This is a genomic window from Enterococcus sp. AZ109, from assembly GCF_051714625.1.
Classification (GTDB): Bacteria; Bacillota; Bacilli; order Lactobacillales; family Enterococcaceae; genus Enterococcus_A.
In genome coordinates this window covers 1,677,457-1,792,799 of record NZ_JBIOSF010000001.1, presented here as the reverse complement: position 1 = coordinate 1,792,799, position 115,343 = coordinate 1,677,457, and the positions used below count along the sequence as shown (strand labels likewise).

The 115,343-nt window shown below is 40.6% G+C and carries 110 protein-coding genes, 1 riboswitch and 3 other annotated features (2 of these 114 only partly in view); of the genes, 88 read left to right on the top strand and 22 right to left on the bottom strand.

The window, feature by feature from the left end; genetic code table 11:
- The 15 genes from IGI42_RS08515 to IGI42_RS08445 all read left to right on the top strand — a co-directional run.
- Positions 1-547, top strand: the final stretch of a protein-coding gene (locus IGI42_RS08515) for a phytoene desaturase family protein (protein WP_438715411.1). It extends 941 nt beyond the left edge of the window; 547 of the gene's 1,488 nt are visible here — the last part of the coding sequence; its start codon lies off the left edge, out of view; the stop codon is at positions 545-547.
- Positions 537-1,433, top strand: coding sequence for a phytoene/squalene synthase family protein (locus IGI42_RS08510; protein WP_438715410.1), 897 nt, complete (start codon positions 537-539; stop codon positions 1,431-1,433). Before IGI42_RS08515 ends, IGI42_RS08510 begins: the two co-directional genes overlap by 11 nt.
- Positions 1,430-2,005 (top strand): TetR/AcrR family transcriptional regulator, encoded by a 576-nt coding sequence (locus IGI42_RS08505; RefSeq protein ID WP_438715409.1) that lies wholly within the window; start codon positions 1,430-1,432, stop codon positions 2,003-2,005. Before IGI42_RS08510 ends, IGI42_RS08505 begins: the two co-directional genes overlap by 4 nt.
- A gap of 65 nt (positions 2,006-2,070) precedes the next feature.
- Positions 2,071-3,006, top strand: coding sequence for a cation diffusion facilitator family transporter (locus tag IGI42_RS08500; protein ID WP_438715408.1), 936 nt, complete (start codon positions 2,071-2,073; stop codon positions 3,004-3,006).
- 131 nt (positions 3,007-3,137) lie between these two features.
- Positions 3,138-3,653 (top strand): dUTP diphosphatase, encoded by a 516-nt coding sequence (locus IGI42_RS08495; protein ID WP_438715407.1) that lies wholly within the window; start codon positions 3,138-3,140, stop codon positions 3,651-3,653.
- 30 nt (positions 3,654-3,683) lie between these two features.
- Positions 3,684-5,054 (top strand): DNA repair protein RadA, encoded by a 1,371-nt coding sequence (radA, locus tag IGI42_RS08490; protein WP_438715406.1) that lies wholly within the window; start codon positions 3,684-3,686, stop codon positions 5,052-5,054.
- Between the two features lie 115 nt (positions 5,055-5,169).
- Positions 5,170-6,321 carry a PIN/TRAM domain-containing protein gene (locus tag IGI42_RS08485; protein WP_438715405.1) on the top strand — a complete coding sequence of 384 codons (1,152 nt, stop codon included), beginning with the start codon at positions 5,170-5,172 and terminating at the stop codon, positions 6,319-6,321.
- An 88-nt stretch (positions 6,322-6,409) separates the two neighbouring features.
- Complete coding sequence (gltX, locus tag IGI42_RS08480; protein WP_438715403.1) at positions 6,410-7,867, top strand: glutamate--tRNA ligase; 1,458 nt, start codon at positions 6,410-6,412, stop codon at positions 7,865-7,867.
- Positions 7,864-8,072, top strand: a binding site (T-box leader). (Overlaps the previous gene by 4 nt.)
- A gap of 125 nt (positions 8,073-8,197) precedes the next feature.
- The gene (gene epsC, locus IGI42_RS08475) at positions 8,198-8,731 is read left to right on the top strand and encodes a serine O-acetyltransferase EpsC (protein ID WP_438715402.1); all 534 of its coding nucleotides are present in this window, start codon (positions 8,198-8,200) and stop codon (positions 8,729-8,731) included.
- Positions 8,724-10,133, top strand: a complete 1,410-nt coding sequence (gene cysS, locus IGI42_RS08470) for a cysteine--tRNA ligase (RefSeq protein ID WP_438715401.1) — start codon at positions 8,724-8,726, stop codon at positions 10,131-10,133. Before epsC ends, cysS begins: the two co-directional genes overlap by 8 nt.
- Positions 10,133-10,537, top strand: coding sequence for a Mini-ribonuclease 3 (locus IGI42_RS08465; protein WP_438715400.1), 405 nt, complete (start codon positions 10,133-10,135; stop codon positions 10,535-10,537). Before cysS ends, IGI42_RS08465 begins: the two co-directional genes overlap by 1 nt.
- On the top strand, positions 10,521-11,309 hold the full coding sequence (gene rlmB, locus IGI42_RS08460) for a 23S rRNA (guanosine(2251)-2'-O)-methyltransferase RlmB (RefSeq protein WP_438715399.1): 789 nt from the start codon (positions 10,521-10,523) through the stop codon (positions 11,307-11,309). Before IGI42_RS08465 ends, rlmB begins: the two co-directional genes overlap by 17 nt.
- Positions 11,309-11,833, top strand: coding sequence for an NYN domain-containing protein (locus IGI42_RS08455; RefSeq protein ID WP_438715398.1), 525 nt, complete (start codon positions 11,309-11,311; stop codon positions 11,831-11,833). The genes rlmB and IGI42_RS08455 overlap by 1 nt, the downstream gene beginning before the upstream one ends.
- 70 nt (positions 11,834-11,903) lie before the next feature.
- Complete coding sequence (locus IGI42_RS08450) at positions 11,904-12,476, top strand: sigma-70 family RNA polymerase sigma factor (RefSeq protein WP_438715397.1); 573 nt, start codon at positions 11,904-11,906, stop codon at positions 12,474-12,476.
- 117 nt (positions 12,477-12,593) lie between these two features.
- Complete coding sequence (locus IGI42_RS08445; RefSeq protein ID WP_438715396.1) at positions 12,594-12,839, top strand: Veg family protein; 246 nt, start codon at positions 12,594-12,596, stop codon at positions 12,837-12,839.
- Positions 12,840-13,038: 199 nt separating this feature from the next.
- On the opposite strand, the gene mscL is transcribed toward IGI42_RS08445, so the two are convergent.
- The gene (gene mscL / locus IGI42_RS08440; protein ID WP_438715395.1) at positions 13,039-13,509 is read right to left on the bottom strand and encodes a large conductance mechanosensitive channel protein MscL; all 471 of its coding nucleotides are present in this window, start codon (positions 13,507-13,509) and stop codon (positions 13,039-13,041) included.
- Between the two features lie 144 nt (positions 13,510-13,653).
- Here mscL and yfmF point away from each other — a divergent pair, with 144 nt between their 5' ends.
- From yfmF to mprF, 9 genes are all read left to right on the top strand, one after another.
- The gene (yfmF, locus tag IGI42_RS08435; RefSeq protein ID WP_438715394.1) at positions 13,654-14,916 is read left to right on the top strand and encodes an EF-P 5-aminopentanol modification-associated protein YfmF; all 1,263 of its coding nucleotides are present in this window, start codon (positions 13,654-13,656) and stop codon (positions 14,914-14,916) included.
- Complete coding sequence (yfmH, locus tag IGI42_RS08430; protein ID WP_438715393.1) at positions 14,909-16,201, top strand: EF-P 5-aminopentanol modification-associated protein YfmH; 1,293 nt, start codon at positions 14,909-14,911, stop codon at positions 16,199-16,201. The genes yfmF and yfmH overlap by 8 nt, the downstream gene beginning before the upstream one ends.
- A gap of 1 nt (position 16,202) precedes the next feature.
- Entirely contained in the window at positions 16,203-16,928 is a 726-nt protein-coding gene (gene ymfI, locus IGI42_RS08425; protein ID WP_438715391.1) for an elongation factor P 5-aminopentanone reductase, read from the top strand.
- A 14-nt stretch (positions 16,929-16,942) separates the two neighbouring features.
- On the top strand, positions 16,943-17,818 hold the full coding sequence (locus tag IGI42_RS08420; protein ID WP_438715390.1) for a RodZ domain-containing protein: 876 nt from the start codon (positions 16,943-16,945) through the stop codon (positions 17,816-17,818).
- Between the two features lie 17 nt (positions 17,819-17,835).
- Positions 17,836-18,417, top strand: coding sequence for a CDP-diacylglycerol--glycerol-3-phosphate 3-phosphatidyltransferase (gene pgsA, locus IGI42_RS08415; RefSeq protein WP_438715389.1), 582 nt, complete (start codon positions 17,836-17,838; stop codon positions 18,415-18,417).
- A gap of 398 nt (positions 18,418-18,815) precedes the next feature.
- Positions 18,816-20,063 (top strand): competence/damage-inducible protein A, encoded by a 1,248-nt coding sequence (locus IGI42_RS08410; RefSeq protein ID WP_438715388.1) that lies wholly within the window; start codon positions 18,816-18,818, stop codon positions 20,061-20,063.
- Positions 20,064-20,180: 117 nt separating this feature from the next.
- Positions 20,181-21,224: a recombinase RecA gene (recA, locus tag IGI42_RS08405; RefSeq protein WP_438715387.1), complete on the top strand. Its 1,044-nt coding sequence runs from the start codon at positions 20,181-20,183 to the stop codon at positions 21,222-21,224.
- A gap of 275 nt (positions 21,225-21,499) precedes the next feature.
- Positions 21,500-23,056, top strand: a complete 1,557-nt coding sequence (gene rny, locus IGI42_RS08400; protein ID WP_438715386.1) for a ribonuclease Y — start codon at positions 21,500-21,502, stop codon at positions 23,054-23,056.
- A gap of 342 nt (positions 23,057-23,398) precedes the next feature.
- Positions 23,399-25,960 carry a bifunctional lysylphosphatidylglycerol flippase/synthetase MprF gene (mprF, locus tag IGI42_RS08395; RefSeq protein ID WP_438717028.1) on the top strand — a complete coding sequence of 854 codons (2,562 nt, stop codon included), beginning with the start codon at positions 23,399-23,401 and terminating at the stop codon, positions 25,958-25,960.
- Between the two features lie 133 nt (positions 25,961-26,093).
- Here the strand turns inward: mprF and IGI42_RS08390 are convergent, their stop codons facing one another.
- Positions 26,094-26,501, bottom strand: coding sequence for an Hsp20/alpha crystallin family protein (locus IGI42_RS08390; RefSeq protein WP_438715385.1), 408 nt, complete (start codon positions 26,499-26,501; stop codon positions 26,094-26,096).
- A gap of 153 nt (positions 26,502-26,654) precedes the next feature.
- Here IGI42_RS08390 and ispE point away from each other — a divergent pair, with 153 nt between their 5' ends.
- The 10 genes from ispE to IGI42_RS08340 all read left to right on the top strand — a co-directional run bounded on the left by ispE (position 26,655) and on the right by IGI42_RS08340 (position 37,955).
- Complete coding sequence (ispE, locus tag IGI42_RS08385; RefSeq protein WP_438715384.1) at positions 26,655-27,506, top strand: 4-(cytidine 5'-diphospho)-2-C-methyl-D-erythritol kinase; 852 nt, start codon at positions 26,655-26,657, stop codon at positions 27,504-27,506.
- A 217-nt stretch (positions 27,507-27,723) separates the two neighbouring features.
- Positions 27,724-28,665 carry a metal ABC transporter solute-binding protein, Zn/Mn family gene (locus IGI42_RS08380; protein ID WP_438715383.1) on the top strand — a complete coding sequence of 314 codons (942 nt, stop codon included), beginning with the start codon at positions 27,724-27,726 and terminating at the stop codon, positions 28,663-28,665.
- A gap of 12 nt (positions 28,666-28,677) precedes the next feature.
- Positions 28,678-29,358, top strand: a complete 681-nt coding sequence (locus IGI42_RS08375) for a metal ABC transporter ATP-binding protein (RefSeq protein ID WP_438715382.1) — start codon at positions 28,678-28,680, stop codon at positions 29,356-29,358.
- Positions 29,331-30,164: a metal ABC transporter permease gene (locus IGI42_RS08370; protein ID WP_438715381.1), complete on the top strand. Its 834-nt coding sequence runs from the start codon at positions 29,331-29,333 to the stop codon at positions 30,162-30,164. The genes IGI42_RS08375 and IGI42_RS08370 overlap by 28 nt, the downstream gene beginning before the upstream one ends.
- A 142-nt stretch (positions 30,165-30,306) precedes the next feature.
- Positions 30,307-31,125, top strand: coding sequence for a pur operon repressor (gene purR / locus IGI42_RS08365; protein ID WP_438715379.1), 819 nt, complete (start codon positions 30,307-30,309; stop codon positions 31,123-31,125).
- A gap of 103 nt (positions 31,126-31,228) precedes the next feature.
- Positions 31,229-32,596 carry a bifunctional UDP-N-acetylglucosamine diphosphorylase/glucosamine-1-phosphate N-acetyltransferase GlmU gene (gene glmU, locus IGI42_RS08360; RefSeq protein WP_438715378.1) on the top strand — a complete coding sequence of 456 codons (1,368 nt, stop codon included), beginning with the start codon at positions 31,229-31,231 and terminating at the stop codon, positions 32,594-32,596.
- 102 nt (positions 32,597-32,698) lie between these two features.
- Positions 32,699-33,667 carry a ribose-phosphate diphosphokinase gene (locus IGI42_RS08355; RefSeq protein ID WP_438715377.1) on the top strand — a complete coding sequence of 323 codons (969 nt, stop codon included), beginning with the start codon at positions 32,699-32,701 and terminating at the stop codon, positions 33,665-33,667.
- 1,377 nt (positions 33,668-35,044) lie between these two features.
- On the top strand, positions 35,045-35,401 hold the full coding sequence (locus tag IGI42_RS08350; RefSeq protein WP_438715376.1) for a hypothetical protein: 357 nt from the start codon (positions 35,045-35,047) through the stop codon (positions 35,399-35,401).
- A gap of 121 nt (positions 35,402-35,522) precedes the next feature.
- Positions 35,523-37,373, top strand: coding sequence for an ATP-binding protein (locus tag IGI42_RS08345; protein WP_438715374.1), 1,851 nt, complete (start codon positions 35,523-35,525; stop codon positions 37,371-37,373).
- 129 nt (positions 37,374-37,502) lie between these two features.
- Positions 37,503-37,955, top strand: coding sequence for a tyrosine-type recombinase/integrase (locus IGI42_RS08340; protein ID WP_438715373.1), 453 nt, complete (start codon positions 37,503-37,505; stop codon positions 37,953-37,955).
- A 1,309-nt stretch (positions 37,956-39,264) separates the two neighbouring features.
- On the opposite strand, the gene IGI42_RS08335 is transcribed toward IGI42_RS08340, so the two are convergent.
- Positions 39,265-40,776: a helix-turn-helix domain-containing protein gene (locus IGI42_RS08335; protein WP_438715372.1), complete on the bottom strand. Its 1,512-nt coding sequence runs from the start codon at positions 40,774-40,776 to the stop codon at positions 39,265-39,267.
- 168 nt (positions 40,777-40,944) lie between these two features.
- On the opposite strand from IGI42_RS08335, the gene IGI42_RS08330 reads away from it, so the two are divergent.
- Positions 40,945-41,544 carry a TMEM175 family protein gene (locus IGI42_RS08330; protein ID WP_438715371.1) on the top strand — a complete coding sequence of 200 codons (600 nt, stop codon included), beginning with the start codon at positions 40,945-40,947 and terminating at the stop codon, positions 41,542-41,544.
- A 24-nt stretch (positions 41,545-41,568) separates the two neighbouring features.
- On the opposite strand, the gene IGI42_RS08325 is transcribed toward IGI42_RS08330, so the two are convergent.
- Both IGI42_RS08325 and IGI42_RS08320 read right to left on the bottom strand, forming a co-directional pair.
- A complete protein-coding gene (locus IGI42_RS08325) occupies positions 41,569-42,312 on the bottom strand; it encodes an amino acid ABC transporter ATP-binding protein (protein WP_438715370.1) in 744 nt (247 codons plus the stop codon).
- A gap of 18 nt (positions 42,313-42,330) precedes the next feature.
- A complete protein-coding gene (locus IGI42_RS08320; RefSeq protein WP_438715369.1) occupies positions 42,331-43,932 on the bottom strand; it encodes an ABC transporter permease subunit in 1,602 nt (533 codons plus the stop codon).
- Positions 43,933-44,055: 123 nt separating this feature from the next.
- Positions 44,056-44,232: riboswitch (Lysine riboswitch) on the bottom strand.
- A 452-nt stretch (positions 44,233-44,684) separates the two neighbouring features.
- On the opposite strand from IGI42_RS08320, the gene IGI42_RS08315 reads away from it, so the two are divergent.
- Complete coding sequence (locus IGI42_RS08315; RefSeq protein ID WP_438715367.1) at positions 44,685-45,596, top strand: EamA family transporter; 912 nt, start codon at positions 44,685-44,687, stop codon at positions 45,594-45,596.
- Between the two features lie 130 nt (positions 45,597-45,726).
- Here IGI42_RS08315 and IGI42_RS08310 read toward each other — a convergent pair whose 3' ends face one another.
- On the bottom strand, positions 45,727-46,404 hold the full coding sequence (locus IGI42_RS08310; RefSeq protein ID WP_438715366.1) for a lipoprotein: 678 nt from the start codon (positions 46,402-46,404) through the stop codon (positions 45,727-45,729).
- Positions 46,405-46,534: 130 nt separating this feature from the next.
- Between IGI42_RS08310 and IGI42_RS08305 the strand changes: the two genes are divergently transcribed.
- The 9 genes from IGI42_RS08305 (at position 46,535) to IGI42_RS08265 (ending at position 54,712) form a co-directional block, all read left to right on the top strand.
- Positions 46,535-47,020, top strand: a complete 486-nt coding sequence (locus IGI42_RS08305) for a GNAT family N-acetyltransferase (protein WP_438715365.1) — start codon at positions 46,535-46,537, stop codon at positions 47,018-47,020.
- Between the two features lie 336 nt (positions 47,021-47,356).
- Positions 47,357-49,378 (top strand): BglG family transcription antiterminator, encoded by a 2,022-nt coding sequence (locus tag IGI42_RS08300; protein WP_438715364.1) that lies wholly within the window; start codon positions 47,357-47,359, stop codon positions 49,376-49,378.
- Positions 49,378-49,659 (top strand): PTS sugar transporter subunit IIB, encoded by a 282-nt coding sequence (locus tag IGI42_RS08295; RefSeq protein ID WP_438715363.1) that lies wholly within the window; start codon positions 49,378-49,380, stop codon positions 49,657-49,659. Before IGI42_RS08300 ends, IGI42_RS08295 begins: the two co-directional genes overlap by 1 nt.
- Before the next feature lie 85 nt (positions 49,660-49,744).
- Positions 49,745-51,109, top strand: coding sequence for a PTS ascorbate transporter subunit IIC (locus IGI42_RS08290; protein WP_438715362.1), 1,365 nt, complete (start codon positions 49,745-49,747; stop codon positions 51,107-51,109).
- Between the two features lie 18 nt (positions 51,110-51,127).
- Positions 51,128-51,973, top strand: a complete 846-nt coding sequence (locus tag IGI42_RS08285; protein WP_438715361.1) for a transketolase — start codon at positions 51,128-51,130, stop codon at positions 51,971-51,973.
- Positions 51,974-52,930: a transketolase family protein gene (locus tag IGI42_RS08280; RefSeq protein ID WP_438715360.1), complete on the top strand. Its 957-nt coding sequence runs from the start codon at positions 51,974-51,976 to the stop codon at positions 52,928-52,930.
- Between the two features lie 93 nt (positions 52,931-53,023).
- The gene (locus IGI42_RS08275) at positions 53,024-53,332 is read left to right on the top strand and encodes a DUF3784 domain-containing protein (protein ID WP_438715358.1); all 309 of its coding nucleotides are present in this window, start codon (positions 53,024-53,026) and stop codon (positions 53,330-53,332) included.
- Positions 53,333-53,753: 421 nt separating this feature from the next.
- On the top strand, positions 53,754-53,984 hold the full coding sequence (gene mazE / locus IGI42_RS08270) for a type II toxin-antitoxin system PemI/MazE family antitoxin (protein WP_438715357.1): 231 nt from the start codon (positions 53,754-53,756) through the stop codon (positions 53,982-53,984).
- Between the two features lie 20 nt (positions 53,985-54,004).
- A complete protein-coding gene (locus IGI42_RS08265) occupies positions 54,005-54,712 on the top strand; it encodes a GntR family transcriptional regulator (protein ID WP_438715356.1) in 708 nt (235 codons plus the stop codon).
- Between the two features lie 50 nt (positions 54,713-54,762).
- Here the strand turns inward: IGI42_RS08265 and IGI42_RS08260 are convergent, their stop codons facing one another.
- The gene (locus IGI42_RS08260; protein ID WP_438715355.1) at positions 54,763-55,962 is read right to left on the bottom strand and encodes an enolase C-terminal domain-like protein; all 1,200 of its coding nucleotides are present in this window, start codon (positions 55,960-55,962) and stop codon (positions 54,763-54,765) included.
- Between the two features lie 313 nt (positions 55,963-56,275).
- Here IGI42_RS08260 and IGI42_RS08255 point away from each other — a divergent pair, with 313 nt between their 5' ends.
- From IGI42_RS08255 to IGI42_RS08245, 3 genes are read left to right on the top strand one after another with little or no spacing between them, the layout of a single operon-like run.
- Positions 56,276-58,102 carry a glucose PTS transporter subunit IIA gene (locus tag IGI42_RS08255; RefSeq protein WP_438715354.1) on the top strand — a complete coding sequence of 609 codons (1,827 nt, stop codon included), beginning with the start codon at positions 56,276-56,278 and terminating at the stop codon, positions 58,100-58,102.
- 18 nt (positions 58,103-58,120) lie between these two features.
- Positions 58,121-58,774, top strand: coding sequence for a bifunctional 2-keto-4-hydroxyglutarate aldolase/2-keto-3-deoxy-6-phosphogluconate aldolase (locus IGI42_RS08250; protein ID WP_438715352.1), 654 nt, complete (start codon positions 58,121-58,123; stop codon positions 58,772-58,774).
- The gene (locus IGI42_RS08245; protein ID WP_438715351.1) at positions 58,767-59,762 is read left to right on the top strand and encodes a sugar kinase; all 996 of its coding nucleotides are present in this window, start codon (positions 58,767-58,769) and stop codon (positions 59,760-59,762) included. Before IGI42_RS08250 ends, IGI42_RS08245 begins: the two co-directional genes overlap by 8 nt.
- Positions 59,763-59,812: 50 nt before the next feature.
- Here IGI42_RS08245 and IGI42_RS08240 read toward each other — a convergent pair whose 3' ends face one another.
- Positions 59,813-60,004, bottom strand: a complete 192-nt coding sequence (locus IGI42_RS08240) for a hypothetical protein (protein WP_438715350.1) — start codon at positions 60,002-60,004, stop codon at positions 59,813-59,815.
- Positions 60,005-60,342: 338 nt separating this feature from the next.
- Here IGI42_RS08240 and IGI42_RS08235 point away from each other — a divergent pair, with 338 nt between their 5' ends.
- Both IGI42_RS08235 and IGI42_RS08230 read left to right on the top strand, forming a co-directional pair.
- On the top strand, positions 60,343-60,630 hold the full coding sequence (locus tag IGI42_RS08235; protein ID WP_438715349.1) for a bacteriocin immunity protein: 288 nt from the start codon (positions 60,343-60,345) through the stop codon (positions 60,628-60,630).
- Between the two features lie 580 nt (positions 60,631-61,210).
- On the top strand, positions 61,211-61,657 hold the full coding sequence (locus IGI42_RS08230; protein WP_438715348.1) for a hypothetical protein: 447 nt from the start codon (positions 61,211-61,213) through the stop codon (positions 61,655-61,657).
- A gap of 801 nt (positions 61,658-62,458) precedes the next feature.
- Here the strand turns inward: IGI42_RS08230 and IGI42_RS08225 are convergent.
- Complete coding sequence (locus IGI42_RS08225) at positions 62,459-62,722, bottom strand: type II toxin-antitoxin system Phd/YefM family antitoxin (protein ID WP_438715346.1); 264 nt, start codon at positions 62,720-62,722, stop codon at positions 62,459-62,461.
- Positions 62,723-63,614: 892 nt separating this feature from the next.
- Here IGI42_RS08225 and IGI42_RS08220 point away from each other — a divergent pair.
- The 5 genes from IGI42_RS08220 to IGI42_RS08200 all read left to right on the top strand — a co-directional run bounded on the left by IGI42_RS08220 (position 63,615) and on the right by IGI42_RS08200 (position 69,268).
- On the top strand, positions 63,615-65,195 hold the full coding sequence (locus tag IGI42_RS08220; RefSeq protein ID WP_438717027.1) for an ABC transporter substrate-binding protein: 1,581 nt from the start codon (positions 63,615-63,617) through the stop codon (positions 65,193-65,195).
- Positions 65,196-65,419: 224 nt separating this feature from the next.
- The gene (locus tag IGI42_RS08215) at positions 65,420-66,370 is read left to right on the top strand and encodes an ABC transporter permease (protein WP_438715345.1); all 951 of its coding nucleotides are present in this window, start codon (positions 65,420-65,422) and stop codon (positions 66,368-66,370) included.
- An 11-nt stretch (positions 66,371-66,381) separates the two neighbouring features.
- Positions 66,382-67,278 carry an ABC transporter permease gene (locus IGI42_RS08210; protein WP_438715344.1) on the top strand — a complete coding sequence of 299 codons (897 nt, stop codon included), beginning with the start codon at positions 66,382-66,384 and terminating at the stop codon, positions 67,276-67,278.
- The gene (locus IGI42_RS08205; RefSeq protein ID WP_438715343.1) at positions 67,278-68,291 is read left to right on the top strand and encodes an ABC transporter ATP-binding protein; all 1,014 of its coding nucleotides are present in this window, start codon (positions 67,278-67,280) and stop codon (positions 68,289-68,291) included. The genes IGI42_RS08210 and IGI42_RS08205 overlap by 1 nt, the downstream gene beginning before the upstream one ends.
- Positions 68,292-68,293: 2 nt before the next feature.
- Positions 68,294-69,268 carry an ABC transporter ATP-binding protein gene (locus IGI42_RS08200; protein WP_438715342.1) on the top strand — a complete coding sequence of 325 codons (975 nt, stop codon included), beginning with the start codon at positions 68,294-68,296 and terminating at the stop codon, positions 69,266-69,268.
- A 133-nt stretch (positions 69,269-69,401) separates the two neighbouring features.
- Here the strand turns inward: IGI42_RS08200 and IGI42_RS08195 are convergent, their stop codons facing one another.
- A complete protein-coding gene (locus tag IGI42_RS08195; protein ID WP_438715341.1) occupies positions 69,402-69,653 on the bottom strand; it encodes a bacteriocin immunity protein in 252 nt (83 codons plus the stop codon).
- Between the two features lie 250 nt (positions 69,654-69,903).
- Positions 69,904-70,080, bottom strand: coding sequence for a hypothetical protein (locus IGI42_RS08190; protein WP_438715340.1), 177 nt, complete (start codon positions 70,078-70,080; stop codon positions 69,904-69,906).
- A gap of 564 nt (positions 70,081-70,644) precedes the next feature.
- Here IGI42_RS08190 and IGI42_RS08185 point away from each other — a divergent pair.
- The 3 genes from IGI42_RS08185 (at position 70,645) to IGI42_RS08175 (ending at position 72,200) form a co-directional block, all read left to right on the top strand.
- Positions 70,645-71,100, top strand: coding sequence for a hypothetical protein (locus IGI42_RS08185; RefSeq protein ID WP_438715339.1), 456 nt, complete (start codon positions 70,645-70,647; stop codon positions 71,098-71,100).
- Between the two features lie 271 nt (positions 71,101-71,371).
- Entirely contained in the window at positions 71,372-72,046 is a 675-nt protein-coding gene (locus IGI42_RS08180) for a zeta toxin family protein (protein ID WP_438715338.1), read from the top strand.
- Positions 72,039-72,200, top strand: coding sequence for a hypothetical protein (locus IGI42_RS08175; RefSeq protein ID WP_438715337.1), 162 nt, complete (start codon positions 72,039-72,041; stop codon positions 72,198-72,200). Before IGI42_RS08180 ends, IGI42_RS08175 begins: the two co-directional genes overlap by 8 nt.
- A gap of 140 nt (positions 72,201-72,340) precedes the next feature.
- Here IGI42_RS08175 and IGI42_RS08170 read toward each other — a convergent pair whose 3' ends face one another.
- Both IGI42_RS08170 and IGI42_RS08165 read right to left on the bottom strand, forming a co-directional pair.
- Entirely contained in the window at positions 72,341-75,190 is a 2,850-nt protein-coding gene (locus tag IGI42_RS08170) for a DUF3427 domain-containing protein (protein ID WP_438715336.1), read from the bottom strand.
- An 11-nt stretch (positions 75,191-75,201) separates the two neighbouring features.
- Positions 75,202-75,600, bottom strand: a complete 399-nt coding sequence (locus tag IGI42_RS08165; protein ID WP_438715335.1) for a (deoxy)nucleoside triphosphate pyrophosphohydrolase — start codon at positions 75,598-75,600, stop codon at positions 75,202-75,204.
- Positions 75,601-76,127: 527 nt separating this feature from the next.
- Between IGI42_RS08165 and IGI42_RS08160 the strand changes: the two genes are divergently transcribed.
- From IGI42_RS08160 to IGI42_RS08145, 4 genes are all read left to right on the top strand, one after another.
- Positions 76,128-76,937, top strand: coding sequence for a MerR family transcriptional regulator (locus tag IGI42_RS08160; RefSeq protein WP_438715333.1), 810 nt, complete (start codon positions 76,128-76,130; stop codon positions 76,935-76,937).
- A 59-nt stretch (positions 76,938-76,996) separates the two neighbouring features.
- Positions 76,997-78,340: a flavin monoamine oxidase family protein gene (locus IGI42_RS08155; protein WP_438715332.1), complete on the top strand. Its 1,344-nt coding sequence runs from the start codon at positions 76,997-76,999 to the stop codon at positions 78,338-78,340.
- 156 nt (positions 78,341-78,496) lie between these two features.
- Complete coding sequence (locus IGI42_RS08150) at positions 78,497-79,360, top strand: RNA polymerase sigma factor (RefSeq protein WP_438715331.1); 864 nt, start codon at positions 78,497-78,499, stop codon at positions 79,358-79,360.
- On the top strand, positions 79,357-80,031 hold the full coding sequence (locus IGI42_RS08145; RefSeq protein ID WP_438715330.1) for a DUF2461 domain-containing protein: 675 nt from the start codon (positions 79,357-79,359) through the stop codon (positions 80,029-80,031). Before IGI42_RS08150 ends, IGI42_RS08145 begins: the two co-directional genes overlap by 4 nt.
- Positions 80,032-80,351: 320 nt before the next feature.
- Here the strand turns inward: IGI42_RS08145 and IGI42_RS08140 are convergent, their stop codons facing one another.
- Both IGI42_RS08140 and IGI42_RS08135 read right to left on the bottom strand, forming a co-directional pair.
- Positions 80,352-80,915 (bottom strand): DUF2922 domain-containing protein, encoded by a 564-nt coding sequence (locus IGI42_RS08140; protein WP_438715329.1) that lies wholly within the window; start codon positions 80,913-80,915, stop codon positions 80,352-80,354.
- Positions 80,916-80,974: 59 nt separating this feature from the next.
- Positions 80,975-81,358: a hypothetical protein gene (locus tag IGI42_RS08135; RefSeq protein ID WP_438715328.1), complete on the bottom strand. Its 384-nt coding sequence runs from the start codon at positions 81,356-81,358 to the stop codon at positions 80,975-80,977.
- A gap of 906 nt (positions 81,359-82,264) precedes the next feature.
- Between IGI42_RS08135 and IGI42_RS08130 the strand changes: the two genes are divergently transcribed.
- The 3 genes from IGI42_RS08130 to IGI42_RS08120 are packed head-to-tail and all read left to right on the top strand — an operon-like array spanning position 82,265 to position 84,333.
- Positions 82,265-82,963, top strand: a complete 699-nt coding sequence (locus IGI42_RS08130) for an NAD-dependent protein deacylase (protein WP_438715327.1) — start codon at positions 82,265-82,267, stop codon at positions 82,961-82,963.
- A 10-nt stretch (positions 82,964-82,973) separates the two neighbouring features.
- Complete coding sequence (locus tag IGI42_RS08125) at positions 82,974-83,810, top strand: chorismate mutase (protein ID WP_438715326.1); 837 nt, start codon at positions 82,974-82,976, stop codon at positions 83,808-83,810.
- Between the two features lies 1 nt (position 83,811).
- Positions 83,812-84,333, top strand: a complete 522-nt coding sequence (locus IGI42_RS08120) for a transcription repressor NadR (RefSeq protein ID WP_438715325.1) — start codon at positions 83,812-83,814, stop codon at positions 84,331-84,333.
- Positions 84,334-84,402: 69 nt separating this feature from the next.
- On the opposite strand, the gene IGI42_RS08115 is transcribed toward IGI42_RS08120, so the two are convergent.
- Positions 84,403-84,861 (bottom strand): hypothetical protein, encoded by a 459-nt coding sequence (locus tag IGI42_RS08115; RefSeq protein WP_438715324.1) that lies wholly within the window; start codon positions 84,859-84,861, stop codon positions 84,403-84,405.
- A gap of 382 nt (positions 84,862-85,243) precedes the next feature.
- Between IGI42_RS08115 and fucO the strand changes: the two genes are divergently transcribed.
- Complete coding sequence (gene fucO, locus IGI42_RS08110) at positions 85,244-86,395, top strand: lactaldehyde reductase (protein WP_438715323.1); 1,152 nt, start codon at positions 85,244-85,246, stop codon at positions 86,393-86,395.
- A 369-nt stretch (positions 86,396-86,764) separates the two neighbouring features.
- Here the strand turns inward: fucO and IGI42_RS08105 are convergent, their stop codons facing one another.
- The 3 genes from IGI42_RS08105 to IGI42_RS08095 all read right to left on the bottom strand — a co-directional run bounded on the left by IGI42_RS08105 (position 86,765) and on the right by IGI42_RS08095 (position 89,786).
- Positions 86,765-88,141 (bottom strand): serine hydrolase domain-containing protein, encoded by a 1,377-nt coding sequence (locus IGI42_RS08105; protein ID WP_438715322.1) that lies wholly within the window; start codon positions 88,139-88,141, stop codon positions 86,765-86,767.
- A 75-nt stretch (positions 88,142-88,216) separates the two neighbouring features.
- Positions 88,217-88,789: a TetR/AcrR family transcriptional regulator gene (locus IGI42_RS08100; RefSeq protein ID WP_438715321.1), complete on the bottom strand. Its 573-nt coding sequence runs from the start codon at positions 88,787-88,789 to the stop codon at positions 88,217-88,219.
- Positions 88,790-89,150: 361 nt separating this feature from the next.
- Entirely contained in the window at positions 89,151-89,786 is a 636-nt protein-coding gene (locus IGI42_RS08095; protein ID WP_438715320.1) for a GntR family transcriptional regulator, read from the bottom strand.
- Positions 89,787-89,900: 114 nt separating this feature from the next.
- Here IGI42_RS08095 and IGI42_RS08090 point away from each other — a divergent pair, with 114 nt between their 5' ends.
- From IGI42_RS08090 to IGI42_RS08055, 8 genes are all read left to right on the top strand, one after another.
- Positions 89,901-90,668 (top strand): dimethylarginine dimethylaminohydrolase family protein, encoded by a 768-nt coding sequence (locus IGI42_RS08090; protein ID WP_438715319.1) that lies wholly within the window; start codon positions 89,901-89,903, stop codon positions 90,666-90,668.
- A 98-nt stretch (positions 90,669-90,766) separates the two neighbouring features.
- On the top strand, positions 90,767-92,182 hold the full coding sequence (locus IGI42_RS08085) for a basic amino acid/polyamine antiporter (protein ID WP_438715318.1): 1,416 nt from the start codon (positions 90,767-90,769) through the stop codon (positions 92,180-92,182).
- A 34-nt stretch (positions 92,183-92,216) separates the two neighbouring features.
- Positions 92,217-93,209 (top strand): ornithine carbamoyltransferase, encoded by a 993-nt coding sequence (gene argF / locus IGI42_RS08080; protein WP_438715317.1) that lies wholly within the window; start codon positions 92,217-92,219, stop codon positions 93,207-93,209.
- A 588-nt stretch (positions 93,210-93,797) separates the two neighbouring features.
- Positions 93,798-94,850, top strand: coding sequence for a PTS sugar transporter subunit IIC (locus IGI42_RS08075; RefSeq protein WP_438715316.1), 1,053 nt, complete (start codon positions 93,798-93,800; stop codon positions 94,848-94,850).
- A gap of 23 nt (positions 94,851-94,873) precedes the next feature.
- Positions 94,874-95,569, top strand: coding sequence for an L-serine ammonia-lyase, iron-sulfur-dependent subunit beta (sdaAB, locus tag IGI42_RS08070; protein ID WP_438715315.1), 696 nt, complete (start codon positions 94,874-94,876; stop codon positions 95,567-95,569).
- A 13-nt stretch (positions 95,570-95,582) separates the two neighbouring features.
- Positions 95,583-96,476, top strand: a complete 894-nt coding sequence (gene sdaAA, locus IGI42_RS08065) for an L-serine ammonia-lyase, iron-sulfur-dependent, subunit alpha (RefSeq protein ID WP_438715314.1) — start codon at positions 95,583-95,585, stop codon at positions 96,474-96,476.
- A gap of 27 nt (positions 96,477-96,503) precedes the next feature.
- Positions 96,504-97,775, top strand: a complete 1,272-nt coding sequence (gene serS, locus IGI42_RS08060; protein WP_438715313.1) for a serine--tRNA ligase — start codon at positions 96,504-96,506, stop codon at positions 97,773-97,775.
- Positions 97,776-98,039: 264 nt separating this feature from the next.
- On the top strand, positions 98,040-98,726 hold the full coding sequence (locus tag IGI42_RS08055) for a helix-turn-helix transcriptional regulator (RefSeq protein WP_438715312.1): 687 nt from the start codon (positions 98,040-98,042) through the stop codon (positions 98,724-98,726).
- A gap of 163 nt (positions 98,727-98,889) precedes the next feature.
- On the opposite strand, the gene def is transcribed toward IGI42_RS08055, so the two are convergent.
- The gene (def, locus tag IGI42_RS08050; RefSeq protein ID WP_438715311.1) at positions 98,890-99,453 is read right to left on the bottom strand and encodes a peptide deformylase; all 564 of its coding nucleotides are present in this window, start codon (positions 99,451-99,453) and stop codon (positions 98,890-98,892) included.
- A 270-nt stretch (positions 99,454-99,723) separates the two neighbouring features.
- Here def and rpsO point away from each other — a divergent pair, with 270 nt between their 5' ends.
- The 13 genes from rpsO to IGI42_RS07985 all read left to right on the top strand — a co-directional run bounded on the left by rpsO (position 99,724) and on the right by IGI42_RS07985 (position 112,656).
- The gene (gene rpsO, locus IGI42_RS08045; RefSeq protein ID WP_438715310.1) at positions 99,724-99,993 is read left to right on the top strand and encodes a 30S ribosomal protein S15; all 270 of its coding nucleotides are present in this window, start codon (positions 99,724-99,726) and stop codon (positions 99,991-99,993) included.
- A 498-nt stretch (positions 99,994-100,491) separates the two neighbouring features.
- Complete coding sequence (gene pnp / locus IGI42_RS08040; RefSeq protein ID WP_438715309.1) at positions 100,492-102,615, top strand: polyribonucleotide nucleotidyltransferase; 2,124 nt, start codon at positions 100,492-100,494, stop codon at positions 102,613-102,615.
- Between the two features lie 655 nt (positions 102,616-103,270).
- On the top strand, positions 103,271-105,262 hold the full coding sequence (locus tag IGI42_RS08035) for a KUP/HAK/KT family potassium transporter (protein WP_438715308.1): 1,992 nt from the start codon (positions 103,271-103,273) through the stop codon (positions 105,260-105,262).
- Between the two features lie 124 nt (positions 105,263-105,386).
- Positions 105,387-105,614 (top strand) — a binding site (T-box leader).
- A 42-nt stretch (positions 105,615-105,656) separates the two neighbouring features.
- Positions 105,657-105,889, top strand: a binding site (T-box leader).
- Positions 105,890-105,953: 64 nt separating this feature from the next.
- Positions 105,954-106,406: a PTS sugar transporter subunit IIA gene (locus tag IGI42_RS08030; RefSeq protein ID WP_438715307.1), complete on the top strand. Its 453-nt coding sequence runs from the start codon at positions 105,954-105,956 to the stop codon at positions 106,404-106,406.
- A complete protein-coding gene (locus IGI42_RS08025; RefSeq protein ID WP_438715306.1) occupies positions 106,403-106,675 on the top strand; it encodes a PTS sugar transporter subunit IIB in 273 nt (90 codons plus the stop codon). Before IGI42_RS08030 ends, IGI42_RS08025 begins: the two co-directional genes overlap by 4 nt.
- 12 nt (positions 106,676-106,687) lie before the next feature.
- Positions 106,688-107,968 carry a PTS ascorbate transporter subunit IIC gene (locus tag IGI42_RS08020; protein WP_438715305.1) on the top strand — a complete coding sequence of 427 codons (1,281 nt, stop codon included), beginning with the start codon at positions 106,688-106,690 and terminating at the stop codon, positions 107,966-107,968.
- 375 nt (positions 107,969-108,343) lie between these two features.
- Positions 108,344-108,622: a TIGR04197 family type VII secretion effector gene (locus IGI42_RS08015; RefSeq protein WP_438715304.1), complete on the top strand. Its 279-nt coding sequence runs from the start codon at positions 108,344-108,346 to the stop codon at positions 108,620-108,622.
- Positions 108,619-108,984, top strand: coding sequence for a DUF3958 family protein (locus IGI42_RS08010; RefSeq protein WP_438715303.1), 366 nt, complete (start codon positions 108,619-108,621; stop codon positions 108,982-108,984). Before IGI42_RS08015 ends, IGI42_RS08010 begins: the two co-directional genes overlap by 4 nt.
- Entirely contained in the window at positions 108,974-110,467 is a 1,494-nt protein-coding gene (locus IGI42_RS08005; protein ID WP_438715302.1) for a T7SS effector LXG polymorphic toxin, read from the top strand. Before IGI42_RS08010 ends, IGI42_RS08005 begins: the two co-directional genes overlap by 11 nt.
- A gap of 18 nt (positions 110,468-110,485) precedes the next feature.
- Positions 110,486-110,758: a hypothetical protein gene (locus tag IGI42_RS08000; protein WP_438715301.1), complete on the top strand. Its 273-nt coding sequence runs from the start codon at positions 110,486-110,488 to the stop codon at positions 110,756-110,758.
- A gap of 139 nt (positions 110,759-110,897) precedes the next feature.
- Positions 110,898-111,593, top strand: coding sequence for a hypothetical protein (locus IGI42_RS07995; RefSeq protein ID WP_438715300.1), 696 nt, complete (start codon positions 110,898-110,900; stop codon positions 111,591-111,593).
- Between the two features lie 18 nt (positions 111,594-111,611).
- Positions 111,612-112,124: a hypothetical protein gene (locus tag IGI42_RS07990; RefSeq protein ID WP_438715299.1), complete on the top strand. Its 513-nt coding sequence runs from the start codon at positions 111,612-111,614 to the stop codon at positions 112,122-112,124.
- 244 nt (positions 112,125-112,368) lie between these two features.
- Positions 112,369-112,656, top strand: coding sequence for a hypothetical protein (locus IGI42_RS07985; protein ID WP_438715298.1), 288 nt, complete (start codon positions 112,369-112,371; stop codon positions 112,654-112,656).
- Between the two features lie 211 nt (positions 112,657-112,867).
- Here IGI42_RS07985 and IGI42_RS07980 read toward each other — a convergent pair whose 3' ends face one another.
- The gene (locus IGI42_RS07980; protein WP_438715296.1) at positions 112,868-114,268 is read right to left on the bottom strand and encodes an MATE family efflux transporter; all 1,401 of its coding nucleotides are present in this window, start codon (positions 114,266-114,268) and stop codon (positions 112,868-112,870) included.
- A gap of 314 nt (positions 114,269-114,582) precedes the next feature.
- Positions 114,583-114,906 (bottom strand): DUF960 domain-containing protein, encoded by a 324-nt coding sequence (locus IGI42_RS07975; RefSeq protein WP_438715295.1) that lies wholly within the window; start codon positions 114,904-114,906, stop codon positions 114,583-114,585.
- Between the two features lie 191 nt (positions 114,907-115,097).
- Between IGI42_RS07975 and IGI42_RS07970 the strand changes: the two genes are divergently transcribed.
- Positions 115,098-115,343: the 5' end (the start) of a sigma 54-interacting transcriptional regulator gene (locus IGI42_RS07970; protein WP_438715294.1), read on the top strand. It continues 2,526 nt past the right edge of the window; only the first 246 of its 2,772 coding nucleotides appear in the window; it begins with the start codon at positions 115,098-115,100; its stop codon lies beyond the right edge, outside the window.

Below are 115,343 nucleotides of genomic sequence, written 5' to 3'. Positions count from 1 at the left end.
ATTAGATAAAAAGTATGATGTCCAAGCACTGCATTCAATTCATTTTGCTAAAGATTTTGAGAGAAACATCACTGACATTTTCGATCAAGGCGTCTTGCCGGATGATCCTTCTTACTATTTATATGTTCCAAGTTTGTTGGATCAATCGATGGCTAGAGAAGGACATGAAGCGTTGTACGTTTTAATTCCAGTTCCTGAATTATCGAAATTTGATGATTGGAGCGATGAAACGATTCAACAATATCGGAATCATGTGATTCAAAAGATTAAAGAGGAAACGGTATTTACTGACTTAGACGAACATATTGTTTTTGAAGAGCATTACGCACCAACGGACTTTGCCGATAATTTCAACGCCTATCGCGGTGCGACATTTGGACTGAAACCAACCTTGAAGCAAAGTAATTACTATCGACCACATAACAAATTTGATTATGCTGATCGGTTGTATTTCTGTGGCAGTAGTACCCATCCTGGAGCTGGTGTACCAATTGTTATGCAAAGTGCCAAGTTGGCAGTAGAGGAGCTGGTTGTCGATGACCAATAAACTTTCGACTGATTTTGTTCGTTATCAAGCAGATTTCGATTATTGCGAACGCATTATTGAACACCATTCTAAAAGCTTTTATGCGGCATTTTCCCGATTGCCTGAGCAAAAGGCGATGAGTGTCTATGCCATTTATGCTTTTTGCCGCCGTGCAGATGATGCCATCGATGTGGAAAAAAATCCTGAAAAGTTGGCGGAACTAAAAGCACAACTTGGTGCCTTTCAAAAAGGAGATCATCCGGATGAACCTTTATGGCGTGCGTTAGCGGTTGTATTCAAAAATTATCCCTTAGATATTCAAGCTTTTTTTGACATGCTGGAAGGCCAACGTCGAGATATTCATTTTCAACAGCCAGCTACTCAGCAAGAATTGGAAGAATACAGCTATTATGTGGCGGGATCTGTCGGTTTGATGCTCTTGCCATTGCTATCGCAAGACTGGGAAAAAATCACAGAAGAAGCCAAACAATTAGGAGAGGCTATGCAGATCACCAACATTTTACGAGACATTGGTGAGGATGAAGCAGAAGGACGAATCTATTTGCCAAGGGACAAAATGGCTGAATACGGCGTAACAGCTGAAGATTTAAAGCAGCATCGTCAAACAGCCGCATTTGCGAAGTTGTGGGAGTACGAAGCACAGCGTGCCGAAGCAAGTTATCAAAAAGGGTTGGCTATGATGCCTTGGATTGATGAAGATTGTCGGGCACCATTACTAGCTGCATGTTATTTTTACCGGGAAATTTTACAGGTGATCCGAGAAAACAATTATCAAGTTTTCACCAAAAAACACGCAGTAAAGCAAGCAAGAAAGTTGCGTATCTTCCAAGCGATCCGTAAAGAGTTGGCAAAAATTGAACGGCAAAAGGAGTCGATTCAATTATGAACAAAACTATGTACCAAAAGATTTTAGATACGGCTGAGCGCTTGTTTATGAATCAGGGGTATGAAGCGACCTCTACCCGCCAAATTGCTGAAGCACTAGGGATTACTCAGCCGAATCTCTATTATCATTTTAAGAAAAAAGAAGATATTTATGTCGCCGTGATGCGTGAGCTAGCTGGCGAAGTCGGAAGCCAGCTGCGAGCAATTGCAAAAGAAAATGGCTCAACACTGACGGAAAAGCTGACCGAGATGATGGTTTATTTGCAACAGCGACATCCTTTTGATTTTTACATGATGATGCATGATATGCATTACGCCCTTTCCGAAGAATCTTCTAAAGAGCTGTATCTTTTGTGGCAGCAGTCTTATGAAGCGCCTTTTATTGATGTGTTGGAAAAAGATGACGTTTTTTTACGTCCTGAAGTGCACGTTGAGCTGGCCGTCAAACAACTGTTTATTTTACTGGCTGCTTATCTACAGCCTGATACATATGACAAACAAGGGAATTCTTTTCCTGCGGCGATTGACATGTTTTTATACGGAATCGTCAAAAATGAGCTGAGCGCCGATTAAGGGGTTCAGCTTCTTTCTGTTATATACTAAAAGCAAGAAATTAACTCTAGAGAGAAGATGAACCGATGGATAAGCAACGACCAACAGCAGTTATAGCCGCTTTAATTGCTAATATTTTAGTGGCGATTAGTAAATTTGTAGGGTATGCCATTAGCGGCAGTGCGGCTATGTTAAACGAAAGTATTCACAGTGTGGTTGATTGTAGCAATCAGATCCTTTTGTTATTTGGTGACAAAAGGGCTAGCCGCGGACAAAGCGCCTTGCATCAATTTGGTGAAGGGCGGGCTAAGTATTTTTTTAGTACGATTGTTGCAACAATGCTGTTTTTTGGTGGGGGTGCTCTCGGTGTGATGGAGGCCTTGGAGAAGCTGTTCCATCCAAACCATGAAGTAGAAAACCCATGGATTATTTTAGTAATCTTAGTTTTTGGTATTTTGGTTGAAGGTAGTTCATTAAGGGTAGCTCTAAAAGAAATACATGAGCTGAATACGGAAAAACTACCCTTATTTCGTTTCCTACATGAAAGTCGTCACAGTGAGATTTTAATTATTTTTACCGAGGATTTTTGCGCTGTAATCGGGTTGGTTTTAGCTATTTTAGGTACATTGTTAACTATGTTTACCGGAAACCCAATGTTCGATGCTTTAAGTGGTCTGTTGATCGGATTGTTGCTGATGTTTGCTTCAATCTTTTTAGCGCGGGAATTTTATAGTTTAATCGTAGGAGAAAGTGTGTCTCAAGCAGACTTGAAAAAAATTCAACAGGCCTTTCAACGTTCCGAAGTGAAACAGTTAATTGATATTAAGACCGTGCATTTGAGCCCGGAGGAAGTACTGATTGCCGCAAAAATGGATATTAATGACAACTTTGAAGAAATCAGTTACAAAGTAATTAATGAAATTGAAGGTCAAATTCGGAAATCGTTATCGGATAAAAAAGCGTATATTTATATTGAAATCGATGAATTTGATCCCAATTATGCCCTCCGAGAGCAGAGCTAATGGCCCTGCTCTTTTTATCGCAGCTTCAATCCCTAAGATTCACTAAATTTCCACATAGTTTTCGCAAAACATTTTCATAAACGTACGTTCTCTATGGTAGAATAACACTATGATTTTTAAAGGAGCGTCTTATGAAAAAAAGAGGATTTGAAATAATCACAAAGTACCAAGATCAAGAGATTCATTTGCCAAAACGGGCAACTAAAAATGCGGCTGGCTATGATTTTGAAGCAGCCGAAGATATCGTTATTCCAACATTTTGGAAACAACTGGTGGCTCAGGTCACTGGCAAGGCTGACCCAGAGGGAAAACTGGTGAAACCAGTTTTGGTTCCAACTGGTATTAAGTCATATATGGGTGAAGAGGAATACTTACAGTTAGCAAATCGTTCAAGTAATCCTTTGAAACGTTTCTTAAGTTTAAGTAACGGCGTAGGGGTAATTGATAGCGATTATTATAACAACCCAGATAACGAAGGTCATATCATGTTTCAATTTACAAACTTTGGTCTGACGGATGTCACGATCAAAAAAGGTGAACGAATTGGGCAAGGGATCTTTCTGCCTTTTTTGAAAGCCGATAATGATCGTGCGACAACTGAACGAACAGGTGGATTTGGCTCTTCTAATCAGCATCAAAAAAGATAGTTTTATGTTAAAATTAAAGAGGTGTGAAGCATGGCAAAAAAAGCCAAAACACAATTTATTTGCCAAGAGTGCGGCTATGTTTCGCCGAAATATTTAGGTCGTTGTCCTAATTGCGGTCGTTGGAACACGTTGGTGGAAGAAGTCATACAAGATACCGAAGATCGCCGCAATCGTGTCAGTCTGACCGGTGAAAAAGCACAACCTACATTATTAAAGGATGTTGTCTTCAAAAAGGAGACACGAATCAAAACTCAGCTAGCCGAATTGAATCGAGTGTTAGGCGGCGGTGTCGTTCCTGGATCGCTGGTGTTAATCGGTGGGGATCCAGGGATTGGTAAGTCAACCTTACTGCTGCAGGTGTCCCATCAATTAGCGGCTACTGGCGGGAAAGTGTTATATGTTTCCGGTGAAGAAAGTGCGCAGCAAATTAAACTGCGTGCGGAGCGCTTAGGTTCTAGTGATACCGATTTTTATCTCTATCCTGAAACGGATATGGGAGAAATCAGTCGAGTAATCGAACACATCAAACCAGATTTTGTTATCATCGACTCGATTCAAACCATGACCCAGCCAGATATTTCTAGTGTCGCCGGATCAGTCAGTCAAGTCCGTGAAACGACGGCAGAATTGTTGAAGCTGGCGAAAACCAATGGTATTGCGATTTTTATCGTTGGCCACGTGACCAAAGAAGGCAATATTGCAGGACCAAGAATGCTGGAACATATGGTAGATACCGTTTTGTACTTTGAAGGGGAAAAGCACCACAGCTTCCGGATCCTGCGGGCGGTAAAAAACCGGTTCGGTTCTACCAATGAGATTGGCATTTTTGAAATGCGAGAAACCGGTCTAGTAGAAGTTGCTAACCCCTCTCAGGTATTCTTAGAAGAACGCTTGGAAGGTGCAACAGGTTCAGCAATTGTTGTAGCTATGGAAGGCAGCCGACCGATCTTAGTTGAGGTGCAGGCTTTAGTTACTCCAACTGTTTTCGGGAATGCTAAACGAACAACAACAGGATTAGACTTCAATCGAATCTCCTTAATTATGGCGGTTTTAGAAAAACGAGCTGGTTTGCTGCTGCAAAATCAGGATGCATTTTTAAAAGCAGCTGGCGGGGTGAAGTTGAATGAACCGGCGATCGATTTAGCCGTAGCAGTGGCGATTGCATCTAGTTACAAAGAAAAAGGAACTGAGGCAACTGAGTGTTTTATCGGTGAAATTGGTTTGACGGGCGAAATTCGCCGGGTGAACAGCATTGAGCAGCGTGTCAAAGAAGCTGTAAAATTGGGCTTCAAGCGGATCTATTTACCCAAGAACAACATGGGAGACTGGACTGCACCAAAAGGAGCGGAACTTATCCCGGTTGCCACGATTGGCGAAACGCTGCGTAAAGTATTTAAATGATTACCTGAACTGTTTGCATTTGTTGCAAGCAGTTTAGGTGTTAAAGTGAATTTCTTAACAGACCTTTTCGGCGGGAAAGGATCTGTGAGAAAATTGACTATTTAGGAGGGAAGTTATGCAAAAACGTGTATTAACTGTCATCATTGTCATCGTTGGGATCAGTATGGGAATCACCTTACTGCCAACAGCATGGATGGCAATCGGACAAACCGACAATTTCTGGTTGAATAACTCTTTGACGAATGGCCTGATTGGCGCAATTATTTTCTTATTATTATCCGTGGTCCTCGTCGAACCTATTACAACCGGTGTAAAGAAAATTGAAAAACAACTGAATGAATTAAGCTTAACTTATTTACTATTTGGAACAGTGGGAGCAATCATCGGTCTGACTTTAGGGCTGTTTGTCACCAATCCTTTGTATAATTTAGAAGTTCCTTTTGTAAATAGCGCATTGCCGATTTTGATTATGATCCTGTTAGGCTACTTAGGATTTCGCATGGGTACTACCCGCATCGATGAATGGAAAAAAATCTTTACTCCCCGTTCTAAGAAACCTGAAAATCAAGAAGGCGAAATGTTGGAGCGCAAGGCCGATGATAATTTTCATAAGTATAAAATTTTAGATACTAGTGTGATTATTGATGGTCGAATTTACGACATTGCTAGAAGCGGTTTTTTAGAAGGTGTATTGATGATTCCTAATTTTGTTTTGTATGAATTGCAATACATTGCTGATTCTGGCGACAGCTTGAAACGAGTAAGAGGGCGTCGTGGTCTGGATATCTTGAATTCTCTGCAAAAAGAAGACGGGATCGCCGTAGAAATGTACGATGGTGATTTTGAGGATATTAACGAGGTCGATAGTAAACTAATTAAATTGGCAAAATTATTAGACGGTGTAATTGTCACCAACGATTACAACCTGAATAAGGTTTCCGAGTTTCAAAATGTAGCAGTATTAAATATTAATGCACTAGCTAATGCAGTAAAACCAGTGGTAATTCCTGGTGAAAACATGAATGTACTTGTAGTAAAAGCCGGAACTGAACGCCAGCAAGGTGTTGCTTACTTGGACGATGGCACTATGGTGGTAGTAGAGGATGGACAGCATTACATGAATGAACATATTGAAGTTGTCGTAACTAGTGCCTTGCAAACGGCGGCTGGACGGATGATTTTTGCTAAACCAGCGCATTCAAATCGCAACATCAAAGATGATTCGCCTGAAAAGAAAATTGAGTATCAAGCAGGCAAGAAGGATTGACCCTTTACTAAATAGCCGATTGATTGTACAATTTGAGCAGTGAAGCAGGCGTAAGTTCTGCTTAATTATTCGGGAAAGAGGAGTTCACATGTCAAAAATTCGTGTACGTTACGCACCAAGTCCAACTGGACATCTACACATCGGGAATGCCCGGACAGCATTATTCAACTATTTATTTGCTCGTCACAATGATGGTGAATTTATTATTCGTATTGAAGACACCGATCAAAAGCGCAACATCGCTGATGGGGAAAAAAGCCAGCTGGAAAACTTAGCTTGGTTAGGAATAGATTGGGATGAATCTCCTGAGAATCCTGGGGAATACGGTCCTTACCGTCAGTCGGAAAGAAAAGAAATTTATCAACCGTTAATCGATCAATTATTAGCCAGCAATTGGGCTTATAAGTGTTATTGTACGCAAGAAGAGTTGGAAGCAGAACGGGATGCGCAAAGAGCGCGTGGCGAAATGCCCCATTATGGTGGGAAATGTGCCAGCTTAAGCCCAGAGCAACAAGCGGAAAAAGAAGCACAAGGCTTGGAACCAGTGATTCGCTTCCGTGTGCCACGCAATACTAGTTACAGCTTTAACGATATGGTAAAAGGGGAAATCACTTTTGAATCCGACAATGTCGGTGGTGATTTTGTCATTCAAAAACGTGACGGCATGCCAACGTATAACTTTGCGGTTGCGGTGGACGATCACATGATGAAAATCACTCACGTGTTACGTGGGGATGATCACATTGCCAACACACCAAAACAATTAATGGTCTATGATGCCTTTGGTTGGGCACACCCAACATTTGGTCATATGACGTTGATCATCAATAGTGAAACAGGTAAAAAACTAAGCAAGCGTGACGAATCGATTCTACAATTTATCGAACAATACCGCGAGTTAGGCTACTTACCAGAAGCAATGTTTAACTTTATCGCTTTGTTAGGCTGGTCTCCAGTAGGTGAAGACGAAATCTTCTCTCAAGAAGAATTAGTCAAAATGTTTGATACGAAACGTTTAAGTAAATCGCCTGCAGCCTTTGATCAAAAGAAACTAGAATGGGTAAACAACAACTATATTAAGACAATGGATTTAGATGCATTGACTGAATTATGCTTGCCGTATCTAATTAAAGCAGGTAAAGTAGAAGAAAATCCAAGTGCAGATCATAAATCTTGGGTGAAACGTGTAGTTGGTTTGTATCAACCACAAATGAGCTATGCTGCCGAAATCGTAGAAGTATCTCAACTATTCTTTGAAGAACATCCTGTCTTGGATGAAGCGGCTCAAGAAGTCTTGGCTCAAGAATCTGTTCCAATGGTACTAAGTGCCTTTAAGGAACAATTAGAAGACATGGAAACAGTAGATGCTGCAGGTGTATTGTCCGCAATCAAAGCAGTTCAAAAGGAAACAGGAATCAAAGGCAAAAACCTTTGGATGCCGATTCGTGTGGCAGTCAGCGGCGTAACTCATGGTCCTGAATTGCCAGAAACAGTTGAATTATTAGGCAAAGAAAAAGCCTTAGCACATTTAAATCAAGTCATGTAAACACATCGAAAAGAAGAAGTAGCAGGGGAAACACCCTTTAAAGAGAGTCTGTGGCTGGTGTAAGCAGATAAGGATGAACCTGTGAAATGCATCTTGGAGTGGTTTTGGCGATAAGGTAGCCAAAAACGGATGAAAACGGCCGTTACCCGTAAGAGGCAGCTAGACTGCAAACAAAAGTGGGACCACGTGAACGCGCGTCTTTTGAGGAAACTCAAAAGATGTGCGTTTTTTTATGTCTGGGAATAAAGGCTATGCTGAAAGTGTTGGGGTAATCCTTTACTTGTGGGAAGTAAGGGGAATTCGTTGTCTGAAAGAAAAGGAGCGATTAAAATGGGATGGTGGAAGCAAGCGATAGAAGCTACCAAACGAAATGATCCTGCTGTTAAGTCAAGTGTTGAAGTCGTACTCACGTACCCGGGGATACATGCTTTGTTTTTTCATAAACTATCCCATTGGCTTTATCGGAAAAACTTGTTTTTGCTGGCACGGATTCATTCGCAGTTTTGGCGCTTTTTAACGGGAATTGAGATTCATCCAGGAGCAAAGATAGCTCCCGGTGTGTTTATCGATCACGGTGCTGGAGTAGTAATTGGTGAAACGGCAGAGGTAGAAGAAGGAGTCGTGTTGTTCCACGGGGTAACCTTAGGAGGGACGGGGAAAGATACTGGCAAGCGCCACCCGACTGTTAGAAAAGGAGCCTTTATCTCCGCTAATGCACAAATTTTAGGGCCAATTGAAATTGGTACCAGAGCTAAAATTGGTGCTGGAGCAGTTGTTTTGAATAATATACCTGACCATGCTACAGCCGTCGGGATACCAGCTAAAGTGGTAAGAATCAATGGAAAGAAGGTACAACATGATTGAAATTTACAATACATTAACTCGTGAAAAAGAAGTATTTACACCAATCGAAGAAGGTAAAATCCGGATGTATGTCTGCGGACCAACTGTCTATAACTACATTCACATCGGCAATGCCCGCAGTACGATTGCCTTTGATACGATCCGCCGCTATTTCGAATACCGTGGCTATGAAGTAAACTACGTCTCGAACTTTACGGATGTGGACGATAAAATCATCAAGGCCGCTAAAGAACTTTCTTTGACGGCACCGGAAGTCGCTGATCGCTTTATTGCGGCTTTTGAAGAAGATACCGCCGCGCTAAACGTAAAACCAGCTACCCTGCATCCGCGGGTGATGAATCATATTCCAGACATTATTGATTTTATCAGCGTATTGATTGAAAAAGAATATGCCTATGAATCGAACGGGGATGTGTATTACCGGACCCGCAAGTTTGAAGACTATGGTGAATTAAGCGATCAGTCAATTGACGAACTAGAAGTTGGAGCTAGTCAGCGTACAGGAAGCGAACAGTTGATAAAGGAAGACCCATTAGATTTTGCTTTATGGAAGTCAGCCAAACCAGATGAAATCTCATGGGAATCACCTTGGGGAAGGGGACGTCCAGGTTGGCATATTGAGTGCTCAGTGATGGCGACCAAACATTTAGGCGATACTATAGATATTCACGGTGGAGGACAAGATTTGGAATTTCCACATCATGAAAATGAAATCGCTCAAAGCGAAGCGAAAACCGGCAAAAAATTCGCCAATTACTGGATGCATAATGGCTATGTGACCATTGGCGAAGACGATGTGAAGATGAGTAAATCTCTAGGCAATTTTGTTACTGTTCATGAAATGGTGAAAGAAGTTGACCCGCAGGTACTGCGCTTCTTTATGGCAACAACTCAGTACCGCCGACCAATCCGTTACAGTGATACAACGATGAAGGATGCTCAAGCCAATTTGCAACGGCTACGGACAACCTTTGAAAATGTGAATTTCCGTAAAGAAACGGCTGCAGAGCAGCTGACTGACGATGAACAAAACATTCAAGTTATTAATGATTTAGAGAGTCGCTTTGTAAAAGAAATGGACGATGATTTCAACGCAGCAAACGGTATTACAGTGGTTTATGAATTGGCTAAATGGTTAAACCAATATATTGAAAATGCAGAGGTTTCTGCTGAGGTATTAAATTATGGATTAACCATGTTTACTCAGCTATTGGCAGTTTTTGGGATTAATTTTGAAACGGCCGGTTTATTGGATGAAGAGGTCGATCAGTTAATTGCTGAACGAAATCAAGCGCGGAAGGATAAAAATTTCGCCCGCAGTGATGAAATCCGCGATCAATTAAAGGATCAAGGAATCATTTTAGAAGACACACCTCAAGGTACGCGATGGAGAAGAGCCTAATGATAGATGTAAAACAATTAAGTGGATTGACTTTAGCCTATGTTGGCGATGCCATTTACGAAAGCTATATTCGCGATTTCTTAGTTCTTTCTGGGCAAACACGACCAAATAAGCTGCACCATATGGCGACTCGTTATGTTTCCGCCAAGGCTCAGGCGATGCTGATTCATGAAATGGACGCTGTTGAACTGTTGACTGAGGAAGAGCAAGGCATTTATCGTCGTGGGCGCAACGCAAAAAGCTATACTTCTGCTAAGAATACCGATAAAATGACCTATCGTATGTCAACAGGCTTTGAAGCCGTAATGGGGTACTTGCATTTATTGGGACAAAAAGAACGTTTAGAAGAATTAATGGATTGGTGTATTAAGAAAGTAGGCGAAGTGGATGAAAGACAAGCGTAAACGCAAGCCGCAGAAAGCGGTAGCTATACCAGAAGAAACAACAGAAGAAAAAAACTTTGTCTTCGGCCATCATGCAACGGTGGAAGCTTTGCAGACAGGTCGAGGGAATAAATTATTTCTACAAGAGGATGCCCGCGGTGAGAAGATCGAAGAATTGAAATCGTTGGCTCAAACACAGGCAGTTCCAGTGAAGTGGGTACCGAAACAAAAATTGGATACCTTAAGTGATCATGGCGTCCATCAGGGGATTCTGCTGGCGATTACGCCGTATGAATACTTAACATTGGATGGCCTGTTGGAGCAAATTACAGCAGAAGCACCGTTTTTACTAATTTTAGATAGTTTAGAAGATCCCCATAACTTTGGCTCTATTTTACGAACGGCTGATGCCAGTGGAGTGAATGGTGTAATTATTCCCAAGCATCGATCAGTAGGAATTACACCAGTAGTCACAAAAGCTTCAACCGGAGCTGTTGAGTATGTACCAATCGCTCGAGTGACAAACCTTAGTCAAGCGATTAAACAATTGAAGGACGCTGGTTACTGGGTCTTTGGAACGGATATGGAAGGAACAGATTATCGTCAATGGAAGGTTGATGGTCCAATTGCCTTAATTATCGGTAATGAAGGTCGCGGGATGAGTGCCGGTTTGAAGAAGGATGTAGATGAGATGCTGACTATTCCAATGACAGGACACGTACAAAGCTTAAATGCTGGTGTAGCAGCAGGTCTTCTAATGTTTGAAGTAGTCAGAAAGCGAAGTGGCAACTGATGAAAAAGCAGTTACTACTGGTGGATGGTTACAACATGATTGGGGCTTGGCCAGAGCTTTCTCAGTTAAAAAAACAAGATCATTTAGAAGAAGCTCGTGAAGAACTGCTGAATCGACTATCTAATTATGCAAAATATCAAGGACTAGAGGTAATTGTAGTATTCGATGCACAGTTGGTTCCAGGGATTCAGCAGAGTTATCAAAAATATCAACTAACTGTTGTCTTTACTAAAGAGGACGAAACTGCCGACAGTTATATTGAGCGGACAGCAGGTGAGCTGAACGACCGCTTAACACAAGTAACTGTGGCCACTAGTGATTTGGCAGAACAATGGACGGTTTTTTCGCAAGGCGCTTTGCGCACGTCTGCCCGAGAGCTCTACAAAGATGTTCAAAAAACCGAGGAGACGATTTTAGGTAATACTAAAGATACGCAATTTACCGATTTTCGTCGTAATTCTCCGTGGAATGAATCGCAATTGCATGATTTGTCCCAAAAAAGGGACGAACTAAGCCAAAAATAACAAGTTAGTCTGCTACCACTTCTCATTTGATAAAAATCAAGTATTCTTTTTGTCAGAGAGGGGTGGTTGTATGGATTTTACCAAGTTAAATTCTTTGATCAAACAAGCAAGAAAAGGTGACGAGTTAGCGTATGAGGAAATTTTTAATAATTATTCTGGAATTATCTATTCACTGATGAACAAATATTTTATCCGACTTTTTGACACAGAAGATTGGATGCAAGAAGGAAGACTGGCACTGCAAGATGCGATCATGAATTACGAAGAGCAGCAGAAAGTTACTTTTGGACTTTACTTTAAGGTGCTTCTCGAAAATCGAATTCGAGCACAATTGCGTAGACAAGAAGCATTGAAGCGAAAAGGGGAAAAAGATACAATTACAATCGAAACTGAGGGGCTTGAATATTACAATCCAAGTTTATTGTACAATGAACACTTTGACGATAAACTGATCATTCGTGAGACGTTGGAAAAAGTTGGGCTGGAGCTTTCACCATTTGAAGCGCAAGTTTTTGAGGCATATATGAAAAATACTGAGCTGATGGATATATCCAAAGAACTGAATAAGTCATACCAATCAGTATTAAATGGTCTTGGAAGAGTCAAAAGAAAAATAAAAAAAGAGTTATATTATTCAGATTAAGTTTTTGCAAACGTTTACAACGCTTATTGATGGATAAAGGGTTGCAAAACAATTTCTCTTATGATAACATTGTAAATTCTAACTTTTTCTGTTATAATGTAGGTTGAGGTGAACTGTATGCCAACAACTTTAGCAACCATCAAGCAGAGCTTAGAGGATCGTTTAGGTAGTCCGATTTTACTAGTTGCTCAAACAGGTAGAAAACGTCAGACGCAACGTAGAGGAATTCTTACAGAGATTTATCCATCTGTGTTTGTAGTCGATTTGGATCCTGATGAAAATTCTTTTGAACGGGTATCGTACAGCTATTCCGATGTACTAACACGTACAGTAGAAATTGAATTTTTAACTGAAGCAGTTTAAGAGCCATGGAGCATTTTTGCTCCATGGTTTTTATATTTTGTAAAGAAAGTTTTTTCACAAGGCAAAGCTGACTAAAGCAGTATTAACGGTGGCTGACTATACAAAGCTAGTTTATAGAAACGTGACTAACCGTTTCTCCAATGTCTGAGCACTTCAAAAAGCCGAGCAAGTGTTTAAAGCTTTTTAGGGGCTTGAAATTTTACAAGTCAGTGTGTTTTTCAGGCTCCATTGCAGTAGTCTCGTTTTTTTGATTTTCTTGCAAGTGTTTTTGTTGCGCCAATAAATCACGAATATCCGCTAAATAATCTTCGGCAGTAGGTGCGGCAGTTTCTTCAGGTTCTTCTTCTTTTACACCTAATGATTTTGCTCGATTTGCTGCTTTTACAATTAGAAACAAGACAAAACCGGTAATTAAGAAGGTAATAATAGCACTAACTACATCACCAAAGGCAAATTTGACCCCTTTAACAGGTGACCAGTCTAAAACAGATACAGCGTCTTCTAGATTTTGACCTCGAGTAAATAATGAAACAACTAAACCAACCAGTGGTGTAATAAGTCCTTCGACTACCTTGTTCACAATTGCAGTAAACGCACTCCCGATGACAACCCCAACGGCTAAATCGATGACATTCCCTCGCATTAAAAAGTCTTTGAATTCTTTAAACATTTTTTTCCTCCTTATCTTCTCATTTATAAGTATAACGAACTCACAAAGAAAGATGAAACAAAAGGCATCACTATAGCAAATTTCGGCTGAACCCTTTTTCCTGTGCTATAATTGAAGGTGATGACAAATTAAAGGAGCGTATCTATGATTCGATTAAAAAAAGGCATCCGGCTTCACGTCTTACCAACGAAAAAATACAAAACGATTCAAATTTATGGGCGCTTTACTACGCAGTTGCGCAGAGATAAGATGACAACTCGTACGCTGTTAGCTAATTTATTAGAAACTAATTCGTTAAACTATCCTGATCAAACGAAACTAAGCGCACATTTAGCTGAACTATATGGTGCTGGCTTTGGCTTAAGCGTGGGTCGCAAAGGGAATTTACATTGGCTGAATCTTGGTATTAGTATTGTCAATGGAAAATATGTTGATGATTCGACGATTTTGGCTCAGGCGGTTGACTTGTTCAAAGAAGTCCTATTTTATCCTAATATTAAAGATGAAAAATTTGATGAGCAAACCTTTGAATTAGAAAAAGAAAATTTGAAGGGTTATTTAGAAAGTCTAGAAGAAGACAAACAAACGTTGGCTTCTTTGAAATTACAAGAAACCTATTTTACGGATGAAGCGCAGCAAATACCAAGCTTTGGGACAGTCGCTGATTTACAAAATGAAACGAACCAAACGGTGGCTGATTATTACCAAGAAGTGCTGGCAGAAGATCAGCTGGATATTTTCGTGGTGGGTGATGTTACTGAAAAAGAGGTCGCCGATTTATTTGCAGCGTTGCCGTTTACAGATCGTGAAGAAATATCGCCAGAAATCTATTACGAGCAGGCGACTACCAATGTGATTAGGGAACAGCAACTACAAGAAGCAGTCATTCAAGGGAAACTGAATCTGGCCTATTCAACAGGTATTTACTATGAAGATGCGCTGCGTTTTCCTTTGTTAGTTTTCAATGGCTTATTTGGTGGGTTTCCTCATTCCAAGTTGTTTATGAATGTACGTGAAAAGGAAAGCTTGGCCTATTATGCCTCAAGTACTTTTGATACATTTCGTGGATATATGAGTGTTCAAACGGGTATTAACAGTGAGAATCGCAATAAAGTGATGCACTTAGTTGCTGAACAACTAGAAGCTTTACAACAAGGTGATTTCACTGATTTAGCGTTTCAACAAACCAAAGCGATGCTCAAAAACCAATATTTACTGGGGTTAGACCGTCCGCAAAATATGATTGAAATTGCTTATTTAGATCAGTGGCTGCCGGGTAGCCAACTATCAGATGAACGATGGTTGAAACGACTAGAAGGGGTTACTAAGGAAGAAGTACAGCAAGTGGCAAAACAGCTGCAGCTTCAAGCCATCTTCTTTTTAGACGGAGGAAAGCAAAATGGATAAACAAACCTACGAAAAGATCAATGAGACCTTGTATAAAGAAGTTCTACCCAATGGCTTAACGGTCTATTTGCTGCCAAAAGAGGGCTATCATAAAGCATATGGGCTGTTTAGCACAAATTATGGTTCGATCGACAATACTTTTATTCCAAGGGGTGGCGAGGAGTATATCACTGTACCAGATGGTATTGCGCATTTTTTAGAGCATAAAATGTTTGAAAAAGAAGAAGGCGATGTCTTCCAGAAATTTGGCGAACAGGGTGCTTCAGCCAATGCCTTCACCAGTTTCACTCGGACTAGTTATCTGTTTTCAACTACCGATCAATTGGAGCTGAACTTGAAAACCTTGCTGGATTTTGTTCAAGAACCATATTTTACTGAAGAATCGGTCCAAAAAGAGCAGGGAATTATTGGGCAAGAAATCCAAATGTATCTAGATGACCCGAATTGGCAGCAATTCTTCGGCATCTTGAAAAATATGTATCCGAAACATCCGCTACACATTGATATTGCAGGGACAGTCGAATCTATTGCTGAGATTACAGCAGAAGATTTGTATACTTGCTACCGGACATTCTACCATCCTAGCAATATGACTTTGTTTGTAGTTGGCAATTTAGAGCCAGAGGCACTGATGGACTTTATCCGTGAAAATCAGGCACAGAAAGACTTTCCTATACCAGAACCGATTCAACGTCAATTTCCGGAAGAAGCAACAGCAGATATTATTAAAGTTAGTGAGCAGACCATGCCAGTATCGATTCCTAAAGCAATCATCGGTATTAAAGGGGTCTCTCCGTTGCCAGAAGATGATAAAAAGCGCTTGATTTTTAAACTATCTGTCGATTTATTGCTGCAGTTGCTACTGGGAAATACTTCTCAGAATTATCTGCGTTTGTATAATGAAGGAATTCTTGATGACAGTTTCGGTTATGAGTTTTCGTTGGATCGCAGCTTCTATTTTGCTGATTTTGGTGGAGATACTGAAAAGCCGGAACGTCTAGCTGACGAAGTGACTAAAATTTTGCTGAATTTTGAGCAAGATGCTGAAATTAATGAAGAAAATTTAGCATTGCTAAAGAAAAAAATGTTGGGCAAATATTTTCAATCATTAAATGCGTTGGAATACGTTGCTAATCAATTTACGCAATCGATTTTTGGCGAATGGACCTTGTTTGATATGCCTGAGTTGATTCAAAGTGTAAAATTGGCTGATATCTTAGCAGCTGGGGAGCTGTTGATTAAAGAAGAAGCCTTTAGCCGTTTTTATATGCGTAAGGAGGGATAAAATGCCTTATGGTCTTGTAATGGGGGCTAGTGGAGATATTGGGCAAGCGATCTGTTATGCTTTGGCAGCAGATGGCTGGTCCCTTTATTGCCATTACCATCATCATCAAGAGAAAGTATTAAATTTAGTTTCAGACTTGCAGCAACGTTATCCTCAGCAAGATTTTTTTGTGGTATCCTTAAACATGCTAGAGGAGTCTGCAATCTCGGGCTTTTTGAACCAGTTATTTCCAGTTGACGGCATCATTTTTGCTTCTGGTTTTACCGCATACAGTTTACTGCCAGAAACGACAAGTCAACAAATGGATGATTTGTGGCGTATTCATTTAAAAGCCCCCCTTTTGTTACTGCAACAGCTTCAAGCTAAATTAGCTAAAAGCGGGCGAGGACGAGTTGTTTTTATCAGCTCAATCTATGCTCAACAAGGTAGTAGTATGGAAACTGTATACAGTGCGGTTAAAGGCGGGCAAGAAGCGTTTGTCAGAGCCTATGCGAAAGAGGTGGCGACATTAGGCATTACTGTAAATGCTGTAGCGCCTGGTGCGGTGAATACGCAGATGAATCAAAACTGGTCAACAAGTGAAAAAGAGAGCTTATCAGCCGATATTCCTTTAGGTCGGATGGCCGAACCACATGAAGTGGCTGCGGCGTGTAATTATTTATGTTCAATGGAAGCCGGCTATACAACCGGGACGACCTTGGTGGTTGCCGGCGGCTGGACGAATTAAGGAGTAGAAAACGAGTGGCTAGTATAAATATAGGTAAAACACTACAAAAAGCCCGTATCGATCAAAAGATTAGTCTGGATGAGCTGCAACAAAGAACTAAAATTCAAAAACGTTATTTGATTGCTTTAGAAGACAACGATTTCCAATCACTGCCGAGTGATTATTATTTGCGAGCGTTTATTCGTCAATATGCAGAAGAAGTGAAGTTAGATGGCAATTATTTATTAGATGTCTATGATGGAAAGGACCAGCCGCAGCCAGTTTATCCTGAAATCGAAACGGTGGAAGGCTCTCGCAGGAATAAGCACGTAGAGAGTCCAACGAAAAAGCGGATTAAAGCCAGTTTACCCACGGTACTTTTAGGCTTGGTAGCTTTGTCAATTGTGGTAGTTGTCGGCTATATGATGTGGTTGGATAATCGAGAGGCACCAATTATTTCTCCAAATAACTCGATGGCAGTTGAAAATTCCGTAAGTGCTAGTGAAAGTACACTAGAAAGTACAAGTGAGAGTAGTTCAACCGTTGAAAGTACAAGTGAGTCTTCAAAAGAACCTGAGAAACCTAAAATGGCGATTACTATGGAAAACAACACTACGGCTACCGCCCAGATGAGAATCGATCAAATTGATGGACCAGTAAAATTGAGTTTTACGGGAAAAGAGCGAGTATGGGTAGGGGTTCAGGTGAATGGCGCTTTGATTTACCAATACACCTTGCAGCCTAACGAGACTCAAACGACCGAGTTGCCAGCTAATACAGCGCAGGCAATGATTACAGTTGGGATTGCGGATTATGCAAGTATTGAAGTAAATGATGAACCACTGGACTTTCAACCTGCGGGTTCGCTTAGTCAAAAGAACATCAACTTAACTATGAACTATGTGCAGTAGAAGAAAGGAGCAGAACATTGAATTTACCTAATAAATTGACGGTTCTTCGTATTTTTATGATTCCGTTATTTATGATTATTGTGTTGGCACCCTGGGATTGGGGTACACTAAATGCCGGAGATACAGCTTTACCAGTCACTCAACTAGTAGGAGCGATTGTTTTTGCGATAGCTAGTTATACAGATCATCTAGACGGACAAATTGCTCGTGCCAGAGGATTAGTCACTAACTTCGGGAAATTTGCAGATCCATTGGCTGATAAAATGCTGGTGATGACTGCCTTTATCATTCTTGTAGAGCAAGGCAAAGCACCTGCTTGGGTGATTGCGATTATTGTCTGCCGAGAATTAGCTGTAACAGGGTTGCGTTTATTGATTGTAGAGCAAGGTGGCGGCGTAATGGCAGCGGCTATGCCTGGTAAGATAAAGACAGCAACTCAAATGATCGGAATTGTTCTGCTTTACTTGAATAATGTGCCGTTCAATTATATTGGGATTCCAGTAGATCAAATTATGTTATATGTATGTTTGTTCTTTACTGTTTACTCTGGTTATGACTATTTTGCTAAAAATACGGCATTATTCAAAGGCTCAATGTAAATTTATCTATTTAAACTAGAGGTTGTGAAAGAAGTGTTCAACTTATTTTCGAAAGAACTGCTTCTGTTACACTGATTATGCGGCTTTCAGTGGCTGTGACGTTTCATGTCACAGCCACTTTTTGTGTTCTTAAACGAGATGAAAGACAGATGTTTTGCAGCAAATAAGTTTGCTAGAGTAGTATAAGCAGTGTGCGAACGCACAAATTAATTTTTTGACGATAAGCAAAAAGGAAAAAATTAGCGAGTGTTTCAAAATTGCGGAAGTTTTTCTTCTTGCGAGTACCTCGTTTTACTAGTTTTGAAGAGTGAGGGATTTCCTACAAAAAATTCCCGAAATTTTCATTTTTCTGGTATAGTTGAAGGGAAATTGCGTATCTTAAGAAAGAAGTGGATGAAATGAAAGCAGAAATTATAGCTGTCGGAACAGAATTATTAATGGGGCAAGTTGTCAATACCAATGCGACCTTTTTATCGGAGCAATTGGCGGATTTAGGAATTGATGTGTATTACCACACGGTAGTAGGTGACAATCCAAAGCGCTTGGAAGAGCTTCTGCAGTTAGCAGATACTCGAAGTGATTTAATCATCTTAGGGGGCGGATTAGGACCCACAGATGACGATCTAACAAAGAACATACTAGCTGATCACGTTGGTGTGCCGCTGGTGCAGGATGATGAAGGATACGCACACATGATGACCTTCTTTAAAAATCGCCAGCACCCAATGACACCAAATAATTTACGCCAAGTAGAAACATTAGCAGGAGCCATTCCTTTGCAAAATCGAACAGGTCTTGCCATTGGTTGCTTGTATAAAGGTAAGAAAAATAATTACATCTTACTGCCTGGACCTCCTAGTGAATTAAGACCGATGTTTTTAGAACAAGCAAAGCCCTTGTTGCAAAAGGAATTTCCAACCCAAGAAGTACTTACCTCTCGAGTCTTGCGTTTTTACGGGATCGGCGAATCATTATTGGTAACAAAACTGGCTGATATGATCAAACATCAATCCAATCCTACGATTGCACCTTATGCTAAGCCAAATGAAGTAACCTTGCGAATTACTGCAAATACAGTAGATGATACATCAGCAACCGTTTTGCTGGATCAAGTGGAGTCAGAAATTATGGCTGAGGTGGGCGAATTTTTCTATGGTTACGGCGATACTAACAGTTTAGAAGAAGTTACGGTCGAATTGTTGAAGAAGAACCAGCTAACAGTTACAGCAGCTGAGAGCCTAACTGCTGGTGAGTTTCAAGCAACTTTAGGACAAATTCCAGGTGTTTCTCAGGTTTTTCCAGGAGGATTTGTTACGTATTCCAAAGCAACCAAAGCCGCATTCTTAGACATCGATCCAGTTTTATTGGATACTTATGGGGTTGTAAGTCAAGAATGTGCAAAAGCTATGGCTGAGCAAGCCTTGGCAAAAGCTGATACGGACTTCGCGGTGTCATTTACGGGTGTAGCTGGACCAGATGAGCTAGAAGGTAAAATTCCTGGAACAGTCTACATTGCCTTGGCACAAAAGGGTGAAGAAACCATTATTACTGAAAATCACTTCTCTCGTGATCGGGCTTATGTGCGTCATAGCGCTGTTATGAAGGGGCTGGATTTAATTCGACGGGCAATTTTAAGTAAAGATTAAAATGCGAATGTTTGTTCGTTTTTAGCTTGCTTTTTTGGTCGCAAACCGATAAACTATTACTACTGACCCGAGAAAAATCATTCACTGAAATGTTTTTATTATAAGGAGGATTCGCATTTGGCTGACGATCGTAAAGCAGCATTAGAAGCTGCAATGAAGAAGATTGAAAAGAACTATGGTAAAGGCTCTATTATGAAACTAGGGGATAAGATTGACCAACAAATCTCGACTATCCCAAGTGGTTCATTGGCACTGGATGTGGCTTTAGGTGTAGGCGGCTATCCCCGTGGACGAGTAATTGAAATCTACGGACCAGAAAGTTCTGGTAAAACAACAGTGGCACTTCATGCCATTGCTGAAGTACAAAAACAAGGCGGCACTGCAGCATTTATCGATGCAGAGCATGCATTGGATCCACAATACGCCCAAAACTTAGGGGTAAACATTGATGAATTACTATTGTCTCAACCAGATACTGGAGAACAAGGCTTAGAAATCGCTGATGCGTTAGTATCCAGTGGCGCAGTGGATATTATTGTTGTTGACTCGGTAGCTGCTTTGGTTCCTCGTGCAGAAATTGACGGTGAAATGGGTGCTTCCCACGTGGGACTGCAAGCTCGTTTGATGTCTCAAGCGCTGCGAAAATTGTCTGGTTCTATTAACAAGACGAAGACAATTGCCGTATTTATTAACCAAATTCGTGAGAAAGTCGGCATCATGTTTGGTAACCCAGAAACAACTCCTGGCGGACGTGCGTTGAAGTTCTACGCAACGGTTCGTTTAGAAGTACGCCGAGCTGAACAATTAAAGAACGGAACGGATATCATCGGGAACCGGACTAAGATTAAAGTAGTAAAAAACAAAGTTGCTCCACCGTTTAAAGTGGCTGAAGTCGATATTATGTATGGACGAGGCATTTCACAAGAGGGAGAATTGTTAGACATGGCTGCTGAACAGGACATCATTGATAAAAGTGGTGCTTGGTACAGTTATAAGGATGAGCGAATTGGTCAAGGACGTGAAAACGCGAAGAAATACTTGGCAGAGCATCCAGACATGATTGCGGAAGTTTCTACTCGTGTCCGTGCGGCTTATGGCATTGGTGAAGCGGTGGATGTACCAGAAGAAGCAGGACAAGAAGAACTACCTTTAGAAGAGTAAGATTAGACACTAACGAGATATAAATTTCGTTAGTGTTTTTTTTATTTATAAGCTTCAGGCGGCGATTTTATTTACATACGACAATTTGTAACATACAAGAATACTGGAAATTCAAACAGCAAGCGTCAAATAAAGTTGACACCCTATCTTTCAAACATTAGAATAAAGTTGTGTGACTATACAATACACACGCATGCAAGTAGGCATATTGATAATTTTAACCACGTTTATCAAAAAACTACACATAAAAAATAGATAGTACGGAGGTGGATTCAATGACAGTTCCTATTCTCCTCGCTATCATCGGTTTAATTGTCGGTCTTGGTTTAGGTTTCATGGTTGCTAAATCGCGCCATGATAAAGAAATTGACGGGGCACAAAACTCAGCTAGAGGAATTATTAATCTAGCTAGAAAAGAAGCTGAAACCTTAAAAAAAGAAGCTTTGTTAGAAGCCAAAGAAGAAAACCAGCAGTATCGAGCACAAATTGAAAGTGAGTTGAAAGAAAGCAAACAAGAACTAAAAACTCAAGAAAATCGCTTGCTTCAAAGAGAACAGTCTTTAGATCGTAAAGACGATTCAATCGAGAAGCGTGAAAACTCACTGGAAGACAAAGAAACAAAACTCAGTGCTAGACAGCAATTAATTGACGAGCGAGAAAAAGAAGTAGAGCAACTAATTGGAGAACAACAAACAAAACTGGAACAAGTAGCTTCCTTAAGTAGGGAAGAAGCTAAAGATGTCATCATGCGCACGACAGAAGAAGAATTGAACCATGAATTAACTATAATGGTAAAAGAATCTGAACAACGGGCTAAGGAAGAAGCAGATCGTAAAGCGAAAAACCTTCTGGCAATGGCCATTCAACGTTGCGGTGCTGATGCAGTTTCTGAAACAACTGTTTCTGTTGTCACATTACCAAATGATGAGATGAAAGGTCGCATTATTGGTCGTGAAGGACGAAATATCCGCACGTTAGAAACCTTAACGGGGATTGATTTGATTATTGACGATACACCTGAAGCGGTGGTGTTGTCAGGATTTGATCCAATCCGTCGGGAAATTGCCCGCATGACATTAGAGAAATTGATTCAAGACGGACGAATTCATCCAGCTCGAATTGAAGAAATGGTTGAAAAATCCCGCAAGGAAATGGACGAACGCATCCGTGAATACGGAGAACAAGCTGCTTTTGAAGTGGGCGCACATACCTTGCATCCAGATTTGATTAAGATTTTGGGTCGCTTGCATTTTAGAACTAGTTATGGTCAAAATGTATTGGATCATTCCGTGGAAGTTGCTAAATTAACCGGTGTTCTTGCTGCCGAGTTAGGCGAAGATATCCAAATGGCGCAACGTGCCGGTTTGCTGCATGATATCGGAAAAGCGTTAGACCACGAAATCGAAGGTTCCCACGTGGAGATCGGCGCAGAATTAGCAGCGAAATATCGTGAGAATTCAATCGTAATCAATGCCATTGCTTCTCACCATGGCGATACAGAAGCAACTTCAGTGATTTCAGTGCTGGTAGCAGCCGCTGATGCGGTATCTGCCGCTCGGCCAGGTGCCCGCAGCGAATCATTAGAAAACTATATTCGCCGCTTAGAAAACTTGGAAAACATTTCCAACAGCTTTGATGGCGTGGATTCTAGCTTCGCAGTACAAGCTGGACGTGAAGTCCGTGTGATGGTTAAACCAGAAGAAATTTCTGATTTAGAAGCGGTACGTCTAGTTCGCGATATCCGTCGCAAGATTGAAGATGAATTGGATTATCCAGGTCACATCAAAGTAACGGTTATTCGGGAAACCCGAGCAACAGATTACGCAAAATAGTTATCATTAAGGCAAAAATCCATTGTGATTTTTGCCTTATTTTATTTGTAAGGAAAGTATTCGTGTTTGGCAATCGAGAATTTTGTTAAACCAAGGGGAAAGGTGTCCAGCTCCACAAACTAACTTTGGCGACAATAAGCGGAAATTAGTAGAAACTTGCGGAACAGCCATTCCAACTTTAATCTTATTGTGCCAAAGCGTAAGCAGTTTACGAAGCCTTTCTCCTTTTTAGAATCATTTAGTAGAAAACTTTGAAAAATAGGCAGTTTCAAGTTGGCAAACGGTCGGGAATAAGCTACGATAATAGAAAAGATGAGTAGGAGAAAGTAAGTGAAAAAACGTATGACGCACATTAGTAAATGGTTCAAACGTCATGCTACCTTATTGAAGATTCTTTTCTTTGGTATTGTTTTATTTTTCGTCGCCAACCAAGTGACTCATATCGCACAAGGAATGAGTTGGCAAGAAGTATGGCAGACGATTCAAGAGCAAGATCAATGGTCTTTATTCGGTATGTTGGGAGTCGGTTTGGCCGGTGTTATCCCGATGCTCCTATATGACTTTGTGGCTATCAAAACGTTAGAAGATGAAGGTCGACCTAAGCTGGAACGCAGTGAATGGTTGATAGCTGCTTGGACCACTAATACAATTAATAACTTAGCCGGATTTGGGGGCGTTGTCGGTGCGAGTCTGCGGGCTAGCTTCTACGGTAAAAATCTGGAAAAGAAAAAAGTACTGGCCACAGTTTCTAAAGTCGCTTTGTTTATGCTAAGCGGACTTTCTATTTTAGCATTCATCACTGCGCTAGATTTATTTTTGTTTCGGACGAGTAATCCTTTTGTACGCTACCGAATTTGGTTGTTGTTAGGAGGGGCTTTTGCTCCGCTGTTGTTTGCTTTGGTCTATGCTCGGCGCAAAACGCTGTTTAAAGAGTTTAAAACCAACCGCATTGTACTTCTTTATGTTGCCTCTTTAGGTCAATGGTTAGGTGCTCTAGCTGTGTTTCTCACGGTAGGCTATTTAATGGGAATTCGTTTGTCGGTAGGGGCAGTTTATCCAATGTTTGTAATTGCTACTGGCTTTGGGATGATCACCATGATTCCCGGAGGAGCAGGTACCTTTGATGTCATGATGATTTTAGGTTTAGGACACTTAGGGTTAAATCAAAGTCAGGCGGTTGTCTGGATTTTGTTTTATCGGGTATTTTATTATCTGTTGCCATTTCTTTCTGGTATTTTGATCTTCTTGACCAGCACCAGCGTGCGGATGAATCGCTATTTTGACAACTTGCCGCGAATTTTATCACAAAAACTGGCTCATGCGATCTTAGTGGGTGCCGTCTACTTTGCGGGGATCATGATGATTTTGCTGTCTACGTTTACTAACCTGTCGAATATCAGTCGCTTGTTTGAAGTGCTGCTGCCTTATTCCTTTGATTTTTTGGATCAGACCTTGAATTTGTTAGTTGGCTTTTTGCTTTTAGGTTTGGCTCGGGGAATTGCTGAAAAGGTTCGTAAAGCTTTTTGGCCAACGATTTTGTTGTTGGCTTTTGGCATTGTGAATACAGTGGCAAAAACAGCCTCATTGCGCTTGATTGTTGCGTATGTATTAGTCTTGCTGATTGTCTGGGCTTCTCGTAATGAATTCTCACGGAAACGTTTTGTTTATTCGTGGGGCGGCTTAATCGTGGATGGACTAATTTTCGGTATATTATTTATCTTTTATGCAGTGGCCGGCTATCAAAGCGGTCAGTTTTGGCGATCGGAAGCTATTCCTAATAGCTACTTTTCTTTTCCGTCAGAGGAGATTTGGGTTTCGGGTATTACGGGCTTGATTCTTTCAATCTTGTGCTTAGCCGTTTTGTATCAGTACTTGACCCAAGGCAAAGAAGAGCTAGGAACAGCCTGGGATGAGAAACGGTTCAACTATTTAACAAATCGCCATGGCGGGACAGCCGCTGGGCATTACTTACGATTGCCTGGTTATACTTACTATTATTATCAAGAAAATGGCAATGATCAGATTGTATTTGGTTTTCAAACAAAGGCCAATAAGTGTTTTGTTTTAGGTGACCCAATCGGTAATCGCGAGAAGTGGCAAGCTGCCACGATTGCTTTCTTGGAGCATGCCGATCGTTTAGGGTATCAGTTAGCTTTTTACAAAATTTCTGATGAGTATGTTTTGCTGCTGCATGATCTTGGTTTCCATTTTGACAAGATTGGTGAAAATGGTGTTACGGATTTTCAAGCACATCCTCGCGAGGTCTTCTCCGATCGTTTCGAATTTAAACGGCTAACGAATGAAGGATACCAATTTATCTATTTTACGAAGATTCCCGATGAGGTTTACGAAGAAATGCGGGAAATTTCTGAAGAGTGGTTAAATGGAGAAAAGGAGAAACATTTTTCTGTCGGGCGTTTTGACCGGGACTATTTAGAAGCAAGTCAGGTGGGGATTGTACGTGATCCGGCGAATCAGATTGTCGGGTTTATCTCCAAACAGCCGATCGATACAAATCGTAGCTCGTATGATCTGTTGCGCTATCGTAATGACGTACCTAAGGAACTGCCTACTTTCTTGAAATTGCAATTAATGGATGAATTGAAACGCCAAGGCATTCAACAAGTGTACCAAGGGATGGCACCTTTAGCTAAAGTTGGGGAAACTTCTTATTCCTTCCTAGGTGAACGGATTATGAATTTGATCTACAAGTATGGGAATTCCTTTTATGATTTTCAGCAGGTAACTGAAGAGAAGACTTTGTACGTAGATTACTGGCGGCCACGTTATTTTGCCTATATGAAATCTAGCAGCTTTGTGTTTTCTGCTTTGCAACTGCTGTTGCTGATTGGCCGTGGGAAAAATAAAGGGGCAACCTTAACAGATGAAATGATTGAAGTATAAACGAAACTCGACCTGAATTTTTTTCAGATCGAGTTTTTTGTATGAAAGAAAATATTTTGTTTCGACTAATGGATAGTTGGTGTAATTCCCGTGTTCGACTTAACGAATGACCACAGCGGAGCTGGTTTTCTTCTTATTGAATATCAATTTTTTTTGGTGTAGAGCGGTCGGCTTCAAGCTTTGGCAGATTCAAGGTCAGGACACCGTTTTCGAAGGTTGCAGTAATTTGGTTTTCATCAACATTTTTGACTACAAATTGACGTCGTAAGGCTGTGGTAGACCGTTCCTTGCGTAAGTAGCGGCCAGTTGTCTCTGCTTTTTGTTCAGCGTGTTCAGCAGCAATAATCAAGATTTCACTGTCGTATTCAACTGTAATCTCTGCTTTTTCAAAACCGGGTAAGTCAGCCTTTACCTCATAATGATCAGAAAATTCCTGTACATCAACATTTAACTTGCGGTCTTCATTAAAGCTGTTCATTAGACGCCCCACTAATTCTTCGCCGTCCAGCCAATCCTTTTTTGGAAACAATAATCCTGCCATAGCGCTCTCCTTCTTTCCCTTTTCTTTCATCGTAAGCCTTTAGAAGAAATTATTCAACCGATAAAGGAGAAAGCATGATAAAATGGAGTAACTATACTTTTATAAGGAGCTATGATAGAATTTCCTAATGAGAAATTTGAATAGGTGAAGTCAATGGAAATCATGGAAAAAGCACCGGCTAAGATTAATCTTGGTTTGGACATTCTCGGCAAACGTCCAGATGGCTTGCATGAACTGTCAATGGTGATGGCAAGTATTGATCTGGCAGATCGCTTACAGCTAGAGGAAATTCCTGAAAACAAAATTATCATCGAAACCAATAAAGCCTTTTTGCCTACTGATAAGAAGAATCATGTCTATGAAGCTTTGGAGCTGGTCAAGGATCGTTACCAGATCGATACGGGCTTGAAGGTGCACATTCATAAACAAATTCCAGTAGCAGCTGGCTTAGGTGGCGGATCGACTGATTCAGCGGCAGCCTTGCGCGCAGTCAACCGATTGTGGCAGTTAGGATTGTCTATGGAAGAACTAGCTGCATTGGGTGCTGAAGTAGGGTCTGATGTCCCTTATTGCGTATATAGTCAGACGGCTTTAGTGGAGGGCTTTGGTGAAAAGGTAACGCTGCTACCCTCAATGCCTCAATGCTGGGTAGTGGTGGTAAAACCACGGATGAGCGTTTCCACCCGCAGTATTTTTTCCCAGATTGTCATGGAAGATTTGTATCATCCAGACATTGCTGCCTTGATTCAAGCGATTGAAACGCAAGACTATCAGATGATGACGGAAAATTTAGGAAACTCAATGGAAGTTGTAACGATCAAGAAACACCCAATTATTCAAAGAATCAAAGACCGAATGATCAAATATGGCGCAGATGCCGCAATGATGAGCGGCAGTGGTCCTACAGTCTATGGCTTGTGCCGTAAGCATTCGCGGGCTCAGCATATTTACAACGCATTAAAGGGTTTTTGCGAGGAAGTTTATCTTGTGCGAACCTTAAAGTAAGATCCACTTGTGGGTCTTTTTTTCTGTCTGCAGATAGGTGAAAAATAACAATCAATCATCGTGCTTCTTCTTTTTCATATGAATGATCTAACATATATTTTACGGTTTGATAGGCTCTTTGTTTGCTAAAACGTAAAATTTACGCTTTGAGTTGACGGATAGAAAAACATCTGTTAGATTATTTTAGGTCAAACGTATTTGAAAGGTGTGAAACCCATTGAAAAAAAGTGTTCTTTTCTTAACAGCGATTGCCGCTGTAGGTCTTTTCGCCGCTTGTGGTAATCCAGACCAAGAACCTGCCGAAAATGAAAAAATCCAAGTCATGACGACTTTTTATCCCATGTACGAATTTACTAAAGAGGTAGTTGGAGATACTGGAGATGTTGAACTCCTAATCCCAGCTGGTACGGAACCTCACGATTTTGAACCATCGGCTAAAGACCTAGCACAAATTGCCGATTCAGATGTCTTTGTGTACAACAGCCCTGAATTAGAAACTTGGGTGGATAATTTAACCGATAGTGTTGATACGGATCAAACAACGATTATTGAAGCATCAAAGGATATTTCTTTAATGGAAGGTTCTGCTCATGAGCACGAGGAAGAAGAAGCTGAATCGACTGAGGAGCACAGCCATGAACTAGATCCCCATGTTTGGTTAGATCCTGTTTTGGCAATTCAAGAAGTTGAGACAATCCGGGATGATCTGAGTGCCAAATATCCTGATGACAAAGCGGTATTTGAAGAAAATGCGGCAGCTTATATTGAGAAATTGCAGGCTTTGGATACTCAATACCAAACAGCGTTTGCGGATGCAGCGAATAAAACCTTTGTCACTCAACATGCAGCTTTTGGTTATTTAGCACGACAATATGGCTTAACTCAAGAAGCAATCGCAGGAGTCTCGCCGGATCAGGAACCTTCGCCGGCACGTCTGAGTGAATTGAAGCATTATGTGGATGACCACAATGTTCGTGTCATTTACTTTGAGGAAAATGCCACATCAAAAGTCGCCGAAACGTTATCGCAGGAAACCGGAGTGAAACTGGAAGTATTGAATCCATTAGAGAGCCTGACTGAAGAACAAATTAAAGACGGTGAAAACTATCTCTCGGTAATGGAAGAAAATTTGACAGCTTTGAAAGAAAGTATTAAGTAAGGAGAAACGGCAATGTCCTATATAAAAGTAGAAAATCTTTCCTTTTATTACGATGAGGAACCGGTATTGGAAAATGTTTCTTATCATGTAGACCCTGGCGAATTTGTCATCTTGACTGGTGAAAATGGGGCGGCCAAATCTACCTTGATTAAAGCCACTTTGGGACTGCTTAAGCCCAGCAGTGGTCAAGTAACGATCGCCAAGGAAAATAGCGAAGGCAAAAAATTAAGTATGGGCTACATCCCGCAACAGGTAGCTTCATTTAATGCAGGCTTTCCCAGTACCGTGCTGGAGCTAGTGAGCTCAGGTCGTTATCCACAAGGGAAATGGTTTAAAAAGTTAACCCCGAGGGATCATGCGCATGTGAAAAAAGCGTTGGAATCTGTAGGCATGTGGAATACGCGCCATAAGCGGGTGGGAGAATTATCTGGCGGTCAGAAGCAGCGGATCAGTATTGCACGAATTTTCGCCAAAGATCCGGATTTGTTTATTTTAGACGAGCCAACGACCGGTATGGATGAACGATCTCGGAATGATTTTTATGATTTGCTGCAGCATAGTGCCCATGCTCACGGGAAAAGTATTCTAATGATTACCCATGATCACGACGATATTAAAAAATACGTGGATCGACAAATCCGCTTGGTGCGAAAGGAGGACTCTCAATGGCGCTGCTTTCATATGAATTCATGAGACGAGCCTTTATGGCAGGAATATTTATCGCAGGTATCGCTCCAATGTTGGGTGTTTTCCTAGTGATTCGCCGCCAGTCGCTCATGGCGGATACGTTATCCCACGTCTCATTGGCAGGGGTTGCGCTTGGGTTCTTCCTGAATTTGAATCCCACAGCCACAACTTTGCTGGTAGTAGTCGTAGCTGCAATTATCATGGAGTATTTGCAAAACATGTACAGCTCTTATTCGGAGATTTCCATTGCCATTTTGATGGCGGCAGGATTGGCGGTTGCCTTAGTGTTGATGAAACTGGCACCGGGAAGCTCAGCGGTGAGTATTCAATCGTATCTGTTTGGTTCCATCGTAACGGTTACCTGGTCGCAGGTTCTCTTTTTGGGTATATTGTTCGTCTTGGTAGGTATTCTATTTTTCCTTTTCAAACGGCCCATGTATGTATTGACCTTTGATGAGGATATCGCAGCTGTTGATGGCTTGCCGGTACGCATGATGTCGATGATTTTTAATATCGTAACCGGTGTAGCGATTGCGATCATGATTCCAATTGCTGGGGCGTTGCTGATTTCAGCGATTATGATCTTGCCAGCGGCGACGGGAATGCGATCAGGTAAGAGTTTTAATATGGTCATACTGATTAGTGTAGTGATTGGCTTTATCGGCATTATTGGTGGATTAACAGGTTCCTTCTATTTGGATACGCCGCCTGGGGCGACAATTACCCTAGGTTTTATCTTCCTTTTCTTGCTGATGAACGGAGTGCGACGTCTTCGGATGATGACACAGCGGAAAAAAAATCAAAACGATTAGAGGAAAGCGAAGGCTTTGCCTCTTTTTTTCGGCATTTTATTAGAAAAGCCGAACTTTTTTTGTCAAAAACCAGAAAATGCTCGAATTTTTGGGGTTAAACCCTTATAATGAAAAACGATAGATTAGGATAGGAGTGAAAGACGTGAAAATTCGTCGTAGTGAGCGTTTGATCGACACAACGCAATATTTATTAGAACATCCCCACACACTGATTCCACTGACTTTTTTTGCTGCACGCTACAGTTCAGCGAAATCATCCATCAGTGAAGATTTAGCCATTGTCAAAAAGACTTTAAAGGAGCGAGGTACTGGCTTTTTAGAAACCATTCCCGGTGCTGCTGGCGGAGTAGTTTATACGCCGACTATCACTAACGAAGCGGCTAAAGAATACATTGAATCTTTAGCGGATCGTTTGTCTGAGGAAGATCGCTTATTACCTGGCGGATATGTTTATTTATCAGATATGCTAGGACAACCTGATTTACTGCGAATGGTAGGAAGAATTATTGCTGCGCAGTATTTAGATAAAGAAATTGATGCCGTGATGACCGTGGCAACTAAAGGCGTACCGATTGCCCAAGCGGTTTCTTATTATTTAAATGTACCTTTTGTGATTGTTCGTCGCGACTCGAAGATTACGGAAGGGTCGACTGTTAGTGTGAATTATGTGTCTGGTTCATCTGAACGCATCGAAAAGATGGAGCTGTCAAAACGCAGCTTAAAGCGAGGCTCGAAAGTCTTGATCGTTGATGACTTCATGAAAGGCGGCGGAACCGTCAACGGAATGAAGAGCTTGATTGAAGAATTTGAAGCTGAGCTTGTTGGTATTACTGTTTTTGCAGAATCACGCTTTAAAGGTGAGCGTGCTATCAGCGATTACCGCTCGTTATTGTATGTTAAAGATGTGGATACTAGTACAAAAACAATTACGGTTGTCCCAGGAAATTGTTTTAACGAATAAGCAAGGTTCCCTTGCTTATTTTCTTGTGGATTTTTCAACGGAATTGAAAATGGCTAGAGAGTGAGCTACACTTATCAGAGAAAACTTATTAGGAGTGACTATTTTGGAAAATCGATACGCCATTATTTTGGCTGCGGGTAAAGGAACCCGAATGAAGTCAAAATTGTATAAAGTGCTGCACCCGGTGGCAGGTAAACCAATGGTCGAACACATCATTGAGCGGGTAATTGAAACGAGCCCCGCGGAAATTGTAACGATTGTGGGACACGGTGCTGAAAAAGTGAAGGCTCAATTAGGTGAGCGCAGTCAATATGCGTTGCAGGCTGAGCAATTAGGCACAGGTCATGCAGTCATGCAGGCTGCTGAATTTTTGAAAGACAAAACGGGTACCACATTAGTGATCAGTGGAGATACCCCGCTATTGACAACGCAAACCTTAGATAATCTGTTTGATTATCATCAAGGGAAAAAAGCAAGTGCAACGATTTTAACTGCTCATGCGGAAGATCCAACTGGCTATGGTCGAATTCTACGAGACCATGTGGGGATCGTTGAGAAAATTGTTGAACAAAAAGATGCAAGCTTAGAAGAAGCGCGCGTGCAGGAAATCAACACGGGCACTTATTGCTTTGATAATCAGGCGTTGTTTGATGCACTAGCTAAAATTGGAACCAACAATGCTCAGGGCGAGTATTACTTAACCGATATTGTCGAAATTCTAAAAAATGATGGCAAAACGGTGGCTGCCTACCAAACCGAAGATTTTGAAGAATCTTTAGGTGTAAATGATCGTATGGCACTGTCGAAGGCAAACGAAATTATGCGCGCTCGTATCAATAAAACACACATGATTAACGGTGTTAGCTTCATCGATCCAGCCAGCACGTATATAGATGCGGGTGTAGTCATTGGCTCAGATACGGTAATCGAACCGGGTGTTCAGCTGCAAGGAAAAACCATCATTGGCGAAGATTGTATAATTGGTGCCCATTCTAAAATTGTCGACAGCACAATTGAAGACAATGTTGAAATCAAATCTTCGGTAATCGAAGAAAGTATTGTTCGCAAAAATGCTGATGTGGGTCCTTATGCTCACTTGCGACCACAATCAGATATTGGCGAACATGCCCACATTGGTAACTTTGTTGAAGTGAAAAAGGCTTCCATTGGTGAACAAACCAAAGTAGGTCACCTAACTTATGTTGGCGATGCGACTTTAGGTAAAGAAATCAATGTTGGTTGTGGTGTCGTATTTGTTAACTATGATGGAAAGAATAAGCATCATACAACTGTAGGTGATCATGTCTTTATTGGTTCAGGTACGAATTTAGTTGCTCCGGTGAACTTGGAAGATCATAGTGTTACCGCAGCCGGTTCGACCATCACAGAAGACGTAAAAAGCGGGGATATGGCGATCGCTCGGGCAAGACAAGTGAACAAAGAAGGGTATGCTTCACGTATTCCTTATTAGTTTTTAAGTTAGAAAGCTTGATTTCCTTTAGAAAAATGACTAGTATTTTAATTGAAATAGTATATAATCGGTAGCGTATGGAAAAAGAAAGTGGAGGGACCCATGTCAAAACAGTATTTTGATCCAAGATTGAAAATCTTTGCCTTGAACTCGAATCGTCCGTTAGCAGAAAAAATTGCAGAAGCTGTTGGAGTTGAACTAGGAAAAAGCTCAGTTACGCAATTTAGCGATGGCGAAATTCAAGTCAATATCGAAGAAAGTATTCGTGGTGCGCATGTCTATGTCATTCAGTCAACCAGTAGTCCGGTAAATGATAACTTGATGGAACTATTAATTATGATTGATGCCTTAAAACGTGCTAGTGCAAAAACAATTAATGTAGTAATGCCTTACTATGGTTATGCACGTCAAGATCGAAAAGCTCGTGCTCGTGAACCAATTACAGCTAAATTAGTAGCGAACATGATCGAAAAAGCAGGAGCAACTCGTCTGTTAACATTGGATTTGCATGCTTCACAGATTCAAGGGTTCTTTGATATTCCAGTGGATCATTTAATGGGAGCACCGCTGATTGCTAATTATTTTGTGGAACAAGGGGTTTGCGGCGATGATGTCGTTGTAGTGTCTCCAGACCATGGCGGGGTAACTCGTGCCCGTAAATTAGCAGAATTTTTGAAGGCGCCAATTGCGATTATCGACAAACGCCGACCAAAAGCAAACGTAGCGGAAGTTATGAATATTATCGGGAATGTTGACGGCAAAACGTGTGTCATCATCGATGATATGATCGATACAGCTGGGACGATCACTTTAGCAGCCAATGCCTTAAAAGAAGCGGGCGCTAAACAAGTATACGCATCTTGTACTCATCCTGTCTTATCAGGTCCTGCAATGCAACGGATCCAAGACTCAGCAATTGAGCACTTGGTAGTGACTGATTCAATCTACTTGTCAGATGATCGTAAAATTGACAAGATCGACGAAATCAGTGTTGGTGAACTAATGGGGGATGCCATCAAACGTATCCATGAAAACAAACCAGTTAGCCCATTGTTTGAAACTAAAAAATAAAAGTTTAAAAAGCGCAATTTTTCGTCATCGGAAAATTGCGCTTTTTCTATTGGTTGAGAAGTTGTTTTTTCAGGATGCGGTAAGCAGGACTGGCGGCTAGCTCCGGGTAAGGAACTCATTTTTCGAAGAGCACGAAAAATGAGTTAGGTTGTCGTACGCGTACCATTTTACTAAACAGTTTTAACGATGAAATTGTATTAACTTTATTATGTGCTGATTACGCGATAAGAAACTGGGAAAAGTAAAACTGGCAGCTAGCTCCAGCAAAGGAACTCATTTTTCGAAGAGCGCAAAAAATGAAGTTTATTGTCGTACGCCTACCATCCAACTAAACATTAGGAGCTATATTTAGTTGATAATATCAAAGCTCTTTCTAACAATACAAACTGGGAAAAGTTGGACTGGCAGCTAGCTCATAATAAGGAATTTGACCTTCGTACGCCTACCATCGTGCTAAACTTCTCGTGTCATGTCAAAAATACAATCAATCATCTGGACTTCTATCTTTATAGACTGCGAAAAGCACGACTGGCAAAAAAAGAACCCGTCGGTGGGTGGCCGACGGGAAAAGGAGTTAAAAAAATGAAAAAGTGTTAGGGTTGTTTGTTGGTATGCTTATATGTTACAAGATAAATGTGAAAAAGTCATGAATTTAGTCTTGACAAACCATGAAGGATCATGTAGCGAAAGAAAAACTTTAGAAATTACTTCATTTGACAAAAAAAGCCCATCGGTGGGTGGCCGACAGGCAAGGAGTTAAAAATGAAAAAGTGTTAGGGTTGTTTGTTGGTATACATATATAATACAAGGTAGATGTGAATGATTTGTGAACGAAGTGTTGGAAAAGTGTAAAACTTGGGTAGTTTGAAAAGAACTATATAAATGTGTTTGTTCTTGAATGAAAAATTAGGCAATTAACTTCGGTTAAGTAATTCATTTTTCGAGGCTCGGAGAAAATGAGTGTTATCGTTATACGCCTATCATTTCACTAAACACATCTCTATTAAATCTAAATTATCTTGATAAGAGCCAATTCACAATATAGAACTGTGAAAAGTAAAATTGACAAAAAGAAAACCTGCCAGTGGGTAGCTGGCAGGCAAGGAGTTAAAAATGAAAAAGTGTTAGGGTTGTTTGTTGGTATACATATATTTGCACTGAATCGATAATCGAAAAGAGTAGAAAAGAGCATTATTATTGATGTAATAACATTCCAAATTATAGGACTATTATATGAAAGCATGACGGAGTAAGAATATTTCAAAGTTTCCAGCCACAAGCACAGCCAAATTATAAAAAGGTGTTATTTTAAATAAGGATTTGACAGTAATTAAGAACAGAGTTAACATCACACACACTTAAAAGAAAGATGTGGTAATGATGTCTACAACAAGTAAACTATTAAAAAAACTGTATTGTGTATTGGGAGAAAAAAGTGAAGGAAATACAGTAAGTGAATTTTTGGATTATCTATTTGGAGATGAAGAACTTGCTAAAGAGTTAGTTTTTCAAGGTGAAAGACGAGAGGGAGTTGTAGGAGAATTACAAACTCGAATAAAAAAGGGTGGGAAATCTGTAGAAGGAATTAAAATTATCAAGAATGCAGAAGGAAAAAATGTTTTTATTTTGGATAACAGCAATCTTAGTTATGTATCGGATGTGACAGTAAAATTCCTAATTGAAGCTACCAAAATTAAATTAGAATTTTTTAAAAAGAAGACTTCCAGTAATTAAGTCTTACTTTCATTTTTGAATAACTACCAACAATTTTAATTATAATAGCATTCAAGTATTGCCATATCTTGAATACTATATCACAATGTGTTTATAGTAGTTATAGATAGGATGTGTAGAAATGAAATTAGTAAAAATGAAATTGAAGAATTTTCGAGGTTATTCTGAGGAAATTTTTGATTTCAATCAAATGACGGGACTCGTTGGTAGAAATGATGTGGGCAAATCTACAATTTTAGAAGCTCTGGATATTTTTTTTAATGCAGAGAAAAAAACAGGTGTTATACAACCAGATATTAATGACTTGCTAATATCATGCTGTGAAGAAAAATATTACTCAATAACTTGTTTTTTTGATGTTCCAAAAGATGAATTAATTATTATTGATGATAGTAATCCTACAAACTTAAGTGAAGAATATTTGTTAAATAAAGATGGTTTGTTGGAAATCGAAAAAAGATGGGATTGTAAGGGAACAAGTATAACAGCAAAAAGTTTAAGCATAAATATTAATGCTTTTATACCCTATGTGGGTGAAAAACAATTTCTTACAATGAAAATTAGTGAGTTGAAGAAAGAATTGGAAGAAATAAAAAATGATATCAGCAACTACGATGATATAAATAAAAAGTTAAAAGCTGATATAAGAAAATGTTTGTATAAATACTATAGCAGTAATGTTGAGCGGAAAGAGTATAGAATAAACATTAAAGATATTGAAACTGACAATAAGAATCTATGGAAATCATTATCCAAAAACTTCCCAATGTTTTTTCTATTTCAATCGGATAGAACGAATTCAGATAGCGATACAGAGGTTCAAAATCCATTACGTGCAGCAGCTAGAAAAGCTGTGTCGGATAAATTAGAGGAACTGGAGGAAATTGAAAAATATATAATTGACGAAGTTTCCAAGGTAGGTGAAGCAACTGTTGAGAAATTAAGTGATTTTGATACTTCAATTGCTAAAGGTCTAGAAACAACACACAAAATAAAGGCATGGGAAAGTTTGTTTTCTTTTAATATTTCCGATGAAAGAGAAATCCCTATTAATAAAAGAGGGTCTGGTGTCAGAAGATTAATTTTATTGAGCTATTTTAGAGCTGAAGCGGAAAAGGCTTTTATAAGTGGAGATAGCAAAGGGATAATTTATGCAATAGAAGAACCTGAAACCGCACAACATCCTGATTTCCAATTACAAATTTTCAATTCATTAGAAAAAATTTGTGATAATAGTAACAATCAAGTTATTTTTACTACGCATACTCCTGAAATAGCTAAAATGTTAGAACCCAAGTCACTAATTTTTATAAAAAGAGATATGCAAGGTAAACCAAAAGTTGAAAGAAATGAAGACGATAAAATCAGAGGAATAATTAATTCACTAGGGATTTTACCATCAATATCATCAAAATTGGTTTTGTGTGTTGAAGGTGAAAACGATGTTAACTTTTTAAATGGAATTAGTAACTCGGTTGAAGAGTTAAGGGAAATTTTTGATTTGTCTGGGACATCTATTATTTCAATGTCGGGTTCTAAATTGAAGCAATGGATTGAAAGAGATTATTTGGAAAATTCCAATGTTAAAGAATTTCATATCTATGATTCAGATGTAGATGATTACATTAAAAAAGTTTCAGAAATGGTTGCGTTAAATGATGGTAGAAGAACTGGACTTAATACTAAATTAAGAGAAATGGAGAACTATATTCCAAATAATTTAATAGAAGCAGAATTTGGAATTGAAATAGTTGATAACAAAGATGAATGGAAGAAGAAAGATGTACCTAAGTTTTTACGAGATAAAGTTCTTCTTCATATTCCAGATATCAATAAAAGAGAGCAAGCTATAAAAGGGATTCTAAATAAAAAATTAGCATCTAAACTCACCAAAGAGGATTTAGAAGTTTATGGTGTTTATACTGAAATTGAAAATTGGTTTAAAAAATTTTCGGAGTTTAGCAAATTATGATGTTTTGAAATTAACGAAACTTTCTTGTCATTGAAACATACTACTATGTATTAATGATGAGGAGGTTTTATTATGTCAAAAAAATGAAAAGGAAAATTAATAGGGTAGGGTATTGCAGAGTTTCAACAGATGATAAACAAAGGTAAAGTAGAAATATTTACACCCAAGATAAAGTATTCTATTAGGAAAATTCCAATAAAATCAGAGTATCTTATGGAGTTGTTTAGTAGTTGGAAAAAAGAACAAAAGGAATTACAAAAAATATGTGATGTAAAAAGGGGATCAGATGGAATAATTTTCTATAATGTTGGAAGAAAAACTCTTTACAAAAATAGACCTATAAATAGTAAGATGGAAGAATTGTTGGATGGTAAGTTTACTTTACATGCGTTTAGACATACTTTAATTACTTTTTTAGAAGAGGCAGGTTGTAATAGTAAGAAACTAAGTATGTATGTAGGGCACGATATTAAAGACAAAACAGTGACAGCAAATTATGCGCATTTAAGTTCAGAGTATTTAAAAGATATAGTAGAATTAATTGCTGAGATTATTACTCCGTTTATAAAAATTGGAGTATAATCTCCTTTTTAATGAAATAAGCAGCATAGCCAAAATCCAGCCACAAAAAATAAAAGGTGAAAAATGAAATGGTGGAAAATAAAAAAAGGCCCATCGGTGGGTGGCCGACAGGCAAGGAGTTAAAAATGAAAAAGTGTTAGGTTTGTTTGTTGGTATACATATATAATACAAGGCAGATGTGAACGATTTGTGAATGAAGTGTTGGAAAAGTATAAAACTTAAACAGCTAGTAATTTTTAGTTAGTAAATTTATTTGCAGATACTAAAAGTAGGACTGGCAGCTAGCTCCAAGTGAAGGAACTCATTTTTTCAAGCCCATGAAAACTGAATCTAATCGTCATACGCCTACCATCCTGCTAAACGTTCCAAGTCTAATTTAGCTAGTAATTATTGGATAACTTTTTGGCTTAACAACCTGTGAAAAGTAGGACTGGCAGCTAGCTCCAGTTAAGGAATTCATTTTTCGAAATCCGTGAAAAATAAGTGTAATCGTCGTACGCCTATCATTTTACTAAACGCATTCCCTAGTAAATCTAAGATAACTTGATAAGAGGCAATTTCACGATATAGAACTGTGAAAAGTAAAACTGACAAAAAAAACCTGCCAGTGGGTAGCTGGCAGGTAAGGAGTTAAAAATGAAAAAGTGTTAGGGTTGTTTGTTGGTATACAATACATAATACAAGGCAGATGTGAATGATTTGTGAACGAAGTGTTGGAAAAGTATAAAACTTGAAAGATTATCTCCAATCAGAAGTGAGAAATTCTTTCGGGTAGTTACTTTTTGCACTTTTTTGTCCTAACAAACTACAGGAAGTTAGACTGGCAACTACCTCCGGTTAAGGCACTCATTTTTCAAAGATCGCAAAAAATGACTTGATTGTCGTACGTCTACCATCCTGCTAAACTTCACTGTTTATTAGGTAGTTAGTAATTTTTAATGAGCTCTTCTATTTATAGACACTGCGAAAAGCAGGACTGGCAGCTACCTCCGTGTAAAGGAAATCATTTTTCGAAGAGCGCGAAAAATGAGTCCTATCGTCATACGCCTACCATCCAACTAAACATCACGAGACCAGGTGTCGTAGGGGAACAATTGGATTTCTGTCTATCAATGCAACCTGTGAAAAGTAGGACTGGCAAAAAATAGCCTGTCGGTGGGTGGCCGACAGGCAAGGAGTTAAAAATGAAAAAGTGTTAGGGTTGTTTGTTGGTATGCTTATATAATACAAGCTAAATGTGATAGATTTATGATCAAAGAATAGGAAATCAGTGAATTCTTTGAATATATTTTCTCTTTTTCCTTAATCATTACTTAGCATCTAATTTTGCTTGGTTTTTCTTTCCGTAAATATCGCGCATTATTAAATACAAAGGAATCAAATCCTTCTCGCTATAATTGTGATCCAATACATGAATTGGCAGATCAGGTTTTTCCTTTTTCAGCAACATAGAAGAGCTGATAATTAGATCATACCCATCCTTCAAGGACGCATCGTAAGGCTCTGCTTCGACAAAGCGTAAATCATCTAAGAAGTGATACAATTCTCGCACAAACATTGCATTATGCTCCATTGCAATTCCAACTTTCAAATCTTCGGCATAAGGAAATTGATTAAAGCTAGGCATCAGTAAGTGTTTAAAAGATTTTCCCAAAAGAACTCGCACGGATCGAATGAATTGATAGTCAGCACTTTCACCGGCTGTGTGCATGAAGTTCATGATATTTTGCTCCAAGACGTGTTCCCCGTGGGAGGGGTGTTCGTTAGGTCGGATCACCATGCTCATAATATTTGGAAACGGCTGACGGAAAACAAAATAAGCAAAGGTAATGTTTAACAGGTTCCCGATGATTAACGGATCATCCATAACTTCAGGCTTATCCGGGAACAAAGTTTTCTTAGCAAAACGACGGAATTCCGTCACGAAGCTATTCACGGGATTTGGACGCGCTTGAAAGTCGTGCAGCGTTTGTTTTAAGCTATTGTCTTCGCGAATAGTGTAAAAAGGCGCGTAGTGAGCCAAGAAATAAATGAAAGCAGATTCTCCCTTTAACTGCCTTGCAGTCAAGGACACGTTCACCAATTCACCCAATGAAGTGAAGTCGTAATAAGGATTGTCCTTCATCAAGAAATTGTAGCGTGTATCATATTTAGCATAATGCTGTTTATTAATCCGCATCATTGAAATTCCGGCAAACATGCGTAATTCATGCACGCCAAAATATGTACGAGACAATGGAAAGTAGGATTTGAAGGTTTCGACTGATTTATCAACCAATTTTTCATCAACGTTCAGTGGGAAATCTAACCCCCGAGTTCCTAACCATAAAATATTAAACAGAGCAATCCGAATCAGACGTTCATCGCCTGACATGCCTGCTTCAGTATAAGTAAAACGTAGATTGAAGCCTTTCAAGTAACGCTTTAACCGATCAATTTTCCGAGAAACGGTAGAGCGACTAACGTAATATTTCTCACTAAATTTTTCAATCGTTGGGTCTTCTTCATTTAAGAAATACAAGATAAACTGAAAAGGAACTGCTTTTTTGAGTAAGTGGTACCGATATTCATCTAAGGTCGCAGAAAGATTTTCTAAATTCACTTTTCCGGCACGCATCATAATACTGTTGTGTTCAGGATGAATATCTTTTAATTCTTCATCAATTTCATTTAGTTCGATTACGGTTTGCTGGTAATTCAAACCCATTTCATCAGACAATTGGCTGATTGAGAGGATTTGCATACTGGATTGAATCAAATAATGAAAGAGTTTAAAACGTAGAAGGAGCGATGAATCAAACATCAGTTCTTCGTAAAGCATCTTATTTCCTCCTTTTTTAAGTGTAATTCGCCGAAAATCGGCAGATACTTGACTACATTGTACTTTATTTGTTAAAAACTGTCAGTTTATAGACACGCAAGACGATCCAGAGATTAATATTATGCAGAAAATGAGGATTTCGTGTATGCTGAAGCTGAAGGTGAGAACATGACAAAATCAAGGTTAGAAGCATTTACTGATGGGGTAGTCGCCATTGTTTTAACGGTTTTAGTTTTAGATATTCAAATTCCCGATCCGCCGACACTCGGATCGCTTTCCAGCATTTTTAACACCTTGTTGGCTTATGTAGTCAGCTTTGTTTTCGTTGCAGTAATCTGGGTGAATCATCACCGGGTGATGCAAATGTCGGAGAAAATTAATTACGGTGTGATTTGGGCAAATATTTTCTGGTTGTTTTGGTTAACCTTGTGTCCTGCAGTAACGAGTTGGGTAGGGCGCAATCCGAATGAATTTTGGCCGGAATTGGCATATGTAGTGGTATATGGTATGTGGAGTTTTTCCTTTGGGGTATTCTCAAAGAAGATTATTCAAGCCAATGATCCAGATAGCCATGTAGTGAAAGTCTTAAAAAGAGACAAACGCAGCCGCTTATCCATGATTATCAATTTGATCTTATTTGTGGGTGTGTTTATCTACCCGGCGGTAGGGATGCTGGGGCGATTTCTGGTCTCGGCTTTGTGGGTAGTTTCCTACCGTAAAGCGGATGAGTATTATCACAAATTGTTTCCAATCAAAAAACGAGCTTGATCGCCAGGATCAAGCTCGCTTGTTTTATGGTTCTGGATGAAGTACTCGACGTAGGAATTCTTGCGTGCGGGCTTCTTTTGGTCGAACGAAGAGGTCTTCTGGAGCGCCTTCTTCTGCGATCAAACCTTGATCCATGAAGATTACCCGATCAGAAACTTCTTTAGCGAAGGCCATTTCGTGAGTTACTATAACCATCGTTAAGCCAGATTCAGCCAAGTTTTTCATGATGCTCAACACGTCGCCGACCATTTCAGGGTCCAATGCTGACGTTGGTTCATCAAAGAGCATCACTTCTGGGTCCATTGATAATGCACGGGCAATGGCTACCCGTTGCTTTTGTCCACCAGACAATTGGGCAGGTTTGGCATCTACAAAGCGAGACATGCCAACTTTTTCCAGATTTTCCAAAGCCACTTTGCGGGCTTCTTGTTCATTTCGTTTTAGGACGGTCATCTGTCCGCTCATGCAGTTTTGCAGGACGTTCATATTGTTAAACAGGTTGAAGGATTGGAACACCATGCCTAAGTGCGTTCGATATTTTGGCAGGTTGTAGCCATCTTCTAAGACGTTTTCTCCTTTATAAAGGATTTTCCCGCCAGTTGGTGTTTCTAGCAAGTTAATGCAACGCAGGAAAGTGGATTTACCGGAACCAGAAGCTCCGATGATTGTAACCACTTCTCCTTTGTTGACATTCATGCTGATATCTTTTAAGACGAGATGATCGCCAAAGCTTTTTTTCAAGTGTTCAATTTGAATAATATTATCCATGAAAATACTCCTCCCTTTTTATTTATCTGCTTCAATGGCTACGTCAGTTTCTTCCAAGCGTGCATAGGCATCTGGGCCATCCATTTTCTTCTCCACAAAGCGCAATAGGCGTGTTGCTGAGAAGGTCAGCACGAAGTAAATCACACAAATAATGAAGTAAGTCTGGAAGAACATGTAGTTCGTTCCAGCGGCTGATTTTCCTTGGAAGAACAGCTCTGAAACAGAAATAATACTCAAAACAGAAGTATCTTTAATATTGATAACCAATTCATTACCAGTAGCTGGCAAGATATTGCGCAGTACTTGCGGTAAGACAACTTTACTCATGGTTTGACCGTGTGTCATCCCAATCGCATGGGCTGCTTCAAATTGTCCTTTATCTACGGCGAAAATTCCCCCACGGACGATTTCTGACATGTAAGCACCTGTATTAATGGAAACAATAAACAATGCAGCAGCTGTACGGTTCAAGTCAATCCCAAAAGCCATTGCAATTCCATAGTAGATAACCGCTGATTGTACGATCATTGGTGTGCCACGGAAGATTTCAATGTAGGCATTTAAAATCCAGCCAAAAACTTTTTGCAATCCACGTTTGACGCTGTTTTTTGATTCAGGAATGGTACGGAAGACACCGATTAACAAGCCGATACCTGTACCTACAGTTGTACCTACGATTGCTAGAAGCAAGGTCATACCTGTTCCACGTAAGAACATCATGCCGTTTTGTTTTAGAATACGGACAAAAACATTTTCCTCTGAACCATCTTCGTTAGTAGCTACTTCTTCATTGGCCGGCTGATCTTTAATCGCCTGGTCCATGATTTCAGTCCGTTCGTCGGCTGGAATTTCACTTAAGATTTGGTTTACTTCAGCTAATAAAGGATCACCTTTACGCATCCCGACCGATACTTGAACGTCTTCCGGATTATTTTGGAAGCCTTGACCTTCTGGGAATTCCACCATGTTCAAGTCAGGGTTTACTGATTCAACAGTAACACCTTCAGGTCGCTCACCGACGTACCCATCGATCGTACCTGATTCTAAGGCAACCCGCATCGCTGGGAAGTTGTCCATTGCCTGTTGTTTTTCAACATCAGGAATTTGGTCAATCACACTGTAGTGGAATGTGCTCAGCTGAGCAGTGATTTTCGCACCAGCGAAATCTTCTAATGAAGTAGCTGTTGCATACTTGGAATCTTTCCGGGTAATAATAACTAATTGTGATTCATAATACTCGTCTGAGAAATCTACTTCTTTCCGGCGTTCCTCCGTCGGTGACATCCCGGCAATCACGGCATCGATTTTACCAGATTGCAAGGCTGGCAATAGGCCGTCCCACTCGGTTTTGACAATGACTAATTTGCGATCCATTTTCTCGGCGATTTTTTTAGCGATTTGGACATCGTAACCACCGGCATAGGCTTGATCTCCTTGGATTTGGACTGCACCATTACGATCGTCTTTTTGCGTCCAGTTAAAAGGTGCGTAGCCAGCTTCCATGCCGACTCTAAGCTCTCCTTCTGGCGTGCGATCATCTGCATGTGATACTAACGGCAGACCTAAAAATGAAACGAATAAAGCCAGAAAAGCGATAACTGAAAAAATTCTTTTGTTCATAGTTTTCTCCCCTTTGTTATGATAAACGAGATGGGTGCCTGCTCTTGCGAAGTTATTCCAGCTAAACAAAAAAAGCCGCCAGAAAACAAAGGCCGCTTGCAAATATAAGAAGATGTCCCTCTCACAAAACATAGCGCAACTTAGCATCACTGCTAAGACAGTCCGCAAGTTATTCACTTGCGTCCCAACATACGAAAATAAAAAGAGCTTTCCGTACATTTCGGCGAACCTTCCTAGACCTACTTCTTCGTGCTCTTTCACTCCATAGGCTTAATAAGTTTCGCGACCTCTACCTCATTGATTGAGGCATCTCGTATTCAGTTATTGTAGGTTACAGTCTAATGGCTAGGTAGTCAAATGTCAATAAGTAAGAAATAGAAAACCTAAGTTATTTAATTATGATTGAAAATTATGGTCATTTTCCGAAAGTTTACTGGTTTGAAGAGAGGGTTTGCAAAGAGGATTAGACAAAATTACTAATTGAAACTAGCCACAATCTATGGGACTCTTATAGAGAGTGCAAAAATTGATAGAGAGATACTAAAATGAACCAGTGGTTGCTTTTCCACTAAGGTAAAAGTGTGGAAGTTCGCCGCTATTTCTTAGAAACAGAGACAGATTATGTTTATGGAGCCGTCTGCTTTCTTTGATAAAAATGCGGATCTGATCACGGAGATGCTGGATTCTTTTGAGGCCGCATAACACTGTAAGTGGATTGAACACACGATAAATGAAAAGGGGGTCATACATATATGTGGTTTGTTCATGCCATGCTGACGGTAATTGCATGGGGAAGTGCAGATTTATTCTATAAGAAGGGAAATGATCCGCGGGATCGATATAGTGCGGTGAAGACGACCATTATTGTTGGGTTGGTGATGGGACTGCACGCCATTATTTATTATGGATTGATTGAAGGGATATCTTATGACTGGATGAACTTGGTGCGTTATTTGCCGGTGTCTTCTATGTATATTGGTTCGATGGCGGTGGGCTATTTCGGGTTGCGGTATATCGAGGTGTCGATTTCATCACCAATCTCCAATTCCTCAGGAGCGGTTACGGCACTTTTAGGTGTTATCTTATTAGGTAATCGGATTAATGGTGGACAACTGCTGGCGGTTCTTTTGATCTTATTGGGTATTTTGCTTCTATCTATATTGGAAAAACAGGCCGAAGACGCCCAACTGCAAAAAGCGGGTGTAGAAATCGAAGAAAAATACCGCTTTGGTGCCTTGGCAATCATTTTTCCAATCATTTATATGGTCATTGACGGTATGGGCACCTTTTTAGACAGCTATTATTTAGAATACAAAGCGATTATGCCCGAGGATCAGGCCAACATGAGTTATGAGCTGACCTTCTTATTCGTCGCTCTCTTCTTAATCGGCTATCTGTATTTCCGTAAAAAGGAGAAAATTCAATTCTTTCAAGAAAGAGATCGAGGTTTAGCAGCTTTGTTTGAAACCATCGGGCAATTCTTTTATGTTGGTGCCATTGCCGGCAAGCAGGCGGTGATTGCGGCGCCGTTGATTTCTTCTTATGCGATTATCTCCGTACTGTTAGGTCGCATCTTTTTGAAGGAGAAGCTAAACTGGAAACAATATTTAGTGATTGCGATTGTGATGCTGGGGATTATTATTTTAGGATTTTATGATGGGTAAGAAAGTGGCTGTGACATAAAGCGTCACAGCCACTGAAACCCGCATAATTGTTGTAACTGAAGTAGCTCATTCGGCTTATTTCTCGGAGCTGAACACTTCTGTTACAACCTTTTTTCGGCTGTCGTGCAGGCTAATTAATTTTATTTTTATTTTCGTTAAATGAATGCAAGGTGAAATTATCCGAGCGGAGTATCTGATCAATACTAGCATCGAAGTATTGAGGATTAGCTTGATAATAGTCCAATAGGTCGATTTTAGAAACAGGTGTAGGATCGACGGGTGCAGCTTCATAGACTGCTTCGGCCGATTGATCGACGATAGCAAAACCGTCTACAGGATAAATGAACTCATCATCATAATCCAGCAAATACACCGGATGACCGATTCCTATCCCAGATGTTAGGTTAACAATCAAATAATCCCCATCGAAATTGTATTGGATATAATCTATAAAAGTTGGAGGTTTCACTTCGGGATCAAGATCGTACTTTGCGCGATCATCCACTGTGGTAGTAGCTAGAAACACTTTTACTTGCTCAGGAAGATTGTTGTATTCGGCCAGTTTCCGAGCGTGTTCATTTTCAGCAGAGGATGAAGCGCTTGTCTCCTCCGTTTTAGCGGTGCTCTGAGTAGTTGTAGCCTCACTATTATCAGATGTACTAATACGTTGACTTTGAGTCGTGGAAGTCTCCTTCCTTCCTTCGCTCGTTGCTTCGGTTGATTTGCTGGTTGTTTGCTCAGCATTTTCTTGACGATTGCACCCAGCTAAAGCCAACAATAAAGCAAACCCAATCAATACTTTTTTCATTATAAAGCCCCCTTTTATTCTAGATTATATAGAAGTACCTATCATTTTGATAGAGAGGGAAGTGGGCCTCTTTGTCCGGAAATGAAACCGCTGATTCGTGCTATATTAAGCATTAAAGGAGAGGATTACTATGTCAGAAGTAACAATCAAACCATTTGAGAAGCGGTATGAATCAAAGGTAATTGAGCTGATTACCTCAATTCAAAAGGAATTTGCCATCAACATCACCTTAGAAGATCAGCCGGATTTGCTGCGGATCGAAGAGGAATACATAGAAAACGGCGGCAATTTTTGGATCGCACTGTCTGATGACCAGGTGGTAGGAACGATTGCTTTAGTTAAACTGAAGGATGGCAACGGTGCGATTAAAAAGATGTTCGCCGCTCCAGCTTTCAGAGGAGAAAAGCAAGTGGGTAAGCAATTATTAGATACGTTGATTGCTTATTGCACAGCCAGACAGGACAAAAATCTTTACCTAGGGACAGTCGATACCTTCATAGCGGCGCAGAAATTTTATAAAAAGCATGGCTTCGTAGAATGTACAGCAGCTGACATGCCGGAGGATTATCAGATAATGGCGGTTGATAATGTCTTCTTTAAGAAAGAATTGCTATAAGCTAGGCTTGTTACACTGTGAAACAGGTCGTAACTATCCATACTGTTCCTACAAATAAAAACAGTAAAATGATAACCAGGGTTATTTTTATAGATGTCCTTGAACGAAAAATCGAATTGGAAATATTGAGTTGTGACTGCTATAGTAATGATGAAAGGATCATTTTAAGCTTTTACGACAGTTAAGAGCAGACCGTGTGTTTGTTCTTTTTTTGTGGTTTTAAAAGGTGTTTTCGAGGTTCGGTACAATGAAATCAATTTTTGTAAAGTAATTTGTACTGAACGTTCATCGTAAATGAATCGTTTTCATTCTATACTTATGACAGGAGGTGAGGAGATGAATTACAAATTAAGTTATCTCCTATCCCGAACACCTGATTGCTTGATTACTTTGGACCAAGCGCAAACTCAGACAGGCCTGTCTGCCAAGGAAGTCCAGCAGCAATTAGGGGAATTGCAGACACACAGCTCAAAACGCGACAAACCAGCCGGAGTTTTTTATATTCCAAAGGTTTCGGCTAAACAATGGGCTCTTTTGCTAACCAAGGAAGATGAGGTCGTTTATTCGGAAGAAGAACGCCGCGCCTTGATTTACCTGCTTAGCTATTCCCAAGTCGAGGAGTTGTCGTTATTTCACTTTCAAGATTTTCTAGAGATTTCGAAGGGGACCGCGATTGCCGACATTAAAAAGTTGCGCAGTGTGTTAGCAAGTTACGACATTCGGTTAGAGTACACTCGAAAAACAGGTTTCCTGATTGAAGGAGAAGAAGAGACTGTTCGTCGCTTAGCTAAAAATCTAGTGGCACAGCTTCTACAAAGCAATACCGGAAAATATGGTTTGCTGCATTGGGTTAACCAACAAGACTTGGCACTTTATGCCACTTGGCGGGATACCATTCAAGAGCAGACCAAAAAAACGGGATTGGAAATTGTTCCCAGCCGGATTGATGAAGTTTCCCTCTTTTTAGCCTTTAGTGCTGATCGAATCGTCAATCATCCGTTGGTACACCTTGAAGATCACAGGTTAATCCAAACGCTTACCGCTTACCAAGCGGGGGCAGCTATTTATCGCCAGTTTTTCACGGCTGACCAGCCAATTGAAATCGCCTATTTAACCATCATCTTGATGACAGTGGTTCAAGGGGAGATCCAAGATATTCAATTGGATCAGTTGTTAAGCTGTTCAGCGGAGATAATCCATCGAATGGAAGGGTTGTCGGCGATTGAATTTTCCAATTTTCGTGAGTTGCTGATGAATTTATTTTATCATTTAGTTCCCGCCTATTTTCGGATAAAAAACGGCTTTTATCTGCCGAATGTGTTAATCGACAATATTCAAATGGAATACGCTGAAATTTATCGTTTTACTAAGGAAGCCCTACTGCCGTTAGAAAAACTAGCTGGCAAGGGAATTCCCGATGAAGAGGTGGGCTTCTTTTCCATCTTATTCGGAGGGGAAGTAGCTCGGCAAAAGGAAGAAGCGGTGCGAGAAGAAATACGGGCCTTGATTGTTTGCCCGAATGGGATCAGTTCTTCGTTGATTTTACAAACCGAGCTGAAAAAAATCTTTCCAACGATCCATTTTGAAGAAGCTAATTCAGTTGACCAGTTGCAAAGTATCTCTGAAGAAGGCTACGATGTCATTTTTTCAACGATCAATGTTGAATCAACCAAACGTGTTTACGTTGTCAAACCACTAATGTCGCAATTAGAAAAGAACCAATTGATTAATCGAGTTCAGCAGGAATTATTGATTCCCGGCTTTTCACTGCCTAGTGCCAAGGAGATTGTTGATGCGCTATTGCCGTATATCACCATTAAAAAAGGCGTTACCAAAGAGAAGCTGTATCAAACCTTGAACAAAAAGATGAATCGATTGATTGAGAAAAAGGAGGACCGTCGCCCAATGTTAACTGAATTAATTACCCCAGAGATGATCCAAATCAGTGACCAGCCACTAGCGTGGGAAGAAGCTATTCGTGTTACTGCCCAGCCATTGCTTACTGAAGGGAAAATCGAAGACCAATATATCGACGCAATGATCGATAAGGTAAAACAATATGGCCCTTTTATCCATATTGGAAAAGGGATTGCTCTACCTCATGCTCGTCCTGAAGATGGCGTGAACGAGTTAGGCATGTCGCTATTGAAAGTACAAACACCGGTCTTACTGGTGGATGATGAAAAGCATGCCATCCAATTGTTTGTCTGTCTAGCTGCTGTCGATAATGAAGCCCATTTGCGTGCGTTATCCAGCTTAACGAAATTATTATCCAATAAAGAAAACTTAGAAGCCTTATTAAATGCGACAACCAAAGACGAAATTTTAGCCATTTTGGCCAAAGGAGAGAACGAATAATGAAATTTGCAGCAGTTTGTGGGTCCGGTTTAGGATCAAGCTTTATGGTAGAAATGAACATCAATTCAGTATTGAAAGACCTAGGGGTAGAAGGAGTAGAGGTTGCTCACTTTGACTTAGGAAGCGCATCACCAGATTTAGCAGACGTGTTCTTTGTCGCTAGTGACTTAGCTGACAGCGCGCAGCATTTAGGTGAAGTAGTTGTCTTAGAAAGCATCATTGACATGGACGAATTAAAAGAAAAAGTTCAAGCCGTTTGTGTAGCAAAAGGCTTGCTGTAGACCAGTGAATCGCCCTTTCCTAGTGTAGGAGAGGGCAAACAGAGCGAAAAAAAGATTTACAATCGAACAAGGAGGAAATAAAAAAATGAATGGAATTTTAGATTTATTAGTCGATATCGCTAGTACACCGGCATTGCTGGTAGCATTAATCGCTATTTTAGGAAATGTACTGCAGAAAAAAGACTTAGCATCCACTGTTAAAGGCGGGATCAAGACCTTTGTCGGCTTCCTAGTCGTAACTGCCGGAGCCGGCGTTGTTGAAAACTCATTGGCACCATTTGGGGAAATGTTCCAAGCGGCTTTCAACATGCAAGGGGTTGTCCCGAATAATGAAGCAATCGTTGCTTTAGCGCTAACCGAATTTGGCACATTTACCGCACTTATTATGTTGGTTGGTATGGCGTTTAACATTTTGATTGCCCGCATCACACGTTTCAAATATATTTACTTAACTGGACACGCAACCTTATACATGGCTTGTATGATCGCAGTTATCTTGAGTGTAACTGGCATGGGTTCCGTTCCGTTAGTCTTCTTCGGTGGTCTAGCACTGGGATTAGCCAATACGATTTTCCCAGCAATTGCCCAACCATTTACCCGTCAAATTACTAAAAACGACACTGTTGCCCTAGGACACACTGGAAACTTCGGGTATGCCCTAAGCGGTTTGATCGGAAAATATGTCGGCGATAAAGAAAAATCAACGGAAGACATCAACTTTCCGAAAGGGTTGTCATTCCTACGTGATTCAACTGTAAGTATCACAATTACAATGGCAATCGTTTACGTGATCGTTGCATTGTTCGCTGGAAGCGCATTTGTTACTGAAAACTTAAGCGGCGGCACTAACTATATCATTTACTCCTTGCAACAAGCAGGTTCATTTGCCGCTGGTGTCTTTGTCATCTTAGCCGGTGTTCGTTTGATCTTGGCAGAAATCGTGCCAGCCTTCAAAGGAATCTCAGAAAAATTGGTACCAAATTCTATTCCAGCATTGGATTGCCCGATTGTTTTCCCATATGCACCAAATGCTGTATTGATCGGTTTCTTGACTAGCTTTGTTGGCGGCATTGTCAGCTTAGTAATCATGGTATTTGCTGGAACAACTGTAATTATTCCAGGGGTAGTTCCTCACTTCTTCTGTGGCGCCACTGCTGGTGTTTACGGTAATGCGACAGGTGGCCTGCGAGGCGCACTGGTGGGTTCATTCGTTCATGGCGTTATCATCAGCTTTATGCCAATTCTATTAATGCCAGTTATGGGTGATCTTGGCTTCCAAGGTTCGACCTTCTCTGATACAGACTACGGTGTGACTGGTTTGTTCTTAGGAAACTTAGCAAACGTCGGCGGACAAATTGCCGCAATTGCCGGCATCCTAGCTGTGCTAATCGTATTGATCGGTTTAACCGTTGCTGGAAAAAACAAAAAATCAAAAGCAGTTTCTGAATAATTGGAGGACAAATACCTGATGGAAAAAAACATGCTTGCCAAGTTAGAAGCACTAGCAGCTGAAATCCGGATCGACAGTATTGAAGCGATTCGAAAAGTCGGCTCCGGGCACATCGGCGGCTCCCTGTCGATTGCTGATTTACTGGCAGTTTTATATGGAAAACAACTGAAGTATGATCCAAAGAATCCAGAGTGGGAGGATCGTGATCGCTTAGTCTTATCTAAAGGTCATGCGGGTCCTGCGTGGTACAGTGCTTTAGCAGCAGTCGGTTTCTTTGATAAAGAATGGTTGGGAACGCTAAATGAAGGCGGCACACGCTTGCCTTCTCACCCAGACCGTACAAAGACGCCTGGGGTTGATGCAACGACTGGCTCATTAGGTCAAGGAACTTCTGTGGCTGCTGGAATTGCTACTGGGTTAAAAATGCAAAACAAAGACAGCTATGTTTACTTAGTTGTCGGCGATGGCGAATTAAATGAAGGTCAATGCTGGGAAGCCTTCCAGTATTTGGCTCACTACAAGCTAAGTAACTGTATCGTAATTATTGATGAAAATAAAAAGCAATTAGACGGCACCACTCAAGATATTCTGAATCCTTTTGATATTTCTGAGAAGATGCGGGCTTTTGGCTTCCATACAACGAAAGTTAAAGGGAACGATCTAGCGGCAATTGACGAAGCAATTGATCAATGTAAAGCTGTTACCGATCAAGCGGTATGTATCGTATTAGACACCATCAAAGGTCAAGGGGTTAAATTCTTTGAAGAGATGGCGGCCAATCATTCAGTGAAATTTGACAGTGAAGCCGTTCAGACTGCCACCGATGAAGCCTTAAAAGAACTAAAAGCAAAGGAGCGTGCCTAGATGTTTACACTTGCCGAGAATAAAGAAGTAGGTAAAGAACTACGCGCGACCGTTGTTGATGCGTTAAAAGAAGTCATGGCAGAAAATGAGAAAGTGGTCGCTTTAGAAGCCGATTTAGGCGGTGCCAGCAAATGGACTGACATCGGCAAAAGCAATCCGGATCGTTTCATTAATGTAGGAATTGCCGAAGCCAACATGGTCGGCGTAGCTGCTGGTTTGAACTTAACTGGCTATACACCATTTATCCATACGTTTGGTCCGTTTGCGACAAGACGGGTGCTGGATCAAGTCTACTTGTCAGGTGCTTATTCTAAAAATACCATCAACATTTTTGGGTCTGACCCAGGCTTTGCGGCGGGACACAATGGTGGTACTCATACGACGTGGGAAGATGTGGCATTATTACGCTCGATTCCAGATGTGGTGATCTGTGATGCAGCCGATGAAGTGCAAATGGACTGGATCATCAAAGCCTTCAGCGAAATGGAAGGCGTCCATTATGTTCGTGGAAATCGTAAAGGCGTACGCAATGTCTACGCAGCAGGTTCAACCTTTGAAATTGGCAAAGGCAATTTGCTAAAAGAAGGCAGTGATTACTTGATCGTAGCAGCTGGTCAACTGGTTTCAGAAGCACTTGAAGTAGCTGAAGCGTTAGCCGAAAAAGGGATCAGCTGTGATGTGATCGATATGTTCACCATTAAACCGTTGGACAAAGAACTATTGATCAAACACCTAGCAGACAAAAAAGGGGTTATCACGATCGAAAACCATTCAACAACTGGCGGCTTAGGCAGTGCGGTTGCTGAAGTGATTGCTGATAATGGCATCGCAGTTCCGTTGAAACGCATCGGAGTCGATAACCGCTTCGGACAAGTAGGAACACCTGAATTCTTGCAAGCGGAATTTGGTCTGACGACTGAGAAGATGTTAGAGCAGTTAGCAGAATTTGTGAAATAGAACTAGTTAGAAGCCAAAATTTCTTCGGAGATTTTGGCTTTTTTTGGATGGTGATCTCGTGGTAAAATTAAAGTGACTAAGGAGGGATCAGTGATGACAACAATTGATTATTTAGTTATCTGTTTCATGATAATTGCAATGCCAATCATAGGCATCCAATTGATTCGCGGAAAGTGGCTGATGCTGATTGCTGGTTATAATACCATGGGTGAAGCAAATCGAGCCAAAGTAAATGGCAGAAATATTGGTAAATTAGTAGGGCTTTATTTATTGTTTATAGATCTGGTGGTGCTTTTGCTAAGCATTGGAATCATACCTGAAAATTGTATCAGTTGGCTGATTGTTCCGACTACCTTGTTTGTGTTGATTTTTAGTAATGTTTCCAAGCTGTTTAAGCAATAGTTTTTAACTCGTTGCTAAAAAGCTTACTACCCGTGAGGTAAGAAAGATGATTCAGTGGCAGATGTTTTTCATAGGATTTTGGATCACGGGTTTTTTCGAAAGGCTATCGATGCTCACGCCACGAGTATCCTGGAACGATTTCACTCATCATTTTTGCAAGGAGCGAAAGGTGGGATTTTTGGCTTCTCATAACAAATTCTTCGGGAAAATTTGGTTTTTGTGGCAGGTGTATCATTACTAGTGCTGTTTTTAAGCTTGTTTATAAAAATTCAGCTTCCGATCGTGTCAGTATTTCTGTTCTTTACGGCCTACCTAATCATCAGCCACATACTGCTAGAATTTTTTGTAGGTTGACTGAATGAAGAAGGTGTAATAAGCTAGTTGAACTTATGCTAAGATATAGATGAAAAGGTGATTTAGTGTGTTAACTGCTAAGACAAGACGGCAAGGGAACGCTGTGGTTATTACTCTCCCAACAAAGGATAACCAGAATCCTGAGCCAAATAAAGAGTATATTGTTGAATATTCTAAAGATGGAACGATTAGGCTGATTCCTAGAATTGACAATCCCTTTGCCGCTTCTGGAATCGGTGATTTTTTCGAAGAAGAGGAATGGCAGGGTCTGCAGCCAAAAGGAAAAGAGCTAATTTAAAAGCGCAAAAGGGGCTCATTGTGAAAAAACGTGAATTCATCGTGCAAGACTTATTAAGTAAAATATACCAAGAAGAATTTAAAAACGGTAAGCTGCCGAACCAACGGGAATTGGCCCGTATCTATGGGGTTTCTCGTTTTACTATTCAGCAGGCGGTGAAGAATTTAGAAGAAATCGGGATTGTTCGGGTGGTGCAAGGATCAGGTATCTTTGTCCACGAGAAATGGGTCAAGAATCCGCTGATCTTCAACTCTCTAACCCGAACACCGTATGATCGGATTGATTCTAAGATGATCAGCTTGAAAAAAGCGCAGGCTACTCTGGAGGAGCAGAAGATTTTTCAACTGGAAGATCAGGACGAAATCTGGACCTTTGAACGGATTCGAATTGTAAATTATAAGATTGAACAGCTGGAGATCTCCAAGCTGCCGGTATCGATGTTTCCTGATTTTTCGCAAGATGTGGTGGAACATTCGATTCAAAATTATGTGGAACAAAAAGGTTATCGCATTTCCCACTACATTACTAGCTACGATCCGATTACTACTAACACGGAACAGTCCAAGCTTTTATTGTGTAAACGAGGAACACCGGCGATGCAAATTACCAACCGTGCCATTTTAGAAGATGGTCAAGTTTACGAATACAGCAGTATTATTGCAATTGATTACTCAGTAACCTATATTCGACCGTTTGACCGAGAGATTCACCGTTCAAGAATTGATTAAAAAAGCAGAGCTGAAATCAGGTTTCGATTTTAGCTCTGCTTTTATTTGTTTTAGGGTGTCACAATCGTGCCATCTGGTGTGCGGCTTTGGGTCCACTCGTGGGGACGGTAAACCACTGGATGCTGTGCTGCTAGTTCTTCGTTGAAGGTAACACCGATCCCACTTTGTTCGATTGGGTAGAAGAAGCCCTTCTCAGGTGTTGGGATATTCTCAAACAAGTTGCAGGTATTTTCGGGAATATCGATATTTTCCTGAATCGCCGCATTATGCAAGTGAATGTTCAAATGAGTGTTCACCGCAAGCCCAACCGGACTAATGTCGGATGGAGTATGCCAAGCAATTCGCACACCCATTGCTTCACAGAAATGGGCTAATTTCAATGCGGGTGTAATCCCGCCGATTTGGGAAACATGGGCCCGCATAAAGTCGATTTGACGGTTACGCACCAATTCTTTCCACTCCATCGGGTTATTGAACAGCTCGCCAGTAGCGATTGGTGTTGCTGATTGGCTACGCAACTGAGCTAACCACTCGTTTTGATTTGGTGGTAATATGTCTTCTAAAAAGAATAGATTGTAAGGCTCCGTTGCTTTGGCAAACTGGATCGCTTGGTTTGGGTGCAGTCGTTCATGCACGTCATGCAGCATTTGGAATTGACTGCCGTATTTTTCTTTGACGGCTTCAAACATTTTTAAGGTTGTTTGCATATATTCTTGTTGATCGAAGTATGAACCCTTAATTGGTTGATCCGGTGTTTGCAGATTTTCTGGATTTCCACCATAAAAACCTAGTTGGCAACGAATATAGCGATAGCCTTCTGCCAAGAATTTATCAATTTCACTGTAAAGATCATCCAAATTATCCGCCACAGCATGAGTATATGCAGGGATTGCGGTGCGGGCTTTTCCGCCTAATAGCTGGTACAATGGCATATCAGCTAGCTTGCCCTTGATATCCCATAAAGCCATGTCCACACCGGAAATTGCGTTATTAGTGATCGGTCCGTTGCGCCAGTAAGAATTGACATTCATTACTTGCCAGATATCTTCAATTTGATTAGCATCCCTTCCAATTAACAAAGGCTTCAAATATTCTTCCACAACCGTTTGCACAGCTAAGGGGCGAAACTGAAAAGTCCCGCAGCCTAGACCAGACACACCTTTGTCGGTTTCTACTTTGACTACTAATAGATTATGACGATCAGGTTTGATCGCAAAACTTTTTATATCGGTAATAATCGTTGGTGTCATTTTTATCCACTCCAATTTACTTAATGCGAATCATTTCCACACTCATTGAAACACGGATAACTAAGCGCTGTCAATTTGGTCTGAAAAATAGACGGTATTAAGCATAAAACCAGTCCAATTTTTGGGTATTTGTTAAACAAACGTTGGTATAAAGCTATTTTTAATTAAAAAAAATGATAAAGGACTGGTTTTACAAGTTTGAGATACCATGCTAAGATGTGGGTGAAAACGGAAACACGAATTTCAGGTTAAACTGACCGGTCATTGATCTGGAAAAATCCAGTTTTCGTCAGAACTAAGGAGGGCTATACCAATGAAACATGAAGACATAGCAAAACAGATTATTCAAGACGTCGGCGGTGCTGAGAACATTAACAACGCATGGCACTGTATGACCCGTTTACGCTTTAACTTAAAAGACGAGAAAAAAGTCGACTACGCTGCACTGGATAAAATTCCAAAAGTCGTGGGCACCAAATATCAAAGTGATCAATTACAAGTAGTTATTGGAACAGATGTGGCTGATTACTTTGCACCATTAGCGAAGCAGTTAGGCTTGGATGAAAACAACCAGCAAGAAAATACCGAGAAAAAAGGCGCTGTTTCCTTATTCATGGATACTGTATCTGGCGTATTTGGTCCGATTGTTCCTGCGATTGCCGGAGCCGGTATGATCAAGGGATTGATGGCAGGACTCGTTGCTTTAAATGTCATCTCCAACCAGACAGATACTTACTTAGTGATTGATATGATTGCTAGTGGCGTATTTACTTTCTTGCCATTTTTTGTTGCCGCATCGGCTGCTAGAATCTTTAAAACCAATCAATATCTAGCGATTGCGATTGCTGCAACCTTACAATTTCCAACGATGACCAATGCGGTTGCTGAAGGAAGTATCTCTGCTTTTCGGCTGTTTGGCTTAGTACCCGTGCCGGTCTTTAACTATGCTGGAACAGTGATTCCCATCATCTTTGCCGTTTTAGCTTTGAGCTACATCTATCGTTGGGTAGATAAAGTGTTGCCGCAAGTCTTACGAACCGTATTTACACCGACGATTTCATTGTTTGTTGCCGGCTTGGTAACCTTAACAATCATTGGGCCAATCAGTATTCACTTAGGGAACTTATTAGCTGCAGGTGTTGCGGGCTTGTTCACTATTTCGCCAGTTTTAGCTGGTGTAGTAGTAGGAGCAATTCGTCCAATTGCAATCTTTACAGGCTTGCACCATGCGATGACACCTATTGCGTTGCAGAACTTTGCTAACCAAGGCTATGACATGTTGATGCCAATGATGTTCATGGCAAATATGGCCATCACTGGAGCAACAGCCGCAATATACACGAAAGTAAAAACAAAAGAAGAAAAATCAATTGTTCTATCTTCAGCGGTTTCGGGTATTTTAGGTATCACTGAACCAGCCCTATTCGGGATTTTGTCTAAATATAAAAAAGCTTTTATCGCCGCAACCATCGGAAGCTCAGTAGCATCTGCCTTCATCAGCTTCTTCGGCGTAAGAATTTACGGCTATATCTTATCCAGTATTTTCAGCTTGCCAGCCTATATTGGTGAATACTTTATCTTTGCGGTATTGGGTATCCTCATCGCATTAGTTTCATCTTTTGTAATCACCTACATGTTGGTGCCAAAGCAAGAGGATGAAGAAGTCGAGTTAACCAATGAAGTCGATTTACATGCCGTAGCTAAAGGTGATTACATTCCTTTAGAAGATGTGCCTGATGAAGTATTTTCAACTAAAATGATGGGTGAAGGTTTCGCGATTAATTCAGTCGATGGTGCCGTATTCTCACCAGTCAGCGGAACTATTACCACCGTTTTTCCATCTAAACATGCGATTGGTGTAAGAACTAGCAATGGCGTAGAAGTCCTAGTACACATGGGAATCGATACAGTTGCCTTAAATGGTCAAGGATTTGATGTTCTGGTTAAAGAAGGCGATAAAGTCACTGTTGAAACCAAGCTTGCTCAAATGGACTTGGAGTATATTCGCAAGCAAGGCAAGGAAACCATGATTATTGTCGTTATTACCAATATGGATCGGGTCCTTTCCTTTTCTGGGATGCGAGATCTGGAAGGTCAGCATCAAGCTGGGGCTCTGCTGGAACGTGCAGTGTTGAATTAATAGACAGGAGACAATCAAATGAAGCGAATGGAAATTTTGTCACGCTTAGAACAAGCTGGCGTTATTGCAGTAGTTCGAGGAAAAGACCAAGCAGAAGCAGTCAAGGTGAGTCATGCCATCATTGAAGGCGGAATAAAAGGGATCGAAGTGACTTTTACGGTCCCAAATGCACAAGTAGTGATCCAAGAATTAGTCGAAGCCTATCAAGGACAAGCAGTCGTCATAGGTGCTGGAACCGTGTTGGATGTAGTAACTGCTCGTTTAGCAATTATGGCGGGGGCTGAATTTGTCGTCAGTCCTAGCTTCGATGCTGAAACAGCGGAGCTATGCAACCTGTACCAAATTCCTTATTTGCCTGGCTGTATGACAATTACTGAAATGCAAAAAGCGCTGAAAAGTGGCGTAGATATCATCAAGTTGTTTCCAGGTAGTGCCTTTGGACCAAGTATCGTATCAGCGGTAAAAGCGCCGCTACCCCACATTAACCTGATGCCAACTGGCGGTGTTAGTCTGGAAAATATGGACACGTGGTTTAAAGCCGGAGTCGTTGCTGTGGGTGTAGGAGGCAATTTATTGGCGCCAGCAGCGGCCGGGAACTTTGCCGAAGTGACGAAGATTGCTGAACAATACGCTGCTAAACTAGCAGAAATTCGAGGATCAAACAATGGCTAAGATCGTATGTCTTGGTGAAATAATGATGCGCTTAACAGCCGAGGCTGGCACTCGTTTGAATCAAGCCAGCCAGTTGGCCGTTTATTATGGTGGCGGTGAAGCCAATGTGGCAATCTCGTTAGCTAATTACGGACATCAAGTCAGCTATGCTAGCAAAGTAGCAGATAATGCCTTTGGACAAGCCGTGAAAAATCATCTAAGAAGCTATGGTGTTTCAATCGATTTCTTACTAAGTGGGACTGGTCGATTAGGCACGTATTATGTGGAACAAGGGATCGGTCAAAAGGCGACGAAGGTCGTTTATGATCGTCAAGGCTCGGTCTTTGCATTAATGGATGAGTTGGAATGGGATCTAAAGGAGCTATTTGCAGGAATTGATGTTTTTCATGTCTCTGGTATTACCCCGGCACTTTCTGGGAATTGGCGGCAATTGACCCTTCAATTAATGCAAGCGGCTAAAGCGGCAGGCTGTAAGGTAAGCTTTGACTGCAACTATCGCCAAACGCTGTGGAGCCAAGAAGATGCGGGTGAATTCTTACAACAAGCTTTGCCCTATGTCGACTATTGCTCAGCAGGACGGCTGGATGCGATCTATTTGTTGGGAATTAAAGAAGTAGATGCCGAAGTCGCTCATTATTATCAAGCGATGCAGCAGCTTTTCCCTACTATTGACGTATTCTTTTCTACCAATCGCAAGATTCATTCCACTAGTGTAAACGAATTGCAGGGGACTCTTTGGTTTGAGGGGCAATGCTATACTTCAAAAAACTATGGGATTGACCCGATTGTCGATCGAATCGGTGGCGGTGATGCCTTTACAGGTGGCGTATTACATGGATTACTGTCGGGAAAAGCAGCACAGGAAACAATTGAATTTGCCACAGCTGCTTCGGTCTTGAAGCATTTCGTAAACGGTGACTGCAACCAATACACTGAAGCCGAAGTGATACAGTTTGCCAACAGTGATAGTGCCAAAATCAGTAGATAAAGAAACAGCAACCATTCCTCTGGCAATAGAGAGAATGGTTGCTGTATTTTTTAGTCAGAATCTTTCTTCTTAAACATCGGAGCATCTTTGTCTGTATAAAAGTCAGGATTGAACTCGTCATCATGCTTCACGCCCAGCAGCGAACTAAACATCGGACTAAAGCCGATGAGACCTAAAAGGATGGACAGTGGAATATAGAATCGTTTCTTTAGGTACCATTTTTGCTCGGTTTGTTTGGACATGTAAATCCCTCCTAGATGTATACTCTCAGTATAACAGGTATCCTTTGAATGGAGGAGTTCGTAAACGCTTGATAGTATCTTTTTGAGTTTCAACCTGCTCACCGATTGTATAATAGCTTTTAAAACATTTCGTCCAACAGCTTCCGAAGAGTCAATAAAATCAGTTCGGGAAGGATTCTCGGTCGTTTCAAGATGTTTTTAGTTGTATAATCATAACATGCGTTATGTTAAAGACGCTCGTGAACAATTTAGGGGAAATAAAAGCGCAAATGGTATACGCTCTAAAATAGAACGAAACCAGTTTAAATAATTACTAGCAGTTTAAGGAGTGGAATAGTTTGAACAAGTTGAAATGGTTTTCTGGTGGAAAAGAACGAAGAGATCAAGCAATCATTATTATTACCGATGTATTGAATGAGTTAACTAATGATCCAAAGAGCGAATCGCTGCAAAAGGTGTTAGGTGACTACAAGGATGAGTTGGAAAGAGATGGTGCAGCCGTTCCCTTAATTTTGAGTCGGATGAATATCGCTATTTCCAATGCAATTAGAAAAGATGGAATGGATCTGCCAAAGCATCAAGCAGATAAATTGAAAGAGTTAACCGCGCTATCTAACATTCGATAGGGTTAATACGCTGTAAAATGGCCGCTATCGTTATAAATACCTATACGTGTGATAAGCAGGAGCTGATTTTTAAGTTCCTGCTTATTTTAGTTGTAGAAAAATTAACAAGCTGGTTAAACCAAATTTGGGCGTGTTACGACTCTTTAGTAAAATAAATCGAAGCCCAAAAGCCATACAACATACATAAAAGCAAAATAAGCAGCGTCACAAAGAGAAAATGGCTTATCGGCATAAGAAAATTCAATACATTAAAAAATAGAAAAAAGACCAAGAAAAAACTACTAGCAAATAAGAGAAAAATCTTACCGCGACTTTGGAACTGGCTTTTATCTTTGAAGCGGTTATATAGGAAGCAGCCGATAAAGCCAAAGCGGTACTTGATCGATTTGGAGCTGTAAGGTTCATTAGGTGTATTGTTTGCGTTATTAGACAAGGTTCAAGCTCCTTTCAGTTGCTTATCTCTAGTTATAGCATAGTTGAAGGAGCTAAAGGGGGGAATATCTTAAAAAATGATATAATTGTTCTGAATCGTGGATACAAATTGTTTAGGACAAAAGTGTGAGGGGATATGATGAAAAAAATGGCAGGATTGCTGCTAGGAGTGGTTGTTTTAGTTTTACTTGTGTTCGTTGGTATAAGTTACAGGACAATTCATTCTGCCTCTCCAGATGATATAAGTCGTTCAAGTAGAACGTCTTCAACAAGCACTGAAGCGAATCGATCCACCACAAGCAGCTCGATATTGACTGAAGCTGGCAGCATTTTAGAGGGCTATTATTGGGAGGGCTACCTTGATCAACGTGAAAAAATTCAAGACCCTGCAGAGGTAGAAAACTACCACAAGCCATTATTAACCAGCCAATTAACAGATGAATTACAAAATCCAAGCTACTATTGGTATAGGCTAGATGACGTAACTACCGATGTTCCAAATGGGAGTTATGTAAGAGTGATGTATAAAGGTCCTATTCGGGAAGTTTATCCGGCGATTGTTTCTGATGTTGTAAAGGTTGAAATAATCGATTAACAGCTTGGCGAATTTGATCTGAGGAACGAAAATGCTCAATGAAAATAAGCATATGCAGTGTCCTAGATTTAGCTTAATTAGGACGCTGAATATGTTTTTTTATTTTTTAGAAAGTATAAGTTTTTCGTAATTGAAATAGTTGTAACAATAATATTAAGGGTGTCCGGCTTCACAAACTAGCTTGCCAGTTCCACTTTTCACAGTTCAAAAAAGCTGGTTTATCAGATAATCAAGCTATAAGGCGTATCAGGTTTGAATCGCTTAGTGGAATGGTATGTGTACGAGAATAAAGAGAATTTTTGCAGAAAATTCACTACCGCATTAAGGAGCTAACTTGCCAGTTCCACTTTTCACAGTTCAAAAAAGCTGGTTTATCAGATAATCAAGCTATAACGCGTATCAGGTTCGAACCGCTTAGTGGAATGGTATGTGTACGAGAATAAAGTGAATTTTTGCAGAAAATTCACTACCGCATTAAGGAGCTAACTTGCCAGTTCCACTTTTCACAGTTCAAAAAAGCTGGTTTACCAGATAATCAAGCTATAACGCGTATCAGGTTTGAACCGCTTAGTGGAATGGTATGTGTACGAGAATAAAGTGAATTTTTGCAGAAAATTCACTACCGCATTAAGGAGCTAACTTTGTCGGCACTAAGCGAAAATTGGGAGAAACTTGAGGAGCACCAAGTAGGTACCAATCAACATCAGCTCCTACGATCGCTGTGTTTCTTGGCAGTTTATCCCAATTTTAGTCTTAGTGCTCCAAAGCTGAGTGAGTTTGTGAAGCCTTTCTTAGTGTCGCTTAATCTATTTCGATCAGTTCATGCGTTTTGAAGTTCAAGCTCTCGAACTGCTCGTCGCCTTTCCTGACTTTTTTCATTAAGTAAGAGTTAGACAGAACTCTCATGGTTTCTTGCATCGAATCATAATCTCTTTTCGACATAACAACGATGGCATCTTCTGCGTTATCAGAAGTAACAATTATTGGTCCAGAGGCTTCATCATTTACTTTTTTTATATAGGTTGTTAGGTCTTTTCTAAAATTGGAATAAGTGATTGATTCCATAGTAAAAACCTCCTTTTGTATATTGTACAACAAATTAGAGGTTACATCAGTTGGATAAAAGTAGAGATTGCTTACAGTATATTCTTTCTTCTAGGCAGTTGCCAAAGAATCGTACATAATTTTTGGATGTGGGGCTCTTTAGCATTTGCAGTTAATTACCATTAGTAAGTTTTTTCTCAGAAATCATGTCAATTCTATTCATATTTTTTTTTAATTTGACTATTTTTACTTATCGGGAAATTAGCTTTTGTTGTTCATACGCATTTTATTCCGAAAAGTATGGGGCGGTAATCCTAACTCTATATTAGGACAAAAGTCTATTCTTTTATTATTTTAGGAGTTTGACTATTAAGAATCTCCTTGACAACTACTGAGCATGAATGCTAATCTTTTGGGTAGTCGAAAGCGTTTTACTTTAATTAGAAAACGATGATAAAACCAGGGTGGAATGGGGTGGGGAAATGATCTTAAACGTTGATTTCAATCAAACGATTCGTTATTACTGAACAAGTACTAAAATCTTAGCGTGCTCTAAGTCAGCAGGTAAAGAATTATTTTCTCATCCTATTCTATCCGATAAATAAACCGCTGTTCTCGGGGATCTTTGTGCCTAGTTTTTCTAAAGGCTTTTTTATGGCGTTCCGAGAATTCTGGCTTTTTTGATGTGCTCGAAGCTGGCGTCTTTTTTGAAGAGCTTCGTCCACTAACTGTTGAGTGAGAATAGATGAGAAAGCATGCTGTGGATTCGGGATGCTTTTTTCGTGTGCAACTCTACGCACTCAGAAGTGTAGATTCCCTTGTGAATTAATATACTATGTTTCAGTCGGAGTTTTTTTGTAATCAACAAATAGTTTAAATGGCTTTACTAAGAATAAATGAAAAATCAGAGGAGATGTTAGTGTTGAGAAAGTCAGTTTTGAAATATTTAATCGCACCATTTTGTATGCTTGTATTATTAGCCGGATGCGGAGGCTCTGGTGGGGAAAAAACCGATGGCAGCAAGGATGCAGCGTCTGGTAAAAAAGAGGCGCTTCATATTGCGGTTTCAGCGAATCCGCCTTCGTTAGATGCTCAAATCGCAAACTCTAATATTACTGCCCAAATTGGGTACCATATTTTTGAGCCGCTGTTTGCGATGGATGGGAATTTTGAGCCACAGCCGGTACTTGCTGATTCGTATGAAGTAAGTGAAGAGGGCAAAGTGTACACGATCAAACTTTTGCAGGGAGTCAAATTCCATAATGGCAAAGAGATGACCGCAGACGATGTGGTGGCATCACTGAATCGTTGGGTGAAAGATTCACAAAAAGCTAGTACATTGATCGGTGGTTCGGTGTTTGAAAAAGTAGATGATTACACCGTGAAGATGACTGCTAACGAAGCGGCATCTGATATCATTACAGTTCTTGCAAATCCGATTATGTTTGCGGCGATCTATCCTGCGGAAGTTGTAGCGGGCGCTGACGAAAAAGGTATCAGTGAATACATCGGAACCGGTCCGTATAAATTAGCCGACTGGAAGCAAGACCAATCTATCGAATTGGAAAAATTTGACGAGTACAAGGTTCGTGAAAATGCGACAACCGGATTAGCGGGTAAGAAAACAGCCGCTACTGACAAGCTTGTGTTTGACATTGTAACCGATGCGTCCACGCGAATTGCCGGTGCTAAGAATGGCCAGTATGACATTGTGGAAGAGGTTCCTCAAGACAACTATGAGGAGTTGTCCAAGGAAGCGAATCTAAAACTAGACGTTACTAAAGGCGGAACCCTGAATCTGTTCCTTAATACGACTGTAGGAATCATGGAAAAACAGGAGATGAGACAGGCTATATTGGCAGCACTTAATATGGAGGATATCCTTCTTGCCAGCTATGGAAACAAAGAGCTGTATGAAGTAAATCCAGGCTGGTTTAATCCAGACGATGCCCAATGGGGAAGCGAAGCAGGCAAAGAATACTACAATCAAAATGATTCGGATAAGGCCAAAGAATTATTGAAAAAGGCTGGCTACAACAATGAAAAGTTAGTCCTAGTAACTACTCCAGACTATCCAGAGATGTACAATGCAACACTGGTGGTACAAGAACAACTGAAAAAAGCTGGAATGAATGCCGAAGTAGAAAGCTATGATTTCAGTACCTTCATGGAGCATCGAGCAGACCCTAACCAAAATAGTATGTTTATCACCAGCAACAGCTACAATGTTCTACCGATTCAATTAACGGTACTAGACAAGACTTGGGCTGGAATGGATCGGCCAGAAGTAACGGATGGGATCAAAGCCATGCGTGCAGCGGATTCCCAAGAGGATGCCAAAGCAGCTTGGAATGAGCTGCAAGGCTTTATCTATGAATATGGCGGCGCAACTGTTCTTGGTCATTTTACTGGGGTGAATGTGCTCAGCAATCAAGTAGACGGCTACGAATATATGAGATTCCCAATCTTCTGGAATGCTACAGTCTCAGAATAAACGCTAGGTGCGGTGAGCTGCTACGGCGGCTCGCCGTTTTTTAAGAATGAAGAGAGTATAAGCATATTAGAGCAATGTTAACAATTTTCGGCTTCACAAACTAGCTTTGTCATATTGCTATGATTCACAAGGATTGTCTCAGCAGAGTGGATGAAGAACAGTACCTAATCGGTGCGCCAAATCTGAGCGAGTTTGTGAAGCCTTTCTTACAGAAGGAGTATATTATGTTTTCTTATGTAGCAAAACGAATACTGTCATTGATTCCGGTCTTGGTTATCGTATCAATTATCACCTTTTTGATCGTCTACCTGACACCGGGTGGACCCGCTACGGCTATTTTAGGAATGGAAGCAAGTCCAGAACAGATCAGTCAACTAAATGCACAGTTGGGCTTTGATCGGCCCTTTCTCACTCAGTACCTTGACTGGCTGGGAGGCATAGTACAAGGGAACTGGGGCGAATCCTTTTTCTTGCGGCAATCGGTGCTTTCGGCGATTGGCGAGTATTTCGGACCAACGCTTAGATTAGCAATTGCAGCGCAAATTTTTGCTGTAATTATTGCGATGCCGTTAGGGGTATTGGCCGCTTATAAACGGGGGACTGTTATTGATGTGGTGTCAGTTTCTATATCATTGCTCGGTTCAGCTCTGCCTGGATTTTTGTTGAGCATGTTTTTGATGCTGGCCTTTAGCGTCTACAACCAATGGTTCCCAGTTGCTGGCTATGCCGAGCCGTCTGCAGGCATTGGTGAACATCTAAAATACTTATTTCTTCCAGCTTTATCTTTAGGGATTGTGCAAGCAGCTTATCTAACCCGGATGATCAGGTCCTCGTTGTTAGAGGTGCTACATAAGAGTTTCATTCAAACCGCTCGAGCAAAGGGACTAAAGGAGAACCGAGTCCTCCTAAGTTATGGGCTGAAAAATGCAGCACCGGTTATTTTGACGGCAATTGGTCAATCTTTTGGCAGTCTTATTACCGGAACGATTGTTACTGAAACCTTGTTTAACATTCCGGGTCTTGGAATGCTCACAATGTCGGCCATCAATCGCCGGGATGTCTTTGTGATTCAAGGGGTTGTTTTATTTGTGACCTTGCTCTATGTATTGGTCAATCTGATCGTTGATGTGTTGTATGTATTTGTTGACCCAAGGCTGCAGCCTGGGCGCAAGTAGGAGGTGAGCGCATGTATTTAACTAGAAAAAGGATGTCTGAAGCAAGCATTGCCATTGTCAAAGAACAAAAACAGCTTCGCCGGGAGAAATTACTCACCAATCCAGCGCTCATCATCGGGCTGATTGGTTTTATGGCTATTTTAGCAGCGGCGATACTTATTCCCATCATAAATACGACTGATCCAAATGCTATGGCAGTGACGGAACGCTTTAATGCCCCTAGTACTGCCCATAGATTGGGGACAGATGAATTTGGTCGAGATATTTTGATCCGCTTGATGTATGGAGCTAGAGTCTCGCTGTGGGTAGGGGGTTCGGTGGCAGTCTTTTCTTGTGTGATTGGAACGATAATCGGCATATATGCCAGCTATTTCAAGCTGTTGGATCACATCTTAATGAGGATTTGTGATGCCTTGATTGCGATTCCGGGAATTTTACTAGCCATCTCTTTGATTACGACTTTCGGTACCTCAAGCTGGAATGTCGTCTGGGCACTGACCATTGTCTATACACCAAGTGTGGCTCGCACCGTGCGAGCCAGTGCGCTGGTTATTAAGGAACAGCCGTATATCGAGGCGGCAAAAGTCCAAGGCTTCAGCAGTTTTAAAATTTTATGGAAGCTAATGTTACCCGGGGTTATTTCACCGCTGACAGTACAGGCTTCCTTCATTTTTGCCCAAGCGATCATTGCCGAGGCCTCACTGAGCTTCTTAGGAGCTGGAATACCAGCACCGGCAGCAAGTTGGGGCAATATGCTGCAAGACAGCAAGCTGGTTTTCTCTAGAGCACCTTGGACCATGATTGCCCCAGGATTGGCAGTGATTACTTGTGTGTTGACCCTGAATCTTTTGGGTGATGGGATTCGTGATTACCTTGATCCAAGAGTACAAGGAGGGAACAAAAAATAGTGAATAAGTCAGCGGTAGAAGCAAAAAAAATAATAGAAATCAAGCGACTCAAGGTAAAGTTCCCGATTCGCCAAAAATGGCTTCCGGCAGTCGACGAGGTGGACTTAACCATTCATGCCGGAGAGATGATTGGGATCGTGGGCGAATCCGGTTCAGGGAAAAGCGTCATGTCCCAATCGATTTTACGACTACGCGATCATGATGCGGCCGTGAAATATGAGGGAGAAATTCTCTTTGAAGGCAACGATTTATTGCAGCAATCACTAAAGAAAATCCGAGAGATTCGCAGCAATGACATCTCCATTATCTTTCAAGATCCGTTAAACTCATTAAGTCCAGTGCATACGGTTGAAAAGCAGCTAAGTGAAGTGATCAGGCTGCACAAGCAGGTATCTAAGGGCGAGGCTATAAAACGCAGTAGGGACATGTTGAACCGGACAGGAATTCCTGATTCGGCAGCTTGCCTAAAGAAATATCCCTTCGAGCTGTCCGGTGGGATGCAGCAACGGGTGATGATTGCCATGGCGCTTGCCTGCGAACCCAAGCTGTTGATTGCTGATGAACCAACCACTGCCTTGGATGTAACGATTCAAGAACAGATTCTACGCCTCATCAAGAACTTGAACGAAACCATGGGCATGTCGGTACTTTTTATTACTCACGATATGGGCGCTGTTTCCAAGATATGTCATCGAATTAAAGTCATGTATCTCGGGCAGATTGTCGAGGATGCCGAAACCCAACAGCTATTTGAAGCGCCATTACATCCGTATACAGAAGGCTTGATTTCATGTATTCCGCATCTGAACACCAAACGAGGAGTGCCGCTGCCGACCATACCAGGAACTGTTCCGTCGCTTTCTGAGATTCCCAAAGGGTGTCATTTTTGTACCCGCTGTAAATATGCAGAGAAACGTTGCTTCTATGAACAACCACCGATGATTGAAGCTAAGCCAGATCATTTTGTGAAGTGTTGGAAATACGACGATTCTGCTGATGTAGGGGAGGAATAGGGATGGAGAATCATTTAGTAGAGATTAAAAATCTGCAAAAATCGTTTCCACTAAGACGACAAAAGTATGCCCCTTTTGGTAAGAAAGAGCAAATGTTGGCAGTCGATAACTTATCCTTTCATATAAAAGAAGGCGAAACCTATGGGCTAGTGGGCGAATCCGGCTGTGGCAAGTCAACAACAGGACGGATGATTGTGGGGCTGGAGAAGCCTAATAGCGGTTCGATTATTTATGGAGAAAAAGACCTAGGAACTCTGAATGACAAAGAATTCTTCCCGTTAAGGAAAGAGTTGCAGCTGGTCTTTCAGAATACCTTGTCTGCACTAAATCCAAGGCAACGAACTGGCAGCATTCTTGAAGATATTTTGAAAGTGCACGGCGTATCCGATGCAGCCGAACGTCGTGATCAAGCGGTTAAGGTCTTAGAGAAAGTCGGATTATCTGAATATCATTATTTTAGATTTCCTCATGAGTTGTCCGGTGGGCAGGTCCAAAGATTGGGAATTGCCAGTGCCTTGGTGAGCCAACCACGCTTGATTATCTGTGACGAACCCGTATCTGCGCTGGATGTCTCCATTCAGGCGCAAATCTTGAATACCTTGATGGAATTGCAACAGGACTTACGACTAAGCTTGCTTTTCATTTCTCACGATATTGGCGTGATCCGTTATATTTCTGATCGAATAGGTGTCATGTATCTGGGCACTCTAGTAGAAGAAGCAGATACAGATGAGCTTTTTAACCATCCGCTGCATCCCTATACCAAGGGACTGCTTGCTTCGGTGCCCGATCCTTATACTCAGAATCAAGAGGCTCCCGACTTTAACGGAGAGCAGCCGGTTAGAACAAGTGATTTTAAAGGCTGTGCAATTTGCAGCAGGTGCCCTTTTGCGCTGGACAAATGCGCTATGGAGACACCAGAGTTTTTGGAGCTGTCTTCTAGTCATAGGGTGGCTTGTCATTTGTATGATGAGTGATGTTGACAGTTCATTAAATAGTCCAAGTTAGAAGCTTCTCAACGATGAGGAGCTTCTTTTTTTGGTATACAAGTCTTACAAATGTAGCACCGTAGACGAAACCCGTACTATGGTGCTCATGGGAGGAGCGAAATTACCCGATTAAAAAAACTAGGTTAAGGTACTGCTCATTGGAAGAAAAAATGAGCTGGATAAATTGTAGGCTCCTTATAGCTAAAGGCGTCAGTTCATTTCTTAAGTCATCTACCACACCGGGGAAGTAACTAGACTTCTCTAAACCTGTTTTTACCCGATTTAAAGCTGAACGTTCATTGTTACTCAAGTTGAGTTCTAAGAGATCATTAATACGTATAAGCAAATTTTTCTCTAGGTCTTTTTTCTTCATTGATTTCTCACCATTTTGCTTTAGGTGACCAAGAGCCTCCTCCTTCAATCAGCTGTAACTCAGCCAGTGAAGTTCCTTTTTCTCACTTCTTTAAATTTTCTGTTGTTCCAATGAGTACAGTCTTCATTCGTCGGTCTTTAATCAGATAATCTTTTTTGATGCATTCGGAAACGGCCTTAAAGCTAAAGTCCGATCGATTTTTTGAACTAAGCACACAGCAATGATAGTCACTGTGTACTTAGTCAGTCCTTTATGCTTTGTTCCCCAAATAAATGTTAGCTATCACACCTAATGTAAAAATAAGAGTTCCTAATAAAAAATTACCAACTGAAAAATTCGGTGAACCAGACAGCAGAATCCATGCAACCAACACGAACACTAATACTTGGAAGATACCTTTGATAAAGGCTTTTTTAATTCCATCCATGTTTCGGTTTCTTATTATAGCCAAATGTAATACAACCACCAGCTACTGCTCCACCAGCAATTCCCCGCAGTTCCTGTGCATTTAATTTTTTGATCCTTTTCATAGGACGTCGCGCTCCTTTAATTAAGTACCAGTTCGAGAATTTATGGGATATGGATTTTCAGGCCAGTTATTGATACACTACATCATAATTCTATCGCTTGGAATATTTTATGGTGTGTGCACTTCAATTTACTTTTATAAATCCGATTAAATTCTGTTGGTTTAGATAGTTTTCAATAATGTCTGCATAAAGTAATCAGGTCGTATACAAACAGCACCGCAACCAAAATTCCGGTTGCGGTGTATTTTTTTGTTAACGTGAAAGGCATCTAAGAAGAATTCATGTCTCGCAGCGGCACCACTGAGTTCATCAAACACGTCCTTTGTGTAACTAGAACCACCATCACCATTGTCTATGGCTCGCAAGTTTTAGATAAACCGGCAGACTATCGATGATATAATTAAGTTAATGGAAACCGGACTGACAGCTGTGGGATTTACTCAGAATGGAGAAGTGAGAGTATGAAAAAAATAGCCGTATTACTACTAGGAGTGATCGTTCTATTGTTACTCGCGTTCGTCGGTACAAATTACATGACAAGCAATTCTGCACCCACCAATTATGTAAGCAGCTCAAGTGGCACTTCTTCAACAAGCACTGAGGATACTCGATTTACTGAGAGCAGTTCGACATTGCCAGAAGATAGCAGCTTTTTGGAGGGGTATTATTGGAATGGCTATCTTGATCAGCGAAGAAAAATCCGAATCTCTTCAGAGGAAGAAAAATACTTTGAACCGTTATCCACTAGCCAAATATCAGATGTTTCCCAAGATCCGGCCTACTCTTGGTATCAACTGGATGGTGTACCCACTAAAGTTCAAAACGGAAGTTATGTAAAAGTTCATTTTAGAGGGCCTATCCAGCAAAGTAATCCAGCTGTCATTGCGAATGTCACAGATGGTGAAATAAACGATTGAAAGACCGAAAAACTGATCTGAGGACTACTGGCATATTCCAAAGAAGGTTTTATTCGCAGTTAATCAGCGATCATGGGTAAGTTTCTTTCATAAAATTATACGCTCACAGGACTATAATCGCAAATACTACAGTGGAAAATGGGTGTTAGCTTCCTCTGCTACAGAATAAGTTTCTATTGGATTAGAAGCATTAGTAGCTATCATTACTGACTTTAAGCTCACCGTGCATTATAATATACTTTAAATGCAGTGGAAGAGGGTGAGCTTATTCATGGAGAAAATCGATCGTTATTTAGCCTTCGCCAAAGAGAATAAAGATACTTTTATTGAGAAAGTAGTCAGAGGCAAATATCCTGAGAATAAACGAGATGCCATTTTTATGGCTGGAAGTCCTGGTGCTGGAAAAACAGAAGTCGTTGCGGGATTGGCCGAAAACTACCAAAATTATGTTGTTATTGATGCTGATTACTTCAGGACACAATTTCCTGACTACAATGGAACAAATTCTAGCCTTTTTCAAAAAGCTTCCTCTTGGCTAGTTGAACAATCACTAAAGTTTGTTTTGGAGGAAGGTTACTCATTTATCCTGGATGCAACCTTTGCGATTTTAAGCGCCGAAAAGAATATCACTCGAGCGTTGAAGAATAATTACAGCATCACTATTTTCTATGTCTACCAAGATCCTAAAATTGCATGGGAGTTTACAAAACAGCGTGAAGTTACAGAAGGACGTCACGTTCCAAAGAAAACGTTCATCAACGCTTTTTTCAAATCAAGAGAAAATATTGAAAAAGTAAAATTAAGACACCCGGAGATATTACTGCACATCATCATTAAAGATTATCAAAATAATGTATCTGAGAGTTATTATGCCGCAGACAATGTAAATTTAGTACTGCCCTTACAATATATTCAAAAAGAACTGGAGGAAGAATTAAATGACTGAAAAAGAAGAAGTCAAACGAATTGTTGAAAAATACAACAATAGCATTTCTGATTTGTCAGAAAATGCCACGGCTAAAGAATTCAAAACGTTCATGAAATATATTGCTGATCAAGCAAACGAGAGACAGCGTAAATTGGTTGGGTTAGATAAATAGTACGGAAAATTAGTTGAAGATTTATTCGTGAGAGATCAAATATTGTTAGTCGATTAGCCCTTTTATCATGTGAAAAAAGCATATGCAGTGACCTGGGTTTAAATTTCCAGGTACATTACACATGCTTTTTTATTATACTCCTAACTCAAATACTTAAACAACTTACTATCCACTGCATCCTTCAAGCGCAAATCCATTTCCACCACATTCTGCTCTTTGCCTTCTTGGGTTGGTTTCGAAAGCTGCTTGATTGTATCTTGGATCGGTACGGCTTCACCCAAATAGTAAAATTCAGTGCCTTCATCGTCAGACTTTTTCACGAATAAATAGACTGTCCACATGTGGATATCCTGCAATGCTTTTACTTCAGGGGATGCTAAGGTTCTTGGTGATTTGGTAAACCAGCGCATGGTGTTCTCGTCAATCAGCTCATCTTCATAAGCCATCTGAGCACCTTTAAAGTCTTCGCCCTTTTGCAAGGTGATGAAGATGACGAACTTCCCGTCCTTATAGGTATAGCCGCCAATGTTTTGATCCACCATCTGTTCCTGCCACTGAAGCATCCGCAGCACATCCCGTCTCCGGTATTTAGCATAACGGGTTAAGGGCTGATCAGGAGCAAAGCTTTCTGATTTGTAGAAGCTGGCTGCCAGCAAGTCTTCCAACAACTTTCTAAAATAATCATTTTGCAAAGCCTTGTGGAAAACTTCAGTTAAGTACACTGTAGAGTTATCCACGTGGATAAGTTCGGCACCTTGATAGGTTTTCTTCTGTCCACCTGTGTAAAAGGCTAAGGAAAGAGTTCGCAGGACTGAAGATAGGATGGCTTCATCATAAGACAAATGACAAATTGTAAACAACTGCTGGATGTCTGCAGTCGATAGCTCCGATTGCTCTTTCACTAATTTAGATAGCAGGACAATTTCGTGGGGGCGAATTCCTGGTAAAATTTCCCGAGACAAAAACATCAAAAACTTGTTTTCTTCTGCAGATAACGTTCCTTCATTGTCCTTCACCTTCGTCAAAAATGTATAATACGAATCAAACTTATTGGCAATCAGCATCGGATCAAGTACCTGCTGCTGGATAAAATCAGTCAACAGAGGAACTCGGTTCAAACGATTCTTGAAGGATGAATAAATCTGTTTCAATTCCTTCATCGAATCCAAAGCGGCATCGTCGATCGATTTGAAGATCCGTTCTTTGGCCACTTCTTCAAAGTTAATGGTAGACAAGCCAGTAATAAAGTTGGTATCAAAGGTATCTTTGCGAAGATTGTCCTTGTTTCGTGTAATATCGCCAGAAAGAGCCATAGGAATCATATAATTGTTCTTATAGTTTCCGATAAAGTCGATGATTGTCACGAATTCTTTGGACTTATCTTTCCGCAATCCGCGTCCCAACTGCTGGACAAAGATAATACTAGACTGAGTATTCCGCAGCATTACCACTTGATTGATTTTTGGAATGTCGATCCCTTCATTAAAAATATCCACGGTAAAGATGTAGTTAAGCTCACCCGATTCTAGGCGCTCAATCTGAGCTTCTCGTTCGTCAATCGTATGCTCACCAGTTAGATACGTACTAGGAATTCCAGCCTTATTGAAGTGATCGGATAATTCCCGCGCTTCTTCCTTGCGGCTACAAAAGACCAACCCTTTAGGATTATTTCCCGAACAACCATAGTAGTGGATTTTTTCAAGTAAGAAATTTACTCGTTCTTTAGTAGTCAGGTATTTCAAATCAGTAGTTTCCGAAATGACGACCTCGTTCTTCTCATAATCCGTTACCCCAAAATAATGAAAAGGACACAGCAAATCTTCTTCCAACGCTTCCTGCAGGCGAATTTCATACGCAATGTTGTAATCAAACAACTCAAAAATATTGAAATTATCGGTCCGCTCAGGTGTAGCCGTCATCCCTAATAGAAATTCAGGGTCAAAGTAGTTTAGTGTTTTCAGGTAAGATTGCGCCCCGGCTTTATGAACCTCATCAATTAAAATATAGTCAAAATAATCTTTCTCAAAGAGCTCTTGATAAGCTGGCTTGGAAATCGTTTGGATAGTGGCAAACAAATATTTGGCATCGGTGTCCTTTTGACTACCCGACAAAATACCAAATTGCTCAGTAGGATCTCCTAACACTTTTTCAAAAGATTCTTTGGCTTTATTCAAAATCTGTTCGCGATGAACGATGAACAGCATCCGTTTCGGCTTAGCTTGCAACACATCGAAAGCGGCCAAATAAGTTTTCCCCGTCCCAGTTGCCGAAATGACCAGTCCCTTTTTGGCACCCGTAGCTCGCAGGTCCTTTAAATTTTTCAAAGCTACTTTTTGCATCCGATTGGGCACGATGTATTGAGTCAGCGCTTGATCGACAGTGGCGGCAGTTGCCAATTGCTGATTATTGATAGTTGGCTGATAATTCTTCCGATAGTTAGTAACCCAATCAGGAGACAAAGCTTCCGCCTGCTCCCACTCACTAACTAAATGATTCTGAATCTGGTGAATTACTTCGCCATGCTCATAAGAAGTCAGGCGAATATTCCACTCATAATTCAACTTTAAGGCACTCATGGTCAAATTCGAACTACCGATAATAAACGAATGATAATCTCGTTGAGAAAAAAGATACCCCTTAGAATGGAACCCCGTTTTGGCAGAAATCCGCACCTCAAGATTATCAATAGCTAAAAGCGACTCAAACATATCCGGATGATTAAAACCCAAATAAGTCGAGGTCAATAAACGCCCGGAAATCCCGCGATCCGCCAGATCAGAAAGATGCGACTTCAAAGCATTCAAGCCATCCTGTGTTACAAAAGCCACTGAGAAAAAGAAATCCGAACAGGTATCAATTTCTTCCTGCAAGACATTTAACAGGAACTCTTTTTCTGCTGGACGATTAATAATCAGCTTTGGATCATAACGTGAGCCTTCAATTTCTTTATTCATAAAAGCTTTTTTCAGTGACTGCTCTAATACATCCATAAGCAACTCCCTTATAATTTGCTAGTTTTTAATTTCTCAACGGTCGGAATATCGGCAGGTGCCCACTCAAGAGTACCCAACTCCTCAACAGGTAACCACTTGATCGCTACATGCTCAGTCAGTTGCGGTTCGCCTTGTTGCAGGTGACAGATGAAGGTAGTCAAATGCACAATGCCAAAATCGTATTCATGTTTTGTCGATTCAAATAGTTCGTCTTCAACCGTAACAGTAATTAATAATTCCTCAGTTAATTCACGCTTCAGTGCATCTATAGGTGTTTCATTAGATTCAATCTTACCTCCGGGGAACTCCCAGAAATTGGCTAAAGATTTTTCCGGCCCACGTTGGGCACATAATATTTTTCCATTGTCGACAATGATTGCGCCGACGACTTCGATTGTTTTTTTCATGATGAACTTCTTTCTAAAATAGAGTATGTAGGTTTAATTATAGAGGAAGTTGGGGGAAATTGCAGCAAGGGGGGGATTATGATGAAAAACCGGCACTTTATGAAAGGGGTTTCTGATGATTTGGAAAAACTAAGTATAATGAGGATAAGGACTTTTTCCTTTTAATCTAGAGGAATAGTTTTGATAAATGGATAAACATATTCATTGATAGTAATGAGGTTCAAATCTAAAATAGTGGAATGTAAATAAGTTATTTTCTTGATCATCTTTATCTGCAAGAGTTGATCAAATCTAAAATAGTGGAATGTAAATGAAACTAAGACACTTATTCAAGCGATCTTATATCTGTCCAAATCTAAAATAATGGAATGCAAATGAATCAATTGATCCTAAAATACTCCCTTCTACAAACGTGAAACCATGATCTTGAACTACCTAATCTACTAAAGCCCCCAACCATTTGCCACCCCCACCCATCTAACGTATCCTTAACCTATAACCCAAAAAGGACCAACAGGAGGCCACCAATGAAAGCGAAGTTCTTTTCAATCAAAGAAATAGCAGAGATGTACGGGATCTCCACCCATATCATCCGTCATTATGAAAAAATCGGCTTATTGACGCCCGAGCGGACTGAGAAAAATTATCGCGTGTACACCGAAAAGGAAATCTATATATTAAACATCATTCGCGACCTGCGGGAGCTGGATGTGCCGCTGGAAGTTATTGAAGGGTACCTGAAGGATCGAACCTTGGCGACCACGCAAGAAATCTTCCGAGAAAATCAGCGCTTACTAAAAGAAAAGATTGCTCTAATGGAGAAAAAGCTAGCAGGTGTTACGGCACGAAATCAGCTTTTGGATCAATTGCAGAAACAGGAGCTGCCCATCGAACGTATCGTAATCGAAGAAAAAGAAGCCCGACCATACTTTTATAAAACAGTTGATTATACGAATGAATCAGAGTTCGAAACGGCGATGCGCTCGTTGTATGGTGAGGTGCTGGAACAAAGCAACACTTACGACTTTCACTTCGTCGCTGGGATTATCGCTGATAGTGAAAAGCTGCGATACGAAGGGATTTTATTTCTAACCGATTCCGAGACTGCGGGTGTGGATGGACAGTATGGCTGCTTAGAAGCTGGAACTTATGCCAGCTACTTTTATCAAGGTCCTTATGAGCGAGCAGACGAGCATCTGACGAACATGAAAGAACAGCTGAAGAAGCGGGGACACCAAGGGATTTTGCCTTTCTACGAGTTTTATTTGATTGATTTTCATGAGACTCAGCATAGCGACGAATTTTTGACGGAGATCCAAGTGAGAGTTAAAAATTGACCCTATAACCGTTATAACCCCTATACTTTTCTTATCAGGAATTTCTAGGAGGAAATAGAATGGATAAAAAATACGATGTGATTATCATCGGTGCTGGGTTTGCAGGACTGGCAGCCGGTTTATCATTAAAGAAAAACGGATTTAACACGGTTATTCTGGAAGCACGTGATCGTGTAGGCGGCCGAACGGAAACAAAGTGGCTGGAAGATGGTACCCAGATCGACTTAGGTGGCCAATGGTTAGGACCAACGCAGGATCGGATGTATGAACTAGCTGATCAGTATGGTGTACCGACTTTCCCATCGCAATTATTTGGCAAAGGGCAGTACCATTATTTGGATGGCGTTCATGACAATGAACCAGAAGAAATGCTGGAGCTGCTTGAAGTGATCGATAAGTTAGCGGATCAGGTTAATTTAGACCAACCGCATCAAAGTCCGGAGATTGCTACACAAGATCGGATGACCCTAGCAAGCTGGTTAAGCTTACAAAGCGAAGATAAAGAAGTCGCTAATTTTGTTGGTCGGATGCTGGCAGGCGGTTTGCTAGCTTCTGATGCCGGCGAAGTTTCCCTGTTCCAAATGCTGTATTACATTAAAGCCGGTAATGGTGTCCAGAGTTTACTTGGCGCAAAAGGTGGCGCCCAGCAGGATCGTGTTGTGGGAGGTCCGCAAGCAATCGCTGAAAAAATGGCGGAAGATTATGGGTCAGTCTACTATCAGCAAGTAGTCAAAGAAGTCACGAAAACCGATGAAGGTTACCTTGTGGAAACAAGATCTGGCGAACAATACGCAGCAGCACATGTATTAATTGCCGTACCGCCAACTGTTGCAAATTCGAAAATCACCTTTACACCGGAATTGCCGGTTTGGAAGAAAAAGACCTTACAAAGCATCTTACCAGGCAGTGCCTCGAAGTTCCATGCGGTGTACGAGAAATCTTTCTGGCGGGATGAAGGTCTATCTGGACAACGGAACATGAGTGAAGGGCTGATTATCGAAAGCTTAGATAATTCGCTGGAAGATCAAAAGAAAGGGATTCTGACCTTTTTCGTTTACGGGATCGACTCGATTCAATTAAGCAAGCTGCCGGAAGCTAAAAGAAAAGAACTGCTGATTGAAGAGCTGGTCCATCTTTATGGTGAGCAAGCGAGAAATCCAGAGCACTTTATCACGCAAGACTGGAACGAAGAACCCTTTACCAACGGCTGCTTCTCTGGTCACTTCACACCAGGCGGTTTCATCAAATATGGTGAATTCCTACAATCAGAGGTAGATGGCATTCATTTTGCGGGAACAGAGACTGCAACAATCTGGAACGGCTATTTCGAAGGTGCGGTTCGTTCTGGTGAACGGGAAGCGCAAAAGATTATGGCTAAAAGTGAAAGCAAATCTAAAGAATAAACAAAAGGTCTCGCTGAAAAAGCGGGCCTTTTTGTGCTGGTTTTCGCAACACTCCTAATAAACAGTTCAAAATAATTTATCCTCTAAAAAAAGATTCAAAAAATCTGTCACAATCCCACCATTTTCCTGTCTAATAGAGTAAAGGAGTGATTTGTTATGACCAACGATGATAAAACCAATCAGCTAATTGAAGAAGCAATATCCGGAAACCGTGAATCCTTGGAACTGCTATTAATAGATGTTCAAGACGTGATCTTCAACCTATCTCTCAGAATGCTGGGGATTATCCCTGATGCAGAGGACGCAACGCAAGATATCTTGGCTAAGGTGATGACAAATTTAGCTACGTTTCGTAAGGAAAGCAACTTCAAAACTTGGGTCTATCGGCTTGCCACTAACCATCTGATCGACTATAAGAAATCTCTGTTTTCCAAGTATCCGTTGGACTTTGACTACTATTCTAACGACATAAAAGCTGGTTTTCTGGCGACCAACGATGATTTGATGCAAGGCATTAGTCAAGAAATTTTAGCGCAAGAACTGAAAATGTCTTGTACGAATGTGTTACTACAATGCTTGGACCCGACGACTCGCTGTGTATTCATATTAGGCACCATGTTTAAGGTGGATAGTAGAATAGCAGGTGAGATCTTAACTATGACCCCTGAGAGTTATCGTCAAAAATTATCCAGAGCACGAAAAAAAGTGGGGGAGTTCCTGTCCGCTCATTGTGGATTAACCGAAACGGGCTTTTGTTCCTGTGAAAAGCGGGTAGGCTATGCCATTCAAAATAAGCGCCTGAATCCCAAAAAGCTGGAGTATCAAGACTTGAAAAAGATTAATCCAGAAATATTAGTAGACTATATGGAAACGATCGAGCAGCTGGATGATCTGTCCGCCGTATTTTCCGAACTGCCAGCCTATCAGTCCAATATATCAGCCAAAGAATTTATCGATAAGTTAGTCCATTCTTCAAACATGCACAAAATACGGAACTTTCAAGGAGGAAGCACTCAATGAAATTAGAAAAAACGCTGGAATTCCTAACAATGTTGGAGGCAAATAATTCCCTCGACTGGATGAAAGATCACCGTGAGGAATACCAAGAGGCCAAAAACGAATTTCTGAGATTCCTGCAGGACTTAATTTCTCAGATCGCAGCATTCGATCCCTCCGTAGCTAACTTAGAACCTAAAAGGCTGATGTATCGACTCAACCGCGATACACGATTTAGCCATGACAAATCACCCTACAATCCAGCGTTCAGAGCGCATCTCTCGATTGCCGAAAGAAAGCCAATTCCTGCCGGTTATTATATCTGCATTCGACCCAGCAAATCTTTTCTAGGTGGCGGTGTATTCGCTAGTCAATTTCCTGAAGCCACCACATTGATTAGGGACCACCTACTGACCCATGGCAAAGAGTTTCAAAAAATTATCACTGCCAAGGACTTTACCGATAATTTTGAAGTGACCGGCCAGAAATTAAAAAATGTTCCGCGAGGATATGACAAAGACCATCCACTGGGTGACTATCTGAAACACAAAGCTTGGGCTATCGAATATGTCATGAGTGACCAAGAACTCCTGACGAAAGACCTAACTTTTACGGCAGAAAAATTTCGCCTAATGAAGCCATTGAATAGTTTTCTTAACGATGCCTTGTTAGGTTTCAAGATGCCAGAGCGGTGAAATGTTCCTCGTATCAAGTTTGTGTGGGACCTTTGATGTTTTATCATTGAATCAAAGAATTATTTTTGCATCTGTAAGTAGATTACCGATAGTCATCAGTGGCACTACCTTCTGTGTGACTAGTCTGATAAGTAGCGTATTTAGTGTATTTCTAAAAAGAATAGTAGAAAAGATAAATTTTATAATTCTTACTACTCACTAATCACAGAAGCTATCTGCACCCTATTCAGTTTTCAATGAACGAAGCAACCATCTGCGAAGTGCCCAACCTTTGCAGGTGGTTTGTTTTGTGTGAAGCGAATAATGAACTCGTGGGCGGCTTAATTAAGATTTTTCTTCTGTTTTTCCTGCGCTTTTCGTCGATTTTTTCTACGGAGCATTTGTGAAATCAAGTTGTACGGTTTTGGTTTTGTTTCTTCTTCGGGTGCATCTTCAGGTACTTCGGCGGGTACCTCTGAAACTTCTTTTGGTTTCTCAAGTGAAACCGTCGGTACTTGTGGCAATTCACGGTAACTGCTTTGTGTTTTCAATTCTTCTAATTTCTGTTGATTATCCACTTCCTCGACTTTCTTTTCTTCAGACACTTCAACTTGCTCGGTGACTGGTGTACGATTCAATAACGACTGATTTAAGGTAACTGGTTCGTTGGCATCGCCGAAAAATTCCTCCTTTTCAAAAATCGGTGTTTCAATCGTTTCGACATATTTCGCACTAACAGTTTCTTGGAACAAAGCCACACCGTCTTTTTCAAAGAGATCTAAGGTGGTTAGTAGCTCTAAATTTTCTTTGACTACTTCGGGACTTAAGTCTGTATTTGGGTCCTTCATAATCAGATTGTGTTTCTTTCCAGCATCGTTCAGAAACGTTCCGACTAATTTGATCATTTTGATAACTCCTTTCGTAAGTTTTTAGCATAGAGGGACAGGACAATATGCTAGTAGTCTCAAGGTACCGCCGTTTCTGTCGGACGGAATTGAGCAATGAGTGAGCCAGCGATGGACTTGGCTTTTTCAACGAAATTACGAATCGGGAAGACCCTTGAGCACAATTTTTTCCATTCGGCAGTGTCAAAATATTCTGCAAAGTAATAGAAGAATCGTTTCATAGTTCTGGTCGCTTTAGTTTTCGTAAATAGATATTTCACTAGATCTTGCAAGACCAATGCAAATTCTTCTGCACCTAACTGGTAGCGAACCCGTAAAGCCAGCAATAATTTGATGGTAGTGGCACTATCTTGCGTTTCATCGTAGAATTCCCCGATACGCTGTTCGAGTGTCTCGCGGGTGAGATTGAAGATTTGATAGTCGGTGAATAGTTGTTGTGACATAGTAATTCCTACTTTCTAGTTGTTATTTTCAATCGATCGATTTTTTTTGATTGTATTTTTGATTTTTTATAGGTTGTTTTCTATCTGCGGCCGTTGACTAAAAGATAAACCGTTTTTCCAGAAAAAACAACGTGTCCTTATTTGCAAAAGCCCCCTCTTATTTGCACAGCCAAAATACAGAAATGCGATCATAGCAAATTTTCAAAATTTTTCTATTAGAAAAAAGTGCAAATAAGAGGGGGGTAAAAATATTTAGCGATTTAGTCAAAAAGCGAGCAAAAATGGCCGATGACATGTTTTTATATGCCTCCTGAAGTCAGAGTAAACAAGAGGTATCTATTTGTTTTCTAGTTATTTAAACAAATTTAATCGTTTTCTACTATTTTGCCTGTTGATGAGATACTCTTCCGAAAACTTGGAAGCAGCTCTACTTGTTGGCTGATGCCCTGCCAATCGTTTCCAATTTTTCGCATTCTGTTATTTTCCCTCTGCTTTCTTTTTTTGGTGTTAATCTAATATTTTGTTTTTTTGTCCCGGCCGTTGATTAAAAGATAAATCATTTTTTGCAAAAAGACAAAAACGCTAACGTGCAAAAGACCCCTCTAACGTGCACGTTGAAAATGGGAAAATGTTGATAGATCAATGTTTTTGATTTTTAAGGGTGCACGTTAGAGGGGGGTAAAAAAAGTTAGCAAGAGGGCGAAAAATGGACATAAAAAGCTGCTGAACTGTTTTTCTAGTCTTCTTAATAAGTATAGTGAATAAGCGTTCTCTCCCCTTTTTTTAGTTATTTAAACACTTCTAATCTTTTTCTAATATTATGGGTTGCGATGAGAGTTTCAGTAGAGAGATTGGTCATTGAGCGGTGTTTTTGTTTTGCAGTATAATGAAAGTGAGGTGATCAAGATGGAAACGCATATTCAAGTAGCAGTAGAGAAGATTCAGCAAGCTAAAAGCATTACTTTTTTGACCGGTGCAGGGGTTTCGACGCCTTCGGGAGTGCCGGATTATCGCTCCTTGCAGGGGGTCTATCAAGGCATGGAGGCACCGGAATATTTGTTAAGCATCGATTGTTTAATTCGAGAACCGGAGAAATTCTATAACTTTGTAAAAAAACTCTATCATCCAACAGCTAAGCCCAATGTGATTCATCAGAAAATGGCTCAGCTGGAAAAGCGAAAACCAGTCTGGGTAGTCTCACAAAACATTGATGGCTTACATCAAGCGGCTGGAAGTCAGCACTTGGTGAATTTTCACGGGTCACTGTATGATTGCTTCTGCCGGAAGTGCGGGCAAGCCGTGCCTTGGCAAGAATATCTGGAAAGCGATCGCCATGAAAATTGTGGCGGACAGATTCGTCCAGGGATCGTTTTATATGGGGAAGGATTCACTGAAGATACCTTGAATCAGGCGGTTCAGGCAGTAAAAGTTTCAGATTTGTTAGTAATCGTTGGAACAAGCTTTCAAGTCCATCCGTTTTGTGATTTAATTTATGAGAAGAAGGAAACAGCGGCCGTTTTGGCCATCAATCAGACGCCGATTTATATTCCGGGAAGCTATGATTTTGTGGAAGCAGAAGGCAGTGCTGTTTTTAGAGAAGTTTAGGAGGAACGAGATGGAACGCACAGAAAAAGAAAAAATGATTGCTGGCGAATTGTACTTTGCTGGTGATGCTGAATTAGTGGCTGATCGCAAAGATGCCAGAGAAAAAATGCGCGCAATCAATGGTGAGACTGATAGCGCCCAACGATCACAGTTAGTAAAAAATACGTTCGGTAAGACCGGTAATCAAGTCTATGTAGAGCCGTCAATTTCTTTTGATTATGGCTACAACATTTTAGTAGGAGAAAATTTCTACTGCAATTTTAACAATATTTTTCTGGATATTTGTCCCATTACAATTGGTGATAATTGTATGTTTGGCCCCAATTGTCAGCTTTATGCGGCTACGCATCCGCTTGAGCCGGTAAAACGTAATAGTGGGATGGAATACGGCAAACCGATCACAATTGGTGACAATGTCTGGTTTGGCGGTGGTGTCGTAGTAGCTCCAGGTGTAACTTTAGGGAACAATGTCGTTGTGGCAGCCGGTGCAGTGGTTACGAAATCTTTCCCGGACAATGTAGTACTTGGCGGAAATCCTGCTCGTATTATTAAAACGATCGATGTGGATGGAGAATCTGATCAATTAGCAGAAGCTCGTCGTAAAATTAATTCCATCGATGAACAGCTGGTGGTCTTATTAGAAAAACGGTTGCAGGCGGTCACAGAAGTCACTGCCTATAAAAAAGAACATCAAAAAGATGTACTTGATCAAAGTCGGGAAATGGAAGTCTTGGACAGAGTCACCAGCCAGGTGCAAAACCCGTTATTTAAGGAGACGATTGGGGCGACCTTTGAAGACATCATGAAGCAATCCCGAAATTTTCAATCCAAAGAATTAGGTGAGTAGTATGAAGGATGGAATTAAACGTAGAGAAGCCATTTTAGAAGCATTAGGAGCAACAGAAAAGCCAATTAGTGCCAGCCGTTTCGCCAAAGAATATGGGGTAAGCCGCCAGATTATTGTGGGAGACGTTGCTTTATTAAGAGCTGCTGGTGAAAATATTATTGCTACAGCCCGTGGTTATTTATTGGAGCGCGCCTCGGCTCGTTTAACCAGTAAAATTGCGGTGCAGCACGATAAAAGTCAAGCCGAAGAGGAATTACGGACGATTGTGGCAGCCGGCGGCGAGGTCGTTGACGTCATTGTCGAGCATCCTTTGTATGGGGAATTGATTGGCGGACTGCATATTCGCACGCAGGAAGACGTCGACAATTTCCTAAAAAACTATCGCTCATCGAAGGCAGTCTTTTTATCCGAATTAACCGGCGGGATTCATTTGCATACGATTGCTTATGAAACCAACGAAGATTTTTCAGAGATTACCAAGGCTTTGTCAGATAAAGGGATTATGTACCAAGAAAAAAATTAGCTATATGCAAAAAAGTAGGAATCAAGGAGCGACCTGATTCCTACTTTTTTTGTATATAGCTAGCACAACTCAACTACTGCTGCGAGTTATCTTTCGGATTGCGGCCCCTTTATTTCTAAAACTTCCAAAATCTTCTGCATCTATCTGTATAAGATGGATCGAATAGAGCGTGAGCAATGCGAGTATCATTACCAGTAGAGAAGTCAAACCAAAACGTTGGAAAAAGAGGATGGAAAACAGCGGCCATTTCTTGATTGCAGGAAAAAGAGCAACTAGGGTAAAGAACACAACGATCGGATATTTCGTCAAGTCATACAGTTGGTTTTCGTAGAAGGAGAGGAACAAGCACAGCAGCGATAACAAATAAAGGTGGATCACTGGATACTCTAAGGAGAACACTTGAAAACCAGAATAATCAATCAGGAAATACAATTCTTGGCTCATATCTATATTTCGATACCAAGTCAAAGGAAGTAATAAGGGAATTGACAAGAATAGGAGAATAGGAAAATAGTTTTTGTACTTCATGATGGCACCTCTTTTCTAAAGTCTATGTCTTCACTATAAGTATAAATTGTTGATCAAATATTCACAAACCGGAATGTTTTCAAAAAATAAGGCTATTCAATAACTTTATCTTCTGTCAATTATTAGAAATGCCGAGAGTATTACTAAAATAATACTTGGTGTTTTAATCGCTGAATCAATTAGTGCCGAAGGATTTATTTATCCTTACTAAACTTTTGACAAAATAGTACAATGGGTTAACAAAATCGTGGGATGTAAAATCATCTGGTAACGTATATGATAGATTTGTAAGAGAGTGCCCAATGATGAAAGCGGTTTATTCGTAAGCCGTTTTATTTGTTGAGTATCTTGTGAAAAACAAAACATGAATGGAGGAGTTTTAATGGTAAATCGTATGATCCTGAATGAAACATCTTATTTTGGTAAAGGGGCAATTCATGATATTGTGCCGGAATTTCAAAAGCGCAACTTTAAAAAGGCAGTTGTTATCACTGATAAAGGGCTGATTGAACATAAAGTAGCAACCAAAGTGATCGATCTGTTAGATGCTGCAGCGGTGGACTATGTGGTTTATGATGGTGTGGTGCCAAATCCGACTGTTCAAAATGTGAAGGATGGCGTCGCAGCAGTGAAAGAAGCTGAGGCAGATTGCATGATCGCAATTGGCGGCGGTTCGCCGATTGATGTGGCTAAGGCGATCGGCATCATTGTGACCAACCCTGAATATGCTGATGTTTTAAGTTTAGAAGGACCTGTTGAAACGAAAAATCCATGTTTGCCAATTTTAGCCGTACCAACGACTTCAGGAACCGCAGCTGAAGTAACAATTAACTATGTAATTACCGATGAAGAGAACCATCGGAAGTTTGTTTGTGTCGATCCCCATGATATTCCGGTGGTGGCGTTTATTGATAGTGATATGATGATGGGCATGCCAAAAGCCTTAGCTGCCGCAACGGGGATGGATGCGATGACTCATGCAATAGAAGGATTTATCACAAAAGGTGCTTGGGAATTAACCGATATGCTGCATTTGAAAGCGATCGAAATTGTGGGACGCTCCTTGAGAGATTCTGTGGCGGAAAAACTGGAAGCTAGAGAAGAAATGGCATTAGGACAATATATTGCTGGTATGGGCTTTTCTAATGTTGGCTTAGGCTTGGTTCATGGGATGGCTCATCCGTTGAGTGCTTGGTATGATATTCCTCACGGTGTTGCGTGTGCTTCGCTATTACCAACTGTGATGAAGTTCAACAAAGAATACACTGGCGAAAAATATCGCGATATTGCACGAGTATTGGGTGTTGAAGGTGCTGACACGATGAGCATTGAAGACGCACGAGACGCAGCTTGTGATGCCATTGATCTGTTGAGTAAGGATGTCGGTATTCCGGCGACGATTTCCGAACTAGGTGTGAAAGCTGAAGATATTCCGAAGATTGCGGAAGATGCGTTCCGGGATGTTTGTTCACCAGGTAATCCACGGGATGCGACAGTGGAAGAGATTATTGCGTTGTATCAAAGTTTGATGTAACGAAAAGTAAGGCTAGCTCTGTGAAGGAGCTAGCCTTTTTGCCCCTTTTTATTATATATTTTGAGAACCACCTGCTATGCGGGTAGTTCCAAAGTGCTTCCTTCCAACGAGGTACTAAAAAAAGCCCATTAAAATGATAAACTGATGTTCGTTTCTCGACCGCAACGCAATGAATAAATGATTGGTAAGTAAGTTTACAAAAGATTTTAGCAAAATCAGTATTGACCAGAAAGAGAACAGACTATTGGCAAGGACTTGCAAAGCATCACAATTCCTTGCCTTTCTTGTTTTCTTGTATTCATGAGTCTTTGGAAACAAGAAATGAGGGACCCAATTTGATCAAATCTCGATTGAGAAATTCGTACGTCACTATTCCGTTCTTTTGAATAAACACAGGTAGATATTCCTACCCCCCGACAGAAGCAGGACAAAGAGACAATAGACGATAATGATGATCACATCCGGAATGAATTCCCATAGAACATCTAAAGAAAGACCCATTAATTTGAACAATAGGATGAGTATTCCCGCTAATAAAAGCTGTAGCACTAAAAAGAAGAGACTATTCGGCTTAGCTTTTGAGTTGTATTTTCTGAGGGAAATAAATGTACAAAATAGCGCAAACATTACTAAAAGGACGTTAATAAACAGATGCTTAGCAGTATAAGAAGAAGGTGTCTTTTTTGTCACAGTTACCGATTTTCCCAGCATGAGGGCAACAATGGACTCATTCACTTCCTCCATCATGGGTGTACCCACTAAAAAGTCGCCATAGCTATATAAAATAGATATACCAATGTTTTTTTCCGGAATCAACACGAGTAAACTATTAAAGGTGGGAGTCTTCCCGGTATGGTACAAAATATCGGTTCCATTAATCGTTTTATAAATCCAGCCAAAGCCATAGGTGCCATCATTTTGGAACATTCCTTCTAGAGCCGGATCACTAGTCACTTTTACACCATATTGCTTCACTTGTTCAAGCAGATCATCAGATGATAGGCGGGAATTTAGATATTTCGTTAGGTCATCAGAGTTGGAACATAAGTAACCAGAGGGTGCTTGGATAAAACTATTGCTCTTGGGAATACTAGGATTTATCGCAATTGGTATCCCGTAGAATGAGTTGTAACCCTGAACGATATCTGTTTCCGTTTGATACGTTAAAGCAAAACTGTTTCTCATGTTTAGACTTGGAAAAACTGAGTTCCTCATATATTCCGCAAAGGGCTCACCGGTTACCACCTCAATAATCTCCCCTAATAAATTGTAATTGGTGTTGGCGTATTCAAATTTGCCAAACACTCCAGTGAATGCTGGAACATCGACTTTTTCATTCGCAGCAATTCCACTGGTGTGATTCAATAAATCTAAAACCTTGATTTCTTCAGGCAATCCTCGAGTTGGCAAATAAGTACTCGCTGAATCAGTCAGTTGGAGTCTATTTTGATCTATCAGTTGCTTAATCGCCAGACCAGTAAACGATTTGCTGGCTGAGCCGATGATAAAATTAGACTGCTCGTTGATCCCTTCGCCATATTGATTAGAATAGGTGACCTCGTTATCTTCAGTCACCGCAATCGCCATATTTTGAATCGGAATCGAATCCATTGTAAAATCTGTGTACTCCTTAAGACTAGTAAAGGTTCCATTTTTTGTTGTGCTAGACCGGATCATAGCAAGTGCTGAAAGAATCAAACCGATGATCAAAACCAATAATAAGAATCGTTTGTGTTTAGTAGTCATTTTGCTCTCCTTTTTAATGAATGAACATTATTCACTCAATGTGTAAAAAGTTAGTCCTCTATTGATCGTAGAGGACTAGTAAACACCCAGAAATTTTTTGATAAATTCTTTGTTTATCTCGAAAGTTTGTTGCTCATCTTTTTCAGAGGCTAAGGCGACACCAAATTGGCCAAATAGAAGAAAGGCGGCAGCTTCTTGAATAGAGTTACAATTAATCTCGCCATTTTCCTTTGCCTTCAGCAATCGTTTTTCCATAATCGGAACCAGTGCAGAGAGCAGGCGAAATTCCATTTGAATGTGCAGGGCCAGGTTTTCCGACAGATTGAAGAATTTGTGATAGTAACTTTCGGACTGAGTTTCACCCTTCAATGGACGCAATTGTTCGATTGTTTGGGCTAAGGTCATTGTTTCATCACCTAAGAGCAGTTCAAATTGTTGCACGCCTTGAGAGACGTAATGATCTAAAACCCCATGGTAGATTTCTTCTTTTGAGGAGAAATACCGATAGCATAAACCCTGAGAGACATTCATTCGTTTGGCAATATCCGAAATGGTCGTTTTTTCATAGCCCTTTTCGAAAAAAAGCTGGATAGCCGTATCCAATATTTCTTGTTTTCTTACTTCTGGTTTCTTGGTTACACGAGTCATTTCATCACCTTCTATTTGAAAATAGTATAAACGATGGATTCAACTACGTCAATGAGTGAACTTCATTCACTGGAGAGAGTAATTTATTGAGTTAACAAAGTCCAGAACCGACAAAGGGTAAAATAAATAGCGGTAGCATTAAACTACTGGTACCTTCAATTGTTCTAGAAAGCAATCCTCATAACACGCCAAGTAAGGAAACTGTAAAGTTCACGCCAATCAGCAGACCAGCAACGATACACGACAGGGCTTCATAAACCATCCTTGTTGGCACTAAAACTAAGATTGGGAGAATTGCTCCTCAAGTTTCTTCCAATCTTAGTTTTAGTGTGCCTAAGCTGAGCACATTTTTTGAAGTTTTTTACCAAATATCATATTGGGCATTTTCCAATCGCCAATGGGTCTGTTCCAGGAATTGCCGCAATTGTGCCCCTTGCTTGCTCTTGAACAGTTCTAAAATTTCTTCGTGTTCACGATTGGTGATCAGCAGCAATTCTTTTATCTTTTCCTTTTCGATTCGCGAATAGGCCTTGCCAATAAACATTTTCTTCTTAATCGTGATCTCTTTTCTCAACAAAGCATTCTCACACTTAGCTGTATAGAGCTCATGGAATTGGTGTTGAAGCTCATTGTATTTTGTATACAATTCGTTTTCGATCGCGGAATTCATACTATCAACCAAAAATTTCATTAATGAATAGTCAGCTTCATCAAGCTTGTCTACAGTCAATTCAGCGATCTTCCCATCTAAAACCCCAATCAGCTGATAAAGGTCTTCTACGTCTTTTTCGTTGTAGGTCCGAAGTTTGAACCCTTTCCGCGGGACTCTTTCTAAAATGTCGTCTGAAGCAAGCTGCAGCAAAGCTTCGCGAACCGGGGTCCGGCTAATCCCTAAATTGTCTACTAAATACTGTTCAGTCAGTCGATCATCTCTTTTCAGCTTTCCTAAGGTCAATTGCTCTGAGATGAACTGGTATACTTTATCTTTTGGTTCCATAATCATCCTCCCAGTTCCTATTGTACTACAAAATAAATGCTTTTGGAAAGGCTTGCATTTGCATATTGTATATTGTATACTTTAGTCATAAAATAAAGGAAAGAAGGATGAATAATGTTTAAGAATGTCATTGTTCGTGTCCCATCAAACACGATCTCAGAAGGACTAACTAGTGCCAATGAAGGAAAGCCGGTTTATAGCAAAGCCTTGATGCAGCATGAAAATTATGTAAGCGCTTTGACTAAAACGGGTGTGAATGTGACTGTTTTGGAACCGAAGGATGAATTTCCTGATGCTTGTTTCGTGGAAGATGTTGCCTTATGTACCAGTAAGTGCGCAATTATTACGCGACCTGGAGCTAAAAGCCGCCGAGAAGAAGCGGCGTTACCAGATATGTTGGAAGCGCTTAATAAATTCTATGAGCACATTGAATATATTAAAGAACCTGGAACAATCGAAGCTGGCGATATTATGATGGTGGGGGATCATTTTTATATTGGTCTATCTGAACGTACCAATCAAGCCGGTGCCGATCAAATGATTCAGATTTTAGAAAGCTATGGTTTGTCCGGCCAAGCAGTTGAGATGAAAGAAATGCTGCATTTGAAAACGGGCTTGGCTTATCTAGAAAACAATAATTTATTGGTAGCTGGGGAATTCAAAACGGCACCAGAATTCGAGGAATTCAATAAAATCGAAATTGACATGGATGAAGCTTATGGGGCGAACTGTATTTGGGTGAACGATTACGTGATCGTACCGGAAGGTTATCCGAAAGTTCAAGCAAAAATTGAAGCCTTGGGATACAAGGTATTAGTAGTCGATACTTCTGAGTTTCGTAAAATTGATGGTGGATTAAGCTGTTTATCTCTACGTTTTTAGTTTGGCGTGTAACGTAACGTTTATCCAAGGAGGAATGCTGGAAACTGAGAAACAATTCTTAGCATTCTTCCCTTTTTTACGAATGAGAGGTGAAAAAATTGGAAAGTTCAGAGGAGAAAATCGGTCTTTTTCCGCTAGTCGGCATTATCGTCAGTGCGATTGTCGGTGCGGGAATCTTCAATCTAATGAAAGAAATGGCCAATACGGCTTCGGCAGGTGTAACGATTGTCGGCTGGATTATAGCGGGTGTCGGGATGGGCTCTTTAGCCTTTTGTATGGAGAATTTAAACAACAAACGACCGGATTTGGATTCGGGTATTTTCAGCTATGCGCAAGAGGGATTCGGTGATTATATTGGCTTCAACTCGGTATGGGGCTATTGGATTTCAGTGAATATTGGAAATGTAGCCTTTGGTACGTTGCTATTTAGTGCACTAGGATACTTTTTTCCGGTATTTGGTGATGGTCAAAATGTTTTTTCAATTATTGGGGCTTCAGTCGTTTTATGGATCATTCATTTTATGATTTTGCGAGGACTGGACAAAGCAACCTTGTTAAATGCAGTAGTGATGGTTGCGAAAATGATTCCGATTCTGATTTTTATTGTTTGTATTTTGTTTGCTTTTAATACAGACATCTTTTTTGCGGACTTTTGGGGCAACTTAGCCAGCAATGGCAGCAGTGCTAGTATATTTGAACAATTAAAGGGGACGGTTCTAGTAACGGTCTGGGTCTTTATCGGAATTGAAGGTGCCGTGGTCTTTTCAAGTAGGGCAAAAAAACGCAGTGATGTCGGGAAAGCTACTTTGTTAGGTTTTGCGGCAGTGACGCTGATTTATGCGACAGTCACGGTGTTTTCTTATGGTATTTTGAGTCAGCAGCAGTTACAAGACCTGCCGAATCCAGCGATGGCCTTTGTGTTAGAGCACATTATCGGAAAAACAGGCGCAATTATTGTCAATCTAGGTGTGATTGTTTCGATCTTTGGTGCCTGGATCGCAAATACCCTTTTAGCAGAAGAGGTGGCTTATCAAGCCGGTGTACAGGGATTGTTTCCGAAGATTTTTACTAAAGAAAATGAAAACAATATGCCGATTAATTCAACGATTATCACTAACGTAATTATTCAGGTGATGTTGTTAAGCTTTTTATTCACTGATGAGGCTTATTCGCTGCTTTCACAATTATCTTCTTCAACGATTCTGCTGCCTTATACTTGTGTGGCACTATTTCAAATGAAATTGATTTGGCAATCCAAGGAAAAGGCAACCGTCAAAAATCTGGTGGTCGGGGTGATCGCGACCATTTATATGCTCTGGTTGATTATTGCTTCCGGTTCCACGTTTATCATTTTAACAATTTTGGCTTTGTGTCCAGGAACCATTATGTATATGTATGTGAAGCGGACAAAAGGCGAACGTGTCTTTACCAACTATGAATGGGTCTTTTTTACAATTGTCATTGCGCTTTCCATCTATGGAGTGTTCCAGTTGCCGACACTACTAGCTACATAAAAGTAATACTATAGAAGAAAGAGGTTGAGTTATCATGCCAGTAAATTTACAAGGGAAAAGTTTTCTGAAGCTGTTGGATTTCAGTACCGCTGAAATTCAATACCTGATTGAATTATCGAAGCAATTTAAAAATCTAAAATTAAGTCGGACCCCTCATCGCTATTTGGAAGGGAAAAACATCGTGCTCCTATTTGAAAAAACTTCCACACGAACCCGCTGTTCCTTTGAAGTAGCTGGAATGGATTTAGGAATGGGCGTTACTTATTTAGATCCTGGTTCTTCACAAATGGGGAAAAAAGAAAGCATTGAAGATACGGCCCGTGTTTTGGGACGTTTTTATGATGGTATTGAATACCGAGGATTTTCTCAAGCGTTGGTAGAAGAAATGGCTGAAAAGGCGGGGGTTCCGGTTTGGAATGGGTTGACGGATGCGTTTCATCCAACTCAGATGATTGCTGACATGCTGACGGTGGAGGAGAACTTTGGCTACCTAAAAGGACTCAATTTTACCTTTATGGGGGATGCTCGGAACAATGTCGCCAATTCATTAATGGTGGTTTGTGCTAAATTAGGGATGAATTTTACTGCTTGTGGACCAAAAGAATTGATGCCAGAAGAAGCACTCATTGAAGAATGCCAAAAGATTTGTCACAAAACAGGTGGGACGCTGCGTTTTACCGAAGATCCAAGTGAAGGAGCTAAAAATGCTCACGTAATCTATACAGATATTTGGGTTTCAATGGGAGAGCCGGATTCAGTTTGGGCGGATCGTATTAAGTTGTTGGCACCGTATCAAGTGAACGAGCAGCTGATGGAGCAGGCAGAAAAAGAGGCCATTTTTATGCATTGCCTGCCATCCTTCCATGATCTTGAAACAGAAGTTGGTCAACAGATTCATGAAAAATTTGGTTTGACAGAAATGGAAGTTACCGATGAGGTGTTTGAATCCAGCCGATCAAAGGTTTTTGATGAAGCAGAAAATCGAATGCACACCATCAAAGCTATCATGTATGCTACGTTGAAATAAACTCTTTAATGGAAGGATACTGCGGAACTTATTGCAACAATATTAGTCGTACCTTTCTATAAGAAGACAAAAAGCGATTGAAGATCAGCAGAGGCTGATTTTCAGTCGTTTTTTTAATGTCAGAAAGTAGAAGTTGGTCACAATCGTAAATCTTGTGGCAGCAACTTTAACGGTTTCCCAAGCTAACTTTGTCGGCATTAAGCGAAAATTGGCATAAACTGCCCCACAAGTTTATGCCAATTTTAGTCTTAATGCTTCAAGGTTGAGGAAGTTTACGAAGTCTTTCTAAAAAAAAGTATAGCTTTTCACAATTTATAGCCCCATTGTTTTTCGTCAAATAATCGGTTAGAACAAAGTCAAATCTGGATAGGGATAGTTGCTGGAGAAGTCTATTTAGCAAAGAATGAAAAAAAGTTCACTAATATTAAAAAAAATCATTGACTGAACTTTAGTTTAGTTGTATACTTCATTCATAGGCAAGATGAAAAATATTTCATCCGCTAGCATTTATTTTATTCTTAGTTAGAAATACTGGTTTGGCAACAGGTGAGAAAGATTAAGTTTGTAAAAAAATTTGGAGGCGACGAAATGGAAACGGTATCAGGTGTGTTAATGTTAGTTCTTGTATTATGTGGGATGTCTTTATTTTCTTTTAAAGCACCGCGGGGCAGAAAGGCGTTAGGCGCTCTGTCTGGAGCAGCTTGTGCAACATTTTTACCAGAAGCATTTTTACGGTATGCAGTCGGTGGCGTATTTAATATTGAATATATATCAAACATAGGTGAAGTAATGGGTGGTCTCGGAGGTTTAGCTGCGGGTGCATTAGTACCGCTGGCATTTGGCATCAGCCCAGTCTTTTCAATCATTATGGGAATTTCATTAATCAAGGTTAGTTTGTTACCAGCATTTATTACAGCGTATCTATTATCTTTCCTTATTCGTCAAATCGAAAAACGAGTAACTGAAGGCATTGATTTACTAGTGATTATCTTAGTTATTCCATTAAGTGCAGCGTTAATCGCCGGTTTGATTCAACCAGTTGTTCTAAGTGTTCTAGGAATTATCGGCGGAACCATTTTAAATGCAGTCGAAGGCAATCCTTATGTTATGGCGGCAATCTTAGGAGCAATTATTCCAATCGTTGGTATGACACCGCTAAGTTCAATGGTTCTAACTGCGCTAATCGGGTTGACAGGCGTTCCAATGGCTATCGGCGCGATGACCTGCTACGGTAGTTCATTAGTTAATGCCGTACTATTTAAACGAATGAAGCTAGGTAGTAAATCAACACCATTAGCAGTTGCGATTGAACCATTAACACAGATTGATATTATCAGTTCAAATCCCATTCCAATTTACATGACTAATTTAGTCTCAGGTATTATTAGTGGAATCATTGTTACCTTTTTCGGATTGACTGTTCCAGTAACCGGAATGGCTACACCATGGGCTGGCTTGCTAGTTACCCTTGGCAATAATCCAATTCAAACGACACTACTTGTTGTATTGTTAATCACGATTGTTAGTATTTTGAGCGGACTACTTGGGTCCATCGTATTCAGAAATTACAAAGCGCCCGAGATTGACAATGCCAAAAAATTGGGAAATCCAGAAACCATGGTAACCGAACTGAAAAATTAGCCACAAACGAAGGAGAGTTATATATGAATGCAGTATTAACGCTAGAAAAACCAAAGAAAATAAAGAGTCCGATGAATTATAAAAGTTGTTTTGATGTGATTGGTCCGATCATGATTGGACCATCAAGTTCTCATACAGCAGGTGCATTAGCTATTGGAGCAGCGGCCCGCAAACTATTTGGTGGTACACCAAAAAAGATTTCTATTAAATACTATGAGTCCTTTGCGGATACACATAAGGGACACGGAACAGATTTTGCCATTATCGGTGGGGTTTTAGGGTTTAAAGCCAACGATGCCGGAGTTATTAATTCGATTGCAATAGCAGAAGAACAAGGAATTGAGGTTGAATTCCATGAAATGAGTGAAGAAAGCCCGGTTCAACATGCCAATACAGCTTGTGTGACCTTGAGTGACGACACTCATGAAATCCATTTAACCGGCATCTCTGTCGGCGGTGGAACCATTGAAGTGAAATATATTGAATTAGAAGGCTTTGGCGTTGAATTAAATGGTCCTTTACCAATTTTGATTGTCATCAATGAAGATGAGCGAGAAATGCAAAAATTTAAGGAATCTGATCTTACCATCAATTCGGTTTCCCGCTATGTAAATCACGATGCGGCATTGTTCGCTTTTGATCTGGATACGACGCCAATGGAATCTGTAAAAGACGAGTTGCTTTCGTTGGATGATTCATCACAAATAATTTTATTGTAGGGAGAAATTAAAGATGTATTATTCGATTGCAGAATTTATTGAAGAAGCTGAAGACAGCGGGAAAAGTATTTCCGATTTAATGATTGAGCTGGAAATGGAACGCAGTCAAAAAAGCCGTGAAGAGCTTTTGGACCTGATGGAGCAAAATTTGATCGTGATGGATGCAGCCGTTAAACGTTCGCAAGAAGGCGACGGCGTCTTCTCACCAACGGGTTTAACCGGCGGCGATGCCGTTCGGTTGAAAAATTATCGCGCAAAAGGGAAAACGCTATCAGGTGATCTGATGGTCTCAGCCGTTCAAGCGGCTTTAGGAACAAATGAAGTCAATGCGTCGATGGGCGTTGTTTGTGCGACACCTACAGCTGGAGCCAGCGGGACACTTCCAGGGGTGTTGATGGCGATTAGAGATACCTTGAACTTAACAACTGAACAACAAGTCCGCTTTTTATTTACTAGTTCATTGTTTGGGATGGTCACCGCCAATAATGCCATGATTGCCGGGGCAATCGGTGGATGCCAAGCTGAAGTGGGCAGTGCGTCCGCGATGGCAGCAGCCGCTGCAGTCGAAATGGCCGGCGGAACACCGCAGCAATCCTCTGAAGCATTTGCCATCGCTTTAGGTAATTTGCTGGGACTAGTCTGTGATCCAGTGGCTGGTTTAGTGGAAATTCCTTGTGTAAAGCGAAATGCTATTGGGGCGGGAAATGCTTTGATCGCAGCAGATATGGCTTTAGCAGGAATTGTGAATAAAATTCCGGCAGATGAAGTGCTGGAGGCCATGAACAAAGTGGGTCGTCAATTACCACGATCACTCCGAGAAACAGGACTAGGTGGCTTAGCCGATACAGAAACCGGTCGACGAATGAAAAGAGAAGTGTTTAATCAAGTGAAATTCACATTTCACTAAAAAATAGGGTGTTAAGAAGGTAGGACTATGTTAGATATTAAAAGGATTCGTCAGAATGTAGAAGAAGTAAAAATAAAAATGAGTACTCGTGGCATAGAACCAGCCGTGATCGACTCGTTTTTGGACTTAGATGAAAAGCGTCGGGAATTATTAGTGAAGGTAGAAGAATTGAAGCAGCATCGAAATGCCGTTTCCACGGAAATTGCTGAAATGAAGCGTGATGGCACCGATGCGTCTACTCAATTAGCTGAAATGAAAAAATTAGGCGAGCAGATTAAAAAGCTGGATAAAGAGATTGCGTCTGTTGAAGCAGCCTCTAAAGATATCGCAGAAAACTTACCTAACTTGCCCCATGACAGCGTACCGGTTGGCGAAGATGAAGACGATAATGTGGAAGTCCGTAAATGGGGAAAACCAGTGGAATTCGCTTTTGAAACTAAACCCCATTGGGCACTTGGGGAAGACTTAGACATTTTAGATTTTGAAAGAGGAAGTAAAGTGTCAGGAAGCCGCTTCCTTTATTACAAAGGCTTGGGCGCTCGACTGGAACGGGCCGTTTACAACTTTATGCTGGATCAACATGTGGATAAGCATGGCTATACTGAGATGATTACTCCGTATCTAGTGAACAGTCAATCAATGTTTGGGACGGGGCAGTTTCCTAAATTCAAGGAAGATGTTTTTCAAATTGAAGATAGAGACTTAACCTTGATTCCAACGGCAGAAGTGCCATTGACGAATTATTATAGTCAGGAAATTTTGGATAAGGTTGATTTGCCGATTTACTTTACGGCGATGAGCCCGTCATTTAGATCAGAAGCAGGAAGTGCGGGTAGAGACACTCGCGGCTTGATCCGGCTGCATCAATTCCATAAAGTTGAAATGGTGAAATTCAGCGATGCCGAAAATTCTTATGCTGAATTGGAAAAAATGGTCACAAACGCCGAAAGTCTGTTGCAAAAACTGAACTTGCCTTACCGAATTGTGACTCTCTCAACCGGTGATATGGGCTTTTCAGCTGCGAAAACCTATGATATCGAGGTTTGGATTCCGGCGCAAGATACTTATCGTGAAATCAGTTCCTGCTCAAATTGTGAAGATTTCCAAGCACGTCGTGGGATGATTCGTTACCGTGATGAACGTGGGAAGGTTCACTATGCACATACTTTAAATGGCTCCGGTTTAGCTGTTGGCCGCACGGTAGCTGCCATTTTAGAAAACTACCAAAATGAAGATGGTTCTGTGACTGTTCCAGTTGCATTAGTTCCTTATATGGGCGGAACGACTGAAATTAAGTAAGCAATAATGCTGCAAAAAAGAGATCAAACTCAAATGTGTGAAATATTTGAGTACCCTTTCTATTGTGACGTTTTAGTCGACTTAACAATAGCAAAAGGGGGCTCTTTTTGGTACACTCAACTATGTGAAATATAAAAACACGGAGATTTGTTGGCAGCGCTGACTTTCAGTTAGATCTTCGGTTTGTTATGAGTCGTTCAGACCGAATTAGATAGCGAAGAACGGCAATCGTTTTAAATAAATTCAGGAAATGGAGGGCTTATTTTGGAACCCTATTTACGTTTAAGTGAAGTTGATAAGCAAATACTACAATCTTATACCATGATGTTGGATGGTTTGGGGAATTTTCTAGGGAACTCATGCGAAATTGTTCTCCACAGTTTAGAATATCTGGAAAATTCTGCGATTAAGGTGATTAATGGGCACTTCAGCAATCGGAAACAAGGTGCACCTATTACCAATTTAGCACTAAAAATGCTGGATCAACTAAATGATAGTGAGGATTATTCAGCTATGCCGTACTTTAATAAGAATATAGACGGTGTGAATTTGAAATCCTCCACAATCCCTATTTTGGGGGAGAACAATCGCATTATCGGCTTAATTTGTATTAACATGCACTTAGAGCAGCCGTTGTATGAGTTTTTACATGATCTTTTACCGGCCACTCATCCACTTGAAGCTTCGAACGATTCGAATAATTCTGAGCATTTTTCTGATAATATTGATGACTTAATCATGACGGCCTTAGCAAAAGCCAAACAATCCGTTAAAGCTGATCCAAAAATCTCGAATTTGAATCAAAACAAGGAAATCATCATTCGGTTGTACGATCAAGGTATTTTCAATTTGAAGGATTCAGTCATAAAAGTAGCGAACTCTTTAGATATCTCAAAAAACACGATTTACCTGCATATCCGCAATCACAAAAAAGAAAGCAAAACAGAGTAAAATCGAATCATTTCCATTCCAGCAATTTGTGAAGCAACCCTTCATAAATTGTTTTTTTATTTTAGGGAACTTTTTGGCAGTTTATTTGCTTTAATAGAGTGTAGGGAGAAAATGAAGTCAAAAAAATACTGGAAATCAGAGAAATCTGATTTCCAGTCGCTGTTTATTCAATCACCAACACGCCGTCATCTAAAGTGAACGGTGTTTTTTCATCGATGTGATCATAGAACATGACGCCATTGATGTGATCAATTTCGTGTTGCACGACGATAGCATTGTAGTTTTTCAACCGAACTTTTTGCTTATTACCTTGGGCATCATAGTAAGAAACGGTGATGCGAGCGGCACGTACGACATAACCTGGCACTTCGCGGTCAACGGATAGACAGCCTTCACCTTCACCAAGGCAGGCTTGTTGAACGGAATGGCTCAAGACTTTTGGGTTATACATGACGGTACTAAGGCCTGATTCTGGTTTTTCCGGATCAAGACTAGGCACATGAACAGCAATAATTCGTTTTGAGATATCTAACTGGGGAGCGGCTAATCCGACGCCACCGCGCAGCTGCAATTCTTCCGCTTTGACTGGATCTTGACTATTTTTAAGAAATTCCATCATTTCTTCCCCAAGCTTTACGTCTTCTTCTGTTGGCGGAATCGGCACTTCTTTTGCGACAGCGCGCAAGGTGGGATGTCCTTCCCGAATAATATCATCCATTGTGATCATTAAAAAGGTCTCCTCTCAAAAGGACTCATACATCAAGATAGTTTATCACAAAAGTTGCCCCACGCAAATGGACTGCTTAAATATTGTGATTTTTTAAAGAATCCACAAACAGGTGGGAAATAAGGATTTCTTTGCGCCAAATCTTGCTTTTTTGTCCATAATCGAGTAAAGTATTAAGGTACGCTATGCGCACATTGCCTACTACTTGGTTGGGCGCTTCACCAACGCTTTACTCAGTTGTAGGGAAAAAAAGAGAAAGAGGTGAAAAACATGGCTTTAACACAAGAACGTAAAAACGAAATCATCCAAGATTTTGCTCGCCATGAAGGAGACACTGGTTCTCCAGAAGTACAAATCGCTGTACTAACAGCAGAAATCAACCAATTGAATGAACATGCACGTGTCCACAAAAAAGACCACCATTCATACCGTGGCCTAATGAAAAAAGTTGGTCATCGTCGTAACTTGTTAGCTTACTTACGTAATAATGACGTACAACGTTACCGTGAATTAATCCAACGTCTAGGACTACGTCGTTAATCTTTGCTGAAAGCGAGGTTCCTAGGAATCTCGCTTTTTTTGCCAGTTATGCTTTTCGCAGTATAAAAAGTCTGAACTGCTGTTAAGAATTTTAGCAATAAAACGAACAAGCTGTTTAGCATAATGGTATGCGTACGAAGATCAGTTGAATTTTTACGTAAGGAAAATTCATTCCTTACCAATGAGTTAGCTGCCAGTTATGCTTTTCGCAGTGTCCAACACTTGTACTGCTATTAGTGTTTTTAACATTAACCACGAACAAGCTGTTTAGCACAATGGTATGCGTACGAAGATCCAATGAATTTTTACGTTAGAAAAATTCACCCATCAGTAATGAGTTAGCTGCCAGAATCTAAGGATATCTACAGCCAGCTCACCAAAAAACAAGCCCCTCCACAGTCTGCCGTCACTCTACTAACCAAATGGAAGAAGCGAAATTGTTCGCTGTTTCCATTTGTTTAGTAGCGTCGCAACTGTCAGAGGGAAAAAGGAGAAATTATGTCAGAAAAACAAGTTTTCAAAACCACTTGGGGCGGCCGTCCCTTGCAAGTCGAAGTTGGTCAAATGGCAAAACAAGCCAATGGTGCAGTCTTGGTTCGTTATGGTGACACAGTTGTATTAAGTGCCGCAGTTGCTTCAAAAGATGCACGTGATACTGACTTCTTCCCATTAACCATCAACTACGAAGAAAAAATGTACGCAGTTGGTAAAATCCCTGGCGGTTTCATCAAACGTGAAGGACGCCCAAGTACTGAAGCGACATTGACTGCTCGTTTAATCGACCGTCCAATTCGTCCAATGTTTGCGGATGGTTTCCGTAACGAAGTTCAAGTAACCAACGTTGTTATGAGTGTAGAACAAGACTGCTCACCAGCGATGGCGGCTATGTTTGGTTCATCTTTGGCTTTGGCTATTTCAGATATTCCATTTGACGGCCCAATTGCTGGAGTTGACGTAGGTCGTGTTGATGGCGAATACGTATTGAACCCAACAACAGAACAAAACGAAGCTTCAGACATCAACTTAACGGTTGCTGGCACGAAAAAAGCCATCAACATGGTTGAATCAGGTGCCAAAGAAGTTTCTGAAGAAGATATGTTAGGTGCGTTGATGTTTGGTTTTGAAGCCATTAAAGAAATGGTTGCTTTCCAAGAAGAAATCAAAGCCGCTGTTGGCAAACCTAAAATGGAAGTTAAATTGTTGCAAGTAGACGCTGACTTGAAGAAAGAAATCTTTGGCAGCTACTACGAAACAATGAAAACAGCTGTTATGACCGAAGAAAAATTGGCTCGTGAAGACGAGATCGAAAAAGTCAAAGAAACCGTTAAAGAAGTGTATGCAGAGAAATTTGCCGAACATGAAGATGCCGATCAATTAACCAAAGAAGTAAAACAAATCGCTGAAGATCTTGAAAAAGATGTGGTTCGCGAATTGATTACGATTGATAAAATCCGTCCTGATGGCCGTAAACTAGACGAAATCCGTGCCTTGGATTCTGAAGTTGGCGTATTGCCACGGGTTCACGGTTCTGGTCTATTTACTCGCGGACAAACACAAGCTTTGTCAGTATGTACTTTAGCACCTCTAGGTGAACACCAAATTATTGATGGATTGGGAATTGAAGAGTCTAAACGCTTTATCCATCATTACAACTTCCCACAATTCTCAGTGGGTTCAACGGGTCGGGCGTTTGGTCCAGGTCGTCGTGAAATTGGACACGGAGCTTTAGGTGAACGTGCCTTGTCACAAATCATCCCTAGTGAAGAAGATTTCCCTTACACCATCCGCCTAGTTGCGGAAGTATTGGAATCAAACGGTTCTTCTTCTCAAGCAAGTATTTGTGCTGGAACATTGGCATTGATGGATGCTGGTGTGCCAATTAAAGCGCCAGTTGCCGGTATCGCAATGGGCTTGGTATCTGATGGGGAAAACTACACCATCTTAACCGATATCCAAGGACTAGAAGATCACTTAGGCGACATGGACTTTAAAGTAGCCGGAACAAAAGACGGCATTACTGCGTTGCAAATGGATATTAAAATCCAAGGAATCACTGAACAAATCTTGACTGAAGCGTTGACTCAAGCGAAAAAAGCGCGCATGGAAATCTTAGAAAACTTAACCAACACATTGGCTGAACCTCGTAAAGAGTTAAGCGAATATGCTCCTAAGATTGAAATGATCAAAATCGACCCTGATAAGATCAAAACCGTTATCGGTAAAGGCGGCGACACCATCAATGGCATCATTGATGAAACTGGCGTAAAAATCGATATCGATCAAGAAGGCCAAGTAAGTATCGCTTCATCAGATGCGGAAATGATCCAAAAAGCGATTAAGATCATCGAAGAATTAACCAAAGAAATCAAAGTCGGCGAAGTTTACCTAGGTAAAGTTGTCCGCATTGAAAAATTCGGTGCCTTCGTGAACTTGATCAAAGGCAAAGACGCATTGGTACACATCTCTCAACTTGCCAACGAACGTGTGAAACAAGTAGAAGATGTTGTTAAAATGGGTGACGAAGTCTTAGTCAAAGTTACTGAGATCGATCGTCAAGGCCGTGTAAATGCTTCACGTAAAGCAATGTTAAAAGACGATGAGGATAAAAAGGAAGAAAAATAGATTTTTCAAATCTGTTCACTTATCCTTTGACAAATGACAAAACTACGCCCATAATACGGATATGTTTTAGGGGAGTAGCGACATAGAGTCTCTATGCTTTTAGATCAACAACTAGTGTAGCAACACTGGTCTAAAAGATAATTTGCCAGACCTAGACAACAGTTCACGCTGTTGTTTAGGTCTTTTTTGTCAGTCCAACTTTTCGCAGTTCGCTTGATAAGATTGTCTAACCTAAAGATACAGACAATCTCCGCTCCGAGCGGTTTAGTTGGATGATATGCGTACGACGATCGGATTCATTTTTCCCGTTCTTGGAAAAATGAATACATTAATTTGGAGCTAGCTGTCAGTTCTGCTTTTCGCAGTTTGCTCAAAGCGAACCATCTAACCTAAAGGTCTAGCTAGTATTTGTTCCAAGCTGTTTAGCAGAATGATATGCGTACGAGAATCAGACTCATTTTTCGTTTTTTTTGAAAAATGAATCCCTTATTTGGAGCTAGCTGCCAGTCCCAGCCCAGCACTATATAAAAGCCTCTAGAAACTTGATCGTGCTACCAAGCAATGTCGAACCTAAAACAATCTGCAACAACCCCTCATTTTTTCCGTCGAAAAATGAGTTTCCATAGATGAGTCATTTGTAAGAGGAGAGTGTAATATGGAAAAAAAGAGTCATGTAAAAAAATTATCGGTCGCAGGACTGTTAGTCGCGATGGGTGTAGTGTACGGCGATATCGGAACGAGTCCGTTGTACGTAATGAAGGCCATCTTGATGGAAAATGGCGGACTTTCTTCTGTTACGAATGACTTTGTTATCGGAGTCGTGTCACTGGTTTTCTGGACAGTGATGCTCTTGACCACCGTAAAATATGTAATTATCGCCTTAAATGCCGATAACCACGGTGAGGGCGGGATTTTCTCTTTATATACATTAGTCCGTAAAGGCGGGAAATATTTGATCATCCCGGCTATGATCGGCGGGGCGGCGTTGCTGGCTGATGGTGTACTGACACCGGCTGTAACAGTTACTACAGCGATTGAAGGCTTGCGAGGCATCCCTGAGTTTTACGCTCGCTTTGGTACTGACCAAAATATCATTGTGATTATTACATTGGTGATTTTGTTGTTTCTATTCTTGATTCAGCGCTTTGGGACGGATTTCGTAGGGAAAGCCTTCGGACCGATTATGTTATTGTGGTTCACTTTTTTAGGTGTTATGGGGTTAATGAATATCCCTTATGATTGGTCAGTAATCCGTGCCTTGAACCCTTATTACGCCATCCAACTATTGTTCAGCCCAGAAAATAAAATGGGTGTCTTTATTTTAGGAAGTATCTTTCTGGCCACAACTGGGGCGGAAGCTTTATATTCCGATATGGGGCATGTAGGCAAAAAGAATATCCGCTTTAGCTGGCCGTACATTTTCAGCTGTCTAATGTTAAATTATGCAGGGCAAGCGGCTTGGATTATTCATGCAAAAGGCAACCCAGTTTATGAAACCATGGAGGACTTAAATCCTTTCTTTCAAATTTTACCGGAAGGCTGGATGGTTTTCGGTGTAATTTTTGCCACGGTTGCTGCAGTGATTGCTTCTCAGGCATTAATTTCCGGATCGTTTACGTTGGTGTCAGAAGCAATCAAATTGAAACTTTTACCAAGAATGCGTATTTTCTATCCCGGTAGTTCGATCGGACAAATGTACATTCCGGCTATCAATTTCATCTTGTGGGCAGCGTGTTCGCTAGTGGTCGTGACTTTTAGAACTTCTAGCCACATGGAAGCAGCATATGGTCTATCAATTACCGTGACCATGTTGATGACGACTTATTTGTTGTATCACTACATGATCCAGCAAAAAGTGTCGAAATTCTTAGCCTATCTAATGGTTATCTTCTTTGGATTTTTGGAAACTTTCTTCTTTATTTCCAGTGTCACCAAGTTCTTCCGCGGTGGGTTTGTTGCAGTGGCGATGGCGCTGGTGATTTTAGGACTGATGTACATTTGGCACCGCAGTAACCAAATCCAGGAAAATACCAGTCAAGAAGTCGATTTCAAGAATTATATGGGACAGCTGCAGGAACTGCACGAGGATGACCGAATTCCTTACTATCAAACCAATGTGGTCTTTTTAGTGCCCAAGCTAGAGGGGGATCAGATTCCACAACAGTTCATTTACTCGATCTTGGACAAACGGGTGAAACGGGCGAAAGTTTACTGGTTTGTCAATGTGGAAGTAACGGATGAACCGTATACAGAAGAATACTCAGTCGATATGATGGGCACCGATTTTATAGTGAAAGTAAAATTGTATTTAGGTTTCCGTGTATCACAAGACGTCAACGTGTATCTCCGTCAGATCATTCACGATTTAATGAAGCAGGGGCGTTTACCTATGCAGCCGCAGCATTATTCTTTGACACCAGGTCGCCAAGTGGGGGATTTTCGTTTCGTGATGATTCAAGAAGAGTTGTCAACGATGACCGAAATCGCAAAATGGGACCGTCAAGTCATGCAGGCACGACTAGCGATCAAGCGTTTGGCCGTCTCACCTGAACGTTGGTTTGGTCTGGAATACAGTGAAGTGGTTTATGAAACCGTCCCTTTGATTGTCGGGCAAACACGCAAGACTTGGTTGAAGGAAAGAACATAAGCCTTGAATATTAGTTGTCCGTACTGTAATCAAGAATTAAAATGAATATTCCAGTAGAAAAAAACGAGATTTTTTTCATAAAATAATTGACTCTTTCTATAAACAAGCGTATTATTTTAAAAAAATAGATGTCATACAAAAGAGTAGTAACATGATTTTTTCTTTTCAGAGAGCTGATGGGGCTGTGAATCAGTAAGGGAAATGATGCGAATGGGCTTTTGGACTGAGGCTTTGAACTAAGTAGGAGCTTCCGGGCACTCCCGTTATAGAGAAAGGCTGTTGCTAGACAGCTGATAAAGAGATGCTTTTTAAGCATATATTGAGGTGGCACCGTGGAATAACCGCCCTCAAGTTGGATATCCGTCTGACTTGGGGGCTTTTTTATGGAATAAAGATGAAATCAGAAACAAGAGAAGTAGTCAGGGCAAGAAAAAGTACAGAAAGCTTCCAGTGATGAGAATGAAGCCTTTTTCACCTGATGAATGGACTTGTTGGCGCATCCTTGAATCACAAGTAGGGGATGACGGGCACTCCCGTTACAGAGGAAGATTGTTGATAGACGATCGATTAGAGATGCTTTTTTGAAGCATGTATTGAGGTGGTACCGCGTGTAAACACGCCCTCAAGCTGGATACACTATCTAGCTTGGGGGCTTTTTCTTTAGTTCGAAATAAAAAAGGAGGAATCATTGATGCTTGAAGAAATTTTAACCGAAGCGCTCATCGATCTTAATTTTCCAGCGGCAACAAGGGAAGAAGCGATGACACGAAGCGGAGAATTATTAGTAGAGAATAACTTAGCAACCCCTGATTATATTAGAGGAATGCTAAAAAATGTCGAAGAAAATGGCACCTATATCGTGATTGCACCCGGAATCGCGCTACCCCATGCTCGCCCAGAGGAAGGGGCTCTTGCGCCGGGGATTAGTATTGTGACCTTGAAAGAACCGGTTGTTTTCGGTCATCCCCAGAATGATCCAGTGAAGCTAGTGATTGGCCTTTGTGCTACCGATCAAGAAACTCACTTGGATGCTTTGGTTGCTTTAGTAGAGCTTTTAGCCCAAGAAGGAATGCTGGAACGCTTTGTTTTAGCGGAGCGAACAGAAGATATTATGGAAATTATCAAAGGAGGAAATGGAAAATGATTAAAGTGGTAACAGTTTGTGGAGCAGGTGTAGGAAGCAGTATGATGATGCGATTATTTGCGCAGCAAATTTTGGATGACGAAAAAATCGAGGCAACAGTGGATGCTTCTGATATCGGATCGGTGGATCCCAATAGCTATGATGTGTTGATTACTACCTCAGATTTCGCGGATACCTTAAGAGAAACCAGTGCTAAAATTATTCGAATCGACAATATGATGGACAAAGCATATTTGAAAGAACAACTATTACAAACGATTAATGGGTAAGGAGGCACAAAGATGTCGGTATTTTTATATATTGTCAATAATGTACTAAGCCAAGCCGTTTTTATTATCGGGATGGTTGTCGTGATCGGAATGGTAGCTCAAAAGAAATCGTGGGATCAGGTGTTACCTAGTACGATAAAAACGATGATTGGTTTTACCATGATTAATGTTGGAGGACAAACTTTAGGTGGGGCATTATTGCCGCTGCAGCTGATGATTTCTAAGATTTTCGACATGCAGACCTTTTCTGCGGATATTGGAGCGACCCAAGCGGAAAGTTTAGCCGATATTGGGACTGAAATGGCGCTGATTTTTGCTTTTGGTTTTTTGATTAACTTATTGTTAGCCCGATTTACCCGCTTTAAATATGTACATTTGTCTGCCCATGTTTCTTTCTTTTTCGCAGGGTTGATTGCGGCATTATTGAAATTTAATACACCTTTATCTTTTGTTGGTATCGTTGTCGTTGGTTCCATTCTTTTAGGTTTGTACATGACGTTTTCTTGTGCTTATGTGGCGGTCTGTATCAAAGGTGTAAAAGGTGGGGAAGGCTTTACTTTGGCGCACTCGAGTTCTTCGGGTTTGCTGGTAGCGACCTTGCTGGCGAAAGCTTTCGGCAATAAAGAGAAGGACCTTGAAGAGCTGAAAATTCCTAAAGAGTTCAACTTTTTACGGGAAATGACGATTGCGTTAACGCTGGTAATGACCGTCTTATTCCTATTAGTTGGTTTGTTCGCAACACCTAGCTGGACGATGGAAAACGTCACGGGTGGACAAGATATCATTGTGTTTTCATTGTTACGAGGCATTGAGTTCGGGATGTGGATCACGGTGATTATTACTGGGGTGCGCATGATGTTATCAGAAATCATTCCGGCCTTTCATGGGATTGCTAATAAAATCATTCCTAATTCTAAACCGGGTTTGGATATTCCGCTGCTGTTTCCCAACTACCCAACTTCTGTAATCGTCGGCTTTTTATGCAGCTTGATTTCTGGCTTGGCAGGGATGTTGTTATTGGGTGCGATCAATTATCCAGTGGTGGTTTTTCCGGCATTGATTCCAACTTTCTTTACGGGAGCGGCAACCGCAATTTTTGGGAATGCTCATGGCGGGCGCAGAGGCGCTATTTTAGGTTCAGTAGCGAATGGTTTTATCCTGATTTTTGGTCAGGCATTGCTGTTGCCAATGGTAGGCAGCTACGCACCAATTATGCGTATCCTAAGTGAAACCGATTATGCCGTCTACGGACCGATCTTAGGTTGGATATTGCAGTTGTTTGGTGGGGCATAGGTAAATTTTTGTATGTCTTCTTTATTTTTTACGAAAAAATTAGGACCGATGAAATTTTTTGATTAGTCCCAGAAATTTTTGCACCGTTTTCTTTTAAATCACACTTTTGAGTGGAACTTTACAGCATAGCTGAAAGTGCCACTCTTTTTTTTGCCTTCGCTGATTTTTGATGTGTCGAAAACGATACACATGTGTCGGATACGACACTTAAGTGCTAAATGCGGTACAAAATGTAATTCTAACTCAAAATTGTATTACAATTAAGGGTGAATTAATAATGAGGGAGGTGTCCTATACGGAATACTGAACAGGGATCATCAAGCTAATTTTAGTTTGAAGAACTAGAGACGAAAGTAAAACAGGAGGAAGGATTATATGGCAGGTATAAGTAGTGATATTGGACAAGCACAGCAAAAAGCGACAGCTTTACGAAGTGCTTCAGAGACTTTGTCAACTTCAGCATCAGTAAACAAAGATACCCAAACAACAGTTGTCGGTAATACGACGGCACACGCAGCGATTGATTCTCTCAGTAGTGCCGCACAAAAAGTAGCCGGTGCTGTCAATAGTGCTTCTGGAAATATTCAAAGTGTTGCGCAGAATTTTCAAGCGATTGATCAGTCTGGAAAGAACTTGTTTAGGAGAAATCTATGATCATTGAGGACAAATTGACCAATATCCGCAAGAAGGAAGGGCAATTACACGACAAACGAAACGAATTGTATTTAGAGCAACGTGAATTTCAGCGGATGCACGAAGCAACTGAAACGCACCTGAGTCAGTCTCAAAAACTTTTCCACGAAGTACGAACCATGTCACAAAAAAATGAGAATCGGCACCTTTTTGGAGATTTGTACAGTGATTTTTCCAAGGATGCGGGAGCAGCGATGATTGCATTTTTTGAAAAACAACGAGAGTTAAAAAGACAAGAACAGCAAATCGCCGAAAAACAAGAAGAATTACTCCGTCAAAAAAGAAACATCCATACTGAAGAGGAGCGAAAAGATGAGCATTGATATGTATGTCGGAAGTTCCCAAGCCCAAGCAGCTAGTGTCCGTGCAATTTGTCGACAGCAAAGACAAGGTTACCAGCAGCTGCAGCAGGCCATCAGCAGTTTTGTTGTCAGCAGTGATCAGCTGCAAGGGAAAACGTATGATTCTGCCAAGCAATATTTTGCCACCGTATTAACACCCTTAGCTAAAGGTGGTATGCTTTTAACAGAAGCAGTCGAGAAGGCCTGCAAGAAGCTTCCAGAAGAATACCAGTCACAAGTAGACAGCGGAGATTTGAAACAATCTGAATTAGAAGAAAAAATTCGACAATTCGAAGCCCACATAGCGACAACAAATGCAATCATTCAGAATTTTTCGAGACTCCCTGAAAACACCGGTGTGTCTAGTGGGATAGAAAGATCCTTGAAAAATGTCTTAAGAACACAAGAAAAAGGCAAGCAAGAATTAGAAAAGAAGCGAAGGAAACTCCTAGAATTCAATGCACGTTCTGCTAGTTTTTTTTCAGAGATCGCCGCATTAGAAGCAGCCGTCAACAAAGGAGCTGAAGTCAGCGGGACTTGTTGGAATAGCAGTACGGGCACATTCATTTTACCTAGTAAGAATAATATGGCTTGGGTTGGAGAAATTAACGGCTATGAAGCACGAGCTAAAAAACGTGCAGAAAAAGAGAAAATAGCGCAATTAGAAAAATACGATGTCTACGCAGTGCCCTGTCGAGATCCAGAAGGAAAGCCAACGGTCATGTGGCTACTAGAAGATCCTAAAACCGGCAGAAAAGTGAACAATCCAGAACTAATTGAATACTTGAATAAAAAAGGAAGCAAACTCGATCCTTCCATGTTCCAAATTCTCACCCTAGATGGATTTGAAGAAAAAGTCGCAGCTAGTTGGCGAGAAGGTGTAGAATATTTCTCCGGTAAAGAATATACTGGATGGCAAAAGGCAGGTATGCAAGGACTCCAAGGTATTCAGGATTTTGCAGAGTCTGACTTTGCAGATGCGCTTCGATTACTGGGATTTGCCTATGGAACGTATCGCATTACTACAGCATCCGGTGTACAGGAAGTAGTTGTAAGCAACCCCAAGGTCACTAAAGTATCGAATAAGAACTTTAAGAATGCGACGTTAGTGAGCGGGAAGAATACGGGGAGTTATACGAAGGTTGGTGTAACAGGGCAAGTTGAGAAAGTCAGTGGGGCTAAATCTTCTGGAGAAGATTTATTTAATTATACAAACAAAGTAAATGAGCATATGGCTAATCCTGATAGAGCAGTTCCAGCTCAAACATTGAAAGAAGCAATCAAAGGTGGTACTCCAATGCCTGATCCAAGAGGGTCTAGCGCAACAATGTATTATAGTGAAATTTATATTAATGGCAAGCAATATAATTTTGAAGTACTTTATGATAAGCCAACAAACACTATTTATCACTTTAAATATGACAGAAGACCATTGGGTCCATTACCAGCAGTCCCAAAACAATAATACTGGAGGAAAACTATTATGACAAAAAAAGAGCAGCTATATTATTTATTAAATGGTCTGAACCATGGGGAAATAGAGATTAACAATTTTACAAATCTGTTTATGAAAATTTTTGATTTAGAAATAGATTATGATGAATTGTCAAAAAGAGAATATAAAGTTTTAGGAAATGTGTCTGATATGTCAGCTAGATTTTCTGATAATGCAGAAGATTTGAAGTTGCCTAATGTGTACTTTAGCGAAAAACAAATTAGAGATGAAGTATCTCATGCTTTAAAAGAACTAACGTAAACCACAATAAAAAAGGCACTTTATCGCAAAACTGGTAATCAAGCGACAAAGTAAGATACAAGCTCACCAATCAAGTTGGCAATAGCTAACAAAAGTCCACTATATTTATCATGCATGTATAAGACAATAAAAAAGATATATGAACCATAAAAAGTTCATATATCTTTTTTCACATGTTAGAATTCTTTCTGGTAAGGAATATACAGGATGGCAAAAGGCAGGTATGCAAGGACTCCAAGGTATTCAGGATTTTGCGGAATCAGACGATGCAGACATGCTTCGCTTAATGGGATTTGCCTATGGAACATATCGCATTACTACAGCATCCGGTGTACAGGAAGTAGTTGTAAGCAATCCCAAGGTCACTAAAGTATCGGATAAGAACTTCAAGAATGCGACGTTGGTTAGTGGGAAGAATACGGGGAGTTATACGAAGGTTAGTGGGAGTAATAATGCGGTTAGTGTAGCAGGGCAAGTTGAGAAAGCCAGTGGGGTTACAGGTACAGTCTGGGATGAAATTAAAGGTACACAACCTCCAAGCGAAGGAACTACAATTCCTAAATCGTTTGAAATAAATGTTAATGGAGAAAAGTTGTGGGTGAATCCAAATGGAACCAAGCACATGGTAGAATATTCAACTCGAAATCTATCTCATGGACAAAAACTTACCGAACAACAATTGTTAAGGAGTTTTCAAGGTGCTGTAGAACAAGCTACCTCTACAGGAATAAAATTTGATACTAAAATAATAATAGATAATTGGGAATTAATATTTAGCCCGGCTAGAGAAGCAGGACAATTACCAGTTATTAAACATGCTGTGTATCTACCTTAACTATGAAAGGAGCAAATTATGAAAATTAAAAGTTATGAAGATAAACTAGTCAAAGATGATATAGAAGTTGACTATTATGTCCCAATCACAGTATCATTTTCAGAAAACGATGATAAGTATAGTTTGGGAGAATTTTATTATTATAGATTTGTTAACGAACATGAATCATTTGTTGAGATTAAAATCAATTCTGTTACACAGAAAATTGTAGAAGTAGTATTCACATCCATCAATGATATTGAAGATTCGAATTTATTTATTGGAGAATATACAGAAAAAAATCCAGTGATCCAAACAGATATTTTTGATGAAAATTCGATCATAACTAAAGAATCTGGGTTTAAAATATCTAGGGAACACAAAAAAATATATTTTAAATTAGATGAAGAAGAGATAGATTCTGTTATGAAAATGTCTAACCATGTATTTTTATTTCTAAATGAAGACAGTGAGATTATCGGCTTAGAGTTTTCTAGCTTTTCAGATAATGAATGGGCAGAACTCAATGAAAGTATAAAATCTACCACTTGATTTAATTTTTAAATGAGAAGAAGATAGGATTTTCACCTGCTATTTTGCTAGATTCTGAGGGTGAAGTAAAAAAAGGTTTGAAAGAACAAATTCAAATACTACAGCAAACGGTAGGCATTTTATGCTAAAAAGGCTTGAGGAACAAGTCAAGGTGATAGCTATTTCGTGAATTCCTCGGGTACTGGACAACATGCCATCTCCAATAAATAAAGTCAATAGCAACGTTAGGAAGACTAACAGGTTATTGACTTTATTTATGGTATTTTTTTTGGAGAGTGTAATTAGTCCATTGTTTACCCTGAGTGAATTTGAAGAAAAAGTCGCAGCTAGTTGGCGAGAAGGTGTAGAGTATTTCTCCGGTAAAGAATATACTGGATGGCAAACGGCAGGTATGCAAGGACTCCAAGGCATTCAGGATTTTGCGGAATCAGACGATGCAGACATGCTTCGCTTAATGGGATTTGCCTATGGAACATATCGTATTACCACAGCATCAGGTGTGCGAGAGGGACGATTTAGTGCCGACAACTGATTCAAATTTTCGTTCAAACACTGTTGTTGCCAATGGTAGGCAGCTACGCACCAATTATGCCGTTTACGAACCAATTATCCTAGCGTACGCTTTGGCGAACGTCGACCACTCCGCACATCCTCATCTGTATTAATATACGCAAACGATCAAGAAACCTATCAAAAGAAAAAAGCCCAAAACCCGCATACGCAGATTTCAGACTTTCGATCCATTAATTCGTTGAAGTAAGTGGTTTGTGCTCTTCTTCTGGCAAACCAAGTTCTTCGGCTTTTTGTTGACGTTCCAATTCTTTTAATTTACGGATGGCTTTTATGGTTGATGGCAACAAAACCGATACCGAACCGATCCAAGCCAATGGTGAAGCAAAAGCCGCACCAGGATAGCCGTACAAGCCAGTTAAGATAATCGCTGCAAAGGAACGCATCAACAGCTCCATAATTCCAGCGAAGGTTGGGACTTTTGCTTGTCCTAATCCTTGCAAGGTGTAGCGTAAGATGAACAGGACAGCTAGAATCACATACAAGACACCGCTAATATTGAAGTAGACTTGAGCCAATTGGAAGACTTGGGTTTCCCCTTTGTCTACAAACAGAGCCACTAAGTAATGACCAAAGAAGATAACCGAGAAGCCAGCTAGCAAGCTGAACAAGATATTCATAATCAAGCTTTGTTTGATCCCAGTTAAGATCCGACCATATTGTCTAGCCCCGAAGTTTTGAGCCGTGAAGGTCGCCATGGTAATCCCAAAGGACATCATCGGTAAAATCGCGAATTGCTCGATCCGGCCAGCCGCAGCTTGAGCAGCAACGACATCTGTACCTAAGCTGTTTAAAGCGGATTGTAAAACAACTGCACCAATTGCAATAATAGAAGATTGGAAGCCCATTGGCAAAGCAGCATTTAAGTGAGTCCGAATTTCTTTTTTATCTAATAGAGCAAAATGTTTCCGACCAATTTGTAGTAGGGGAATACGTTTGCGAATGTACACCAGACACAATAGACTAGCGATTACTTGGGCAATCACAGTAGCGTAACCAGCACCACCGATTCCCATATTAAATTTAGTAATGAAGACGATATCCAGAACCACATTCACGACAACGGCAAGAGCTAAAAAGATTAGCGGCGTACGGCTGTCACCTAGAGCACGAATCATGTTAGACAACAGGTTGAACATCATTGCCGCAAAAATCCCGGCTAAAATAATGGAAATAAACGCTTGGGCTTGATCCAAAATTTCTGGCGGTGTTTGCATAACTAAGAGTAACGGACGTAAAAACAATAGGCTAAGTGCGGTTAAAACGATCGTAACGACGACACTGATGAGTACTGAGGCTGCGAAGCTTTTGCGAACGCCTAATTCATCTTTGGCGCCGAATCGCTGGGAGGTAATGATGGAAAGACCAGAAGTTAATCCTTGGGCGAACCCAATAATCAAAAAGCTGACACTTCCTGTGGCACCGACTGCAGCCAGCGCATCTTTTCCTAGCGTTTGCCCCACGATAATCATATCGATCATATTGTAAAATTGCTGTAAGACATTACCGGCCAACAATGGAATTGTAAAAAATAAAATCAATTTTGCAGGATTTCCGCGTGTAAGTTCTTTCATTCGTTTTTCATTCCTTTCATGAAAATTGCTCACTAGATATTACCACAGAACCTCCACAATGCAAGCGTTAATTTTCAATTCTAAAGATTTCACAAAAAAAGCGTACCCAAAGCAGTTGTAAATGCTTTAAGTACGCCTTTTTGATAGCTAAAGAAACTCATAAGAAAGAATCTCATTTCAGGATATTTAGTTGTGTCCGGCTGCCGAAACTAACTTTGCCTGCACGAAGCGAAAGTTGGCAAACTTGTAGAGCAGTTTAGTTAACTTTTAGACTTATCGCTTCACAGCTGAACAAGTTTGAGCAACCTCTATTATTATCGTTGTCTAATTTCATTAGGAAGCAGAATGGTTTGACGAGTGCCATCATCATACGCATAAACTTCAGTTGGGAATTCGTTCGAGTAGACGAAGGGAAGATCGATATCCATCTCAACTTCGCTGCCTTCTTGAGAGAAGTGCATCGTGACATGCCCTTTTTTATTGATCAGGTCAAATGTCAACATATTGTCTAATGGGATTAAGCCTTTTAAGTCCAAATCAATGATAAACCAAATGCTGTCTATTAATTCACCAGGCAAGCTGGAGACTACACCGACCGAGGCATAACGACTTCTATTTGCATCAAATGTTTCAAACATGTTTTGTCCTCCTTTGCGGAACAGGTCTATTAACTAATTATAGCGTAATTTACTGAACCTTGCCTTTGTAGTGACTTATTGTAAAGCTTTTTAGATGAAAAAACAATCATTTGCTACGGTTAAAAAGGAATTTGTTTTTACCAGAGACTCTGCTACAATCAAAAAGAATCGAACGTTTAAGAGGTGGAATTATGAAAGCAGCACTGCTGAACTATTTAGAAAATCAAACAGCCTTCATTGATTTGAAAGCGGTTAATGAAATCTTTACTGCTACAAAACTGGCGGAGGTTTTTCAAGTCAAGCGCAATACGATTAGTCATTATTTAAATCAGTTAAATGATGAAGGTTTATTAATTAAGGTGAATTCGCGACCCGTCTATTATTTCCATAAAGGAGCTTTTGAGCGCCAGTTTTTCCCGCTAAACCATACATATTAT

Excerpts from the sequence above, each read along its gene's own strand:
- IGI42_RS08510 (WP_438715410.1), top strand. The coding sequence starts at position 537 with ATGACCAATAAACTTTCGACTGATTTTGTTCGTTATCAAGCAGATTTC.
- IGI42_RS08505 (WP_438715409.1), top strand. The coding sequence starts at position 1,430 with ATGAACAAAACTATGTACCAAAAGATTTTAGATACGGCTGAGCGCTTG.
- IGI42_RS08500 (WP_438715408.1), top strand. The coding sequence starts at position 2,071 with ATGGATAAGCAACGACCAACAGCAGTTATAGCCGCTTTAATTGCTAAT.
- IGI42_RS08495 (WP_438715407.1), top strand. The coding sequence starts at position 3,138 with ATGAAAAAAAGAGGATTTGAAATAATCACAAAGTACCAAGATCAAGAG.
- radA (WP_438715406.1), top strand. The coding sequence starts at position 3,684 with ATGGCAAAAAAAGCCAAAACACAATTTATTTGCCAAGAGTGCGGCTAT.
- IGI42_RS08485 (WP_438715405.1), top strand. The coding sequence starts at position 5,170 with ATGCAAAAACGTGTATTAACTGTCATCATTGTCATCGTTGGGATCAGT.
- gltX (WP_438715403.1), top strand. The coding sequence starts at position 6,410 with ATGTCAAAAATTCGTGTACGTTACGCACCAAGTCCAACTGGACATCTA.
- epsC (WP_438715402.1), top strand. The coding sequence starts at position 8,198 with ATGGGATGGTGGAAGCAAGCGATAGAAGCTACCAAACGAAATGATCCT.
- cysS (WP_438715401.1), top strand. The coding sequence starts at position 8,724 with ATGATTGAAATTTACAATACATTAACTCGTGAAAAAGAAGTATTTACA.
- IGI42_RS08465 (WP_438715400.1), top strand. The coding sequence starts at position 10,133 with ATGATAGATGTAAAACAATTAAGTGGATTGACTTTAGCCTATGTTGGC.
- rlmB (WP_438715399.1), top strand. The coding sequence starts at position 10,521 with ATGAAAGACAAGCGTAAACGCAAGCCGCAGAAAGCGGTAGCTATACCA.
- IGI42_RS08455 (WP_438715398.1), top strand. The coding sequence starts at position 11,309 with ATGAAAAAGCAGTTACTACTGGTGGATGGTTACAACATGATTGGGGCT.
- IGI42_RS08450 (WP_438715397.1), top strand. The coding sequence starts at position 11,904 with ATGGATTTTACCAAGTTAAATTCTTTGATCAAACAAGCAAGAAAAGGT.
- IGI42_RS08445 (WP_438715396.1), top strand. The coding sequence starts at position 12,594 with ATGCCAACAACTTTAGCAACCATCAAGCAGAGCTTAGAGGATCGTTTA.
- mscL (WP_438715395.1), bottom strand. The coding sequence starts at position 13,509 with ATGTTTAAAGAATTCAAAGACTTTTTAATGCGAGGGAATGTCATCGAT.
- yfmF (WP_438715394.1), top strand. The coding sequence starts at position 13,654 with ATGATTCGATTAAAAAAAGGCATCCGGCTTCACGTCTTACCAACGAAA.
- yfmH (WP_438715393.1), top strand. The coding sequence starts at position 14,909 with ATGGATAAACAAACCTACGAAAAGATCAATGAGACCTTGTATAAAGAA.
- ymfI (WP_438715391.1), top strand. The coding sequence starts at position 16,203 with ATGCCTTATGGTCTTGTAATGGGGGCTAGTGGAGATATTGGGCAAGCG.
- IGI42_RS08410 (WP_438715388.1), top strand. The coding sequence starts at position 18,816 with ATGAAAGCAGAAATTATAGCTGTCGGAACAGAATTATTAATGGGGCAA.
- rny (WP_438715386.1), top strand. The coding sequence starts at position 21,500 with ATGACAGTTCCTATTCTCCTCGCTATCATCGGTTTAATTGTCGGTCTT.
- mprF (WP_438717028.1), top strand. The coding sequence starts at position 23,399 with ATGACGCACATTAGTAAATGGTTCAAACGTCATGCTACCTTATTGAAG.
- IGI42_RS08390 (WP_438715385.1), bottom strand. The coding sequence starts at position 26,501 with ATGGCAGGATTATTGTTTCCAAAAAAGGATTGGCTGGACGGCGAAGAA.
- ispE (WP_438715384.1), top strand. The coding sequence starts at position 26,655 with ATGGAAATCATGGAAAAAGCACCGGCTAAGATTAATCTTGGTTTGGAC.
- IGI42_RS08375 (WP_438715382.1), top strand. The coding sequence starts at position 28,678 with ATGTCCTATATAAAAGTAGAAAATCTTTCCTTTTATTACGATGAGGAA.
- IGI42_RS08370 (WP_438715381.1), top strand. The coding sequence starts at position 29,331 with ATGGCGCTGCTTTCATATGAATTCATGAGACGAGCCTTTATGGCAGGA.
- IGI42_RS08355 (WP_438715377.1), top strand. The coding sequence starts at position 32,699 with ATGTCAAAACAGTATTTTGATCCAAGATTGAAAATCTTTGCCTTGAAC.
- IGI42_RS08350 (WP_438715376.1), top strand. The coding sequence starts at position 35,045 with ATGATGTCTACAACAAGTAAACTATTAAAAAAACTGTATTGTGTATTG.
- IGI42_RS08345 (WP_438715374.1), top strand. The coding sequence starts at position 35,523 with ATGAAATTAGTAAAAATGAAATTGAAGAATTTTCGAGGTTATTCTGAG.
- IGI42_RS08340 (WP_438715373.1), top strand. The coding sequence starts at position 37,503 with ATGATAAACAAAGGTAAAGTAGAAATATTTACACCCAAGATAAAGTAT.
- IGI42_RS08335 (WP_438715372.1), bottom strand. The coding sequence starts at position 40,776 with ATGCTTTACGAAGAACTGATGTTTGATTCATCGCTCCTTCTACGTTTT.
- IGI42_RS08330 (WP_438715371.1), top strand. The coding sequence starts at position 40,945 with ATGACAAAATCAAGGTTAGAAGCATTTACTGATGGGGTAGTCGCCATT.
- IGI42_RS08325 (WP_438715370.1), bottom strand. The coding sequence starts at position 42,312 with ATGGATAATATTATTCAAATTGAACACTTGAAAAAAAGCTTTGGCGAT.
- IGI42_RS08320 (WP_438715369.1), bottom strand. The coding sequence starts at position 43,932 with ATGAACAAAAGAATTTTTTCAGTTATCGCTTTTCTGGCTTTATTCGTT.
- IGI42_RS08315 (WP_438715367.1), top strand. The coding sequence starts at position 44,685 with ATGTGGTTTGTTCATGCCATGCTGACGGTAATTGCATGGGGAAGTGCA.
- IGI42_RS08310 (WP_438715366.1), bottom strand. The coding sequence starts at position 46,404 with ATGAAAAAAGTATTGATTGGGTTTGCTTTATTGTTGGCTTTAGCTGGG.
- IGI42_RS08305 (WP_438715365.1), top strand. The coding sequence starts at position 46,535 with ATGTCAGAAGTAACAATCAAACCATTTGAGAAGCGGTATGAATCAAAG.
- IGI42_RS08300 (WP_438715364.1), top strand. The coding sequence starts at position 47,357 with ATGAATTACAAATTAAGTTATCTCCTATCCCGAACACCTGATTGCTTG.
- IGI42_RS08295 (WP_438715363.1), top strand. The coding sequence starts at position 49,378 with ATGAAATTTGCAGCAGTTTGTGGGTCCGGTTTAGGATCAAGCTTTATG.
- IGI42_RS08290 (WP_438715362.1), top strand. The coding sequence starts at position 49,745 with ATGAATGGAATTTTAGATTTATTAGTCGATATCGCTAGTACACCGGCA.
- IGI42_RS08285 (WP_438715361.1), top strand. The coding sequence starts at position 51,128 with ATGGAAAAAAACATGCTTGCCAAGTTAGAAGCACTAGCAGCTGAAATC.
- IGI42_RS08280 (WP_438715360.1), top strand. The coding sequence starts at position 51,974 with ATGTTTACACTTGCCGAGAATAAAGAAGTAGGTAAAGAACTACGCGCG.
- IGI42_RS08275 (WP_438715358.1), top strand. The coding sequence starts at position 53,024 with ATGACAACAATTGATTATTTAGTTATCTGTTTCATGATAATTGCAATG.
- IGI42_RS08260 (WP_438715355.1), bottom strand. The coding sequence starts at position 55,962 with ATGACACCAACGATTATTACCGATATAAAAAGTTTTGCGATCAAACCT.
- IGI42_RS08255 (WP_438715354.1), top strand. The coding sequence starts at position 56,276 with ATGAAACATGAAGACATAGCAAAACAGATTATTCAAGACGTCGGCGGT.
- IGI42_RS08250 (WP_438715352.1), top strand. The coding sequence starts at position 58,121 with ATGAAGCGAATGGAAATTTTGTCACGCTTAGAACAAGCTGGCGTTATT.
- IGI42_RS08245 (WP_438715351.1), top strand. The coding sequence starts at position 58,767 with ATGGCTAAGATCGTATGTCTTGGTGAAATAATGATGCGCTTAACAGCC.
- IGI42_RS08240 (WP_438715350.1), bottom strand. The coding sequence starts at position 60,004 with ATGTCCAAACAAACCGAGCAAAAATGGTACCTAAAGAAACGATTCTAT.
- IGI42_RS08230 (WP_438715348.1), top strand. The coding sequence starts at position 61,211 with ATGGCAGGATTGCTGCTAGGAGTGGTTGTTTTAGTTTTACTTGTGTTC.
- IGI42_RS08225 (WP_438715346.1), bottom strand. The coding sequence starts at position 62,722 with ATGGAATCAATCACTTATTCCAATTTTAGAAAAGACCTAACAACCTAT.
- IGI42_RS08220 (WP_438717027.1), top strand. The coding sequence starts at position 63,615 with ATGTTAGTGTTGAGAAAGTCAGTTTTGAAATATTTAATCGCACCATTT.
- IGI42_RS08215 (WP_438715345.1), top strand. The coding sequence starts at position 65,420 with ATGTTTTCTTATGTAGCAAAACGAATACTGTCATTGATTCCGGTCTTG.
- IGI42_RS08210 (WP_438715344.1), top strand. The coding sequence starts at position 66,382 with ATGTATTTAACTAGAAAAAGGATGTCTGAAGCAAGCATTGCCATTGTC.
- IGI42_RS08200 (WP_438715342.1), top strand. The coding sequence starts at position 68,294 with ATGGAGAATCATTTAGTAGAGATTAAAAATCTGCAAAAATCGTTTCCA.
- IGI42_RS08195 (WP_438715341.1), bottom strand. The coding sequence starts at position 69,653 with ATGAAGAAAAAAGACCTAGAGAAAAATTTGCTTATACGTATTAATGAT.
- IGI42_RS08190 (WP_438715340.1), bottom strand. The coding sequence starts at position 70,080 with ATGGATGGAATTAAAAAAGCCTTTATCAAAGGTATCTTCCAAGTATTA.
- IGI42_RS08185 (WP_438715339.1), top strand. The coding sequence starts at position 70,645 with ATGAAAAAAATAGCCGTATTACTACTAGGAGTGATCGTTCTATTGTTA.
- IGI42_RS08180 (WP_438715338.1), top strand. The coding sequence starts at position 71,372 with ATGGAGAAAATCGATCGTTATTTAGCCTTCGCCAAAGAGAATAAAGAT.
- IGI42_RS08175 (WP_438715337.1), top strand. The coding sequence starts at position 72,039 with ATGACTGAAAAAGAAGAAGTCAAACGAATTGTTGAAAAATACAACAAT.
- IGI42_RS08170 (WP_438715336.1), bottom strand. The coding sequence starts at position 75,190 with ATGGATGTATTAGAGCAGTCACTGAAAAAAGCTTTTATGAATAAAGAA.
- IGI42_RS08165 (WP_438715335.1), bottom strand. The coding sequence starts at position 75,600 with ATGAAAAAAACAATCGAAGTCGTCGGCGCAATCATTGTCGACAATGGA.
- IGI42_RS08160 (WP_438715333.1), top strand. The coding sequence starts at position 76,128 with ATGAAAGCGAAGTTCTTTTCAATCAAAGAAATAGCAGAGATGTACGGG.
- IGI42_RS08155 (WP_438715332.1), top strand. The coding sequence starts at position 76,997 with ATGGATAAAAAATACGATGTGATTATCATCGGTGCTGGGTTTGCAGGA.
- IGI42_RS08150 (WP_438715331.1), top strand. The coding sequence starts at position 78,497 with ATGACCAACGATGATAAAACCAATCAGCTAATTGAAGAAGCAATATCC.
- IGI42_RS08145 (WP_438715330.1), top strand. The coding sequence starts at position 79,357 with ATGAAATTAGAAAAAACGCTGGAATTCCTAACAATGTTGGAGGCAAAT.
- IGI42_RS08140 (WP_438715329.1), bottom strand. The coding sequence starts at position 80,915 with ATGATCAAATTAGTCGGAACGTTTCTGAACGATGCTGGAAAGAAACAC.
- IGI42_RS08135 (WP_438715328.1), bottom strand. The coding sequence starts at position 81,358 with ATGTCACAACAACTATTCACCGACTATCAAATCTTCAATCTCACCCGC.
- IGI42_RS08130 (WP_438715327.1), top strand. The coding sequence starts at position 82,265 with ATGGAAACGCATATTCAAGTAGCAGTAGAGAAGATTCAGCAAGCTAAA.
- IGI42_RS08125 (WP_438715326.1), top strand. The coding sequence starts at position 82,974 with ATGGAACGCACAGAAAAAGAAAAAATGATTGCTGGCGAATTGTACTTT.
- IGI42_RS08120 (WP_438715325.1), top strand. The coding sequence starts at position 83,812 with ATGAAGGATGGAATTAAACGTAGAGAAGCCATTTTAGAAGCATTAGGA.
- IGI42_RS08115 (WP_438715324.1), bottom strand. The coding sequence starts at position 84,861 with ATGAAGTACAAAAACTATTTTCCTATTCTCCTATTCTTGTCAATTCCC.
- fucO (WP_438715323.1), top strand. The coding sequence starts at position 85,244 with ATGGTAAATCGTATGATCCTGAATGAAACATCTTATTTTGGTAAAGGG.
- IGI42_RS08105 (WP_438715322.1), bottom strand. The coding sequence starts at position 88,141 with ATGACTACTAAACACAAACGATTCTTATTATTGGTTTTGATCATCGGT.
- IGI42_RS08100 (WP_438715321.1), bottom strand. The coding sequence starts at position 88,789 with ATGACTCGTGTAACCAAGAAACCAGAAGTAAGAAAACAAGAAATATTG.
- IGI42_RS08095 (WP_438715320.1), bottom strand. The coding sequence starts at position 89,786 with ATGGAACCAAAAGATAAAGTATACCAGTTCATCTCAGAGCAATTGACC.
- IGI42_RS08090 (WP_438715319.1), top strand. The coding sequence starts at position 89,901 with ATGTTTAAGAATGTCATTGTTCGTGTCCCATCAAACACGATCTCAGAA.
- argF (WP_438715317.1), top strand. The coding sequence starts at position 92,217 with ATGCCAGTAAATTTACAAGGGAAAAGTTTTCTGAAGCTGTTGGATTTC.
- IGI42_RS08075 (WP_438715316.1), top strand. The coding sequence starts at position 93,798 with ATGGAAACGGTATCAGGTGTGTTAATGTTAGTTCTTGTATTATGTGGG.
- sdaAB (WP_438715315.1), top strand. The coding sequence starts at position 94,874 with ATGAATGCAGTATTAACGCTAGAAAAACCAAAGAAAATAAAGAGTCCG.
- sdaAA (WP_438715314.1), top strand. The coding sequence starts at position 95,583 with ATGTATTATTCGATTGCAGAATTTATTGAAGAAGCTGAAGACAGCGGG.
- serS (WP_438715313.1), top strand. The coding sequence starts at position 96,504 with ATGTTAGATATTAAAAGGATTCGTCAGAATGTAGAAGAAGTAAAAATA.
- def (WP_438715311.1), bottom strand. The coding sequence starts at position 99,453 with ATGATCACAATGGATGATATTATTCGGGAAGGACATCCCACCTTGCGC.
- rpsO (WP_438715310.1), top strand. The coding sequence starts at position 99,724 with ATGGCTTTAACACAAGAACGTAAAAACGAAATCATCCAAGATTTTGCT.
- pnp (WP_438715309.1), top strand. The coding sequence starts at position 100,492 with ATGTCAGAAAAACAAGTTTTCAAAACCACTTGGGGCGGCCGTCCCTTG.
- IGI42_RS08035 (WP_438715308.1), top strand. The coding sequence starts at position 103,271 with ATGGAAAAAAAGAGTCATGTAAAAAAATTATCGGTCGCAGGACTGTTA.
- IGI42_RS08030 (WP_438715307.1), top strand. The coding sequence starts at position 105,954 with ATGCTTGAAGAAATTTTAACCGAAGCGCTCATCGATCTTAATTTTCCA.
- IGI42_RS08025 (WP_438715306.1), top strand. The coding sequence starts at position 106,403 with ATGATTAAAGTGGTAACAGTTTGTGGAGCAGGTGTAGGAAGCAGTATG.
- IGI42_RS08020 (WP_438715305.1), top strand. The coding sequence starts at position 106,688 with ATGTCGGTATTTTTATATATTGTCAATAATGTACTAAGCCAAGCCGTT.
- IGI42_RS08015 (WP_438715304.1), top strand. The coding sequence starts at position 108,344 with ATGGCAGGTATAAGTAGTGATATTGGACAAGCACAGCAAAAAGCGACA.
- IGI42_RS08010 (WP_438715303.1), top strand. The coding sequence starts at position 108,619 with ATGATCATTGAGGACAAATTGACCAATATCCGCAAGAAGGAAGGGCAA.
- IGI42_RS08005 (WP_438715302.1), top strand. The coding sequence starts at position 108,974 with ATGAGCATTGATATGTATGTCGGAAGTTCCCAAGCCCAAGCAGCTAGT.
- IGI42_RS08000 (WP_438715301.1), top strand. The coding sequence starts at position 110,486 with ATGACAAAAAAAGAGCAGCTATATTATTTATTAAATGGTCTGAACCAT.
- IGI42_RS07995 (WP_438715300.1), top strand. The coding sequence starts at position 110,898 with ATGAACCATAAAAAGTTCATATATCTTTTTTCACATGTTAGAATTCTT.
- IGI42_RS07990 (WP_438715299.1), top strand. The coding sequence starts at position 111,612 with ATGAAAATTAAAAGTTATGAAGATAAACTAGTCAAAGATGATATAGAA.
- IGI42_RS07980 (WP_438715296.1), bottom strand. The coding sequence starts at position 114,268 with ATGAAAGAACTTACACGCGGAAATCCTGCAAAATTGATTTTATTTTTT.
- IGI42_RS07975 (WP_438715295.1), bottom strand. The coding sequence starts at position 114,906 with ATGTTTGAAACATTTGATGCAAATAGAAGTCGTTATGCCTCGGTCGGT.